This is a genomic window from Serratia sp. 22264 (assembly GCF_052045345.1).
In the GTDB taxonomy this organism is placed as follows: Bacteria; Pseudomonadota; Gammaproteobacteria; order Enterobacterales; family Enterobacteriaceae; genus Serratia; species Serratia plymuthica.
The window spans coordinates 1,242,923-1,358,265 of the sequence record NZ_JBQEOY010000001.1; the positions used below are offsets into that span (position 1 = coordinate 1,242,923).

Genomic DNA, 115,343 nt, shown 5'->3' on the forward strand with positions numbered 1-115,343 from the left:
TGATAGGCGCCGGCTACGTTCGGCCCGAAAGTCGCATCGGCCCGGCCGGATTGGATCGCCAGCGTCGAGGCCGCTTTATCGGTCACGTAGATCGGTTGGAGAGCGGGCAACCCTTTGGCCTGATTTTCTTTATCCCACGCCAGCAACACCGCCTCCTGATTGGTGCCGGAGTCGACGATGATCTTCTTGCCGGCGATATCCGGTGCGGATTTTATCGAGGTGATTTTACTGTCGGCCTTCACGTAGAAGCCCAGCGTATCCTGGCGATAAGTGGCAAAGTCGAATTTGGTTTTACGCTCATGGGTGACGGTGATGTTATAAATTGCCGCGTCGTATTTCCCTGAGGTCACCCCCAGCGGCCAGTCTTCCCAGGATGTCGGGACCAGTTTGAGTTTTAGCCCAAGCCCATCGGCGACCAACCGGGCAATATCCGACTCGCTGCCAATCACCGTTTTATTGTCGCGGGCGTACAGCCCGAACGGTGGGCCGCTACCCAATATCGATACGGCGACGGTTAGCGTACCCGGCTCCACGAATTTAAATCCTGCCGGGATCTTGGCTACGGCCTCTGGGCTTTTAACCGTGTTTATCGGGGTTTCATTGGCGATCAGATCAATTCCCGGTGCGGCATTGGCGATGAAGGACATGCTCAGGAGTGCCGCCGCTGCGGTTAATTTAGCGCTATACATCATGATTATTACCTGCATTATTATGTTGTTGAGGCGGTCTGCTCACTATCCTCGAAGCCGCTAAATCTGTGAACGAACAAAATTAACTAACTAATTTTAGAAAAATCGGGTTGCAGTGAAATGCTGCCCGCCTCAATCGTCGATTTCTTCGTTATAACGAACATTTTCCCGCAGCAGGTTGATCACCTTGGGTGCTTCAACGGCCTTGCTGAACAAAAAGCCCTGTCCGAAATAAAAACCGGCGTCGCACAACGTCTGGCGCTGTTGCTCGGTTTCAATCCCTTCGGCGATGATATCGATGGCCAATTTCTGCCCCAGAATGCCCATGCTTTCGACGATGCCCAAGATAGCCGGCTCGTCGTTCATCCGGCGGATAAAATCGCAATCCAGTTTAATGCAGTCCAGCGGGTAGTTCATGATATGCGTAAAGGCCGAATGCCCGGTGCCAAAGTCATCGAGCGCAATCCTGATGCCCATTTCCTTGAGCATTTGCAAGGCCCGCAATACATACTTCGAACCGTGTTTGTTGAACGCATGTTCGGTGACTTCCAGCTCGATAAGGTGGTGCGGAATGCGGAACATCAGCAATCGTTGCAGGAAGGTTTCGGCATAGTTGTCGCGTAAAAACTCGATAGGGGACGCATTCAACGACACCGGCAAGACGTCTACGCCGGCGGCGATCCAGCGTGAAATATCGGCAAAGACTTTCATCTGCATGGCTTCGCTGATTTTTGTCGCCAGTTCATAGTCGCTGAAGGCTTCACTGACGGTATCCGGCAACTGCATGCCGTTCACCGGGGAATACCAGCGCAATAGCGCCTCAAAACCCACGATCGCGCCGTTGGCCAAATTGACTTTCGGTTGATAGCTGGGGCGAATGCGGTTATCACGCACAATCTGTCGTGCGTGGTTAAGCTGTGAGGCGCGCGCTTTTGCTTTATCCATCATCTGTTGATTGAACATGTAAACGCCGCCGCGGCCGCCGTCCTTAAGTTCATACAGCGCGGTATCGGCGCACTTCATCAGTTCCGACGGGTCCTGGGCATCCTGAGGATAAACGGCGCAGCCGATGCTCATGCCGCAATGCAGCGCCTTGCCGCCGTGGGTGATCGGCGATTCGAGTTGCAGCAGAAAGTTATTGGCGATTTTGAAGATATCCTGCTCATCGTCCACGTCGCTGATGACCACCGCAAACTCATCGCCGCCGAGCCGGGAAACAAAAGAGTTAGGGTTCAGGTGCGCCGTGAGCCTTTTGGATAACACGCGCAACAGATGATCGCCTGCGGCATGCCCAAGGGTGTCGTTAACCAATTTAAAGTGGTCGAGATCCAACAGAATCAGCCCGAGCAATTTATTGTTGCTCAGGGCGCGTTTCATTTCCTGTTTTAACTTTTTCTTGAATAACCGTCGGTTAGGCAGACCGGTCAGGTCGTCATATTCACTGGCGATCAGCAAACGCTTCTCCGCTATTCTTTGCGAGGTCACATCGCGGGAAACGCACAATATATTTTGTATCCGGCCATTTTTATCGGTGACCGGGCTGAGGATATTATCCCAATGCTGCATCTTGCCATTTGGCGTGATGCTAAGGCCGGCGAATCTGGCATTGCGGCCATTCAACACTTTGCGCAGCGCTTTTCTGCCGCGCTTGCGTATTTCTACCGGCAGCAGCCCCAGCCACGACATGCCAAACTGTTTTTGGTTTTCATCCAGGCCAAGAGCAATGCAGCCGGCTTTGTTCATGTGCAGCAACGAACCGTCATTATTGATGATCTTGATGCAGTCGACGCTGGCATCGAGCATGTTTTGCTGCGCAGCCAAGGTCGCGGCGAGGATATGTTTTTCCAGCACTTGCTCGTGGATATCCACGCAGGTAAGAGACCAGCGCGGTTCTCCAGGCAGGGGATCTTTGGCGGCGTTGAACGACAGCAAAAACCAGCGGAACTCACCGCTGCGATGGCGCAGACGGCTTTCATTCACGAACGAGGCGGCGGTAGCCATTGCCTGCTGCCAAAGGTTGTGCACCGGCACATAGTCAGCCGGGTGCAGGGCTTTCAGCCAGCCGCTATCCTCATTATCAAACGAGGCTCCGCCGGTATATTCGCGCCACCCTTTATTAAAGCGTCCGCCCAGGCTTTTACCCACGCCAATGAGATTCGGTAACCCGTCAAAAATTACATCAGCTATATCAACAGGATGATTGTCATCACTGCGATCAGGTAAAACGCTCATGTCTTGTTCCTTTATGAAAACCGCCTGAGATTCGCTCCAAAAGGAACTGTTTTAATAATATTCGTGCCTGCGGAAATATGCCAATAGCCGGGCTTGGCGCGGTAAAAGCCGATTGAAAGAATGAGATATAATGCCGGGTAAAACAGTAGGATTATTCTTGTAAAAGGAAGGGTGTTTTCTATGGATTAACGCTAATTTGCGATAATTCATAAAAAAATCCCCCATCATATGACGGGGGATTTTTGTTATTGCGAAGCTTGAACGTTACTTATCGAGCGCGTAAGCGATCACGTAGTCGCCACGGTCCGGTGATTGGCGTGCGCCGCCGGCGGAGATAAGAATGTACTGCTTACCGGTGGTCGGTGAGACGTAGCTCATCGGGGTGCCGCCGCTGCCGACCGGCAAACGCGCTTTCCACACTTCTTTACCGGTGGATGAATCAAATGCCCGCAGGTAGTAATCCTGGGTGCCGGCGATAAACACCAGGCCGCCCTGGGTTGCCAGCGTACCGCCCAGCGTTGGCATGCCTACCGGCATTGGGGCGCGCATTTTAATGCCGAATGGCCCGGTATCCTGCACGGTACCGGCCGGTACTTGCCACACCACTTTCTGGGTTTTCAGATCGATAGCGGACAGGGTGCCGAACGGCGGTTTCTGGCACGGAATGCCCAGCGGCGACATAAAGCGGTTCTTGTTGACGCCGTAAGGGGTGCCTTTTAACGGCACGGCGCCCATGCCGGCGTTAACCGATTCGCCGCCGTTGCTGGCCGGCGCGTTGGGGTCGATTTTTTGCGGGATCATCTGCACCCACAGGCCCAAACGCATGTCGTTGGCGAAGATGTAGTGGTTGTTCGGATCGGTAGACAATCCACCCCAGTTCATGCCGCCCAGTGAACCCGGGAAGCTGAGCGAGAGATCGGTGTCCGGTGCGGTGAACAGGCCATCATAACGCATCGATTTAAAGCTGATGCGGCACATCAACTGATCGAACGGCGTTGCGCCCCACATGTCGGATTCGGTTAACTTCTCTGCGCCAATCTGCGGCATGCCGACAGAGAAGGGCTGCGTTGCCGAATACTGCTCGCCCGGGATGTTACGGGTTTTCACCGGCAGCTCTTTCACTTCGGTCAGGGGTTTGCCGGTATGGCGATCCAGCACGAAGATCTGCCCGGTTTTGCCGCCGAATACCAGTGCAGGGCGGGTGGTGCCGTCCTTCATCGGGAAATCGATCAGGCTCGGTTGCATAGGGACATCGAAATCCCACAGATCGTTATGTACGGTCTGATAAATCCACTTTTCTTTACCGGTTGTCGCATCGAGCGCCAGGATGGACGCGCCGTATTTGTGGTCCAGAGCGTTGCGGTTAGCACCCCAGAGATCCACGGAAGAGCTGCCCATCGGCATGAATACGGTGTTCATCGCCGGATCGTAGGACATCGGTGCCCAGGAGTTCGGCGTACTGCGCACAAAGGTTTGGCCCGGTTTCAACGCCGCGTTCGGGTCTTGATTGCCCGGATCGAACGCCCAACGCATTTCACCGGTGATCACGTTAAAACCACGCAACACGCCGCCAGGCATGTCGGTTTGCACGTTATCGGCCACGCGGCCACCCACGACGACGGTGGTGCCCGCCAGCGTAGGGGCGGAGGTCAACTGGTATTTCGGATCCGAGGCATCGCCCAGCCCGGCTTTCAGATCGACGATGCCGTTGTTGCCAAAGTGCTGGCAGAACTCGCCGTTATCGGCGTTGATCGCCACCAGGCGCGCATCGATGGTGTTCATCAGAATACGGCGCTGACAGCTGTCACCGGCCGCAAGCTGAACCGGCGCTGCAGGCGTTGAACCAGGGACCGTCGGTTCCGGCAGGGGTTTGGTGGCGTCGAAGTAGGCCAGGCCGCGGCAGCGGTTCCAGACCTGCGATTGCGCGTTGATTTCACGCTTCCAGATCGCTTTCCCGCTGTCGGCTTCGACGGCGATGACGTTGTTGTGCGGCGTACACAGGAAGATGCGGTTGCCGATTTGCAGCGGCGTCTGCTGGTCTTCTGCGCCGTTGCCGCCAGGGCTGATCGGCGTATCGCCAGTATGGAAGGTCCAGGCGACTTTCAGATCTTTCACGTTATCGCGGGTGATCTGATCAAGCGCCACGAACCGGCTGCCGCCTGGGGTATTGCCGTAGTTGTCCCAGTCTTTTTGCTGTTTGGCTTTATCGACCGGGATCAACGGCAATTGCTGGCCGCTGAAAGCGACGGTGGGGTGCGGCTGAAACATCTGCACGAAGGCGCCGACCATACCCACAGCCAACACGGCGGAGAGCAGATAAGAGAGTTTCGCCAGCGGCGATTTCCCTTCCGGTTTACGCAGTGCAGGCCAGCTAAGGAAGGCCAGAATCATCAGACCGGTTGGCACCATCAGCCGCGAAATCAAGGGCCAGAAATCAAAGCCGGCGTCGGCCACTGACCAAATCAACGTACCGATGAAAACCAGCAGGAACAGCGTGACTGCCGAGGATTTGCGACGGAAGAATTGGATGGCGGAAAGCAGGGTGACGATACCGGCAATCAGGAAGTAGGCGCTGCCGCCGAGCGAGACTAACTTTCCGCCGGCGATGGCGAAAAATAAGCCGGTAACGGCAAGAATTACCCCTAATAAACAACACCATAATTTAAGCTTTATACCCGGCCGGGCAGTTGAATCAGACATGTTCAGGCGGTCTCCGAAAATAATGTTTCTTACTACTCGTTTACCAAAGTGTAATCGTTGCTCCGCGCCCTGCATTGAGGCAAGGCACGGAGCAACAAATTAAACAGTGAATTCGGCAGATTGTACCATTTGATTCGTTAGGCTGTTAAGGATATGTTGCTTTTAAAGCCGGATATTACTCACTTTTAGAACGACGCGAAGATGCGGCGGTGCCAGAAAGACAACGCATCCCGGCTAAGTTGCTCAAGATATTCTGGCAGTGGATTGTTTTCCAAAGCATTTTCTCGTGCATATTGAAAACCAGGATCGCTGCCGCGGGAGTGCTTGCGCAGAAGGATATTTCTCGCCGCGGCCAGTTCTCCGTCGCTTATCTGCGCCAATTCCAGCTTCATTTGCTGCAAAAATGCGGCGGTGTAATGATCCATCTGCGCGACGGTATATTTGGGTGACTGTAACGCGAAGAAAATACCTTCGACGTCGACGCAACGGTAATAAGCACAGTGCGCGACATAGCCAATATTTTGATCGACGCGCAGACGCTGGAAATAGCGCGAGGCATAAAGCTGCGCCAGCAGTTGAAGAGCCCAACGTGCGGCGGCCGATGTTTCCGGCAGCGGATAAAACACTAACCGGGCATTTTCATCGCCGCTTTCCGCAAGCGCGACGCGCTCTGCGGGCGTACGAATACGGTATTCCCCGGCGGGGACGATCGGCTCGGGAAAATCATTGAGTAAGTGTGCCAGCCGTTGTCGTAAAACCTCATTCCCACCGACCAGCGTGGCTTGCCAACTCACCGGGTCCGGCGTTAATCCTGCCGATAATGCGGTCGGCAACTGCGCCAACAAGCGACGGATGGCGATGTCGCCGTGTTCCCGCGCCTGCGCTCGCTGGCCGGCTCTCGTTGCGTCACGCTGCATTGCGGGTGATATCGCCGCCAGCCGGCGGTTGATGGCGGTGATGGCGCGACACATCAACGCATCCTCTCCGGCCAGTTGCAGCACCCACACTCCCTGATGACGTTCGACGCTCAGATGCCCATCCTGATGTGCCAACTCTGCCGCCAGCGTACGCAATGCCGATTGCAGGAGATACCCCCGTTGTTCCTCAAAAAGCACATTCGGCGCGGGCCGCAACAACAAAACGGGAGAACCCTCATCGTTAGGCAGATGTTTTAACGGTGCGCGGCCGACGGGCGGGGTGGCGCTATGCGGAGATGCGACGTCGACAGGAAAGAAAGTGAAGCGCACGGTGGCAGGCGGTGGGCTTTCAGGATGGAAGAGGGTCAGTTTTAAAGGCAATCCTCGATACTCGGTGACTTCGCCGCCGGCATCAGGTCGTACAGATAAACGGCTCATTGAGGCAGACGCAAGCATGGCGATCTGTTCTGCCCAATGGTCGGTCGCTTGTACCGGCGGCAGGCCAAAGGCGTTCGCCCGTAATTGATCGAGTGGGGCAAGGCGGTCGAATGCCCGATTCGCCAGACGGCTATAATGCTCGAGTTGGCGTCCGGTCAGGCCGGCCAATTGCTCCAGCCAACTAAACAGGGCGGTTTCAATGGCTGCCGCCTCAGCGGTTGTGCCCTGAATAACGGTGAACGCCAGAGTGAGCAGCGAACACCCCTCGCCGCATGTTGCGTGAATTAACCGAACAGCGTCGCTGTATTCCTCTGCGCGCAGCCAGGCCATCAGGCCGCCAGGCGCTTCATCCAGCAGCAGACACGCCAACAACCGCAGCCATTGGCGCTGTATTGCCGGTTGCTTATTTAGGGCAAAGGTCAATCGCAACTGCGGTGCGCCAGGCAAATCGAGCGTGCGGTCGCCTATCGGAACAGTGTGTGAGACGGCCGACAATGGATGGCGAATTCCCTTGGCAATGCGCGCGCCATATTCTTCGGCCATGGCGCGTAATTGATCCGGCGACTGTGGCCCTTGCAGCCACAGCGTCATGTTAGCGGCGTTGTAATGCCGTTGATGAAACTGTTGCAGTGCAGAGCGCAGCACCGCCATATCCTCGCCAAAGCCGGCGCGGCTGCCGATATGGAAGCGATGCATTGCCGCGATGCCGTCAAATGCTTGCTGCTGCGCCGCCTCGCAGAGTGTTTCTCCCTCAGTGCGCAGTAATTGATATTCGGCGTCAATGATATCCGCTTCTTGATCCAGCGCGTCAGTTGCCAACAGCGGGGCTATCAGCATATCGATCAGACGGTCAATGCCGGCATCAAATTGCTCGGGGCCGATTTCAAAAAAGAAGAAGGTACGCGTCGCATGAGTGGTCGCGTTAAGACGCCCTCCCTGAGAAGGCACCCAGTTCATTAAGCCTTCTCGTGCCTGGAAGCGTTCGCTGCCGCGAAACAGCATATGTTCAAGCAGATGCGCCAGCCCCGGCCATGCGAGCGGTTCGTGGTAGCTGCCCGCATCGACCTGCATCAGCGCAGCGGCGCGGGTCGCTGCGGGATCGCTGATCAGATTGACTCGCAATCCGTTGCCGAGTCGCACAGATGCGGCGTGACGTCCCATGATTTAACCTTTGAAGATTAACTTCGAGTTGGCGGCGTTGCGAAAACGCAGTTGCTCAATCCCGATTTGCGTATGGTTGGCGGCCTCGCGTGCGGCCAGTATGGTGCCATGGTGCGGCGATTTAGAGCACACCGGGTCGGCATTTTGGGCGTCGCCGGTCAGCATGAACGCCTGGCAGCGACAACCGCCGTAATCTTTCTCTTTCTCGGAGCAGGAACGGCACGGTTCCGGCATCCAGTCATAGCCCCGATAGCGATTAAAACCAAAGGAGTGATACCAGATGTGTTGCAAGTCATGCTCCAGCACCGAAGGGAATTTCACCGGCAATTGACGCGCACTGTGGCAGGGCAACGCCATGCCTTCCGGCGTCACGCTCAGAAAGATCGCGCCCCAGCCGCCCATACACCCTTTAGGCCGTTCTTCGTAATAATCGGGCGTGACGAACAGCAAGTTCGCCAGGTTACCGCTGTCGCGCATTTTTTCGCGGTAGCGCTTCACCACCTCTTCCGCATGCGCGATTTGTTCGCGAGTCGGCAGCAGGCCTTCGCGGTTTAGTTGCGCCCAGCCATAGAACTGACAGGTCGCCAGTTCCACATCGTCGGCTTCCAGTTGAATGGCCAGCTCGATGATGCGGTCTATTTGATCGATATTGTGGCGATGCAGCACGAAGTTGAGCACCATCGGGTAGCCGAGTGCCTTAACCGCTTTCGCCATCGCCAGTTTTTGCTGGAATGCCTTGGCGGATCCCGCCAGTGCAGCATTCAGCGTTTCATCGCTGGCTTGAAAACTGATCTGGATATGGTCCAGACCGGCATCCGCGAAGGTTTGCAGTTTTTTCTCGGTCAGCCCGATGCCGGAGGTGATCAGGTTGGTGTAAAAGCCCAGATCGCGCGCGGCGGCGATCAGCTCGGGCAAATCCTTGCGCACCAACGGCTCACCACCGGAAAAGCCCAGTTGAACGCTGCCCATAGCCCGAGCCTGACGGAATACGTCTATCCACTGTTCGGTGGTCAGCTCTTGCTCCTGGGCGGCAAAATCGAGCGGATTAGAACAGTAGGGGCATTGCAGCGGGCAACGGTAAGTCAGTTCCGCCAACAGCCAGAGCGGGGGATTCACCGCAGGGGCGGCGGTTATATCAGTCACGGAAAATCACCCATTTTTGCGCATAAGCGCGTTGGAAAAACTCGACTACGTCGTCCGCCAACCCCTGCGCCTCCGGGAAACGGGCATTCAGTTGGTCGATGATGTCATTCAGCGTCGACTTGCCATCGACCAATTGCAAAATGAGTGCTGCGCTTTCGTTCAGTTTAGCCATGCCCTCCGGATAGAGGATGACATGGCTATTTTGCACTTCTTCCCATTGCAGGCGATAACCGCGCCGGAATAACGGGGTTTGCTCTCGGTTCAGCGTCATTACACCAACCTCCGGTTGTGCCACACCCGCGCGTCGGTCACGCAGTGATAAGGCTGCCTGTTAAGGGTATAAGCCATGCTCATGGCATCCAACATGCTCCAGAGGATATCCAGTTTGAACTGCAGGATCTCCAGCATGCGTTGTTGTTTCTCCACGGTATCGCAATAATCCAGCGCCAGCGTCAACCCGTGCTCAACGTCGCGGTTGGCTTGCCCCAAACGGCTGCGGAAGTAATCGTAACCTTCCTCATCAATCCACGGATAATGCTGCGGCCAGCTATCAAGGCGCGACTGGTGGATTTGCGGCGCAAACAGTTCGGTCAGCGAACTGCATGCCGCTTCTTGCCAACATGCGCGGCGAGCGAAGTTGACGTAGGCATCCACCGCGAAGCGCACGCCCGGCAACACCAATTCCTCAGACAGCAGGATGTCGCGCTCAAGGCCCACCGCCTCGCCGAGGCGCAGCCAGGCTTCAATGCCGCCTTCGCTACCGCCGTATCCGTCGTGATCGAGAATGCGCTGCACCCATTTGCGCCGCGTTTGCGGTTGCGGGCAGTTGGCCATGATCGCCGCATCCTTGATCGGAATGCTGGTCTGATAATAAAAGCGGTTAGCCACCCAGCCCTGGATCTGTTCCCGCGTCGCTTCACCGTTGTGCATCGCGATGTGATACGGGTGATGGATATGATAATAGGCACCTTTGGCGCGTAGCGCCGCTTCGAACGCCTGTGCCGAGAGTGGCTGTTGCTGTGTCATGGTACTCACCTACAGTTCAATGTTCATTCCGTCCCAACTCACTTCAATGCCGGCATCGGTCAGGCTTTGGCGCTCAGCGGAGTCTTCGTCAAGAATGGGATTGGTATTGTTAATGTGGATCAGGATCTTGCGCTTGGCCGGCAGGCTGCTGAGCAATGCCGCCAGCCCCTGTTCTTCCGCCAGCGCCAGATGCCCCATGTCTTTGCCGGTATTGTGGCCGACGCCGAGGCTAGCCAACTCATTGTCACGCCATAAAGTGCCGTCGATCAGCAGGCAATCTGCGCGCTGTAGCCAGGGGAGCAACGCCTCGTCCGGCTCGCCAAGGCCGGGGGCGTAGAGCAGGCTGGTGCCGCGCAGCGTATCTTCAATAAACAAGGCGACATTGTGGCCTGGCAGCGGGCGATTGCGATAGCGAGAATAAGGCGGCGCATTGCTCAAGAGCGGTACTGCGGTGAAGCGGATCCCTGGGCAAACCGCCGTCTGGAACGATGCCAGCGGAACGACAGGGTGATGGATCAGGCCGCCGTTCCAATGAGAAAGCATGGTAAATACCGGGAAACCGGTGTTGAGATCGTCGTGAACTTCAGGAGTGCACCAAACGTGGTGTGGGCAACCTTCACGTAAACTGAGTAAGCCCGCACTGTGATCGATTTGGCTATCGGTCAGGATAATGGCGCCGATGCCGGTGCCGCGAAGCACGTTGGGGTTATTCAATTCAGGCGCAGCAAGCAGTTGTTGGCAAATATCGGGAGAGGCGTTGCACAGCACCCAGTTTTTACCGTCGTCGCTGATGGCAATCGAGGATTGCGTCCGGGGCGAGGCGTTGAGCGTCTTGTTGCGTACCCCCTGACAGTTTTTGCAGTTGCAGTTCCATTGTGGAAAACCGCCGCCCGCTGCAGAGCCGAGAACTTTAATCTGCATGTATTGACCAGGAAAAGAGGAAAAGAAGTGCCCGCTCCGGGGGAACGGGCAGACGGGGCGATTAACGGTTGGAAATGTACAGTGTTACTTCCAGCCCCAGACGCAGATCAACAAATTCGGGTTTGGTCCAAGTTGTCATAGCGGTACTCCTGTTGTGTGAATCAAGATGGGACAAGTCAGGTAACAAAATCGATCTCACCCGACGCGGCCCAGATGTTGATGAAATATGATGAAATTCGCAACCTTATAAAGGTAAGTTTTTTTATTCGCCCCACGAAGCGCTCAAGGTTCTGAGCCAATTGCGCCAGGCCAATTTCTCCAATAACCGGTCGTCAAACCCAGCCTGCGACAATGCTTGCATCAGGTGCGGTAAACCGCTTACGTCACCAAGCTGTTGCGGAATGTTCACCCCATCGAAGTCAGAACCGAATCCAACGTGGTCTTCTCCAAGTTTAGCGATCAAAAACTCAATGTGTTTAACAATTTCTGTCAAAGGAGTCGTTGCACTGTCACGTTTTCCGTCGGCGCGAAGAAACGCAGTGCCGAAATTAATCCCAACGAAACCATTGCTTTGCGCGATAGTTTCCAATTGTTCATCGGTCAAATTACGGGGTTGCGGGCACAATGTATGGGCATTCGAGTGAGTGGCGACCAGAGGGGCGTTGCTGAGCGCGGCCGTGTCCCAAAATGCTTTTTCATTCATGTGCGAAACGTCGATCATGATACGGCGCTGATTGCAGGCATAGATGAGTGCTTTACCTGCCTGCGTTAAACCCGCACCACTGTCCGGGGAGCCGGGAAATGGCCCGGTGACGCCTTCGCCGAACGCATTGGGTAGATTCCAGAAAGGCCCTATGCTGCGCACACCTAAATCATAAAACCGATCGAGGCGCGTCAGTTCTGCATCCAGAGCGCCGGCACCTTCGATATGCAGCACTGCGGCAATGAGCTGATGGCGCTGGCAATATTCTATCTCACTGACCGTGCGGCATATTCGTAACCGGCCTTCGGATGCTTGTTCCAACTGATACATTATGGCGATCTGCGCTTCGGTGATCGCCAACGGATCATGGCTGGCGAGGGCTTGCTCTTCGGTCTGGTTACGCATCTGCGCGACATAGCTCGCCGGGGGGATGAATACCGCAAATAACCCGCCGAAAAATCCGCCGCGTTTCATGCGCGCAAAGTCCAGATGACCGTTTTCCACCCTGGAGTAAAAGGCGGCAACGGGATCGTCGGGGTGTTCCAGCCAAAGCTTGAGCAGCAAATCGTTATGGCCGTCAAAAACAGGCAAGGGGGATAAGAGTGTCATGAGTTCCACTGTAAAAATGGCCGGCATGAGGCGGCGACAGGATTATGCGAGCCATACTATCGCGCCGGGGAGCGACTGGGTAGCCTCGTCTGACCGCCGAATGGCGGACGGGCTTCTCGCCGTTTATCTCAGAACGGTAGGGGAATAGTGCCAATGAAGAAGATATTTGCAGCGGTTAAAGCGATTTTTAATGCTATTTAGCCGGCGCTATGACCAATTGATTATTTATAGGCAGTTGCGGCATTGTTCTGCCGTTATTTTTTCCGGCAAGCGTGGATCTTTCCGTTAATGATTCCCGACATATTCCTCATGTTTACTGCTCTAAATAGCTGCGCCTGGTGCTACAGGTGAGGAGCATGCAGAGCGCCGACACGCCGTGAATCCGGCCATGGGGGCTCGTATCGCGCATCCATGCGCTCAACGGTCGGCTAACCTGCATGCACCCCACCTGTCTCAGGCTTGGGGTGTAGCGATATTCAACGCAGTTATTTAGGCGCTTGCCCGTTTAATGAATGTTCCGAGTGTCTTTTGCTCAACAGGCGATCGGCGTTGAGCCAACTCCCGCAATTACCGTTTACGCCCTCGGTGAAGCATTGATGGCCTGCCGTATCTGGCGCACGTCGCGGATAGGCGATACCGCGAATTGCCTTAGATATTCGCGGCTAAACTGTGAAGCGCTTTCGTAACCGACGAGAAAGGCCACCTCGGACGCGCGATGCTCGCCGGCAAGCAAGAGCTGGCGGGCTTCCTGCAATCTAAGCTGTTTCTGATACTGGACAGGACTGAGACCCGTCATCGACAGAAAATGGCGATGCAGGCTGGCCCGGCTCATGCCGCTGACATCACACAACGCCTCGATGCGAAGCCGGATATTGTAATTGTCTCTGATCCAGGCAACGGCCCGGCGGATGCTACCCAGTGCGCCATCAGGCTGAGCAATCTGACGCAGAAGTTGCCCCTGAGGCCCCTGCAAGAGACGATAAAGCAATTCCCGTTCGAGCAGGGGGCCAAGAATCGGGATATCGTCAGGCGTGTCGAGCAATGATAATAAGCGGAGCAAGGTGTCGCGGAGCGGAGCGGTCATCGGATTTATCGCGATGCCAATCCCTTTTTGTTCGCGCTCGCGAACCGGCGGCATGGTCGCCGCTAATTCCGCCAGTATGGCCGGGTCCAACACAAGCGAGAGCGCAACGTAGGGTTGCCCGTCTTCAGCATCAAGAATTTGCCCGATCAAAGGCAGGTCAAGGGCGCTGATGAGATATTGTTCACTGTCGTAGCTCAGAAGATTGTCGTGGATCGCTACGCGCTTAGAGCCTTGCAGGATGAAGCAGATCATCGAGCGATACAGGCATGGCGCCTTGTCTGTAGAACCTTGCCCGACGCAGAGGTCTACACGCGGGATCCGTGTTGGGGTCAAGCCCGGTGGCGCATGGCGCAGGGCGATATCAAGATGCGGTGCAAGCTCATTTTTCATCCGTCGATTATACCCACCATCCTTCCCCCCCGTAAAATGATTGAGACAATCAGGCAATAAACTGAGCTTATCAGGCGTAGGTTACACACCGGTCATTGCCTATCATGAGCAGGTCAAGCAGGCACCGCAAGGTGCGCCCAATTAACCTATACGAGACAGCCCATGACCAACCCGATTGCACTCATCACCGGCGCCAGCCGTGGCCTTGGCCGCAACATGGCTCTTCACCTCGCCAAGCGCGGCGTACGCATTATCGGCACCTATCGCAGCGGCGCCGCAGAAGCCCAGGCGCTGAAACAGGAGATCGAAGCACAGGGTGGCAAGGCCGCGATGCTGCCGCTCGACATCACCGATACCGCCAGTTATCCGGCTTTTTCAAACGCCGTGACTGAAACGCTGAGGGCCGACTTCGGCCGCGAACGCTTCGACTTCCTCGTCAACAATGCCGGCAATGGACTCTTTTCAAACTTTGTTGACGCCACCGAGGAGCAATTTGCCTCTCTGGTCGCCACGCACCTTCGCGGGCCGATTTTTCTGACTCAGAAGCTGTTACCGCTCGTGGAAGACGGCGGCCGGATCCTGAACGTTTCGTCCGGCTTCGTGCGCTTTACTTTGCCGGGGTACAGCGTTTATGCGGCGGTGAAGGCGGCAGTAGAGGTTCTGACCCGTTACATGGCCGTAGAACTTGGTGCGCGCCAAATTCGGGTGAATGCGATTGCCCCTGGCGCCATCGCTACCGATTTTGGCGGTGGTGCGGTGCGCGACAACAAGGATGTGAACGCCTGGGTTGCTCAGGGGATCGCGCTGGGTCGTGTCGGTTTACCGGACGACGTAGGCGGTGCGGTAGCCGCCATTCTGTCCGATGACATGGCATGGGCTAACGGGACGACCTTCGACATTTCGGGCGGGCAGTTACTGTAATCACAGCCAGCCGCATTCATTCCATTCTGCCATTGAACATAGGGAGAATGCGGCCATTTGCGAATATCGCCACGAAGCGCAGGCTGGAGCCAGCCTGTATTCCAAAGCGCCCCCTCCCGCGCGCAACAACGCGCCTGGGGATGCGCAGGTTTTCTCTAAATCCGATTTATTAAACAAAGCCTCACTCTCTGTAAAAAAGCTTGGCGCAGATATATTCCGTTTTCCGATGGGTCTGTATAACTAAGGCCTGGACGATTTATAGCCTTAATTTTTTTCATCGAGGGGGAAGCGTGAAGTTTCCGACAATAGCCTTTATTATTGCCGTCATTTTTTGCCCACCGGCGGTTTTTGCCAGCCAAACTCAGCCGATATCCTGGGTTTCCTGCAAAAACAGTTCGTTTAATCAATGGTTCGACGGGGGAGAGATCCCTGCGCGGCTGCAATGCGGCTATGTTGAAGCGCCTTTATCCTACGGCGGCAGTAGCCATGAAAAAGTCAAACTGGCAGTCACACGCTTGCCTGCGACCGGTGAGAAGCGGGGCAGCGTGCTGTCTATTCCCGGCGGGCCGGGGCTGCCTGGGATTCAGGTGCCTATCGAAACGGAAGAACTCAATGAAAGTTTCGATGTAATCGGTTATGACCCACGAGGCGTCGGGCAATCCCGGCCAAAAATTACATGTTCCACTCAGCCGGACAACAATGCCGATAATGCGCTTAATACCGCAGAGGCCGAAAAAGTGGGCCGGACCTGGTTGGAAGGCTGTATTAATCGCACGACGCTCAATGTCCTGAAACACCTGGGTACGGATGAGGCGGTCAATGATGTGGACATTATCAGAGCCGCTTTGGGTGAAGATAAACTGAATGCTATCGCCTTTTCATACGGAACTCAGGTAGCGGCAATCTACGCAGAGCGTTTCCCGAAAAATATAAGGGCCCTGGTATTCGACGGCGTGATGGACATCTCGGACGATGCGTTCAGCAGCGATTACAAACAGGCATTGTCCTTCCAGCATTCATTCGAACGTTTTGCCGCCTATTGTGAAGAAGAACAGCAGTGCCAATTAACTAAAGCCCATGCCACGGCGAACTATCACGCGTTGCTGGAAAAAGTAGATAACCTGGCGCTGAGGGATGAAAATGGCAATGATATAGGCTCGGATGCCATTATTAGTGCGACCCAAAAAACGCTTTATTCTTCAGAAAATTGGCCGGACCTGGCCAAATTGCTGCGCTCAATCGATAGCGACAAGTTTGATTACCAGGCTCTGGCCGTTTTGGATAAAACCGCCGATCAGGCTACGGAGGCAGAACAAAACGCACGCCCTAAAGCGGTAAATCCCTCCAAACCCCGTAACCAGGCAGACAGCAGCGCTGATGTGGGCGTGGCAAGCGCCGCCGACGAAGAGGCCGATAATTTAACCCTGATCGGCTGCATAGATTCGGCCAATCCGGGTGGAAATCTTGAACAGAGCCGGCTCAAAGAGCAGAAGTTAGCGGATGCATCCCCTTTCAGTAACTATCCGGTAAAGACGCAGTCTCCACGCAATGTCTGCGACCTCTGGCCATTTAAAGGCACGATGCCGGCACATACTCCCGTAGTGTCTGCCGAATTGCCGCCTTTGTTATTTGTTGCACAACTTTATGATCCCGCTACCCCTTATGAGGGGGCCAAACGGATGGCGACATTTTTTCACAGCCCTTTGATTACGGTGAATGGCGACGGGCATACGATTGCGCTTTCCAACGTCAATCAATGCGTAGACGATGAAGTGATTGATTATTTTATTTCCCCTGAAAAAGTAAGGGCCAATAAAAAGTGTTAGCCTTGATGGATAATTAATAGACCGGTGAGCGCCAATATATTGTGTCTTCGATATTTCTGGCGCTTTTATCTTTGTATTTTCGGTTTCTTTAGTTACATAAGGTTAGAAATTCGAATTCATTACGTTAATATTCCCGCTCCACTATGCAGTGCTTCGATTGATTGGGCGTCATCGTTTTAATGCACTGCATAGTGGGCACTATTAAAGCAAAATGAATCAAACCAATAAAATCCCTTTATTATAATGGTTACGCTGCGTAATTATCCCAACCAACACTCCTCGTGGGTCTCTTTGCCCTAAACCGTTCAAGCTTGTATTACTCTATCCGACGTTTTACTCCGGCATAAGAAACGCATCACGGCATCTGTTTGCTTTTTCATGACTCCGGTGCCTGCCGCCGGCAGACGCTCAACACCAATTGCCGCAGCCAACGGTGGGCCGGATCCACTTCGGAGCGCGGATGCCACATTTGCGAGACGGTAATGCTCTGGGTTTTTACCGGCAGTTCAAAAGCGAAAAGTGCGGCGACAACCCCGTTCCCACTAACGGTGGGTTGATTGATAAGAAAAGAGGCGGGCACCAGCGCCACCAGGTCAGACGCCTGAGCCACCGCCAGCGCGGCGGGAAAACTCGGCACCACGGCGGCGATGTTCCGCTCCAGCCCCAACTCCGCCAGCGCCTGGTCCACCGGCCCGGCTACCCGCCCGCTGCGCGAGGCGACAACGTGCCCGCAGGCAACATAGCTCTCAAGGGTAACGTCAGGCTGTAGCGCCAGCGGATGTCCCTTCCTTGCCACCCCCACGAACCTGTCCCTGAATAGTGCCTGCAGGCGTATTTCCGGCCCCATGTCGCCCAACACGCCGATCTCGAGATCAACCAAGCCTTCTCGCAAAGGCTTTGAGCTTTTCTCGGGTTTTGGCGCAAAGCGCAGGCGCACCAAGGGTGCCGCCGCCGCTGCCGCCGCGATAAGCGCAGGACCAAAAGCCTCCACAAAGCCGTCATTGGTACGCAGGGTAAAGGTGCGTTCCAGCGTGGCCGGATCCAGCTCCGCGGCAGAAGGGCGGAGTACAGCGCGTGCCTCAAAGACGGTATTTTGCGTACGCTCGCGTATCTCTTCGGCATAAGGTGTCAGCACCATATTGCGCCCGGCGCGCACCAGTAAAGGATCGCCGGTTGCCGTGCGCAAGCGGCTGAGCGTGCGGCTCATGGCCGAGGCGCTTAACCCAAGACGCCGCGCTGCGCCGGCCACGCTGCCTTCGGCCAGTAACACGTCGAGGGCAATGAGCAGGTTGAGATCGGGATCAGTCATCATGCTTCGTATCCTGAACCAAAGAAAAAGGGAGAAGGCGTTCCGTGCAGGTTATCAATGCCAATGCTGCGTCTTCCGCCTTCTATTATATCCTACGCCAAGACCGCTTCCGTCTGTCGGATCTACATTATTCGGCAGACAAATATTGCCGTTTGAGGTTATCGTATTGGCGGCCCAAAATGCTCAATCAAGCATCTTCCTCGTCGTAAAGTGCTGCCGGCACTCTTCCTGATGGCTGATGAGGGCTGGGCGGTGGCCTATTCTAAAACCCTGAAGAATGCCGCCATCATGCCGGCGGACAAGAGCCTCTCCATGCCTTACTTCCTCGGGGCTTGTTTCCCTTTTTATCCCGTTTGGGTGGGATTTTCGGTGCTGGGGTGCCTGGTTGGCCCAATATTGGGAAATGTAGAAGAGTATGGTTTCGCGATGGCTTTTCCCGCCACGTTTATTGTCCTTCTTCGGGGAATGTGGAAAGGATATCGGGCTGCCCGCCCCTGGTTGGTCAGCCTGGCGGTTGCCGCGGCGGTGTATCTTGTCATTCCGGGCCATGCCTACGTGCTTGCAGGAACGTTCAGCGGGTTATTGGCGGCATGGTTCTGGGGAGATAAAAATCAATGAGCTGGGCTGCCTGTTTAACCATCGCCGGGATGGCGTTAGTGACCTATCTGAGCCGGATACTGGGGTATCTTGTCTTGAGAAATCGCCACCTCAGCCCCCGAGCAAGAAGCGTCATGGAAAGTGCGCCCGGATGCGTAATGGTGTCAGCCATCTCACCTTACTTTGTGTCGTCCAATCCGGCAGAAATCATCGCCATGTTTATCGCGATAGGCTGCGCTATTCGGTTTTCGATGCTGCCGACGCTGATTATTTCCATAGCCTCACTGGGCATGTTGCAGATAGTGCTTAGCTGATGGTCAGGTTTCTCGGGCCATCGTCGAGGGGAGATACCTTCTGCGATCGCAATAAAAAAGCCGATAACAGAATGCTATCGGCTTTTAACGGCAAACCGGGTTTAAGCGGTCGGCAACTGCTGCGCAGTGGTTTCCACCAGCGCCAGCAACACTTTAATGTCTTCCAGGCTGACGGTCGGGTTCAGTAACGTCATTTTCAGGCAGGTGACGCCATCAAACTCGGTAACGCCCACGTTGGCGCGGCCCGATTCCAGCAGAGCATCGCCAATCCGTTGGTTGAGCAATGCAATCGCCGCATCGCCGCTCGCCGCCAACTGTGGCGGGAGGTAACGGAACAGGACGCTGGCCAACTGCGGCTGCATAACCAGTTCCAGCGACGGTTGATCGCCGATGTAGTGCGCAACCTGCTGCGCCAGCGTAACGCCGTGATCGATGATCTCCGCGTACTGTTTTTGCCCCAGCGCTTCCAGACCCATCCACAGTTTCAACGCATCGAAACGGCGGGTGGTTTGCAGCGATTTGGACACCAGGTTCGGCACGCCTTGCGCTTCGTCGAACTCGGAGTTCAGGTAGGCCGCCTGATAGCGCATCAGCTCATAGTGACGGGCTTCTTTCAACAAGAAGGCGCCGCAGCTGATGGTCTGGAAGAATTGCTTATGGAAGTCCAACGTAATGGAATCCACCAATTCAATGCCATCCAGATAATCGCGGTATTTCTCCGACAGCAACAATGCACCGCCCCAGGCTGCATCGACATGCACCCAGATCTGGTGTTTCGCCGCCAACTGCGCGATAGCGCGCAGGGGATCAATAGCACCGGCATCCGTGGTGCCTGCGGTCGCTACAATCGCCAGGATCTGCTCGCCATTGGCTTCGGCCTGCGCCACTTTTTCGGCTAAATCGTTCAGGTCCATACGCGCGAACCGATCGGTTTTCACCAGCGTGACGGATTGATAACCCAGACCCAGCAACGCCATGTTCTTTTGCACCGAGAAGTGGGCGTTTTCAGAACATAAGACTTTAATCTTTTTCAGGTTGCCGACCAGGCCATCCTGCTGGATAGAGTGCCCCTGGCGCGCAAAGAAGGCATCGCGCGCCAACATCAGGCCCATCAGGTTGCTCTGGGTACCACCGCTGGTGAACACCCCGGCATCGCCAGGTTGGTAACCCACCTGGGTGCGCAACCATTCGATCAATTTCATCTCGATGATGGTGGCGGATGGGCTTTGATCCCAGGAATCCATGCTTTGGTTGGTGGCGTTAATCAAGACCTCAGCGGCCTGGCTGACCACCAGGCTTGGGCAATGCAAATGCGCCACGCACTGCGGGTGGTGAACCGACAGGCTGTCTTTTAAAAAGTACTCAATCGCGCGTTCAATCGCGGCCTGGTTGCCCAGGCCCTGTGGATTGAAATCGAGCGTAATGCGTTCACGCAGTTCGGCAACGGTTTTCCCCTGATACATCTCAGGTTGTTGCAGCCACTGCACAACGGCCTGGCTACTCTGTGCAATCGCTTGCTGGTATGCCTCGGTGCTTTGCGCCGAGGCCGCCAGAATCGGGTTTAACTTGGACATCGCGGTCATTCACTCCACTCAGACGGGTTTGACGCCGGCCGCTAACAGGGCTTGTTCAAATTTATCCAGGAAAATACCCAACTCATCGTTGGTGATCAGCAGGGAAGGCAGCAGGCGCAGTACGCAACCATTGCGGCCACCGCGCTCCAGAATCAGCCCGGCTTCAAAGCATTTTTTCTGCAGCAATGCGGATAATTGGCCATCGGCAGGGTAGCAACCCATATGATCTTGCGCTTCGCCAGGTTTGACGATCTCAATACCAATCATCAAGCCCAGGCCACGCACGTGACCTATCACCGGATAACGCTTTTGCAGTTCGGCCAGTTTGGCTTTCAGCCATTCGCCCTGGGCTGCCACTTTTTCGGCAATCTGGTTGTCTTTAAGGTGCTGCAGGGTGGTCAGGCCGGTAGCCATCGCCAATTGGTTGCCGCGGAAGGTACCGGTATGGTGGCCAGGCTCCCAGGCGTCAAACTGCTTCTTGATGGCCAGTACGGCCAATGGCAAACCGCCGCCTACGGCTTTGGACATCACGATGATGTCCGGCTCAATGCCTGCGTGCTCAAAGGCGAAGAATTTGCCCGTACGCGCAAAGCCGGCCTGAACTTCATCGATGATCAGCAAAATGCCGTGTTCCTGAGTGACTTTGCGAATGCGCTGCAACCACTCGGCCGGCGCCGGGTTAACGCCGCCTTCACCCTGAACGGCTTCCAGAATGACGGCCGCAGGTTTACGTACGCCGCTTTCGACGTCATTGATCAGGTTTTCGAAATAGTAGGTCAATGCCTTGACGCCAGCCTCGCCGCCAATGCCCAGCGGGCAGCGGTACAGGTGCGGGTAAGGCATAAACTGGACTTCCGGCATCATGCCGTTGATGGCTTCTTTCGGTGACAGGTTACCCGTTACCGCCAGCGCACCATGGGTCATGCCATGATAGCCGCCGGAGAAGCTGATCACGCCGGAGCGGCCAGTGTGTTTTTTTGCCAGTTTCAGTGCGGCTTCAACGGCGTCTGCGCCGGAAGGGCCGGTGAACTGCAGGCAATACTCTTTACCCTGGCCGGGTAACAAGGAGAGCAGATATTCGGAGAAACGATCTTTCAACGGCGTTGTCAGATCGAGAGTATGTAACGGCAAGCCGCTGGTAATGACATCTTGGATGCTTTTCAGCATGTCAGGGTGGTTGTGCCCAAGCGCCAAGGTTCCGGCGCCAGCCAGGCAGTCAAGATACTGATTATTCTCAACGTCTGTGATCCACACGCCCTCTGCTTTGGCAATGGCCAGTGGCAATTTGCGCGGATAACTCCTGACATTCGATTCAAATTCGGCCTGTCTCGCCAAATAGGTTTCATTGTTTCCGTTTAATGAATTCGCAACTAAAGTGTCAATACGGACTTTATCCGTCATCATATCTCTCCTACAACCGGGGGTATCAAAACGCCCTGGTTGAATTAATTGAATTTAAAAGTAAACCCGGTAAAAAATCGCGTACAATATATGGCTTTTTAGCCTGGGACTCAATAGCTTATTTCCCTTTGATTTTACTGATTTTTTTTAGCTTCAATCAATATGTTGCTGTTTTTATGACCGTTCATGGCTCCCCCCGGGTTGCACCTGCCGGCTAAAATGTTTGCTGACAACATTTAGACACGTTTTTTATGTGGCGATAGACTGACCGACGGGGGATGGCTCGTCCGCCAGGCCGCGCCAGTCGCGACCTTAAGCAGAGGCGGTACGTGAATCAACAAATATCGAATAATTGCGGCCGTATTTTATTATCATGGTGAGTATGTACTCGGATGAATACCTAATTTTTATTTGAGGATCTTTGCAGGGAATTATCCCTGATGCTATATTAAAAAAGATTCACGACCCCAATGTTTTATCGAATATTCACATTTAAAGTCATTTCAATAAATATAAAGATCACGCTAATAGAGTTAAACATAAAAATATTAGCTTTCAGAGTGACTTTTATTTTTCTGCCGAATGCCGCCACGGAATAATTACGCCTTTTATTTTTCCTCGAAAAACAGGAGGCGCCGTTGTTTATTGTTTTTATGCGAGGCTTCTATGAGCTTAATTTATCGGGCGTTATTCTACGCCTTTGCGGTGATACTGTCCTTTTTTAGCAGCACTGCGGTTGTTGCGGGCCAGCTAATATTGAAAAACACCTCTTTATCGCCCATTACTTGCACGGTTGACGGTTGGACGGTCTCTTCAGGCAGCAGTTTCGATTGGTTCATTAAGGTGCAGCCGGGGCAGTCATTCTTTGTTGGACAGAACACCAGCAGGCCGAAAGACCCGATAATTAATTGGGCAAAGTGCAATAACTTGCAAACCCGCGCGATGACCATAACGCCCAGCGGCCCCAATCAAACGCTGGTGCTGAATGGGCAACAAACGCAAGTATTGAACGTCTCGCTTTATCCTTTTCTTCCTACGCTACCCACGGATAACTTCGAAAATTTGGTCGCCTATATTGTGCAGACTTATCAGTCGCAGCACCCGCAGGTGTTACTCAATGCAGTGCTGAATCCGCAGGTGAATATTTACAGTTTTACCGAGTTGCCGGTCCTGCTGGGTAATGATGGATTTGACGTGATAGAGCTTGATGTCCTTTATCTGGGTTTCCTGGCGGATAATCATCTGATCAACCCCGCCCAGATTACCGGCGAAGCGCCCTGGGCCGTGGCGCTGGCGGGGGCGACTTACCAAGGCCAGTTATGGGCGATCCCCAGTTGGCTCTGCATGGACTTTTTCTACGCGTTCGATCAGGCGATTCAGCAGCAGAAAACCTTGTCGAAAATGCTGAATTATTTGAATACCCGAATGTCGTCAGTCGCCAAAATGGCAGGCAGCTTTAATGGCAGTTGGGCTATTCCTTCCGATTATATCAACGCTTATGTGCAGACCTATGGTTACGGTGCGTTGCAACAGGCGATGCAAATGCCGCCTGATAACGGCGTTGTCCATCAATTGGTTTCACTGTCTGATACCTGCAGCTTTAACGGGGTCAACAAGTGCACCAATAACACCTATCATAACGCCCCGAATGGCGGTGCCGAGCAGGTGTTCGCCTCCGGGCAGGCCAGTACCGACATGGGCTTTTCCGAGCAGTCTTTCTACGTGAATCTCTATTCGTCGGCGCAAAAACCGCTGTATGTCGTGCCTACCCCTTGGGGAGAACACCCCCAACCGCTGTTATTTGAAGACGCTTTTGTTTCCAGCGCCGCGACGTGCAAGCCGGGCAGCCAATGTGCGGCCAATGCGCAAGCGTTCACCACGTTAATGACCGGGACGGCGATGAAAAATTATATCGTGCAGTCCAAAGATCTGCCCGCCGGTACGCCTTGGCGGACGTTGTTGGTGGCCACTCAGCAATTCTGGCAACAGTCGATCATTGCCAATAACAGTTATTACCAACAGTTATCGCCGATATTTATGACGGCAAAGGCGTTTCCAAACAACTTTACCCCGCAAAGCCAGGTTGCTATGGCCAATGGCATTTGCAATGCCCTAAAACAGCAGCAGCCTAATTTTGTTTGTAAAAGCAATAATAGCACCAGCTTGTTAGCCCCATCTCACGGCAGTTCCATCATCAACCCACGCAGCACTGATAGCAGGAGAGGTTTATGAGTATTGGACCCGTTTCCGGTAATGGCATCACCATCACCTTACCCGTAGGCAAAACGCTATTTTGGACCGCCAATGTCCAGGCATCGTACTCACAATATGTTCTGGTTCGCGACTCGACGAATCAGGTGGTTATTGAGAGCAAAGGTGCATCGACAGGCGGGCATTCGCCGACCCAAATTGGCCAGGGCTCGTTTGTTACCGCAGGCAGCGGGGTTTATACCGTTTTCATTGGCTATAACAATGGCCAGTCCTGGTCCCAGGTTATGTGGGATGAAATCGCGTTAAATATCGGCAGCCAGATTTACTCCAGTTGTTTCAATTTCATTAGTGAAGACGGCGCGGATCAGGATTTCAATGATACCTGCCTGACACTGACCTGGTTTAACAGCATCGGTTGAGGAGCAAAGACATGGCAATTGGACCCGTAAATGGCAATGGTATTGCCATCAATATTCCCTCCGGAAAAATAGTTTTTTGGTCTGCTCTGGTTCAAAGCTCGGCAAACCAGTTTATTCAGTTGAAAGACAGCAGTTCAAACGTGGTCTTCACTACGCAGGGGGCCAGCTCCAGCGGCGGCACACCCACGCAGATAGGCGAGGGGTTCTTCCAGGCTGCGGATGCCTCCGGGAATTACACCATCTGGATCGGCACCAATAGCGGGCAACGCTATTCGCAGGTGATCTGGTCGCAGGATGTGATTACCAGCGGCGCAACGGTCTATTTTGGCAAATACATTTTTGCCAGCGAAGACTACACCGACAATGATTACAACGATTCATTGCTACAGCTGCAGTGGTTCCAGTTCGTGGGTTAACCCCTCGACCAAAAGGCCGATCGAGCCGAGCGGGACAAAGCCGCTTGGCTCGAAAAGATCCTCGCACCAATAACAAATCTGACGACACGTTGATGGAGGTAGTTATGAAGGCACTAGCAGGCAAAAATCAAATATCTTATGGCGGAGATGGTGGGTCTTTCAACGCCGTGCAGGATACCGGCGGTCAACAGGTGGTGATCAAAAGCGGCAGCAAAATCGATTCCATACAAATTGGCAATAACAAATATGACAGTGGGGCACCATCAGGCTGATTTCTTGTCCCTCCGGGAAATGGATGGGCTTGGAAAACATGGCGGAAACCATCGCCAGTACGCTCAATCGGCCGCTGGAGGCCTATACCTACCGTCGCCATTAGCATTGCTGAGGTGGTCAATGGCACAGTGACGCCTGTCAGTAGTTATCGGCCTGTGTAGAAGCCGCTTTGAAATGGCTGATTTTTAACTAAAAAAATAAATCAATGCGATAATAACCACGCAGGCAGAGCATATAAATACGTTACCAGAAAATTCACTTAATGAATTAAAAAAATCCTCATTATTTTCATTTAATTTATTAATGGCTTCTTTTTCATTGTCAGCTTCTACTTCGACATGATGCTTTCTGAACCCTTTACTCTTCATCTCTTTAATTAATGTATGTGTAATTGATTCTTTTTTAATTGCTTTTGAGTCATCATTTTTTATAAAAACAACATATTTACTCATAATTCCTCCATGAAAACACAAAGTTTTACGTCTGTGTTTTGAACCATTAATTAACGGTCATTCCGAACTCTCTTGGCCCAGTGCCATTCACCCAGAAACCACTAAGCACCACTGAAGATACTATCCATATACGGCATGTGAAAAATGCTAAATTCAATTAAATTGCGAACTTCGTCACAAAATATAAAAACAAGTATTTCCACTGACTGAAAGTTTGGGATGAATTGGTTCCTTGGCAAATACGTCGGATTGGGTGGCAAAGAAGACAACGAGTCATCGGCAAAAAAAAGTGACGATGTCACTACCGCGTCGAGTAAATGAACCTGAAGTACCCACAGGTGTGAGCAAAAAGGAGCGTGTTTTGACCGTTTCAACCATGATCCCAACGCTGGAGATGCAACTGCATCAGCCGGCGACGCGTAACAACAGCAAGATTGTCAGTGAATTGCTGCATGACGATTTTGAAGAGATAGGCCGCTCGGGGCGGCATTATGATAAGCGGCAAACCGTTGCGGCGCTGGAGCAAGAAACCGGTCGGCCAGTGATCCATGCCGAAGATTTCAAGTTAGCCATGATGACGGAGGGCGTGGCGTTGCTGACGTACAAAAGCTTTCAGCGTGATGCCGTAGGCGATATCACGAGGCTCACGTTGCGTTCGTCTGTCTGGGTGTTATCGGAGCATCAGACAGGCGAGCGTTGGCAGTTGCGTTTTCATCAGGGCACGCCGGCAACGGAGTCATTTTTCATTAAACACTCACGCCCCCAATAAAAAGAAATCAGGCACTATCCGCGTCAGAATGAGTAATTAACGCCAAACGAGAGCGAACCGGTACTTGATTTGTCCACCATCGGGCTGTCTTTAACGGTGTTTGGCAGCGATTCGTAGCGTGCAGAGACAAAAGTATCCCAGCTTTTATTAATGTGGTAGCGCACGGCCAATTCCAGGTAAGGGGTAAAACTGTCGTCCGGGGTATAACTGGCCAGCCCGCTTCGGTGCGATTCGCCGGCGTTGATGCCATAGTAATATTTATTTTGGTTTTTGCTGTCCCACCTAACGCCGGCTATCGGGGTGATTTCCCAGTCATTCAGGTGGATGGGATACAGATAGGCCAGATCGCCCACCAGGCCGTTGCTATTGTTCAACACGTCTGCGGCAAGTGCCGTGCGAATGGCCCCCCAGGCGGCGCGATGGGTGTACTCAACGCCGGCCATGGCGGTCGAACGGCGCTTGTTCAGCCGCTTCATTTGCTCATCGTCACTGTCGCCGGGTTTGAAATGCAACGGCGAATAATAACCCATCACATCCAGTTGATTCTGTTCGTCTTTCCACAGGTGATAGCCTCCTTTTAACCCGTGCAGATAAAAGTCTTCACCCTCATACCCAATGAGTGGCAGTGCGGTCAGGGTATTGTCCGTATCACGATAGGGGCTGATGCCACCTCCCGCAGCCGCGCCAAGCGACCATTCACCGGCGAACGCGCCTGAGGCATAGAAAAGAGGAAGAATCAAAAGCACGCGGCATTTCATTACGGGATAAAGGCTCATAAGGTCTACCTGAATATCAATATCCACGGAGTGTGGTACCCAGGGAATCTATAGCAACCAAGGCATAAAAAACTCACATTTCCATTTTTTTTACGCGAGCTTGATTATTTTCTTACAAAGGTTCATCCCTTACCGCTACGGCCATTTTTCGGTTTTCATTCCCCAGGCGATTGGCGAAATAGTTTAAGAGTGTCAGGTTTGTGAAAATAATGCGAAAGGCCGGGAGCTTGCTTTGAATTATTTATAAGGCGAGCGGTCAGTGGGATATCTCTTTAAATGACAGTGCCGAGAATAATATGCCGATAGAAACGGATGTTCCGCATGGCCCCGGTAAAGGGTTTCCCACATTTATAAAGTTGACGCAGTATTTATGAACACGCGAGACACGCCAATCAAGATGAAGAAATCAATTGTTGCGATGCTATTCCTTAACAGCCTGTCGGCCTATGCCGCAGACGGGTTCCTGGTGAAAGATATCCACTTTGAAGGGCTCCAGCGCGTTGCGCCAGGCGCCGCTTTGCTGAGTATGCCGGTACGCGTTGGCGATACGCTGTCTGACGAGGATATCAGCAATACTATCCGCGCGTTGTTCACCACCGGGAACTTCGACGATGTGCAGATTCTGCGTGACGATCATGTCCTGATTATTAAAGTCAAAGAGCGGCCGACGATTGCCGGTATCTCTTTCTCCGGCAACAAAACGGTGAAAGACGACATGCTAAAGCAAAACCTTGAGTCTTCTGGGGTGCGCGTGGGCGAGGCGTTGGATCGCACCACGCTGTCTTCTATCGAACAAGGCATGGAGGATTTTTACTACAGCGTGGGCAAATACAACGCCCGCGTAAAAGCGGTGATCACGCCATTGCCGCGTAACCGCATCGATCTGAAGCTGGTGTTCACCGAAGGGGTGTCGGCCAAAATCCAGCAGATCAATGTGATCGGCAATCAGGCCTTTCGCACGGACGAACTGCTCGCCAATCTGCAACTGCGCGATGACGTGCCCTGGTGGAACCTGGCGAGCGATCGCAAGTACCAGAAACAGAAATTGGCCGGCGATCTTGAAACCTTGCGCAGTTTTTACCTCGACCGGGGTTACGCAAACTTCAAAATCGACTCAACCCAGGTGAGCCTGACCCCGGACAAAAAAGGGATTTACATCACCATCAACCTTAACGAAGGCAGTCAGTACCTGCTGTCTGGCGTGGTATTGAATGGCAATATGGCGGGGCACTTGCCGCAGATTGCGGCCTTGACGAATATCCAGCCGGGCGAATTGTACAACGGCGCAAAAATCACGCGCATGGAAAATGACATCAAACAGCTGCTGGGGCGTTACGGCTACGCTTTCCCGCTGGTAGGGATAGAGCCTGAAATCAATCAGAAAGCCAAGACGGTAAAACTGCACGTCAATGTCGATGCCGGCAAGCGTTACTCGGTGCGCAGGATCCGTTTTGAAGGCAACGGCACGTCGAAAGATTCCGTTTTGCGGCGCGAGATGCGGCAAATGGAGGGGGCGTGGTTAGGTAACGATCAGGTAGAACAAGGCAAGCAACGCCTGAATCGCACCGGCTTCTTCGAAACGGTGGAGACGGAGACCCAGCGTGTGCCGGGATCACCGGATCAGGTCGATGTTGTCTATAAGGTTAAAGAGCGCAATACGGGGACCTTTAACTTTGGGCTCGGTTACGGCACGGATAGCGGGGCCAGTTTTCAAGTGGGCGTCAGCCAGGACAACTGGCTGGGCAGCGGGAATACCGTCGGTTTTAATGGCACCAAAAGCGACTCCCAGACCTATATCGAATTGTCGATGACTGACCCTTATTTCACGGTGGACGGCGTAAGTTTAGGCGGGAAGATCTCTTATAACGACTATGATGCGGAAGATGACGATCTCTCTGAATACACCATGAAAAGCCTGGGCATCGGCGGCAACCTTGGCTTCCCGATCGGCGAAAACAGTTCGCTTGGCCTTGGCCTCGACTATGCCAATACCCGCCTGAGCGGGATGGCGCCGCAGGTGGCCATGTGGCGTTACCTCAATTCGGTCAATGTAAACCCCGGCATCACCACGCAAGACAACGATAACGATGCCCGTTTCACGGCCAATGACTTCTTTACGAGCGTGGGGTGGAATTACAACACCCTTGACCGCGGTTTCTTCCCGACCGACGGGACCAGCGCCAGCCTGAACGCCAAGATTACCGTGCCGGGGTCGACCAACAGTTACTACAAGGTGACGTTCAGCGCCAATCAGTATCTGCCGTTGAGCAGCGATAATAAATGGATCGTGATGGGGCGCACCAAAGCCGGCTATGCCGATGGTTTCGGCGGCCATGAGGTGCCGTTCTACGATAACTTTAATGCCGGCGGTTCCAGTAGCGTACGGGGTTTTTCTTCCAACAGTATCGGCCCTAAAGCGGCTTATTATCATTGCAGCGGCTCGGAGAGTGCCTACAGCGACTGCCCGGTCGACAAATCCGATGATGCCGTGGGTGGTAACGCCATGGCTATTGCCAGTACCGAGTTGATATTCCCGACGCCGTTCATTAATGACCGCTATGCCAATTCATTGCGCACTTCGCTGTTTGTCGATGCCGGTACGGTCTGGGATACCCATTGGCAGAATACCTCGCAAACGCTCGCGGCAGGGATCCCGGACTACGGTGATCCGAGCAACGTCCGCGTTTCGGCCGGTATCGCATTGCAATGGCAATCGCCGCTGGGGCCGTTGTCCTTCTCCTATGCGTTCCCGATCAAAAAGTACGAAGGGGACAAGGCAGAGCAATTCCAGTTCAACATCGGTAAAACCTGGTAATCCCAAGGCAAAGCCTGCAAATTTCATGTGGGCTTTATTTTCTGGTAATGGATTGATAATGAATAATAAAAACCAACCAACGGATAAAGGATTTTTTTGCTGACACCTTACAGCAAACCCGTGCCTTTACCGTGCTCAACATCAATTAATTTCGTGATTGCTCATCATTTATTGCAGCGCAAAGGTGATTTTGTCCGCATTATTTTTCATTGTTATTCCGTTGTTATCGGAAAGGTGACTCAACTCTCTTTTTAATTGGCTGCCGAGATCTATTTTTTCATTGTTTTAGCTAAAACCTTTCAGCTAACGTTAAGGACAGCACCATGAAAAAGTTAATTACACTTTCGGCGGTTATCTCTTTGATTTCATGCGCAGTAAACGCGCAGACCATTGTATTGACCGACACGGAAAAAGGCATTGAACAGGGCAATTGGCAGACCGACAGCCAAAAGCTGAACATCACAGGGGCAGGCTTCAGCTTACAGCAACAGGTGCTGCACGGCGGAAAACAGGAAGGCTCCAAGGTGATCACCTTAAGCAGTGCAGGCCTGACGATTGCTCTGAGCCCGACACGCGGCATGAATATTCTGAATGTGAAGGGGTCCGACGTCCGGCTGGGCTGGGACTCACCGGTAACCGAGGTGGTCAACCCGGCTTATATCAATCTGGACAGCCGCAATGGGTTAGGGTGGTTGGACGGGTTTAACGAAATGATGGTGCGCTGCGGCTTTGAATGGACCGGGCACCCTGGCGTCGACAACGGCACGCTTTACACGCTGCATGGCCGCGCCGGCAACACGCCGGCCTCCAAAGTGGTGATCGAGATCGCCGAAAAAGCCCCGTACGAAGTCCGCATTCGCGGGTTGCTGAAAGAAAATACCTTCAAGAAAAGCAATCTGGAAACCTGGACCGAACTGCGCTATATCCCCGGTACACAATCGTTTTCAATCCACGATCGCGTGACTAATCGCGCCGATTACCCACGGGATTACGAAATCATTTACCACAGCAACTTCGGCAAACCGTTACTGGAAGAAGGTGCGGTATTCAGCGCCCCGATCAAGCAAATTTCGCCTTTTAACGACTACGCCAAAGCCGGCCTGAAAGACTGGGCAACTTACCAGGGCCCGACCAAAGGCTTTGATGAAATGGTGTTCAACATCCTGCCGTATGCGGATGCGCAAGGCAAAACGCTCGCCATGCTGCACAACCGGCGCGGGGATCGCGGCGTGGCGATAGGTTTTGATACCCACCAACTGCCGCTGCTGACATTGTGGAAGAATACGGATACCGAACGCCAGGGGTACGTCACCGGCATCGAACCGGGGACCAACTATGCCTATCCGGTGAAAATCGAACGGGAACAAGGGCGTATCAAACAGCTGCAGCCTGGCCAAAGTACCGATTTCGAGCTGACCTATACCTTGCTGAAAGATGCTGAACAGGTGAAAGTGTACCAGGACAAGATCAAGACGCTGCAGGGGAGCAATCAGCCCAAACTGGTTGAGACGCCTATCGCGGTAGAGTAGTCGTCAGCAGGAACCGTACCGATCGCGGGCCAACTTTGTTGGCCCGTTTTGTTTTCTTGCGGTGCCGCTCATCGCTTAACGCTTGTGTCTGTCAGGGATAATCAAATCTCCGCGCAGCACGCAGGCGCCGAGCATATCCCGGGTTTTTTCCGTCAACCAACTGACGATACGCGCCGCCATGGCGTCCATGGAATATTCGATGGACGGGATCGCCGGAATGCCCGGCAAATGCAGCGAACCGGCCAGGCTAAAGACCATGATGTCGTCCGGTACGGATTTATTGAACGCCTGTAGCTGGGTAATCACTCGCTGCGCCTCCTGCTCGTCCGCCACCAGCAGCGCGTTGAAATTGAGCGTGGTGGCGTTATTGAGCAGCACCTGTACCGCAACGGATGAGGTGGTCGAATCCATAAATACCAGGTTGCGATTGAACGGCAAAAAGTTGTTTTCCAGCGCAAGCTTATAACCCAGCAACACCTGATCGGCACAGCCGCCTGCATCCGGCTGGATCAAGGCTATTTGGCGTCTGCCTTGGCTAATCAGATAATTGCAGGCGCTTTCGGCGGCGAAAGCGTGGTCGAACTGAATGCTGTTAGGCGTGTCGGCCTCAACGCAATCGACCAGGATCACGTTGTCATGCGGGATGTTGAGCGGGAAACGGGCGCCGATAATCAGCACGTCGTCGCACAACCCGCAGGTGAGTTCGTCCAGCGCGTTCATCACGCCCGCTTTGGTATTGGCGAAACGCAGCAGCAGATGCTTTTGATGCTGGCTGAGCTGTTTTTCCAGCGCATAAAGATAACCTGTGGTTTGGTTAATGTTCTCCTGCGCGCAGATAACCCCGATGCAGCCCGTCGATTGGCTAAGCAATGATTGCGCTATGACGTTGGGCCGGTAATTGAGCTCTTCCGCCGCCTGCAATACCGCGAGACGGCTGGCTTCCTTAACGCCGCGCGATCCACTCAACACCCGCGAGACTGTGGCTTTTGACACCCCAGCTAAACGTGATACATCGTTGATTGTTGACATCTTTATCTCCTGACAGACCAAGCTGCAGCCTGTAAAAACCCATCCGGTAATGGCTCACATTATCGCCGCCAACAGTATAACCGTTTTCCTTTTTTCATGGAAACCGATTTTCCACACCATGTCAAAACACCTCAAAACAAGACAAAAATATGTGATGGCAATCCAATAAAAATCCCTTGCGGTGGCTAGATTATGATGAGTATCACACTTCCACTCTCACTCGATGGAAAACGGTTTCCGTATGATATCCAATCACTCCCGCATTCAGGTTATTTACCCGTTGAGGAAGGTTGTCGATGTACAAAATCATGCTGTGTTGTTCCGCTGGGATGTCTACCAGCCTGCTGGTCAGGAAAATGGTGGAGGCGGCGAATGAAAGGGGGTTGCCGGTCGAGATCGACGCCTATGGGGTAGCCGAGTTCGATACGCAGTTTCCACGCTATCAGGTGGTGCTGCTGGGGCCGCAGGTAAAATATATGCTTAAAACACTGTCAGAAAAGGCTGCCGTCCAAGGCATACCCGTTCAGCCCATTGATCCGATGGACTACGGCATGCAGCGCGGTGAGAAGGTACTGGACTATGCTCTGTCGCTGATCGCAGCGGCGCACTAAAAAGGTGTTCCTATGAGTTCGTTATATCAGTCAATGATTGCCGTCATCGAGCAATCCATCACCCCGTTGGCTGGCCGCCTGGGGCAGCAGAAATATGTCATCGCCATCCGCGATGGCTTTACCGCCGCGTTGCCGTTTATGATTATTGGCTCGTTCATGCTGGTCTTCATCTTTCCGCCGTTCTCCGCAGATACCACGAACAGTTTTGCGCGTGGCTGGCTGGATTTTTCGCAGACTTACCGTGCGCAACTGATGTTGCCGTTCAACCTGAGCATGGGAGTGATGACTTTCTTCATCTCCGTGGGGATTGGCGCCAGCCTCGGGCGGCAGTTTAATCTCGACCCCGTGATGTCCGGCTTGCTGGCATTTATGGCCTTTTTGCTGGTGGCGGCCCCTTATGCCGACGGGAAAATATCCACCCAGTATCTCTCCGGGCAGGGGATTTTCACCGCCCTGATCACCGCCATTTACTCAACCCGCATTTACGCCTGGCTCAAGCAGAACAACGTCACTATTCGGTTGCCGAAAGAGGTGCCTACCGGGGTGGCGCGTTCCTTTGAGATCCTGATCCCGGTCCTGGTGGTGATTGGTACGCTGCATCCGCTGAATCTGTTTATCGAAGCGCAAACCGGCATGATCCTGCCGCAGGCGATTATGCATCTGCTGGAGCCGCTGGTGTCCGCCTCGGATTCGCTGCCTGCCATTTTGCTGTCGGTATTGCTGTGCCAGATTTTCTGGTTCGCCGGTATCCACGGTGCGCTGATCGTCACCGGCATCATGAACCCGTTCTGGATGGCGAACTTGTCGGTAAATCAGGCGGCGCTGGCGGCGGGGACGGCATTGCCACACGTTTATTTGCAAGGTTTCTGGGATCACTATTTGCTGATTGGCGGCGTCGGCTCGACCTTACCGCTGGCTTTCCTGCTGTTGCGCAGCCGCGTTGCGCACCTGCGCACCATCGGCAAAATGGGCGTGGTGCCGAGCTTCTTTAACATCAATGAACCGATCCTGTTTGGTGCGCCGATCATCATGAACCCGATGTTGTTCATTCCGTTCGTCTGCGTTCCCATGGTCAACGCCGTACTGGCCTATACCGCGACGCGTTTGGGATGGCTGGCGCAGGTGGTCTCGCTCACGCCGTGGACCACGCCGGCGCCCATCGGCGCCTCCTGGGCGGCGAACTGGGCGTTCAGCCCGGTAGTGATGTGCGTTATCTGTATGGTGATGTCCGCCCTGATGTACTTGCCGTTCCTGCGTGCCTACGAGCGATCTTTAATGAAAACCGAAGAGCAAAAAGCGCAGAGCGGTACACCGCTGGCCGGAACTGTCAGCAGCAACTGATATTTAATGGAGAACCGGATCATGAAATACGCATTTCCCGAGCACTTTTGGTGGGGCAGCGCCAGCTCCGCGTTGCAAACCGAAGGGGACAGCAGGCAGGGCGGTAAAAGCCCGACAATTTGGGACGCCTGGTACGCCAATCAACCCTGGCGCTTTCATCAGCAAGTGGGCCCGCAGGAGACGTCGACCTTTTACCGGAACTGGCGCCAGGATATCGCGCTGCTGAAACAGCTCAACCACAACAGTTTTCGTACCTCTTTGAGTTGGTCGCGGCTGATCCCGGACGGAACGGGCGAGGTGAATCCGCAAGCGGTGGCGTTTTATAACAACGTGATTGATGAGCTGCTGGCGCAGGGCATCAAGCCGTTTATTACGCTGTTCCACTTCGATATGCCGATGGCGATGCAGGAGAAGGGCGGCTGGGAAAACCGTGACGTGGTCACGGCCTTTAGCCGCTATGCGCAGGTCTGTTTTGAGCTGTTTGGCGACCGGGTGATGCATTGGTTCACCTTCAATGAGCCGATTGTGCCGGTCGAAGGCGGCTACCTGTATGATTTCCACTATCCCAACGTGGTCGACTTTAAACGGGCGGCGACGGTGGCATACCACACGATGCTGGCGCATGCGTCGGCGGTACGGGCGTTTCGGGCCGGGCTTTACGCCGGGGAGATCGGTATCGTGCTGAACCTGACGCCGTCTTACCCGCGTTCGCAAAATCCGGCGGATGTGAGTGCCGCGCACCATGCCGACTTGCTGTTTAACCGCAGTTTCCTCGATCCGGTGCTGCGTGGCGAATATCCGGCCGATCTGGTGGCATTGCTGAAAACCTGGGATCAGCTTCCGGCCTGCCAGCCCGGCGATCGGGCGCTGATCGCCGAAGGAAAGATTGACCTGCTCGGCGTCAACTATTACCAGCCGCGCCGCGTGAAATGCCGCGACAGTGCCGTAAACCCGCTGGCGCCCTTTATGCCTGAATGGTTATTCGAAAACTATGAAATGCCCGGCAGAAAAATGAATCCTTACCGCGGCTGGGAAATTTACGAACCGGGTATTTATGACATTCTGACCAATTTGCGCGTTAATTATGACAACCCGCGCTGTTTTATTTCCGAAAATGGCATGGGTGTGGAAAACGAACAACGGTTTGTGGAAAACGGCCAAATCAACGATCATTATCGTATTGAATTTGTTTCCGAACACCTTAAATGGCTGCATAAAGGCATTAGCGAAGGCAGTAATTGCCTCGGCTATCACATGTGGACGTTTATTGATAACTGGTCATGGTGCAACGGATATAAAAATCGTTACGGTCTGGTGCAATTGGATTTGGCCAGCCAGCAACGTACCGTCAAGAAAAGCGGAGAGTGGTTTGCCGCTACCGCCGTAGACAATGGGTTTAACGAACAGGAGACAAATGATGATTGAATTGGAAGACGCGGTCATGGAGATTATCGTCAATGCCGGTCAGTCGCGCAGCCTGTGCTTTGAGGCATTGCGCGCCGCGCGGGAAGGCAACATCGGCGAAGCCAAAGCGCTGTTGCAGCAGGCCGATGGCTTTTCGCGCCAGGCGCATCAGATGCAAACCAAACTGATCGAACAGGATGCCGGCGAAGCCCGGCAGCCAATGACCTTAATTATGGTGCACGCACAGGATCATTTAATGACGTCTTTACTGGCGCGTGAATTATCGGAAGAGATCATTCATCTTTACCAACGCTAATAACACGTTGTTCATTCCAATAAGGGGGAATAATTACGAAAATAACTTAACTGTTCTGTACCCATGCAAATAATAAAGAATCAGCTTGTTTTGGTGATAGCACGGTTGTTTTTTAAACCAGAACAGGATGGCTGTTATCTAAAAATAAACCAGCCCACACCCTATCATTAAAGCTGCCTGCAGGCGGCTTATAGGATCACGTGTGTACAATTGAGATAACCATGAAAATATATAATAAATTGCCAATAGCGCTGGCGGTAATGGCCGCGCTTTGCTCTGGATCCGTATTCGCTCAAGAATTTACCCAAGAACAAATCGATGCCATCGTGGCAAAAGCGGTAGATAAAGCCCTGGCGCAACGGCAGGCGAAAATAGATGCCGCCGTAAACAAAAAGGCCGATGTGATTACCGAGCCGCAAAGCACCGCCCAGTCGCCGGATATGGCGATCCCGTTTGGCGTCAAATTTTCCGGTTACGCCCGCTATGGTGCGCAGTTCCAGGGCGGCGATCAGAAATTCGTCGGCGTTGACGGTTCCTACAACGGCGCGTCCGCGTTGGGCCGTTTGGGCAACGAAGGCAATGGCGGCGAATTCCAGCTTTCCAAAGCGTTCAAAGGCGATAACGGCGCAATCTGGGATGTCAATGTGATGTTCGACCACTGGGGCGACGAGGTGAACCTCAAGAAAGCCTACGCCGGCGTCACCAATATTCTGGCCTCCAATCCGAATGCCTATCTGTGGGCCGGCCGCGATTTTCATCAGCGCCCGCAACAGGGCATCAACGACTATTTCTGGATGAATCACGATGGTCAGGGCGCCGGGGTGAAGAACTTCGATATCGGCGGTGTGCAGTTTGACGTCGCCGCCGTCGCCGCCGTTGAGTCCTGTGACCCGAGAGTGGCGGAAGACGAAGCCAACCCGTCGCGCATCACCTGTACCGGCGGTTCAGGAACCGGCGATAAAGGCAACTACGCGCTGACCTCGAAAATTCACGGCATGAAGGTCGGCCCGCTGGATGTGGAACTGTATGCCAACTATGGCTTCGATTCTAAAGCCGTGGAAAGCGATGACCGTCTGAAAGCCTGGCAGGGCGGCGTGGTGCTGAGCCATACCGGCGACAAAGGCGTGAATAAGGTCATCGCCCGTTACTCCAACAATGCGGATAACAGCGTCTACAACAAAACGGACGAGTTGACGGCGGTCTACGCCAGCTTCGAGGGGAACTACAAGTTTACCCAGCAGGCGCAGGTGGAATACCTGCTCGCTTTCCATGATTACTCCAACGACGCCGATGGCACTGACGATCGCCGCAACTACGGCGCGATTGTGCGGCCGATGTATTGGTGGAACGACGTGCATTCAACCTGGCTGGAGGCCGGTTACCAGCGGGTTGACTACGATCAGGGCGGCGATAACCACGGCTGGAAACTCACGCTGTCGCAGAATATTTCGATTGCGATGGGGCCGGAGTTCCGTCCTATGCTGCGCTTTTACGTTACCGGCGGTGAAGTGGATAACAAACATACCGCCCGCGTGAACGGCACCGACGACGATACCCAGTTGGACTCGTTCAACGTCGGCGCAATGTGGGAAGCCTGGTTCTGATGACAGACTTCAGGGTGGCTGCAGAGGTGGCCACCCCGAACCCTGTGAACCGGTTAAGTGCCGCCTTGGCCAGAGAAAAAACGCGCCGGCCGATAGCTTTCAAACATGTCCAGCGTCTTACCGGTGACCAACTCCTCACTTATCATTCTCCCCAAGGTGGCTGCGCAGGTCACTGCCGGATGCATCACCGCCACGTAAACGCCTGTTGCATCCCCCATGAATCCGATGACCGGGCATCCATCTTCCGGCACAGGCCGCAGCCCTACCGATTGGCTAAGCAATTGCGCCGACTCTGTGCCTTTTAGGGCGATTTTCATCGCCGCCAACGTGTCAGAGGCGATGTCATCGATTCCGCCTGTTGCCGGATAATCTTCGGCGGCTAAAATATCCCCGTTGCGGGCATGGCGAACCTCTATGTCATGGCCTGAAATCAGGGTGTTAACTACGTGGCCTGTCGCGCCGTACCGCAATAAAATGGCCGGCGAGGCCATGATCGGCAGCGGGGTACCAATGGCATCGAGCAGGGGCGATATGCCCGTTCCGCAAGCCAGGATGAGGCAATCCGCCTTCAATACGCCCTCTGGCGTCTCGATGCCGGTAATTTTGTTTCCCTCTCGGGTAAACCCGATTACCGCCGTCTGGGTTTTGAGCGTGGCCCCCAGGCTACAGGCTTTATCCAGCAGGACACGAGTGGCGTCTATAGGATCGACAGCCCCCTCTTGCTGTGCATAATAAGCCCGTTGCGGCGGGTTATTCAGCGCGGGTTCAAGCCGGGATATGCCCGGTTGCCGAAGCAAGCTATCGTCGGCCTGGCTCTCCAGTGAAAAATCGTCGTAACTGAGCGCCCCCGTCCAGTTAACCCAAAGTTCCGGGATCTCTTTTTCCAATCGATGCCAGTCCGCCACAGAGGCTCGGCGAAGCAATGCATCTGGCGCATCATCACTCACCGTAGTGTGTATCCAGCCAAAAGAGCTGCCGGTGGCCCCAGACGCCGGGTGGTTTTTATCGATAACGGTCACTTTTATTCCGCGGCTGGCCAGGTGATAGGCTATCGAAGCACCCATGATTCCCGCGCCTACAACAATCATGTGTTTTTCTGTGGCACACATACCGAATCCCTCTTGTCACCGTTCGTTCAATAAAGAATTTTGCCAGCCTCGCAGGCTATCATTCTGGGAGCACCATCTGGATTGCGCGTGTGCCAATTTCTGCCCCGGTGACGGTATCAATCGCTATAGCGTTGATGTCAGTTCCCGCCTCGGCATCCAGCAGGCGGAGCAACTTGCCTTCGCCACGGTGCTTTCTCCCCCAGGCGCCAATCATGATAAGCACCGGCAGAAAGTCGCGGCCTGCCTCCGTCAAAATATACTCCTCGCGCAGCGGGCGCTCCGAATACTGCCGCTTCTCAAGCAGATTCTCTTCGGTCAACATCGCCAGCCGTTTGGTCAGCATGGTGGGGGCAATCCCCAGGCTTTTGCGGAACTGGTCAAAGCGCGTCATCCCGGAATTGGCATCACGCAGGATCAGCATCGTCCAGGCATCGGCAAGAAAAGCTACGCTGCGTGCGATGGGACAGATGTTTTCAGAATAGGAATTTGTGCTCATAATTTTCACCTCACTAACTACTGAAACGATACTATCACGCAGGCTTGCCTCAGCCGACTCCTTTTTAACTATCATTTTAGTATTGACTAACTACTAAAACGATACTAACTTAAAGCGGGTCATCACTGCGACCTGGCGGTGCCGGTACGTGCCAGCGGCACATTTATCCATCACTGATATCTCTATTGCACTGCGGAATGTGAAACCACACCGCCTTTTGGAACAGATCACTATGAAAAAGACCGTCTTAATTACAGGTGCATCATCGGGGTTTGGGTTGATGCTCGCCAACAGCCTTCACCAGCAGGGCTTTACCGTTATCGGCACCAGCCGTGAACCCGAAAAATATGCGGCTAAAGTCCCGTTCAAGCTGCTGAAGTTGAATATTGACGACGACAGCTCAATTACTTCGTTTGTTTACGAATTATTCCAGTTCACTAAACAGTTGGATGTACTGGTCAATAATGCCGGTTATATGGTGACGGGCCTTGCCGAAGAAACGCCGATTGAGCTGGGCAGACAACAATTTGAAACCAACTTCTGGGGCACGGTGAAGCTGACCAATGCCTTGCTGCCTTATTTCAGAGCGCAAAAGCAGGGGCAAATCATTACGGTCAGTTCTATTGTTGGCCTGATCGGCCCACCAAACCTGTCTTATTACACGGCTTCCAAACACGCCGTTCAGGGCTATTTCAAATCTCTGCGCTTCGAGCTGGATCAATTCAATATCAAAGTCAGCATGGTCGAGCCGATGTGGTTTAAAACCAACCTGGCCCACAATGCCATTTCCGCAGAAGGCCGTGACATTGCCGACTACAGCACCTATCGCAAGCAGGCCATGGCCGCAACGCAGAAGGGCATTGATGAAGCCGAAGCGCCTGATGCGGTGATCAAAACCATTTCCGGCCTGATAACGGCGAAGAAACCGAAATTCAGCAATCCTGTGGGGAAAATGAGCAGAATAATCCTGTTCCTTCAGCACCACATGCCAAAAATCTTTGAAGGTGAAATTCTGAAAAGCGTGAAGTCTGCATAACAGAAATAATGTCTGCGACGTTTAAATGAAATTTAAATGACTTCAATGAGGGACTGACCATGAAATATTACCTGTGCAAATTTATACCGCCGCGAGCTAATTTCCTGACCACGATGTCTGCCGACGAACAAAAATGGATGCAGCAGCACGCTGACTTTTTGAACGAGCTGCTTGCCCAAGGCCTGATCGTAGCCCATGGCCCGGTGATTGATGAGAAGGGTGGCTATGGCGTCTCGCTCTACCAAATTACCGATGAACAGGATATCGCGGCCATTACAGCGGAAGACCCCATTGTGAAGAATGGTGTCGGCCACTACGAACATTACTCCATGCTGCATTTGAAAGCCCGCGGCTAATACCCATCAGGAAAATAACGATGACAACTGCACTTATTACTGGCGCTTCAAGCGGCATTGGCGCTGTCTATGCGCGCCGCCTGGCCGCTCGTGGCCACGATCTGGTTCTTGTTGCACGCGCAACGGATCGCCTCAACGCATTAGCGGCTGAGTTGCGTGATGCGCACGGCGTTAACATTGAGGTGATTACGGCCGATCTGATTGATGGCGCCGAGCTTGAACCTGTTTTACAGCGGCTGCGAGCCGAGCCAGCGATTGATATTTTGGTGAATAACGCCGGGGCCGCCATGAATGGGGGATTCACGACGGCAGATCCGGCCGAGCTGTACCAGCTTCTGCGCCTTAATGTTCTTGCGCCAACCTTGCTTGCCTCCGCCGCCATTGCTGGAATGGTCGCACGCGGACAGGGTGCTATCGTTAATATCGCCTCCGTTTTGGCGCTTTTACCCGAATATGCACCGGGGATTTACGCCGCCACCAAATCCTATGTGTTGACGTTATCGCAAAGCCTGTCCGCCGAAGTGTCATCAAAAGGCGTCTACGTACAAGCTGTATTGCCGGCCGCCACGCGCACTGAAATTTACGAGCGGGCAGGTGGGGATATCAGCCAGGTGCCGGATGTGATGGAAGTCGAGGATCTGGTGGATGCCGCATTGATCGGCTTCGACCGCAAGGAGCTGGTGACCATCCCGCCGGTGCCGGAGGCCGCAACCTGGGAAGCCTTCGAACAGGCGCGTTGGGCACTGGCCAAAGGCTTCAGCAATTCTCAGCCGGCGAAACGTTATCGCCCGTGAGAGGGCGTTATCCCGTGACCAGACCTCGAAGGGCAAAGATTGCTCTTCGAGACCTGGAGCCGAAGGCTGAAAATTATCGGCCCCAAACCCTATCAGGCAACGGCATCAGGGCTATTGTGCGCCAGTGTGAGTGCCGCCAAATTGTTCTCGATCCAGTCCGCTAAATCCCGAACTTTGGCCGCAGCTTCTTTTCCAAGTGGCGTGAGCGTGTATTCTACGCGTAGCGGAACGATGTTGTAGTCATAGCGGTTAATCATGCCGTCTTTCTCTAATAACTGCAGAGTTTGAGCCAGCATTCGCTCGCTGACTCCTCCGATCCTGCGGCGAATTTCACTGAACCTCAGTGTCCCGGGCAGCAACGCGATCAGAATAAGTACCCCCCAGCGGCTGGTAAGATGGCTCAAGATTTCGCGTGAAGGACAGGCCGCGGCCATTACGTCGCCGCGCAACATTTTTTCGGATAAAGGTTCAACTACGGAGTTGGTCATGGGGCCTCTTTGGACAGGTGAAATCATGCATCACTTACCTTTTTGTACGTACTTACTATAAGTTAGTATCTGGTCTATAGTCGAGTCGTGATTAACCGCACAATCAAATTTCAAGGAGTTATGCCATGACTATTGCCATCACCGGCGCCACAGGTCAGTTAGGCCGTATCGTTATTGATAAGCTTAAACAGAAAGTGGCGGCCAGCGACATCGTTGCTTTGGTACGCACCCCGGAAAAGGCGCAATCGCTAGGGGTTAGCGTACGTGCTGCCGACTATGCGCACCCTGACACGCTCGACGCTGCACTGGCCGGTATCGACAGCCTTTTGCTAATCTCTTCAAGTGAAGTCGGCCAACGCGTCGCCCAGCACGCCAATGTGATCGCCGCCGCGAAGAAAGCAGGCGTGAAACACATTGTCTACACAAGCCTGCTCCATGCAGACGTCTCGCCTTTGAACCTGGCCGGTGAACATCTTGCAACGGAGACCGCGATTAAGGCCTCTGGCCTTTCCTACACGATCATGCGCAACGGTTGGTACACCGAAAACTACACCGATTCCGTTGGCGCAGCACTGGCCAATGGCGCTTTTATAGGAAGCGCCGGTGAAGGCCGGATTTCATCGGCCAGCCGTGAAGATTTCGCAGAAGCGGCCGTGGCGATTTTGAGCAGCGCCGGCCACGTGAATGTGACTTACGAATTAGCCGGCGACACTGCATGGACACTGAAAGAGCTGGCAGACGAGCTGTCCCGCCAGACGGGCAAGGACATCGCTTACCATAACCTTCCTGAAGCCGAGTATGCGGCGGCACTGCATAGCTTTGGCCTGCCGGCAGAGCTCGCCTATGCGATCGCATCTTGGGATGTGGGCGCTTCGCAGGGTGCGTTATTCGATGCGGGTGGCGAGTTATCCAGGCTTATCGGCCGCCCGACGACCCTGCTGGCAACCAGCGTCGAACAGGCTCTGAAAGCGAGCTGACCACCTTACGAAAAGGGATCCTGAACAATCTCGCCTTTAACCAGGCAGTCGACAATGTGCAGGATCACAAGGCTGGGTTTTGTTGCATCCCCGTCTAATGATCTGAAATAGCTGTGACCGATAATAGGGTCTGCAGGTTGATTTACCTTCTTGCAATTTATTACGGTAACATTTCTGGGAATACGTGTAAGGTAAGCCGGCCCTTGGCTTCCCAGGCGGGGTAAAGGGTCGGCATTCGCCACTTTGCTTCCCTTTAGCGCTATATCATCTCTTGCGTGATATACCAATACGTCGCGGCTTACCTCACATATAACTTCACCGGGCTGATGGCTTTCCAGAGCATTGCTTTCGATATCTGGTGCTACCATAAAAGTTGTATCGAATAAACGCCGCCTGTCTGGTGAGTTTTGGTACCAATTATTTAATGCAGAACATAATACTTGGTTTCCCATGGAATGAGACAGCATGTTTATACTTTTACAGGGTGCCGTACGTTGTTTTCCCCAATCTACAAACCGTTGTATTACACGCGAAAAAGGGCTGCCGCTATCCTTTGCAGCCTCTTTATCATCGTAGTAGCGCTTTATGATTCCTTTCTCACCACTGCATGGCCACACCAGGGTAATGACCATGATTTTGAAGGGGGCCAGAGCATCGCAAAGATTTTGGAGACGTTGCGCTTCATCGAAAACATCGGCCGGTAGATTTTTGAAACCATGCAGGTAAAACAGAATCGATTCCGGCTGTGCTTCATCCAATTTATCAAGAAAATCATCGCTGCCAAGCTCAACGTTAGTATTCTTGAAACTATCGTGATAGCAGTAATAAACAGAGGCGGAAGATGTATTATCCATCAAGTTAAATAAAAACTCGCGTCCTGGCTCGGTAATAAATGATCCTTGCGGTGAACGGTTAGTGATAAATAACATGAAAACCTCCCGTTTTTATTCTGTTTTTTAGCATGAAAGCCATTGCATAAAAATAATCCGGCAATGTTTTCGATTTGAGGTAAATGTCATGATGTTAGCATGATCATCAATGTTTTTATCACGACATGAAAGTTACTTCCTCACAGAGAAGAAGGTTATGAAATGAATTTATATTAAAAATAGGTTAAAAAAACAAATTACGCAATATGACTTTATTTTTTGTAAGCGCCAAGAAAAATAAATTTTCCCTATTTAGATAGCTTCTGACATAGCATCGGCAGCCTTGAACATGGTGTTAACTGTTGCTCGAGAGAACGACTGCAACATGTACGAATTGGCTTCCAGAAAGCAGCGAATCGCCGACTTGATGAGTTTTGACAGTTCAAAAAGTGGTGCTGAGTATGATTTTTTTTTCGGTGCATTTTGACGCGTTCTGCAAGGCCAAGTATGCCAACTTTTATCAGATTTCACGTAGCGCGATCAAAAAAGAAGGGCGTTTGGACCGCGTTCATTGAGCGATTGGAGTGATGCAGTCACCGCGGTTCAGCTTCACCAGCCAGCGGAACGTAACGTAACGTTACGATTGTCGTCAACGAAACTGCTGCATGACAAATGTTGGAGAAATCAGCCAACTGCCAAACGGAAAACTGCACAGGACTGGGAAGTTAAAATAGTCAGTCGCAGATTTTTGCCGAGGGTTCGCTAGAGACGATTGCCGAGAACAGAGTCGTATTGATGACGAACAGTTTTCCCCGTGATGTGGATGAACGCCGTTGCTTGATGCACAAAACGTTCATCGAGCAGGTTGTTATCATCAATGAGAACGGTGTTCGTTGGCGATGCGTTTTCATCAGAGCACATCTGTTGATAAGGAAACCGGTAGTGCTTAAAAGACCAGGCTCGCCAATACCGAATCTGGCCATCTGAGATTGAACGCTGGAAAGCAAAACCGGGAAGGTGAGTGAAGTGAGACAGAACAAACAAAGAACCTGATAGATAGGCATCCTGGTACGTGGTCAGTAATTATATTTAACTTATGTTGAGAGAAAACCTAGTTCATATATGACCATGTTTTATCTCATTGTTTTTTAATTATTATTTTTCATCAATGATTATCAATCACTAACTTCATGAACTAATATTATCAAGCCATTTTTTGTGCTGTTTTGCATGGCTCAGTCAGTTTTAGTTCATGAACCATCTCAAATCGAAATCTCATAATTGGCTCCTTAAATTTCAGGGCTTATCTGATTGATCCATTGAATAAACTTAATATTTAGGTAGCATTTACAGAGTTCCACTTCTTATCAGGTAGGGCGGTAGCTTCTGGATGAATTTCTGCTATTATCTCTTTTATTTGAACACAACTTTCCATTAGGAGTGGGATTAATGTTTGATTCCAGACGAGGTTTTTTGCGACACTCCTCCATGAGACGGATTTTCTATTATCATTACACGAAGAGCAATAGCGTCACTACTTTGCTGATGATCCATGGATTTGCTGAGGCTTCTTTCATTTGGTCAAAAACCGCCCAGGAAATCGCGAGTAAGTTTAATTGCGATGTCATTGCCATCGATCTGAGTGGCCATGGACGATCAGACTGGCGTGAAGATGGCAACTATAATACTGCCAATTATGCCGATGACGTTGAGTTCGTTATAAATGAGTTGAATATAAACTCGCTTATTTTAATTGGGCACTCTATGGGGGGGAGAATTGCCACTGAGCTTCTGAAAAGAAAAGTATCCGGGGTGTGTGGAATGGTGATGGCTGATTTCTGTCCGGAAATTAGTAGCGGCACGCCATCAAGCTACGTGGCTAGAAACTTCGAAAAGTCGGTGGGAAGATCATGGTCGATTGATGAATATGCCGATTTCATCAGCAATGCCAGACCATTAATGCCGGTAAAAGATATTAAGTGGCTGGCGGGTGAGCTGTTAGTAAAAATAAATGGCAGCTATTTTTTTCATGCGGATCCATGTATTTTAAATAATAGTGAAAATCACAGCACTAATGAGAGATCGCTGGCCAGGAGTTGTTCAATTCCCATTTCGATAATCAGAGGGTGTTTCTCCTCGTTTGTCAGCGAACATCAGGCGCAAGATTATCTTCGCGACTTTAAGCTTTCGAAGTATTACAACGTGGTTAAGTCTGGCCACGGATTGGTCATTGAAAATAATAGTGGGTTCAATATGGCACTCTATGATTTCATGCAGATGATACCCGGCATAGAAAAACTGGCGTGACTATGCCTTCATCGACACGCTAGCCGATAAAATTTTCAGTTTAAATACATATAATTATGATTTTCTTGTGCGCATTTAAGCTTGCAAGGGTTTCGCCTAACCCTAACGGCTTCCCGCAGTGCGTTTTGCCGCACATGGCCGCCGCTGGATGCTATCGGCATTAAGAGACTGAGACGGAAATAATGGCGCAACAGGCAATTGCCGCGTGCCGCTTTTCGGTTTTTATTTCATTTTTATTTTACCTCATTCGTTGTTTTATTTTAATTTATAATGGATACTGTTTATTATTTCTGATAATGCCATCCAGTGTGTTAATCATTGAAATCATTGGCGGTGAAATGAGTCCTCCGGGCGTAAATTGAAAGCTTGGTGTTTAATCAGACTGAGTATCGTGAGCAAGAACAACCCCCGTTAATTTTAATCGAGGTGTTTCAAGCATGTTTAGCGAAAATGATTCTGTAAGAGTGACATTATACATTGCATTGTTGTTGAGTGTCCCCGGGCCGACTAATACATTATTGTTCTGCGCAGGTTATACGCAGGGTTTCGTGAAAAGCTTGAAGCTGATTTTATCGGAATGGATAGGGTACTTTCTGGCGGTTACAGCATGGGGAGTCTTTTTTACCTATTTGGCGCAACACGGAAATCCGGTGTTAAACATCATTAAGTTGATGTCTGCATTTTACGCGGCTTATTTGGCGATAAAGGTGTGGCGCTTTTCGCTTCATCAGGTTCGCGGCAATGTGACTTTCGGCACGGTATTCATTACAACGCTGCTCAATCCAAAGGCTTTTTTATTTGCGGACTCTATCATTCCTCAATCGGCTTTTCTTTATCAAGACAGTTACTTTCATGCCATGCTCTGTTTGTTATTGGCATTGTTACCTGTTTCCCTCATATGGACCTATTCAGGCACCCTAATTAACTTCAGTGAACACTCAAATTACAAGTTAAAACCCGTGCTTTTTTATCGCAGCGCCTCGCTGGTTATCTCATTTTTTGCCGCTTCGATGTTTTACAAATCGGTATCAATGATGCTTTAACGGTTGCTCAACTGGGTAGAGCAGGGGCCGCAGGCGTTAATTGCCAAATAGCCTGGCGATGTTTTGCCGAACTTCTGGTTGGAAAAAGGTTTTCTCATGCATGAGAACTTCTTGCGCGGTATATTTCGGCAACTGGGCGCGCAGATTCCGGGTCAGATGATCCTTTAACGTGATGAGAGACAGACGGGGTTTTTTTACCAGATCCCTGGCGATGGATAAAGCCGCTGCGGCGACATCCTCCCTGGGATAAACCGGGAACGGCACGCCCCTTTGTCTCAACGCTTCGCCGCGATAGTTATTCCCCAACATCAACATTTCTTCCCCTAAAGCCAGACCCAGTTTCTCCGGTACGATAAGGGTTCCTCCCATGCCGGGAGTAAAGCCGTACTTCATAAAATTGGCGGTATAAATGCTTTCCTTGCTCATAATCACAAAATCGGCAAAGAGCCCCATCACTAGGCCGCCTCCCACGGCATGCCCCTGCATGGCGGAAATGACCGGGATAGGGCATTCAAGGGGCAAGCTGTAGATGTTGGTGTCCGTGAACTTTCCTTTTCCTGCCTGCAAGGCAAACAGATCTTCCTGAGTTCCCCCTGTGGCGAAGTAGTTATCATAGCCAGTAAGAATGACGGCTTTATAACGCTCCGCCGTTTCAACCTGTTTGAACGCTAGGATCAGTTCATTGACCAAAGCGCGTGAAAAGGTGTTCTTATAGGCGCGATCTTGCATGCGTATTTGGGCGATTCCCGGTTCTATCTCCTGAAAATCAATGACATTTGTCGACATTTCTAGGCCTCCCAGGGGTATTTGCCCGTTTGTATGTAACGGTTTATTTTTCTGATGTTGTCCTCATCTGAAAAAATCTCCACATTCATCGCCAAAGCCGCTGATTTTTGATCGCCCACCCGCGTATCAAGTTCCGCCATGTAGGATTTGTAACGCACGATGGCTGATTTTGATAAACAGCTAAGCCGTTGAATATGCTTTTTAAGGAGCAGGTCGCTGTTATCGCCATAATCGTCAACCAATCCCCAGCAGTAAGCCTGTTCCGCCGACACTGGCTTGGTCATTAGCGTCATATAATGCGCTTTTTGTTTGCCTATCTTGTGTATCAGGAAGGGGAGTACACAGGCCGGCAACAAGCCGAATAACATTTCAGACAGGCTGAACAGAGCCCGATTGTCGGCAATAACGATATCGCTGGCGGCAACGAACCCTAATCCTCCCGCGTTGGCCTTGCCCTTGACATGGGCAAGGCTGATGTAAGGCCCGCTCATCATGTCTTGCCAGACAGAATAAAGGATTTCCGGATCCTGAGGCCGGCCACCGCTGCCGTTTCCGGCTATATTTCCTTGTTCGATGGCCTGCAAATCTGCACCGAAGCAAAAGACTTCAGGCAAGCCCTCAACAACCAATATGTTGATTTTATCGCGAAACTCGCGGATGGCCGCCCGACACTCGATGGCAAATGCTTCATTGATCGTATTGCTGGCTTCAGGCCGGTATATTTGCAGATATAAGACCGAGCCATCCTGTCGCAATCGTAGCGTTTGATATGATGACATGGTCAAACCCATTCATATTCACGATGAAACTGGTTGATGCGCCTCAAAACCAGGCGGTGAGGGGCTCGCGATCCTGCATGAATTTGCGGGAATAGGCTCAGATCCAGCTCGACGGTTTTGGTGCCGAAGCTGACGCGCTGGTTGCTGTAAAGCAAAGCGTCATATTCAGCCATGGTTAGTTCCCGGCGGTTGTCCAGGTGAGCGCCGATGTCCATTTGCCTGACGCGCTGGGCGCTTTCAGGCGTGACTACGCCGCTGAAAAACTCGGAGCAGCAGCCAGAGCCGTACGAGAAACAGCCGATGCGCTGTGCTGAGTGAATATCGGCATTCGCCAACGTGCTGAGCAGTGAAAGCGCTAACGTCGCCCCCATAATATTGCCGACGCGCTGGCAATAATTTAGCCCGGGAATGACCCGACGGGCGAAGTCGGCTTCAATATCCTGCGGGGCAGCGCGAACCAGTTTGCGCATCATGTTGCGATGAGCGCCTTTGACCATTCCGCCGAACGGCGTATGGAAGGCCAAATAGCCAAAGGTGTTCACATAATCAATGTCGGCGGTACGTTTCTCGTACTCCTGATACGCTTTTTCGCAACATTCCAGGTAGGCCAATAATGACAGGTCCGAATCCCCGGTTTCCATATCAGGAATGGGTCTGCAGGTATCCATCACTTCATAACCGTAATACCCATTCGCCCCGACATCGATTTGAAAAACGTGCGGGCTGTCGCTGACCAGCATGGCCACGGCACCCGAACCACCGCTCGGTTCGGCAAAAGACCAGTCCTGGCTGGTAGTTGCGGCGTTTTCCTCCTCCAGGATGAAACGCGTCATATCGGTGGCGATAACGAGCGCCTTGCTGCCTGGCGATGTCTGAGAAAGGATCGTATTCACCGCCATTTGCAAACCGGCGACGCCGGAGTAGCAGGCCGTTTTCAGTTCAAACAAGCGACAATTTCGCTTTAATCCCAAGTAGTGGTGCACATAGGTGCTGAGGGATTTGCCGAAGTCGATGCCTGATTCCGTGCAGGTAATCAACAACTCAATGCTGTTTTTTTCTGCATCACTCAGAGCATCCAGAATGGGTTTGGCGGCATTGACGGCAAAGCTGACGGGATCTTCACAGGGTAAACTGACTGTTTTTTGCTTCATCAGCAGATTGTCGAAGCGTGATATATCCAGCTGACGATGTTGCGCCAAATCCCTGACATTGATATAGCTTGAGCCGCAAAAGGCGTTTATCGCTTCAATTCCAACGGAAATCATAATGCCTCTTTTCGCGAGATTACATGGGATGTTTACGCCGTTATTGGCTGACATGTTCCAACACAACACAGGTATTTATGCCGCCGAAACCGAAAGCATTGTTCAACGCGATGGCGATCGGCTGGCTTTGAGCCTGTTGCCCGACAAAACGGCAGTCATTGTCAATGGGGTTTTCCAGATTCAAATTCGGATGCAGGAATCGTTCTTTCATCTGTATCAACGTGGCGGCCGCTTCCACGGCGGCGGCGGCGTACAGGCAATGCCCCGTGAGGCTTTTGGTGGAGTTAAGCCAAATCTGCCGATGATAGGGACCAAAAGCGTGCTTGATGGCGGCAATTTCAGTTTCATCTCCCTGCAATGAACTGGTGCCGTGAGTATTGATGTAGTTGACCGAGTCATAAGGGCGATTCGCCGCCAGCAGCGCCTGGCGCATCGCGCGCGACTCACCTTCGCTGCTTGGGTTGCTGCCGCGGTTGGCATCCAGGCAGAGGCTGCCGCCAAGTACGCGCCCCCAAATCGGCGCGTTGCGTTCATTGGCGCTTTGCTCATTTTCGAGCAACAGGCAGGCGCAGCCTTGGCCATAGACAAAACCTTGCCGATTATGATCAAAAGGGCGGCAAAGCCGCGCGGCATCGTATGCGTCGCCTTCAGTCAGCAAGGCGCCGCTGTTTTTGAAAGCCTGTATTTCCGGCGGTGACAAATCCGCCATCGCGCCGACGACCAGACAAGCCTGCGTAACCCCTGAAGCGATTTGCCGGTAGGCGTGGAGAAGGCCGGTGTTGCCGCTGGCAGAGGCACCGCCCACGGTGTAGCCTTCTCCGCGGAGGGTTAAAAGCTCGCTGAGCAGCGCCAGTTGGTTGGTATCCATAAAGCACAGCGCATGGCTGGCTGGAACAAACTCGGGGCGATCAACATAAGACTGACGGATTTGATATTGATACTTTTGTTCGATGTTATGCCCGGCAATGATGACCCCTCGTTGTTCGGGAGGATAGGGACACCCGTCGGCAAAGGCGTCATGCCAGGCTTCGAGCGCGGTTGCGAGCGATAAACGGGCGCTTAGCGGCGCTTTGGCGCCCAGGCGCAACGCATGATTCAGTGTTTCCTGCGAGAGGGGTAAAGATGCCAGTGCGGTTTTGTAACTGTAGTCTGCCAGGCTGGCCTTGATTGCAGGAAATTCGTTGATATGACACTTAACGCCGCTGATGCCTGATTTTAGAGCTTGGGTAAAGGCGGGTATTCCAATTCCATTGGCAGCAGAGACGCCTAAGCCGGTCACAACGACATGGTTAATCATACGCCCCCGGTCTTACTTTACTGAATGAGCATTTATGCAACAGAACACATATGCAAATGAAATGGTTACTGCGCTTTGGCGTGCAGGAAGCTGACTAACTCACCGATGTTTTTTAGAGAAGCGGCTTCGTGGAGTGGGAACATGACATCAATGGTTTCCATGCTGGAGAGGAGAATATCTGCACGGTCAATTGAGTTGGCGCCTAAATCTCGCATGCTGTGTTCTTGTGTAATATCACCGGCGTCCAGGTGTGGCAGGGTTTCCAATAGGTTTTTTACGATGATGTTGAATATGTCTTCTTTACTCTTTGGGCTCATACACTGCTCCTTACTTGTATGGGTGAGTACGAATTAACATGAATTGGAATGGATTTTCTTAATTTTAATGCCAAATAAAAACACCAGAGTTAATCATCATCTGATAATTAAACCCAATCGAAAAATAGAATTTCTTTATTAACCCTGAGAGATTAACCAAGGGAAACCATGAATAACACTTAACTTTTTGCTTTGTTGGCAACCTTATATCAGGGAAGGTAAAGAAGTGTCAATTAGTATTTATCAATTTTTTTTACAGTTTCATAACCTACCGCGACTACCTGTTTTTTGCGCATTTTTGTATCCAATCCAGATTTTTTCACGGCACGGCCGGCCTGGCGGATAGCTGCCCACAGGAGAGAATAGGCTCATCGCAACGCCCGGTGGCAGAACCATGCTGCTGGCGCCCGCTACCGTGTTTCTCGCTGCGCACGCTCTTTGGCATTCGATACCCGCCAGTACGAGCAAGCAACGAAGGGTGTGATGATGATGCTATTTTTTATTTTAAATCAATTTGTTGCTATTTTTAACCCGATATTGCTTATGCGGCGCGTGTTACTCAGCCGTTCCGCAAGTATCTTCCTTGTCCATGCAGAAATGCGTACTCGGCAAGCGTCTTTACGCTGTCCGCGTCGCAACCCGCGCCGTAAGGACAAGACGGAGGTCATCCCTGCGAACTCAATGAAGTTGTTTGTTTTATCAACATGCTGCGAGGTGGGGGTGAGCTTGCTAGTCGGGCTTGCATGCTAAAAATATTTAGACTAACTTAACATTTACATTTCTGTTTTGATTAAGAAAAATTAATCAAATGTTAATGTCGAAACCGATTGAAATGTTTTTACATAATTTTTGCTCAGCAGCTCGCTGTGTCATTTTTAGTTTTGGTTATAGTTATTTGGTTCTGAATATATTGAAATTAAACTTTAAGTGAAGAAGCCTTCCAAAGTTAACCAAACTATTCATGCATATTGGTGAAGGGGTCGTGATGTCGGCGTACACGTTAAGTGACAGTAGTCTTATTGTTTCTGGGCATATGGTATTGAATGAACCTATTCTGCCGGCGATGGGGTATGTTCATTTTGTTGCGTCATCATTATTAAATAATAACGACGCTAATAATACCGATGGCATTTATCCTATGCAGCTAAAAAATGCAGTCTGGTTCTCGCCGATGACCCTGGATAAGGGGCCCTGCGAGGTGAACATTGTTTTTGGCGATGAAGACGATGATAAAACTTACTGGGTTACGTCAAAGGTGCCGGGTAAGGCGACAAAGCGCCATGCGACGGGCGTAGTGTCATTCGATTTTAACGCTGCCGAAACAAACGAAAGGCCGGTTGGCGACCAGTACGCACGCTCCGTATTTCCTCTGCCCGATATCACAGCGCAAACCTTCACCCATAGGCTGGCTCGTGATGACATTTACCGCCAGTTTCTGTCTGCCGGCATCGATTACCGGGGCAATTTTCAGTGTTTGCATGCGCTGCACTGCAACCGAACGCTTTTTTGGGGCCAGATCAGTGCGGATGAAGGAAGCCTGACAGGCCTTCCTTCTCCCTACATACTCGACGCCGCAATACAAACGGTTTTGCTTGGCGCCAGAAAAGCCCTGTGGGGTGATTGCCCTGGGCAAGTTTATGTCCCTTTTTCGTTAGACAATATCTTGATTCACAAACCATTAACGGCAAAGTGCGATGTTTTTTCCGCCCCAAGACAGGTGTCTTCATACTCGCCTGATAAGGGGGTTTTCGACGTGCTGATAGTCAGTGAATCGGGGGATATACTGGTGGAGATGAAAGGCTTGCATATACGGGCATACCATAAAGCCGGGCAGGGTGAACAGAGAGCGCTTGCAGCCGCGCCAACGGACGCGGGGCAAACATGGGCGATCGCCGCCACCTTTACGGCAGAACCGATCGTTGAGCCTCTGCAGACCTGGTTCTCCCAACTGAACTGGCATGATCGCATCAAGTTTGCGCCCTACAATCAGGTTTATCAGGAGCTGCTCAGCCCGCAGAGTTTGCTGGCGACAAACGCCGCAGGCGTAAATGCGATTCTATGTCGATTAGAAGATCTGATCGCTAATGATGCGGCGCAAGCACCCACTACAGGGAAAAATGGCGTTCCTCAGGTTTCACCGGAGCAAATCAATCATCATTTGACGGATTGTGAGCGCTACATCCTGCCTAACGGTATGGAGATCGCGCATCTGAAACCCTATGAAACTCGCTATCTGTACGAAGAAATTTTCGTAGAGAAAACATACGTGAAACACGGTATTTCCTTTGCGCCAGGGGATGTGGTCGTCGATATTGGCGGCAATATAGGCATGTTTTCCCTGTTTGCTACGACTCAATGTCCTGATTTACGTATTTTTTCTTGCGAACCGTCACCGATCTCCCACGCCATTCTTCGCAACAATCTCGCACTCTATGCGCCTGAAGCGAAAGCGTTGCAAGTGGGCATTGCCGACAAAGATGGCGAGGCCGAATTTGTTTTTTACCCCAACTCTTCAGTGTGGTCCGGGTTCCATACCGATGATGCGGAAGATGGCGAAGCGCTGAAAAAATCCATGGAAAATGAGGTGGCCAAGCATCTTGGCGCCGTAGACGGTGAGGTCATTCGCGAACATTTGGATGCGATGATCGGCGAACGTCTGCAAAAACAAACTTATCAAGTGCAGATGCGTTCGTTGGCCAGCATCATGCAAGAGCATCATATAAAGACTATCGATCTGTTGAAGGTCGACGCGGAAAAATGTGAATGGGATATTTTAAGCAGCATTGCTGATGATGTCTGGCCGAATATTCGCCAGATCGTAGTTGAAGTTCATGATAAAGAAGGGACTACGGCAGAAAAAATCGCCCGGCTGCTGCGTGATAAAGGCTATGAGCTGGCGGTAGTGGAAGAGGATATGCTTAAGTCTTCCGGGCTCGCCAACTTTTATGCCAGACGTCCGGCGGTTCAGGCTGACAATGCACTGCGTTTGTCCCCCTTTGAACAAGGCGTCTACGATAACTTTAACGATCTGCTGACCCTGGTCGGAGAACAACCGCACCGTCGCCAAGGCCCGACGCTCTTCGTGCTTTGCCCGCCTTCCCCCGCAATGCGTGAGCGGTTTTCCGCCGCCTTGTTAACGCAAGTCGCTCAGATGATGCATCGCATACAGGGCGATAAGGCGGAGATACGCTGTATTGACCTGAATAATCAGCTGCAGGCTTATGGTGTCACCGACTATCACGATGACGTGCGTGATGAAATGGGGCATATTCCTTATACGCCCGCGTTTTTCGAGGTGATCGCCTCCGTTCTCGTACGCCATACCCATGCCAGCCGGCGCCCGCCTTATAAAGTGATCGCCCTGGATTGCGATAACACGCTGTGGTCTGGTGTAGTCGGCGAACAGGGTGCTGCGGGCGTCACTATCGATGCGAATTTCCGCGCATTGCAGCAGTTTATGTTGCGCCAAAAAGAGCGGGGAATGTTGCTATGCCTGGTGAGCAAGAATAACCAGGAGGATGTAAAGCAGGTCTTTGACAGCCGTGACGACATGGTTTTGCAATGGGATGATTTTGTTGATGTGCAAATCAACTGGAACGCCAAATCTGACAATTTGCAACATCTGGCAAAAATGCTGAACCTGAGTTTGGATAGCTTTGTTTTTCTTGATGACAGTCCGATTGAATGCGCCGAGGTCTCTGCGCGTTGCCCGCAGGTGCTCAGTTTGCGATTGCCGGAGAATAACGACGCTATTCCCAGGTTCCTGGCGCATGTCTGGGCCTTTGATCACGTGCGCCGCACGACAGATGAGGATGCAAAACGCACCCATCTTTATCAGGAGCAAGTCCGGCGTGAAGCGTTCCGCCAAAGTGCATTCAGCATGGAGGCGTTCATTCACGGGCTTGGCCTTGACGTCACCCTCCAGCCGGCAACGCCGGATCAGGCGGAAAGGCTGTCTCAGCTGACACACCGTACCAACCAGTTCAACCTTGTTAAAGCGCCTTACTCCGCCGGCGATATCCTTTCCCGCATTCAGCATCCTGAGCAGGGGTGTTGGAGCATCAGCGTTTCCGACCGCTTTGGCGATTACGGCATCTGCGGCCTGTGCCTGTTTTCCGAACACGAACACGCGTTGTCCGTCGATGGTCTGTTGCTCAGTTGCCGCGTGCTGGGACGCGGTGTTGAATATCAGGTGTTGAATGCGCTGGGGCGAACCGCTCTGGAACGGAAGAAGCACACCGTGGCGATCCACTTTGCAGCCAATGATAAAAACCAGCCGGCGGAAAACTTCCTGCGCGGCATCCCGGTAATGGTGCAGGAGTCGTCCGGTATTTGGGCGTATGCCGCACCGGCCGTCGCCTTGGCCGAACTGGCATTTACCCCTTCGCCTCAGGCTATTGATTCAGCGAGTGACAATGCGCCTTCTGCGCAGGAGACCGCCTCTCTGCCGCACGGGCAATCACACGATACGTGGCAAATGCAGCAGATTGCCGAGCAGCACGGCCGGCTCTCGCTGCCGCAAACCGAACGGGCATGCCCGCCGATTACAGCGCATCAGCCAGATGACATCGACAACGATGCCGTTTTGCATTTCATCGATGCTGCAATTGAGCAGAGCCTGCATGAATGCCTGAAGGCAAAGGTTGATATCGACGAGACCAAAGCCTTTTCCGAGTATGGCGTCGACTCCTTCGCCGCCATTAACCTGGCGGTCAAATTGAACGCCGCTTTCGCGATCAAGCTGCCCAGCACAGTGCTCTTCGACTACGGCTGTGTCAGTGATTTGCGCCGTTATCTGCTGGCAAATTATCGTTCTGCCATTGTGGCACGTATGCAACCAGACGCTGTGCCTGTCGATGATGCGAGCCGTCGGGCCAGGGCGCCGGTGAATCAAAACAGAAAAAACGCGAATGAGGCTGACGGACAGGCCCAATACGGCGGGGATATCGCCGTCATTGGCATGTCTGCGCGCTTCCCCGGCATTGCGAACGTTGACGAGTTCTGGTCGATGCTGCTGGCAAGCGGCAACTGCATTTCTGACGTGCCGGCAGAACGCTGGGATATTGCGGCCTATTACGATGAGGATCGTTCCAAACCGAATAAAACCTACGGTCGCTGGGGCGGTTTTATCGAGGACATTGATAAGTTTGACGCGTCTTTCTTTGGTATTTCCGGTAAAGAAGCTAAACAAATGGATCCTCAGCAACGCCTGTTCCTGCAGGAAAGCTGGCACGCGCTGGAAGATGCGGGATATGCCAATCGGGACATCAAAAACAAGAAATGGGGCGTTTATGCCGGCGCGGATGCCGGCGATTACCAAGCTAATCTGCGGCGCCATGGTGTTCCGTTAGACGCCTCTTCATTCATGGGGAACGACTCGTCGATTCTGGCGGCGCGCATCGCTTACTTCATGGATATGAAAGGCCCGGCGATGGCGATCGATACTGCGTCTTCGTCGTCTCTGGCCGCAGTGCATTTGGCCTGTGAAAGCTTGAGAAGCGGCGCGGTCGAAATGGCGATCGCCGGCGGCGTGTCAATTCATACTACCGTCAACTTTCATATTTTATGCGCGAAAGCCGGCATGTTGTCGGCCGATGGGCGCTGTAAACCTTTCGATCATCGGGCCGACGGTTTTGTTCCGGGAGAGGCGGTCGGCGTTGTTGTCCTGAAGCGTCTGCAGGATGCCATTACCGATAAAGACCCTATTTATAGCGTGATCAAAGGATCCGCCATGAACCAGGATGGCAAAACCAACGGGATCACGGCGCCGAGCAGCCGTTCGCAGACCGAGTTGATTTGCCAGGTTTACGATGAGCTGAATCTCAGCGCCGATGAACTGACCTATATCGAGGCCCACGGCACCGGAACCAAACTGGGCGATCCGATAGAGATAACCGCCCTGACGGATGCCTTCCGCAGGCAGACTCAACGCGTCGGCTTTTGCGCCATTGGTTCGGTCAAAAGCAACATCGGCCATTGTGTTCATGCGTCTGGGGTCAGCGCGCTGATCAAGCTATTGCTGTCTTTCAAACATCGCAAGTTGCCTCCCAGCGCCAACTATGAAAAACCGAACCCGCTGATCCCCTTTGAAGAAACGCCTTTTGTCGTCAATACCCAGGTTCAGGATTGGCAGCCGAACGCTCAGGGCAAACGGATAGCCGCAGTGAGCTCATTCGGTTTTAGCGGGACCAATGTGCATATGGTGCTTGAAGAGTTTAGGCCTGCGAGTGGCGCAGGGGCGCCAACAAAACAGCTTGATGCGCTGGATCCCGAACCTGCCTTGTTGTTGCTTTCCGCCAGAAGTGAAGCGCAATTGCATCTCCTGGCTCAACGACTGAAAGCGCATCTTCAGCAACACTCACCGCTGAATCTCGGCGAGTTAAAGGATATCGCTTATACGTTGCAACTTGGACGAGAATCCTTGGGCCATCGTCTGGCGATTGCCGGAAAAAGTGAGGCGGAGATGCTCTCGGGGCTGGAGGACTACCTCAGCCGGCATGCGTTTGCGCAAACTTATCTCACCGCCGCCGTGGCGCAAGGCGAGCGCAATAAAGGCAATAGCGCGGGGCAGCAGGCGGAAATCGACCACGCCATGCAGCAACGCGACCTGAGAGGGCTGGCCGGGCAGTGGCTGGAGGGGCGGCAAATTGACTGGTCTGCCTGGTATCCGGCGGTACGCCAACGAGTGGCCAACCTGCCGCGTTATCCTTTTGAACAAGAACGGTACTGGCTGCCTGAAAACCAGGCCCGCGCCATGCTGCATGCCGTGAGCGATGCCGGGGCGATATCTGTGGCCGATGTCTCGCCGGCAGTCATGGCCGCTCCCTTGGCTGAAAGCGCTCCGCGCAAGCGGGTGTTGGCCGCCTTGCAAACCTTCCAGTCGGCGGATTTGCAGGCAGAGATAGCCTCCATCCCGCTAACGGATGAAGGCCAGGGCATATTCTCGCTGCGCCTCCATGGTGCCGGCGGGGTTTCGGCCAACCATCTTTCCCACTTGTTGACGGCGTTAAAACGCCGCACGGACATCAGCGTTCTGTTGCTCTGCGGGGATGAGCAGGGCTTCCTTGCCGATCTTGAGCATGACCATGAACTATTTTTACAGCAGGCGCTGTACCGTACCGTGTTGACGATGCCGTTTCCTGTGATCGCCGCCGTGCCTGGTGATTGCAAAGGGTATGCCTGGTTGCTCGCCTGCCTGTGCGATTTTGCCGTTTTGAGCGCAACGGCCCGCTATCACTACGCCAGCAGCGATCAACGGGTATCGCAGCCGTTGTATCACCTGCTGAGCGAGCGTTTTACGCCCGCTGCGGCTCAGGCCTTGCTGACCGACATGCGGCAGAGGGAAGGCCGACAGTTGAAAACCTTGGGGATGCTGATGCCGGTTTTCCCGTCGGCAGAGGTTGCCGGGGAAGGTCTGAAACTGGCGCGGGAGCTGGTGAAAGCGCCCAGAGAAGCGCTGGTTGAATTGAAGCAGCATTTGGCGGCCACATTGGTCCAACGGTCTGCCGCGCCGGCAGATAGCCCGATCGCGTTTACGCCAGACGCCGCGGTTTCTGGTCCGTTACTGCCGGAAAACGGGGTGCAGGCGTTCGAAAACGGCCAATTGCCAGCGCCGTATGGCCAGCCGCGCAAAGTGGCGCTCAGCTCCGCGGTTATCGAGGCGGAAGCTTATGACAATGGCGTGCTGTTGGTCCGGTTATGTGAGCGTGAAAGCCGTAATAAATTCTCGAAAGCCTTCGTGGCCGGTTTTGAAGAGATCTTTGCTCATATCCGCCAACATCACGTTTATAAAGTGGTGGTGCTAACCGGATATGACCACTATTTTGCCAGCGGCGGCACGCTGGAAACGCTGCAGGCGATCCAGAAAGGCGAAGCGAAGTTCACCGACGAAAAAATCTTCGCCTTGCCGTTGGAATGTGAAATTCCGGTCATCGCCGCGATGCAAGGGCATGGCATTGGTCCGGGATGGGCCGTCGGCATGTTTTGCGATGAGGCGATCTTCAGTCTGGAAAGCGTCTATTACAGCCCGTATATGCGTTACGGATTTACCCCAGGGGCTGGGGCGACGCTGATCCTTCCCAGCCGGCTGGGCCTGGATCTCGCCAGGGAAGTGCTGTTTACCGCCGGCGAGTATAAAGGGTATGAGCTCCTGCAACGCGGGCTCAAAAATCCGGTGCTTGAACGCGCCCAGGTGTTGCCCTTTGCGCTGGCTGCCGCCAGTGCGGTCGCCCAGAAATCGCGAGCTGAGCTGGTTGCCTGGAAAACGCAACGCTCGCAGCCTTTGCGAGATCGCGTCGAAGCGAACTACGCGCAGGAACTTCGAATGCATGAACGGACTTTTGTCGGCAATCCAGAGGTGTTATCGCGTATCCAACAGCATTTTAACCTGGGTGCCAAGCAGCCGGAATCGAACGCTCCACAGCAAAGCGCGAACGCGTTGACGGTGAATACAGCGCATTCCGTCGGCGCCGGGCAGCCCGCGCAAGACGCGCCTCAGGCGTTGTTTGATAAAGTTTATGTTCTCCTGCGGCGGATGCTGACCGAAGAATTGCAAATCAAAGCCGAGCACGTTGAAAGCGAGCAGCCTTTTGTCGACCTTGGGCTGGATTCGATTACCGGCGTCACCTGGGTTAGAAAAGTCAATGCGGAATACGGGCTGACGCTCAACGCCGCCGACATCTACAGTTACCCCAATCTGAAACTCTTCACCGCGTTAGTGATCGATAAAGCAGGCCTCAGTGCTGCCGTGGCTGACCATCATGCCGTTAAAGCGAATAAGTCCGCGGACGTCTTGCCGGCGCTGTCTGTCGACAGCCTGGCTGCAGACAGCGCCGGCCATGTGGAAACCCCGTCGGCCAGCGTGCTGGCGTTTTTAAGCCAAACGCTGTCTCAAGAGCTGCAAATTAAAGCGCAGGCGATCGATCCTGACATCGCTTTTGTTGATTTGGGCCTGGATTCGATAACCGGCGTCACCTGGATCAGAAAGATCAACCAGCACTTCGGCCTGGCGCTGAATGCAGCGGAAATATACAGCTATCCTACGCTGCAAGAGTTCGCCGCGCTGGTGCAGCGCTATGCCGTGGCGCCGGCGGCGCAATGGCATGAGGCACCGCTGCCGGCCGCCAGGCCGGAAGAGCACCGCCGCCAGCGTGCAGACTCGCTGGCGGCGCCAGAACCAGCGTCTGCCGCAGGTCAGGCGATTGCTATCGTCGGTATGTCCGGCCAGTTCCCGAAAGCGAAGAATTTGCAACAGTTCTGGGAGAATTTGCGCGCCGGCGTCGACTGCATTTCAGAAGTGCCTGCCGAACGCTGGCCGGTAGCGGAGTTCTTTGACTCTAACCCTCAAGCGCCCGGAAAAACCTACTCCAAATGGATGGGAGTGCTGGACGATGCCGACAAGTTTGATCCGCTGTTCTTCAATATTTCTCCTCGCGAAGCCGAGCTGATGGATCCGCAGCAGCGGGTATTTCTTGAAGCCTGTTGGGGCTGCATAGAAGACTCGGGGTACAACCCTGTCGATTTGTCCGGCAGCCGATGCGGCGTTTTCGTCGGATGCGGCGAGGGTGACTATGAAGCGCGCTTTGGCATGGAACTCAATGCGCAAACCTTTATGGGAAATTCCGCGTCGATTCTCGCCGCGAGAATCGCTTACCACCTGAATTTGCAAGGGCCAAGTCTGGCTATCGATACCGCCTGCTCATCCTCTTTGGTGGCGATGGCCTCGGCCTGTGACAGTTTGGTGCTGGGCAATTGCGATCTGGCGTTGGCCGGCGGGGTTTCCGTATTGGCCGGCCCAAGCATGCACATCATGACCAGCAAAGCCGGAATGCTGTCGGAAGAAGGGCGCTGCTTTACCTTTGATCAGCGTGCCAATGGCTTTGTTCCTGGAGAAGGCGTGGGCGTGGTGCTGCTGAAACGTCTGGAAGAGGCGATTGAAGATCGGGACGTCATTCATGGCGTGATCAGAGGATGGGGTGTCAATCAGGATGGCAAAAGCAACGGCATCACGGCCCCGAACGGCAACGCGCAGTCGCGCCTGGAGCAGACGGTATACACCCGCTTTGGGATCGATCCTGAGCGCATTCAATACGTAGAAGCCCACGGGACGGGCACCAAGCTGGGCGATCCCGTTGAAGTCGCAGGTTTAAAGCAGAGCTTCGCTCAATTTACCCGCCAAGCGAATTACTGCGCATTGGGCTCGGTGAAAAGCAATATCGGCCATACCCTGAGAGCCGCCGGCGTCGCCTCGGTGCTTAAGGTGTTGCTGGCGATGAAGAATCGCCAGATACCACCCATGTTGCAGCATCAGGCGCTTAATGAACACATTGCGCTGGACAGTTCACCCTTTTACGTCAACCGGGAGCTTCGAGACTGGAGCGTGGCAGCGGGGCACCGCCGCCAGGCGGCCGTAAGTTCGTTCGGCTTTAGCGGCACCAATGCCCACCTGGTGATTGAACAGTTCTCAAGCGAGGAGGCGCCCGCCATCGTTACCGGGCAACCCTCCACGCGCGAACCGGCGCTGATAGTCTTGTCGGCGAAAAACGACGTGCAGCTCAGGCAAAGCGTCGTCAATTTGTTGGCTCATGTGCGCGAACAGGCTGACCGGATGCGAGCGCAAGAAGGCAAGGCCGGAGGAGCGGATGCCTACCTGCACTCACTGGCTTATACCCTGCAAACCGGACGTGAAGCGATGAGTGAACGGTTAGGATTTGTCGCGCACACTCTTGATGAGTTGCAAAGCCAGCTTGCAGCCGCGCTCGACGGCGAGCAGCAAACCCACGATCCGATCTTCCGAGGTAAGAGCAAATCACAGAGCGATGTGTTGTCGCTCTTTAACGTTGATGACGATATGCATGACCTGGTGCAAGCCTGGGCCGCCAAGGGCAAGTTGGCCAAACTCCTCAAGATATGGGTCAAAGGCGTCAATATCGATTGGGATATTCTCTATTTAAAGGGAACGCCGGCACTCAGCCCCCGAAAAGTGTCTCTGCCGACGTATCCTTTTGCCCGTGAACGCTACTGGGTCGATCTGCCCACCGCGCCTGCCGAGGGGACTCGGGGCGCGCCGGCAGACGCGGCGCCCGTTTCCGGTTCGCTTCCGCAATCGCTTGATGCGCCGATGGATTTCTCGACTTATGAGAACCTGCTGGCGGCAAGCGCAATGTCTGCGCAAGACCGGCTCCCCGGGTTATGGTTGCTGGAACATGTGCTGAGCGCCTGCGAGTCATCCGCCCGAGGACATGTGGCCGAACTGAATTACCTGCTGTGGGGACAACCAGCCAGCGTGCAGGACGCTGTAGATGGCCATATTCAAACCTATTTCTCCCACGAGGATGACGGTCTCTATTTCCAGTGCGTGACCGAGAAAGCGCATCAATCCGTGACTCATCATTTTGGCCAGGTCACCCTGAACGCATCCGCCGGTGTTGGTAGCCGTGTGCAGGAGCTGCGGGTGCTGGAAGCACAACTGGAAGCGTCTCATCACCAGCAGGCGGCGCTGCAAATCAAACGGACAATCGATGAAAGCGGGTTACACAACCACGCGGTGGCCGAAAAAATGTGTTTTGACGGCACACAGCTGCTGGTGCGACTCAGCGCCTTTGCGCAACGGCCACATCAGCCGCAAGCAACGCAGTTCCGGCCGGCGCTTCTGACAGCCTGCTGGCAGCTGCTCTCGGCGCTAAATCATTATTGTCATCCTCAAACGCCGGCGCATGGCCAGTGGTACCCATTCTCGCTGGATTCGGTCATGACTTATAAGCCGGTTCCAGAGCGCGCGACGGTCTGCATTTCACCAGCGCCTGCGGAACATGCGTCTTTGGTGATCACCGGCGATCTCCCCGGATACGACTTGAGCGTGTACGACGAATCGGGCGCGCTTTGCATGCGGCTCAGCAACTTGAAAATGGTGCGGGAAGAGGCCTTGCTCGCCCTTGAATCGTCCGAACCGTGATCGCGCAGGACACTGATTACTGACCGAATAACCAGTACGGCTTTGCCAGCCCGTTGAAAGAGGTGATGTCATTGATGGATGTACAAGGAAAACGAGTATGCATTATCGGCGGCGGCCCTTATGGGGTCAGCCTCGGTAAAGAGTTGAACCAGGGCGGCATTGATTATGACCTGTATGAAGCCGAATCGGACTTTGGCGGCGTATGGAATGCTGACAGCCGCTGTGGCCGCACCTATCCGTCATTGCATCTGATCTCCCCGAAGGTCAATACCCAATATCCGGATTTCCCCATGCCGGAAGATTATCCTCATTATCCCAACCATAAACTGATGCATCAGTATGTTTGCCATTACGCGCGCACCTTTGGGGTCTATGAGAAAGCCCATTTCAATGTCGCCGTCACCCGTATTGAACCGCAGGATAATGGTTGGCAGGTTGAGTTATCGACGGGGGAAAGAAAGTTTTATTCTTTTGTTCTGGTCAGCAACGGCATGCAACGAGAGGCCCGCTATCCTGAACCGGCTTATCGTGGCCATTTCACCGGCGATATCATGCATTCGATCGATTACCGGACGCCGGAACGTATCAAGGGCAAGCGGGTCTTGATCATTGGCGCCGGCAACTCCGGCTGCGACATCGCGGTTGACGCGGTTCATCATTGCCAGGCGGTCTACCACAGCACGCGGCGCGGTTACTACTATCAGCCCAAGTTTATCAACGGCATGCCAACCCCAAGATGGATGGAGGGGTTGGGGAATAAATTTAACACTCGCGAAGAAACGCTGGCTTATATACAGCAGGTTTTTAAGCTTGCCGGTTACGACGGTACGGATTTCGGTTTAAAGAAGCCGGATTATCCGTTGGATGCCTCCCATCCGATCATGAACTCTCAGTTGCTCTATTTTATTGGTCACGGTGATATCCAACCTAAGGTGGACGTGAGCGAGTTTCGCGATAATACCGTGATATTCGAAGACGGTTCGCATGTGGAGGTCGATACCCTTATTTATGCGACAGGATATCACCGCCGCTTCCCATTCCTGGACAGCAAATATCTGGATATGAAGAACGGCATTCCAGACTGTTTCTTACACATTGTCCCCAAAAACTTCAATAACCTGCTTTTTGTCGGTTATATCAACTCCGCTACGGGCCTGGGGGTTTCCGCCCGTTCTCACGGCTTGTTCGTGGTGGATTACCTCAAGGCTTATTTCGCTCAGTCTCAAGGGCTGCACGATTTTACCCGAATAAAAAAAGAGCAGAACCCCGATCTGGGGCAGAACTATTACATCGGATCTTTCCGGCATCAGTGGGAAGTCGATCTCTGGAAGTTCCTTAAGTTACTGGCGCAGTACCGTGAAGTACTCAATAGAAGGTAGAGGCGATGACAGGCAAAGATAACAACACACACGACTTACACGAGTCAGCCCGGAATGCGCTGGAAGCTGAGTTGATGCAATCCGCCAGGAAACCTATGCCTACCGACGCCAATCCTGCTCGCGCCGCCGTTGAATGGCCGCTTGCCGCTGCTGTCGGCGATGGCTGCCGCCAGGCACTGCGGCAAGAGGTGATGGGCATTTTTTCCATGATCCTCAAGCTGCCGTCGGAAAAAATCGACAGCGAGGAAAAGATATCGACCTACGGCGTTGATTCTATTGTCATTACGGAAATCATGGGGCGTATCGCCGGTGCATTGGGCGTGTCGCTTTCCGCCGCCATTTTCTTTGAAGCCAGAAACATTGAGGAACTAACCGATATCATCATTACGCGTTTCGGCCAGCATGTCGCGGCGCGCTACGAGCGTTCGCCCGCCCGCAGCGATGACCGCCGGTCAGCCGAATTGGCACCGGGCCAACGGAGCGGGCCGGCAGCAGCGGCAGACATCGCCGCCGGTGAAAAATCAGCCCGGCACCTTCAGGCGCTGTTGGCAAAAAGTCATCAGCTCAAGCGACAACGGGAACTGCGCGCTGCACCGGGCGATCGGGCCCGGCCCATTGGTGCGCCGGCAAACAGGCGTTACGAGCCGATCGCCATCATCGGCATGAGCGGAATGTTTGCGCAGTCTTCCTCAGTGCAGGCGCTGCAGCGCCACCTTTACCAGGGCCGGGATTGCATCAGTGAAATACCCAAAGAACGCTGGGATTGGAAAGCCATCTACGGCAACCCGAAAGACGGTGAGTTGACCAATGTTAAATACGCCGGCTTTATTCAGGACGTGGATAAGTTCGATCCGGGTTTTTTTGGCATCTCACCGCGTGAAGCTCAGACCATGGATCCTCAGCATCGGCTGTTTATGGAATCGACCTGGCAGCTCATCGAGTCATCCGGCTATGCCCCTTCGTCATTAGCCGGAAAAAAGGTCGGGGTATTTGCCGGCATCAATTTGCAAGACTATGCCGAAACTGTTCTGAATGCCCAATCCCGCGATATTGTCGAGCTCACGGCGATCCCCCATATGTTTTGCCCGAACCGCCTCTCTTATTTGCTGGATGTGCATGGCCCCAGCGAAATTATCGACACCGCCTGTTCAAGTTCTTTAGTGGCGATCCACCGCGCAGTGATGAGCATTCAGCACGGCGATTGTGATATGGCGATAGCCGGCGGCGCCAACCTGATCCTGAGTCCGAAAATGCACATCCTGTACAGCAAGGCCGAAATGATTTGCGAGGACGGACGCTGCAAGACGTTCTCTGATCAGGCCAACGGCTACGCCCGCGGGGAAGGGGTTGGCGTCGTAATGCTGAAAAGGCTGGCAGCTGCGCAGGCGGATAAAGATCGTATTCTCGGGGTCATTATCGGCTCAGCGGAGAACCACGGCGGCGCCGCCACCTCGCTGATGGCTCCCAACCCGAATGCCCAGGCTCAGCTGATTCGCGATGCGCATAGTAAATCCGGGGTTGACCCGCGCAGCATTACTTATATTGAGTGCCATGGGACCGGCACGCCGCTGGGCGATCCTATTGAGGTCAATGGCCTGAAAACGGCCTTTAAAAATCTCTATCAGGAACACGGGCTGCATTCCGCGGCGGCGAAACACTGCGCATTAGGTTCGGTGAAATCCAATATCGGCCATACGGAAACCGCCGCCGGCGTTGCCGGCGTCATCAAGGTGTTGTTGGCGATGCAGGATGAATATTTGCCCAAATCGCTGCACTGCCAGAATCTGAATCCTTTGCTGGAGCTGGAAGATAGCCCGTTCTATGTCCTTCAGGAGGGGCAAACATGGCAACGGCCGACGATCGGTGACGCGCAGCAACCATTGCGGGCTGGCGTGAGCTCCTTCGGCGCTGGCGGAGCGAACGCGCATCTGGTGATTGAGGAATACCGTCAGGAACCTGACGAACTGTCGTCCTTGGCCCTGGAGCCGGAAATCATCGTGCTATCAGCCAAGAACAGCGAAAGGCTGCAGGTCTATGCGCAGCATTTGACGCAGTATGTCGCTCAAAATTCGGCTTATGTCGCGACACACTTCAAACAGTTCGCCTACACATTACAAACGGCGCGGGATGCGATGCCGGTGCGAGCTGCATTCGTGGCCGAAGATGCGGCTTCGCTTTTGCGCCAACTGACCATTCTGGCGCAAAAAACATCGACCACCGCCAGTGAAGAGGCCATTTTTGTCAACAGCGAGGGCGCGGAACGCGTTTCCCATGTCGATGCGCAGGATATCGCGCGTTGGTGGCAGAATCGGCAGCTTAATGAAGTCGCCCGGGCTTGGGTGGCGACCGGTGCGGTTGACTGGCGGCAACTATACGCGGGCCGGCATTATCCGCGCCTGGCGCTGCCAACCTATCCCTTCGATCGCCGTCGTTACTGGATAAAGGACACGCAGCCGCAGCCGACGGTGACCATCGCGGCCATCCAGCCAGCGAAAGAACCGGTGAAAAGGGCCAACCATTCAGAAAAGATCCGACTGCAGCCGCTGAAATCGAAGAAGGACGCCAATCCGCCGGTTGCAGTTGGCGGCGACGCGGCTTCGGCGCAGACGTGGCCGCGTGACGAGCGGGGTGAGCTGCACCAGAACCATGACGACAACGGGGCTGCCACCGTGAACGGCAACGGCGCCCCGCGCAGCGGCGAGAGGCCGCTGGAGAGCGTCACCGATGCATTACGAGCCAGTTTGGCTCGGGCGCTCTGTTGCGCCGAGGCGGATATTCACGTGGATCGATCCTTCGCTGAAATGGGCCTGGACTCCATTGTCGGCGCTGAATGGGTGCATGAAATCAACCGTCAGCTTGGCAGCGCCTTATCCGCTACCCGGTTATACGATTATTCCAGCGTTCGGCAGCTGGCGCAGTTTATCACGCTCAGTAGCGAGCCGTGCGGCGAGCCGGAACCGCGTCATGCCGGGGATAAGCCTCAGCATAATGGCCAGCAGGCTATCGCCCCAAGCGGCACCGCGGCATCGGCGCACTCCGCAGAGCAGCAACGCGATCCAGCCGCGGCGATCGCGCCCTTGCTGAAAGCCAGCCTGGCTGATGCACTTTACATTACGGTGGAAGACATTCAGAACGATCGCGCCTTCTCGGCGTTAGGTCTGGACTCGATCATCGGCGCCGAATGGATCAATGAGATAAACAAGACGCTGGGCACCGATCTTTCCGCCACGCGTTTGTACGACTACCCCAACATTCAGGTTCTAGCGGAATATATTGCGTCGCAATCTGATGGAGCAACGCCGCGCCCAAAACCGAACGCGGCCGTTTCAGCGCCTGAGGACTCATGTCTCGAGGTTCTGAAACCGGCCGCTTCCGCCGTTGCCGCACGTTCAGAAGAGGCCGCCATCTCTCATCGCCGGCAAGAGAAAATCGCCATCATCGGCATGGCTGGCCGCTATCCCGATGCGGACAATTTGGCGCAATACTGGGATAACCTGGCGAACGGGCGCAATGCGGTGCGTGAGGTCCCAAAAGCGCGTTGGGACGTCGATCAATACTTCGATGCCGATCGTCGCGCCGAGGGAAAGGTGTATTGCAAATGGTTAGGGGCATTAACGGATATCGACTGTTTTGACCCGCTATTTTTCTCGATCGCTCCCGCCGAAGCGGAAGGCATGGATCCCCAGCACCGTCTTTTCCTGCAGGAAGGATACAAGGCGTTTGAAGATGCCGGCTACAGCCCTGAGGAATTGAGTCACCAGAACTGCGGCGTTTATATGGGGATAATGAGCTATGAATATGCTCACCTGATGCTGAACTCCCCGCGGCCGCTGTCCGGTACCGGCAACAGCTTCGCCATCGGCGCGGCGCGAATTCCGTATTTCCTTAACCTGAAAGGGCCGGCCATCCCTATCGATACCGCGTGTTCGTCTTCGCTGGTCGCGACCCATTTGGCCGTCACGGCATTACAAAACGAGGAAATAGACCTGGCGCTGGTCGGCGGCGTCAGCCTCTATCTGATGCCGGAAACCTACATGGGCATGTGTTCTGCGGGCATGTTGTCCCCTGAGGGCCAGTGCAAAGCGTTCGATGATGCGGCGGATGGATTTGTGCCCGGCGAAGGTGCCGGATGCCTGGTGCTGAAACGACTGTCACAGGCTGAGGCGGACGGCGACCATATTTATGGCGTCATCATTGGCTCGGGCATCAACCAAGACGGCAAAACCAACGGCATTACGGCGCCCAGCGTCAACAGCCAGATTGAACTGGAGAGAGAAGTCTACCGCAAGTCTCAAATTAACCCGGATTCGATCAGCTATGTGGAGACGCACGGCACAGGGACGAAACTTGGCGATCCAATTGAGCTTGAAGCGCTGACCTCCGTCTTCAGAGAGCAGACATCGCGCAAGCATTTCTGTGGCCTCGGCTCGGTGAAAAGCAATATCGGCCACGCTTCAGCGGCATCCGGCATGGCAAGCGTGCACAAAACGCTGCTGTCAATGAAACACCGGCAACTCGCGCCATCGCTGCATTTTATCAAGCCGAACCAGCACGTTAACTTCGAGGATTCGCCTTTCTACGTCAATACTCAACTCCAGCCCTGGCGACATGATGAAAACCAGCCGCGAAGAGCGGCGGTGAGCGCTTTCGGTTACAGCGGCACTAATGCGCATATGGTGATTGAAGAGTATCTGCCGCCGTCGGTGGCTGAAACGGTGGAGGAAAAACCAAGCGTGATCGCGTTATCGGCGATGCGGGCCGACCGTTTGCCGCTGATGGCGGAAAATCTGCTGGCCTGGATCAAAGGTGAGCAAGCTGCCGGCCGCCCCGTTGATTTAAGCCGGCTGGCTTATACCTTGCTGAGAGGACGCCAGGCCATGACGGAGCGGCTTGCGTTTGTCGCCACCTCGGTTGGCGAGCTGCAAGAGAAACTGGGCCGGTTTATCGCCGGGGATATCGAGGCACCGCCGTTCTTCAGAGGAACGGTGAACGGCAACCCGCCGGCGCTTCATCAATGCGCCAACCCGGCGGATCTGCACGCGCTGGCTGCGGCCTGGGCCGCAGGGGCGGCGCTGCCCTGGGATTTACTCTATCCGCAGGTTGCTGAAGGCGCTGAGCGCCGTTTCCCCCAAAGAATCAGCTTGCCGACGTATCCGTTTTACCGGCAGCCGTGCTGGTTCGAAGAGACAGAAACCGTGGTCTCGCCGGCACTTTCGTCAGACGCCGCCGGGACAGGGCCGGCTGACGAAGAAACGTCATGGCTACGGGCGACAGAGGCCTGGGTTGACGTGAATGTCCATGAAGACACGCCATGGGTTGAACGCATCGAGGCGAACCGCGACAGGCAAATTCTGGTGCTTGATCGGACCGTTGCAGACTATCGGAGCGTTGAGCAGGTTTGTCAGCATATTCAGCAGATCACCGATAACACTCAGCCGCTCTGGGATGTGCGGCATATCGCCTTGCCGAAGGATACCTTAACGGCGGAGGCCGAGAGCGCCGCGCTGCAAGAGGCGCTCTCGGCGGCGATCCCTCATCCCGATAAACCGTTGGCGATTTTTTTGTTCCTGCCCGATAGCCCGGACGCCGAGGCAGAGTCTGGGCTGCGGCTTGCCTATCTTTGCGTGCAGGCCATCCAGGCGGTTGCCCGGCTCAACCCGGTGCAATTCTATTGCTGTCACCGGGCGGACTATGATCGCGGCCTGACAACCGCGGCCGTGCAATATGAAGCGCTCTGCGGATTGCTACGCTCTGCGATCCTGGAAACCGTGGGGCATACCTACCGGAACGTCATCTTTTCTCCGCAGGCAGCCCACCGGGAGACGGCGCTTCAGTTGATGCAAACCTGGCTATGCGACGGCATGTCGGCGCCTGAAGCGGGCAGACAGACGCAGGCGATCAGCGCATCGACAGTGCGTTTCTCTGGCGGCCGGCAGTACGCGTTACGCGTCAGTGAATCCGAACGGCCTGAAACGGCGGATGCGCATTTTCGCACGGGCGCGACCTATTTAATGGTCGGCGCCCTGGGCGAAACGGGGGAGCAGCTTTGCCGGGTGTTAGGGCAGAACTATCAGGCAGAGTTGGTGATTTTCTCTCGCCGCCCGGAAAGCCAGGTCGCGCCGATTCTGACGCGCATCCGGGCCTCTGGCGCCCGGGTTATTTATTATGCTGTCGATATTCTGGACATGGGCCAGATCGGCCAAGCGATGCAGCAGTTGAAATCTGAAGGCATCAGCCTCCACGGGGTGGTGCAGCTGGCCCGACAGGTGAGCGACGGTTCTATTTTGAATAAGCCTTGGGATGCGTTTCGGCAAACGCTGGCGGCGAAGGTCGCAGGCACCCTGAACATCGACGCGGCAACGGCCAATGAACCGTTGGCGTTTTTCCTGATGTTTTCTTCCGTTGCCGCGTTCGGCATTCAAGGCTCTCCGGATTACGCCTATTCCGCCGCGTTCCAGAACGCGTTTGCCCGATACCGGCAAAAACGGGTCGCCCAGAAACAACGGCATGGGCTCACGGCTTCCGTTTGCTGGGGGCAATGGGAAACTGACGGCGCCGTTGATGCCGAGCGGCTGCCTGCACGTTTGGCGCATCTGGCGCGGCAGGGCATGGGCAGCATTAACGCCTCTGCGGCGGTACGGCAGATACAAGCCGGGCTGGCAGAGGGCGCCACGGCCTTGGTTGCCGTGACCGATCGCGACAAGGCGAGAGTGTTGTTAGGTTTTGACGAACCACAGACGGTTGCCGTAAACGCTGGCCAGGCGCTCGCGACGGCAGAAGCGGTGCGACAAAACATCGATCGCTATCGGCTAGGAGGATTAACGCCAGCGGCGTTTGCGGATTATCTCTCTTCCTTGTCCTTGCAGGATCTGCCGGCCGAGTTGCAACAAGAGGTTGGGGCCGCGATTGCGACGGCGCAGCATGAGCCTGCCGCTAACACGGCGCCCATCGAAGCGGCCAAAGATGCCGGCGGGGTGACGCCGAGAGAAGGCGACGGCGAACTGCGCGACGTGCTGGCCTTCGGGATCGAGAAAGTCATGAAGCTGGGCGACGATCTTGACTGGGATAAACCCCTGCAAGACTACGGGATGGACTCGATTATCGCCATGCAGCTGAGCACCACATTGGAAAAAAAGATGAAATTTCCAGTGCAGCCGAATTGGCTGATCGATCATCCGACCCCCAACTTATTGATGAAAAAATTGCGTGAACAGGTTGGCGCAAGAGGGAACCGGTTATGAACACGCTGAATCAAAAGCTGGAAAACTTTTTCTCCGGTTATCACACCTCAGAGACCGAAGCGCGGAACGGCAAGCCTGAGACAGACGTTTCTTTTAGCTATCTGTTTTTTTCTGATGTCCGCAAAGATGTCTCGGATCGGGATAAATATCGTTTTGCCCGCGAGCTTGTCGAGTTTGCCGATCAGGCCGGGTTTGAATCGGTTTGCTTCCCTGAGCGTCACTTCTATGAATTTGGTTCTATTTACGCCAATAACGCTATCGCTGCGGCTTATTTTGCGCCGCTGACTAAAAACGTGCGCCTGCGTTCAGCCGCCGTGACCAATACGCTGCACCATCCGGTCGAGATCGTCGAAAACTGGGCGATGGTGGATATTCTCTCAGACGGTCGGGTTGAACTGGGTATTGGCAGCGGCTGGAACAAAGCGGACTTTATCCTGTCACCCGAGACGTATGACGATCGGGCAAAAATACGCGACCAGCGGATCCCGGTTATACAACAGCTCTGGCGCGGTGAAACCGTAGATTTTCCCGGCCCCGGCGGGGAGCTATTCCCAACGGTCGTGTATCCGCGTCCGATTCAAAAAGAGGTCGCCATTTGGTACTTCAGCATCTCGGAACCGGGTTTTCGCTATGCGGGGCTGCAAGGATATAACGTCTTCGGCATGTTGCATGGGATAGACCTGCACGAGTTCGGCAAGTATGTGAGCAGCTACCGGTCTGCCCGCGCCGAAGCGGGGTTGGATCCTCTGAGCGGCCGGGTGACGCTGATGATGCACACCTTCGTTCATCCGGACATGGAATGGGTACAGCGGGTGGTCTGCGAACCGTTCAAGGCTTATATCCGCAGCAGCATTATTCCCCAGATGAAAGCCAGAGATAAGCATTTCGATAACAGTCAAATTGATCACATTCTCGATTACGCCTATGCGCGTTTTTTCAAAACCGGAGGCATATTCGGCCCGCTTGATGAATGCCAGAAACAAATTGATTTGGCGGTGGCGTGCGGGGTCAATGAAATTGCATTTCTTCAGGACTTCGGCATGGATTACGCCGCCGTCAAAAACGCCCTTGGTTATTTGCAGCAATTAGTTGACCTTAATCTCAAGCGGGAGAAGTCTTTTTATGAGTAAGCAAGCAGCACAATTATCTTTCATTGCGCAGTGGATTAATAATCATAAAACCGCTTCTTCGGATTCGGCATCAACGCTGTTAGCTGCAAACGGAAATATCGAGCCTTTAGCGATTACCGGCCTGGCGGGATATTTCCCGCAGTGTATGAACATTACCGAGTTATGGCGGCATCTCGATGCCGACGATACGTTGATCACTTCATTGCCGGCGCAACGCGAAGCATGGTATCGGCAAGACGAGGCTGAGGGAGAAACGCCGTGGTCGGTGCTGGCAGGCGGGTTTATTCCCGATATCGCCTCTTTTGATGCGGCAAAGTTCGGCATCTTACCGCTCGAAGCCGAAGAGATGGACCCGCGGCAACGTCTACTGCTGATGTCAACCCAACACACGCTGGAAGACGCCGGCCTTGTTCCCGCCTCCCTAAGCAAATCGCAGACCGGCGTATTTATCGGTTGCGAATCCAATGAGTATGCCGCGCTGATGGCGCGCCACGGTTATCGGCCTGAGTTCGGCCTGACGCAGGCCGACAGCATGATAGCCAACCGGATTTCTTACCAGTTTGATTTGGCTGGGCCCAGTGAGTTAATCAATGCGACCTGCGCCGGGTTCGCCGTCGCGCTTCACCGAGCCACTTTGGCGCTCAGAGCCGGCATCATTGACCGGGCCATTGTCGGCGCAGCCAATATCATGCTGGTTCCTGACGTGACCAACCGATTGAATGACGCCGGCCAGCTCACTCACCGTGGGCAGGTGCTCTCTTTCGGCGAAAATGGGGATGGATTCATCCGATCCGAAGGGGTCGGCACCTTGCTTTTGGAACGCCTGGCGGACGTTGAGAAGGCCGGGCGGCGGGTCTATGCCGTCGTCAAGCATACCCGGGTTAACTTCAATGGGCAGGGCGGCGTGTCGATGGCGTCGCCGAATACGGATGCGCATTGCGAACTGATCAAAGACTGCTACCGTGAAGCCGCTATCGACCCACGCAGAGTGTCTTACATTGAGGCCCAGGGTATGGGGCTGCCGGTAGCGGACATTGCCGAATGGACGGCGTTCAACCGGGCGCTGAGCCAGCTTTGTGATGAACAGGGGCTGGCGTTCGAGCCGGGTTATTGCCGGGTCAGCAGCTTGAAACCCCTGCTGGGGCACATGCATTCTGCCTCGTCACTGGGGGCCTTGTTCAAAGTCATCCGTAGTCTGCAAACCGATAAAATTCATAAAATACCGGGTTTTGAACGGCCGAATGACTATTGCGATACGCAAGACACCCCCTGTGTTTTTGCGAAAGAAACGCAGGCCTGGCCGGCAGGTGAGCATCCCAGGATCGCAGCGATTCATAGCTACGGCTCCGGCGGCAATAATGCCCATATCCTGATCGAAGAATATCGCGGTGCTCACCCTGCGGGCACCGAGTTTCCTGCGGCGTCGCCTCATTATGCCTTCGCCCGGGAATATTGCTGGTTCCAGCCTGGTGTGCGGCCAACCCAGGCCGCACACGCCCCTGACGCCCGCCACCTGGCCGAGGCTGAAGCTGACGTACGCGCGACGATAGCGCGCCTGCTGGGCATGAATGGCGTGGACGACGAAACCTGTCGGCAGGCATTTACCGATCTAGGACTCGACTCCGTCTCTGTTGACGCCTTCGTCAGCCGACTGGTGGCGGCGTACCCGGTTAAATTGCGGCGTTCTGATTTGTTCAGTTACACCACGCCGGCGGCGTTAGCGCGCGTGGTTGCCGAACGCATGAAGAGCGGCACAGCGGCGAAGGCTCTGCGCCAAACCGCCGCTGCGCCGCGTTCGGCGCAAAGCGGCAATCGCGACATCGCCATTATCGGCATCGATATTAAGGTTGCCGGGGCAGATAATGCGGCAGAATTCTGGCAAGTGCTGCGAGAAGGCCGCAGCAGTATTGGGCCGGTGCCGCAATGGCGGCGGCAGCGCGAAGACTTGCAAATGAAGACCTCCCGGGGAGGTTTCATGGCGCATATCGATTGCTTTGACCCGCTGTTTTTTAAGATTTCGCCCCGGGAAGCCCACCACATGGATCCCCATCATCGCTTGCTGTTGCAGTCCGCATGGCGAGCGATTGAAGATGCCGGTTATGACCCGCAGACATGGTGCGGGCAACAGCACGGCATTTTTGTCGGCATGGAAGAATCAGATTATCCATTGACCGAACACTCTGCGATTACCTCGGTACATACGGGAACGGCGCCGGCGCGTATCGGTTACTTCCTTGATACCAAAGGCCCTCTGTTGGCTATCGGCACCGCCTGTTCCTCTTCTCTGGTTGCCCTGCATTATGCCTGCCAGAGTATTTTGAACGGTGAAAGTGAATTGGCGCTGGCCGGCGGGTGCAATCTGATCTGCCAGCCGGAGCGTCTGTTGCACTGTTTGTCGCGGATGGGGGATATGCTCTCGCCAGACGGCGCCTGCTATGCTTTTGATCACCGCGCCAACGGCATGGTGGTCGGCGAAGGGTGCGCGACGGTGGTGTTAAAACGCCATGAGGACGCATTGCGAGATGGCGATGATGTTTATGCCATTATCAAAGGCAGCGCAATCAACTATGACGGCAAAACCAATGGTCTGACGGCGCCCAGCGGCGCTCGCCAGAGTGAGCTTTACGCACAGGTTTATCAGCAAAGCGGCGTTTCTCCCGATCAGATCGACTATGTTGTCAGCCATGGCACCGGCACCCTGTTAGGGGATCCCGTTGAGTGCAATGCGCTGATCGATGCCTTCCAGAGCGAAGGGGCGCAGAAGAAGCAGTATTGCGCGTTAACCTCGCCGAAAACCAATATTGGCCATACGCAGGCCGCGGCCGGGATCGTGAACGTCATCACGGCGGCGTTGGCGTTGAAACAGCGAGAAATCCCGCCGTCGTTGAACTATACCCAGCCCAATGCGGATATTGATTTTGCCGACAGCCCCTTCTATGTGAATACCGAACTCAAGCGTTGGGACCGGGAGCGGCGTTTCGCGGCGGTCAGTTCTTTCGGCCACACGGGCACCAATGCCCACCTGGTGCTGCAGAACGCAGAGACGCCGATGAAGCGCCAGGGGGAGCAATCAGGCCGGCATGAGCCGTATCTGATAGTGTTATCTGCTAAAAGTGAAGCCCAGTTGAAACAGATGGCGGCCAACCTGCTCGCCGCGGATGAACCGCACAGCATGGGCGATCTCGCTTATACCCTGCAAGTCGGGCGAACGCCGATGCCACATCGTCTGGCGTTGTTTAGCGACGGCTGGCATAGCCTGCAGGAAGCGTTGGGGCAGTACCTTGCCAGCGGTGCGGAGATAAGCGCTTCGCTCGATTTGTATTATGCCGACGTATCGGGAACGACCCGTTCCGCCGCCACGCAGGCATTGCTGCGTGACGAGGGGGGGGCTCACGGGCTTCAACCCGGCCAGACGCCGCCTCTTGCGCGCCTTCAACTGGCCGCCTGGCTGCTCGGTGAGACGGTGGATTGGGCTGCGTTATATCACGATGCCGTGCCGCGCAGGATGCACCTGCCGACGTATCCCTTCGCGGAGGAACGTTATTGGTTCGCCTCGACGGATGAGTTAAACGCTCTCGCGCCACGCCGTACGGCGGAGGCAGAGCAGAATGACGCCGTTTGGATCGCTCGCGAAAGATGGCAGGAGCAGCCGCTACCGGACGCCGTGAATCTCGGCGCTGAGCATTACAACCGGCGCGTGATTTGCGTCCTTCCAGCTGCCGTTCAAACGACGCTGGGGGCCGGCATTATGCAGATTGCGGGAGAGGATTCACCGGCGCTGTTCCTGCACATGGCAGAGACAGACGCCTGCAGCCGTTTCTTTGCGCAACTGAAAATGACCGCACAAACGGCAAGTGAACCTGAGTCGGCAAACGCGTTGTTGTGCGTTGTCGAACCTGAGTCCGCGATGGACCAATTGGTGCCTCTGTTCCAGGGGGTGTTATCCAGCGGGCTCGCGGTCGGCCGTATTTTGATCGTCAGCGCCTTTACCGACGCTTTGGAGCGTTGCTACGCCGATGCGCTGGTCGCTTTCGGCGCCTCTTTGCGACTTGTTCTGCCGGAAACGAGCATCTCGTTTGCCGGGTTCGACACGGCTCCGGGCGCTGAGCGGTGGCAGGGGGTAGCCGCATCACTTCCCGCCGTCTGGGCTGAGTTGCAAAGTGAACCGGGCCAAAACGCGCTGTATCTTCAGGGCAAACGCCATGTGCTGGCGTATGAACCGGTCCAGATGGCAAGCGGCGCTCATGCTGTAAACAACGATGAAAACGTGAAAGCGGAAAGTTGTTTAAAAATGGGCGGATGTTACCTGATTACCGGAGGGCTCGGTGGGTTGGGGATGATATTTGCGCGCTATCTGTGCGAAAACTTTATGGCGAAGGTGATCTTGATTGGCCGTTCTCCGCTTAATCTGGATAAACAGACGGATTTGCGGGCCATCAAACAACATGGCGGTCAGATTACCTACTTCCAGGCCGATGTAAGCGAGTTGTCGCAGATGGAGTCTCTGTTTGCAGACTGTCGGCGTCAGGGGATCCGCATCGACGGCATCTTGCATGCCGCGGGGGCGCAAACGCAGCAAACGCTGGCGGAGAAAGATCTCGCCGGGGTTCATCAGGTGCTGGCGCCGAAAGTTCAGGGTGTTCAGACGATTGATAACGCCTGGCAAAGCGTGTTCGGCGCAGAACACGCGCTGGACTTTATCGTTTACTTCTCGTCCAGCGCTGCTATTTTTGGCGATTTTGGCGCCGGTGATTATGCCGTGGCGAATCGTTTCCAAATGGCTTACGCCAACAGCCGACATCGCGGCGCGCGGTCCGCCCGCAAGACTGTCGCTATCGGATGGCCGGTGTGGGCAGACGGCGGCATGACGCAGGGTTCGGCCGAACGGGAGCAGGCGACCTCCTTTTACCTGAAAACCAGCGGCCAGCGCGCATTGTGCAGTGAAGAAGGATTGAGGGTGTTCGAACAGCTGCTCGCCGGCGAAGAGGGCGCGGTGCTGGTCATGGCCGGTCAGCACGATGCGCTGCAACGCCTGCTGGCGGGGGGGCCGCGTCAACAGGGCGCGCAAAATCGACCGGCAGCCGCCATCGTTTCCCACCCTGAAATGAAAGGGCTGACGGTTGAACAGTGCGTGCTTTGGGAATTGCAGCAGACGGTGAGCGATATTTTAAGCATTGAGCGGTATCGTTTGCAGCATGACGTGAACCTGGCGGATTTCGGTTTTGATTCAATCAGCCTGGCGGAGTTTGCCGCCGCTCTCAGCCGGCGCTGGAAAATCGCTGTGTCGCCGGCCCTGTTTTTCGGGCATGCCACGCTCTCGCGGCTCAGCCAGTACTTTATGGCGACTCACGGGGCGTTAATGCACACCTGCTACGGCAGTTCGCCAGGCGAGCGGGAGTCGGCAGACCCGCGCGCCCATTTGGTTCCTCCATCAGTCCGCAACCCGGGCATGCATACCCCTGCGCTTGCGCCGTCTGCGCAAGAAGAGCCGATCGCGGTGATCGGCATGAGCGGCCGGTTCCCCGGTGCCCGCGACGTTGAGGAAATGTGGCGCTATCTGGCGGAGGGCAAATCGTCCGTCAGCCAGGTGAGCGAGGCGTATCTGCGCGGCCGTGACGAATCTTGCCGAGAGCATAGCAGCGCGTCGGCGCGCCAACTGTGGTGCGGCGTCATGCCAGACGTTGCGGAGTTTGACCCGCTGTTTTTTGAAATTTCGCCACGGGAAGCGCAGAACATGGATCCGGCCCAGCGCCAACTGTTGCAGGAGACCTGGAAAGCGCTGGAGCATGCCGGTTATGGGGATCACTCGCTGCGACAGCACAGTATCGGTACGTTTGTCGGTGTCGAAGAAGGAACCTACGGCCATTTCACCGCGAGCGAGCAGGTTGAAATCACCGCCAATCATAACGGCATTCTGGCTTCGCGACTGGCCTATTTCCTCGATCTGCATGGCCCCGTGCTGGCGATCAATACGGCCTGTTCATCCGGCTTGGTCGCGGCGCATCTGGCATGCGCCAGCCTGCGTAACCGGGAATGTGACACCGCATTGGCCGCCGGCGTCAGCCTGCAACTCTCGACGGAAGGTTTCGACATCATGGCGCGCTCAGGCATGCTGTCAGAGGACGGGACCTGCTATACCTTCGATCAGCGCGCCAACGGCATGGTGCCGGGGGAAGCCGTCGTGGTGCTGGTGTTGAAACGGTTGTCGCAGGCAGAGGCCGATGGCGACCGGATCCATGGCCTGATCCGCGCCAGCGGCATCAACTATGATGGCAAGACTAACGGGATCACCGCGCCGAACGGCGTGGCGCAGGCCGATTTGCTCAAATCTGTGTATCAACGTGCCGGCATTAGCCCGGCGCAAATTGAGTATATCGTCACGCATGGCACGGGCACCCGCCTTGGCGATCCGGTTGAGATCAATGCGCTGAATGAGGCGTTCAAAGCGCACACCGATAAACAGGCCTTTTGCGCTCTGACATCGACCAAAACGAATTTCGGTCATACTTTCGCCGCCTCGGGCCTTCTGAGCGCCGTGAGCCTTATTGAGGCTTTGCAGCGGCAAATCATTCCCGCAAGTCTCAACTGCCAACAGGAAAATGACTACATCACCTGGGCGGAGAGTCCTTTCTACGTCAATAAAACAGCCCGCGCCTGGCCGAGGGTGGCGGATAAACGAAGAATGGGGGCAGTGAGCGCCTTCGGCATGAGCGGCACCAATGCGCATCTTCTCATCGAGGAATATGCGCAGGCGCCTGCGGCGCCAGAGCAGCAACGCAGCCATTATCTGCTTTGCTTGTCCGCCAAGACCGAGGAGGCGCTCTATCTCAAGGCCAGCGATCTGATGTTGCATTTGCAAAGATCGGAAACCGAGAGTCAGAGTCTGGCGGCGATCAGCTATACGTTGCTCCACGGCCGTAGCCATTTCCGCTACCGCCTGGCTATCGTGGTCGAAGATCGCGAGGGCGCCATCGTTAGCCTGCAACAGGCCGAACATGTGCAGCGCCCCAATCTGTTCCGCGGTAACGGTATCCCTCTGGGCTTCATAGGGCAGCCAGCCATTCAAAAACACGTCGATGCGTTGCTGCGCCAATCGCAACGTAGTACAGGGCAGGAATATCAGGAGAATTTGTGCGCGCTGGCGGATTATTACTGCCAGGGGTACGTGCTGAAAGGCGACGAGCTGTTGCCGGACGTGTCCCGCTGCGTTGTCTTGCCGGCTTACCCGTTCGCCCGTGAACGCTGTTGGGTGGAGGGCGGCGCGTCATCGCCGGCGCGAAGTGCCGTCGCCGTACGGGGCGCGCTGCATCCGATGCTGCAGGAGAATGCCTCAACGCTGGGGGAGCTGCGTTTTCGCGCTGAGTTCAGCGGTGAAGAGTTTTTCCTCAAGGATCACCGGATTTACGGGCAGAAAGTTTTGCCGGGCGTCTGCTATCTGGAAATGGCGCGTGCGGCTTATGCCTGCGCGGCCTCGCCGTCGGTTGCAACGCCTCAGCCGCTGCGCTTCAGCATGAAACAGGTTCTTTGGCTTCAGCCGGCGATCGCCGCACAACAGACCATGACCCTTTACCTCGGGCTCTGTGAGCAGAACGAAGGGCTTGTTGACTATCGGGTGTATTCGGAAAACGAAGGACAGCAGCGCACGATCCACAGCCAAGGCGTGATTGTGCCGCATCTGAATGACGCCATCCCGGCGCACCGTTCTCTGGACGTGGAGCAGCTGAAAAGCCAGATGACGGGCCCCGGCTATCTGCCGGCGCAGTGCTACCAAAGGTTCCGCAACATGGGGCTCGAGTATGGCGAATCATTCCAATGCATTGAGCAGCTGCTGACGGGAGAGCGCCAGGTGTTGGCCAAAATTGCGCTGCCGAATGCGGCAGCCCTGCAGGGGCTCGGTTTGCACCCGAGTTTGATCGACGCCGCATTGCAAACCAGCCTGGGGCTGCATGGCTCTGAGCCGCGCCCCGACGCCGCCTATGTGCCGTTTGCGCTGGAGCAGTTGGAGGTCTTTGGCAACATCGACACCCGGCTCTGGGTCTGGCTGCGGCTGGTCACAACCGATAACGCCGCGGATCCGCAAGTGCAAAAAATGGACGTCGATCTCTGCGATGAACGGGGGCGTATCTGCGTGAGCTTGCGCGGCTTCTCGACCCGCATACTGTCGGTATCTCACCCGTCTGAACAAGACGTCATGCCGGAAACGGAGCCTGCGGTCGAGATGGCCGTTAGCTCACAGCGCAAAACGTTAAGCGGGACTGAATACTTCTTGCAAGATCACGGCGGGTTGTTGCCGGGCATGCTGTCGCTGGCGTGGATGAGCGAATTGGCGGCGGCGCATCTCCAGCCAGAAGATCCCCCGGCCGTCATCGGACTCAAACAGGTGGTCTGGCGACAACCCGTGGCGGTGGGAGCGAGCGGAGCCGATATTGATCTGCACCTGAGCCGGGATCAACACGGTTATCGCTGCACGGTCAGTTCGCAGGGCGCGATGCACGCGCAGGCCCGAGTGATGACCGGCTCAGCCGGCGAACAGGCGCTTCAGCCGTTGCCGCTTGGCGAGATCGCGCAGCGCTGTCGGCAGCGCAGAGAACAGAGTGCCTGCGCCGAATTCTTCGCTGCGGCGATCGGACCAAGGTTGCTCGGCATCACCCGCTATGACCAAGGGCATCAAGAAGCGTTAATCGCGCTGGAAACGCCGGGCGATGTTGACGGCGAGACGGTGGCGCTGCACCCAACCCTGATGAACGGGGCCGTTTTGGCCGCGATCATGTTGGCCACCGGCGGCGAGCGGCAAAGCGATCGCCCGCTGATGCCGTTTAGCCTGGATGAACTGCGGGTCCACCGGCCATTGCCGGGGAGTCTGTTGGCCTATATTCGCCAACACCCTTCAGGGAGCGGCTCGCAGCAGCAGATCGTAAGTTGTGATATCTGGTTTACCGATCGTCACGGCCATATCCTGGTCGAAATGAAGGGGTTGAAAATGATCGCAGCACCGGCGGTGTCGCTGGTCTTTGCCCGGCCTCAGTGGGCCCGTCAGCAGATTGCTGTTCTCCCACAATCTGAACGCACTTCTGGCGCGCCGCCTCGTTTTATTCTGGCGCAGGAGAGTGATGCGTGGCAAACCGCGTTGCAAAGCGCCTGGCCTGCTTGCCGGATCATGCGCCTGTCGCCCGATGCAGATCAGACACCGGCGCAATTGACGCTTTGTCTGCAGCAGTTGTTTGCCCAAATTAAAGAAAGCACGCTTGCCTGCACGGAACAGGCCCAGCGGCAGGCGCTGTTCATACTGGCGGCGGAACCGGTGAACGAGTCGTGGCTGTCCGCGGCAGCAGGGCTGCTCAAAACGGCCCGCCAGGAACAGCCAGGCCTCAATGGAAAAGTGATCCGCTACCCGAATGCCGCTGACGCGGCCATGCAACTGCCGACCCAACTGCATGCCGAAATGCAGGAGACAGAGGGCGCCGTCGAGATTCGTTACGACGCGGCGGGCGGCAGAAGCGTGCGGGAGTGGCACCAAACAGCGCTGACGGACGCCGCCGGTGTGCCGCCGATGGCTGCTGGCTCCGTTATCTGGATCACTGGCGGGCTGGGCGGTATTGGCTATCAGTTGGTCCGTGAACTGGGGGCGCGCTATCAGGCTCGTTTCGTCCTGAGTGGCCGTTCCGCTTTACAGGGCCTCAATGAGCAACGCCTTGCGGCGCTGCGGCAGCAGGGTGCCCAGGTGGCTTACTATCAGGGTGATGTGACCGATCCCGAGCAAGTTCGCCGCCTGGTGCGGCAAATCCTGCAGGATGAGGGCCGATTGAATGGCGTCATCCACAGTGCGGGCGTCACGCGTGACGCATTCATTGTCAATAAGACTGAACGTGAAGTGCTTGAGGTTTTAGGGCCGAAAGTCGCGGGCACACTGGCTTTGGATGAGGCAACCCGGGATTGCGATCTGGACTTCATGGTGCTGTTCTCCTCTTTGAGCAGCGCGTTTGGCAATAGCGGACAGGCTGACTATGCCTGCGCCAATGGCTTTATGGACGGCTTCGCCTTCAAGCGTAACCAGCAGGTTGCCGATGGTTTACGGCGCGGGAAAACCCTGTCGTTGAACTGGCCGCTTTGGCGCGATGGCGGTATGGGAATTTCCGAGCAGGCGGCTGAACAGCTCAGGCGCCAGTCGGGTTTGGTGCCGATGCCCGCCGCAGCGGGGATAGAGGCGTTGCTTCTGGGGCTGCACAGCCCGGAGCCGCAGTTGGCGGTTATGTATGGCGAAGCCGAGCAGATCGGGCGCCGACTCTCGGAGACACGCGATCCGCTGCCCGCGGGTTCATCAAGCCGCGAAGAGGTGCCCCGTCAGCTGGCAGGCGAAAACAGCCCGGTTCGGGTTGCACGCGTCCACGCCATGCTGGTCAGCATGGTGGCTCAGCTGCAAAAGCTCGATGAGAACAAGGTTGAGTTGGATATGGAACTGTCCAAATATGGCTTTAATTCCATCGATTTCACCGAGTTTGCTGGTCGTCTCAATAAGGCCTATGGCCTGACGCTGATGCCGACGGTGTTCTTTGAACATTCCACCCTGCGGGCGATGGGTCATCATCTGGCCGACACTTATCCCGATGCCGTCGCTCAAATAGCGGGCACGCCGGAAATGGCGGCCGCCAAAGAGCCGCCTCCAATCATCACCGCCACCAGCCTGGCAATGCGGGATGATGGTGAAAAAACGTTTGGCTGGCGGGCGGCGGCTTATGCGTCAACGCCACAGCAAGAATCCCCGGTCGTCGCCTCAACGGCGACGACCGGGCCGCAAGAGCCGGAAGCGATAGCGGTTATCGGTATGAGCGGCCGATTCCCGCAGTCGCGCAATCTGGATGAGTTCTGGCGAAAACTGGAAGCGAATCAGGACTTGATCAGCACGGTTCCGGCCGATCGTTGGAACTGGCGGGAATATTATGGAAACCCGCATGAAACGCCCGGAAAAACCAACGTGAATTGCGGCGGGTTCATGCAGGATGTCGATTGTTTCGACCCGCTTTTTTTTGGCATTTCTCCACGGGAAGCCCAGTCATTGGACCCGCAGTTCAGGATTTTCCTGGAAACGGTCTGGGCGACGATTGAGGATGCCGGCTATCGCGCCAGTGATTTATCGGGCAGCAACACCGGGGTGTTTGTCGGGGTATCGACCTCTGAATACAAAGACGCCTGGCTGAAGTATTCCCACGATAAGTTCGGCATCGGCGATCCCCCTTGGCTTTCTCACTTCGCGCTGGCCAACCGTGTGTCTTACATACTGAACCTCCATGGCCCAAGCGAACCCATTGATACCGCCTGTTCCAGTTCACTGGTCGCCATTCACCGGGCGATAGAAGCAATGCGCGCCGGCAGTTGCGATATGGCGTTGGTCGGCGGCGTCAACATTATCGTCAATCCGGGGATCACCATCACCGCCGGAGAAGCGGGGATCCTTAGCGAAGACGGCCGCTGCAAAACCTTTGATATCAGCGCAGACGGCTACGGCCGCGGCGAAGGCGTCGGCGCCATTATGCTCAAACCCCTCCGCCAGGCGATTGCCGATGGCGATCGCATTCACGGTCTGATCCGCGGCAGCGCCGAGAATCACGGCGGTAAAGCAACGTCGCCCACCGCGCCGAACCCGGTTGCGCAGCAGGCGCTGCTGACCCAGGCCTATCGCCGCAGCAGCATCGATCCGGCGAGGGTGGGTTATATCGAGACCCATGGCACGGGAACCCGGCTGGGCGATCCGATTGAGATCGATGGGTTGAGAAAAGCGTTCACCGCCTTGTATCAAGAGCGGGGGCAATCCATGCCGAGCGAAGCCTGTTGTGGACTCGGATCGGTAAAAACCAATATCGGCCACCTGGAAGCCGCAGCCGGCATTTCTGGTGTCCTGAAAGTGTTATTGATGTTCCGTCACCAGAAAATTCCTGGCAACGTTCATTTGCAGACGGCGAATCCGTATTTGGATCTTGCCGAGAGCCCGTTCTACCTAGTGCGAGAAACGCAGCCATGGCCGGCGATGCAAGACGCCGGTGGCCGGCCGCTGCCGAGAATAGCCGGCGTCAGCAGTTTTGGCATCGGTGGGGCGAATGCGCACATCGTTCTCGAAGAGTACGTTGCGGAACCGGCCGTCAGCGTTACTGCTTCCTCTGCGGCGCCGGTGGCGATTGTCTTGTCGGCAAAAAAAGCCGCTCGCCTGGAGGCGGTCGTACAAGGTTTGGCCACCTACCTGGATTCTGCGGCGTTTGCCGAGCAGCAACCGAGCCTGGCGGATATCGCTTATACCCTGCAAGTGGGGCGCGAAGCCATGGATGAACGCCTGGCCTTTGTCGCCGACTCCGTGCCGGCCTTGCAAGACACATTGTCCCGCTACCTTGCCGACCCCAAACCGGCGCCGGGCATCTATCGCGGCAATGCGAAAGCGGGCAATGGTGCCTTATTTGCAGCGGCTGATGAAGACCGGCAAGGCAAGTATGGCAAGCGGCTCGAGGCCTGGGTGCAGGGCGCCGTCGTTGACTGGAAAACGCTGTACTCCGCGGCAACGCCACCCCGCAAGATCGGCTTGCCAACTTATCCGTTCGCACGGGATCGTTTCTGGTTGAAAGAGAAAACCGCCGCGGCCAGCGAGAACGGAGAGGCGACGCCGCCAGTCATGCCATCCCAGCCTTATCGTTTGCACCCGCTGGTACACCGCAATACCTCCGACCTGACCGCGCTCAGCTTTACCTCTTGGTTTGACGGCGGCGAATTCTTCCTGTCAGACCATGTGGTGATGGGAAAACGGCTTTTGCCTGGCGTCGCTTATTTGGAAATGGCGCGCGCCGCCGTTGAACAGTCGGTGGGGCGTGAACGGCGTCTACAGTTGACTCAGATCGTCTGGATTCGCCCTTACATCGCCGCCGGCGAAAACGGCCTTTCCCCTGTGATGGTAAAATTAATGCCGCAATCGCCGACGGTGATTCGGTTCGAAATTTGTTCTCAGATGGCGGATGGCCAAACCCAGACGCATTGCCAGGGAAAAGCGATCGTTGCGGACTCGTTTGCGGCTAGCGAAACCCGGCTCGATCTGTCGGTTGCGATGGCCGAGCACCAAGACGGTACGCTAGAGAAAGCCGAATGTTACCGGGCTTTCCATCAGTTGGGGATCGAATACGGCACCGGACATCAGGGCATTGAACGGCTGCATGTCGCCAAGGGTCGCGTGCTTGCGCAGCTGGTGCTGCCTGAAACCCTCAAAGAGACGCTGGGCGAGTATGTCCTGCATCCCAGTCTGATGGACTCTGCATTACAGGCGACGCTGGGGTTGTCCCAGGATCATCGGCTGGGTTTGCCGTTTGAACTGGAGTCAATGGAGATCCTGCACCGCTGCACGTCCAGAATGTGGGCCCGCATTGCGTATGAGCATGGCTCCGAGCCTGCGCTACGGGCGAAAGTCCAGAAACTGACCGTTGAGCTATACGACGATACCGGGCGGCTCTGCGTTCATTTGCAGGGATTCAGCGTCCGCGCGCCTGAGCCCGACACGCCGCCCGGCAACGGCACGCTGCTGCTGGTGCCGACGTGGTCGCGTAAACAGGTCCGAGGCGATGTCGTTGCTCCGCATGCGTACTCCCACCGTCAAACACTCTTCTGCGGAGAACCTTCCGTCGCGAAAGCCATGGGCCTGACGAATGACCTGATTTTCCCGGCCATGGACAGTGAGGACCATATCGCCCTGGATTTTCAGCAGCAGGCGCTGGCCTTGTTTGGCCGGGTAAAATCCCTGTTGGATGGGCGGCCCAAGCAGCCGATGCTGTTGCAAGTGGCGGTTGTCGGGGCGCTGCCCGCGCCGTTTTCCGCCGCGCTCTGCGGGGTGTTAAAAACGGCGCGTTTAGAGAATGGCCGGTTTATTGGCCAACTGATTGAGCTGGAGGCGACGGCGCGCGCCGACGAGATTAACGACAGGCTGCGGGAAAGCAGCCTCGTGCCGGAAGATATTCACATACGCTACGGCGGGGAGGGGCGCCAGGTTTTATCCTGGCGGGAAGTGCACTCACTAACCGGAACCTCCGCCGTGTCTCCAGCGTCAGGGGCGGTCCGCATTCCGTGGAAAGAGCGGGGCGTTTATCTGATTACCGGCGGTGCAGGCGGGCTGGGGCTTATTTTTGCCACAGAGATTGCCCGCCAAACCCGCGGTTCCAGGCTGATCCTCACCGGACGAACGTCGATGAACGATCGGATCCAAGCCGCAGTCAGCCAGTTGATCGCGCTGGGCGCTCAGGTTGACTACTGCCAGCTTGACGTCTGCGATCGCCCAGGGGTTGAGGCGTTAACCGCCAGCACCATGGCGAAGTACGGCACCATCAACGGCGTGCTCCATTGCGCTGGCGTGCTGCGCGATAGCTACATCCTGAAAAAGTCGCCGGAGGATTTTCTGGCCGTACTCGCACCTAAAGTGCAAGGGACGGTGAACTTGGATCTGGCCCTGGCGCAGCACCCGCTGGATTTCTTTATTCTCTTTTCATCAACCGCAGCCGCCTTGGGTAATCCAGGGCAGGCTGATTATGTTACGGCGAACAGTTTCATGGATGCTTACGCTCACTACCGCCAGCGGCAGGTGGCGGCTCAGGCGCGGATGGGCAGAAGTCTGACGATCAACTGGCCGCTGTGGAAAGAAGGCGGCATGGCGGTTGATGACGCATCTGAAACCCTGATGTACCAGAACACGGGCATGATCGCGATGTCTGCGGCTGCCGGCCTGCAGGCTTTCTATCAGGCGCTTGAGCGGGAAGAAAATCAAGTGCTGGTGATCGCCGGCGACATTGAAAAGTTGCGCCTGACATTGGCCAACGGTGGTGAACAGCACCGCGTTGAGCCGGCGGCAGGCAGCGGGCAGAAGGCGGCGGTGCCGATTGACAAAACGGGGCTGGAAGAGGCGGTGCAGCAGTTGTTGATCCGCGAAGTCTCCGCATTGCTTGACGTGGCGGCGACCGAGATCGATCTGGATCTCGAATTGACGGAACTGGGCTTCGATTCCATTCTGACGACCGGGTTCGCCAACACGCTGAATCAGCGCTATCAGCTCGACCTGTTGCCAACCCTGTTCTTCGAGTATCCGACGATTGCGGCGCTGAGCGGCTATCTAACGGCAACCTATCAGGCCGCATTCGCCGCAAGGTTTACCGCGTTCGCCCAGCCGGAAACCGGGGAGCTGGCTGCACCGGCACCTCGGATAGCCGAAGATGCGTCCACCCAGGCGGTGGATATACCGGCGTTGCATGAAGCGGTTCAGTCGCTTCTGATGCAGGAAATTTCTGCGTTGTTGCACGTGGACGCCGCTGACATCGATAACGATATTGAGTTAAGCGAGCTGGGCTTCGACTCCATACTGACGACCAGTTTTGCCAATAAATTGAACCGGCAATATGCGCTGGAACTGCTGCCGACCGTGTTTTTCGAGTACCCGACCGTTGCGGGATTGACGCATTATCTGGCCGAACGCTATCGTGCGCGCTTTAGCCTGCTGTTTGCCGCGCAAGTGATGGCGCAAGCACCGCAGAGCGATGAGGCGCCGGCGCATGATGTCTCAGTCGAGCGCTCGCCCCAGCCGAAACCGTCCGCCTCACCAGCCGTTCACGACCGGAACGACGCTCAGGAAGCGATCGCCATTGTGGGGATGAGCGGCAGTTTCCCTATGGCGCCGGATCTGGACGCCTACTGGGAAAATCTATTGCAGGGGAAAGATTGCATCAGCGAGGTGCCGCCAGACCGTTGGAATTGGCGGGATTCCCTACAGGCTGTACACAGCACTGAAAATCGCGACAGTATTCGCTGGGGAGGATTCATTCAGGATATGGCGGAATTCGATCCGCTCTTTTTCGGTATCTCCCCCCGAGAGGCCGAACTGATGGATCCGCAACAGCGGCTGTTGATGACCCATGCCTGGAAAGTGATTGAAGACGCGGGTTACTCGGCCGCTTCTTTGGCCGGCAGTAGGCTGGGCATTTATGTCGGTACGGGAAACACCGGTTATGCCGGTCTGATCGTCGATGCGAAACTTCCGGCGGAAGGTTTCACCGCAACGGGGATTGTGCCTTCGGTCGGCCCGAATCGTATGAGCTATTTCCTCAATGTGCATGGGCCGAGTGAGCCAATTGAAACGGCGTGTTCCTCTTCGCTCATCGCCATTCATCGCGGTGTTTCAGCCCTGCGTCATGAAGGCTGCGATATGGTCATCGTAGGCGGCATTAATACATTGGTCACGCCGGATACGTTCGTCAGCTTCTGCAAAGCGGGCATGCTCGCCGCCGACGGTCGTTGTAAAACATTCTCCAGCCAGGCTGACGGCTATGTGCGCGGCGAGGGCGCGGGCATGCTGCTGCTGAAGCGCTTATCGGCGGCCGAAGCGGACGGCGATCATATTTATGGCGTCATCCGCGGCAGCGCGCAAAATCACGGCGGGCGCGCCAGTTCCTTGACCGCGCCGAACCCAAAAGCGCAGGCGGCCCTGTTGGTCAGCGCCTACCGCGATGCCGGCATCGACCCCAGGACGGTCGGCTACATTGAGGCGCACGGGACGGGCACAAAACTCGGTGATCCGATTGAGATCAATAGCCTGAAAGCCGCGTTTCACGATATGCAGGCTCTCTATCCGGGCGAGAAATACCCTGAGGCGGAGTGCGCCGTCGGGTCGGTGAAAACCAACATCGGGCATTTGGAGATGGCGGCAGGTATTGCCGGCGTCATCAAAGTGTTGCTGCAGCTGAAACACCAGACGTTGGTGAAGAGCCTGCACTGTGAAGAACTGAATCCCTATATCGACTTCACGAACACGCCATTCTATGTCGTGCAGGAGAATCGCCCCTGGCGCGCATTGCGAAACGCGCAGGGTAATGCGTTGCCGCGCCGGGCCGGCGTCAGTTCTTTCGGTTTCGGCGGCGCCAACGCGCATATCGTGATAGAGGAATATCGCGGCAATCGGTCGGTACTGCCGGCGCCGCAATCGCGCTCGCGCTATGTGATCCCGTTGTCAGCCAGGGATGATGTTCGCTTGCGTGACGTAGCCCAGAACCTCAGGCGATACCTGGATCAGCAACGGGAAAAACCTGAGCTGACGCTAATGAATCTGGCCTATACGCTGCAAGTCGGGCGGGATGCCATGACGGCGCGGCTGGGCTGGATCGTGCAGTCCCTCGACGAGCTGAGGGCAAAACTGGACGGTTTTTTGCAGGGTAACGAGGAACCCGGCGAGGTCTACCGCGGCCAGCGTAGCAGCCACAACGCTCTGGTGGCGCAATTCTCGGCTGATGAAGAACTGCGCGAAGCCATCGCGAAATGGGTGGTGCGCGGTAAATACGCCAGACTGCTGAGCCTTTGGTGCCAGGGGCTGGAGTTTGATTGGTCAGGCTTATATCAAGGGCAGCAGCCGCTTCGCCTGAGCTTGCCGACCTATCCCTTTGACCGCCAGGCGTTCTGGCTTCCCACCGCTCAAGGACAGGAACACGCCGCCCCCCACGTCTTGGCGCATGACGTTCACCGCCAGCCGGAAAAAATAGGCGGCATACCGTCACCATCCCTGGCGGACAGCGTACCGCAGAAGGCCGAGGCGCGTTTTGACCTTGAGGTTTACCTGACCGCGCTGATCGGCCGGCAGCTCAAAGTGGCCGAAGCGGCGATCGGCCCGGATACCGCTCTGGAGGAATTGGGCATGGATTCGGTCGTGTCCATCGCGCTGTTAAATGACATCCGCGAAAAGTTCCCGCAAGTCTCCCGCTCGCTGTTTATGGAATACCACACCGTCGGTGAAATTCAGCTGTATCTGCGCAGCCATTTCAGCGAACAGCTGGCCATGCTGAGTAACCCAGGACCGTTGGCAGAAGCGGAGCCGAAGCCGAAAGAAAGCAAAATGCGCACGGAGGAGGAACAGGGGCAAAATATCAGCATCATCGGCATGGCGGGGATCTTCCCGCAGGCAGAGGATATCGCTGCATTTTGGGATAACCTGCGCGCTGGCCGAGCGGCGCATTCCACGCTGAGTGACAAGCGCAGGCGCCTGATGGCCCTGGATGAAGAAGAGATCGGCAGCAGCAGAATCGGGGCTTATCTGGATGGGGTTGAGTATTTCGATCGCAAACTGTTCAAGGTTTCCCACAAGGACGCGCAAAAACTGGATCCCCAGATCCGAAAATTGCTTGAAGTCATTTGGCAATCCATCACGGACGCCGGCTATACCCTGAGCCAGTTCCGTGAGAAACGGACCGGGCTTTTTGTCGCGACCCGCGGGCATTCAGGCTATCAGGATATTCAGGCCAAAGTGGATCCGCAGCAGGCGGCTCAGTGGCGTTTCCAGGCGGAGCAGATCTCCGCTTACGCCAACCGCATTTCAAACATTCTGAACCTGTCAGGGCTCAGCGAGATCGTGGAAACCGGATGCGCCAGCTTTTTGGTTGCGATCAGGCACGCCATGAGCGCCATCAGAGAGGGGCGTTGCCAGCAGGCGATTGTCGCCACCGCGGAACTGGGTCTTTCGCCCTTCGCGCAGAACCGCACCGACGATCAAGCGCTGTACAGCTCTCATCCGGTAACGAAAAGTTTCGCCAGTGATTCTGACGGTTATGTGAAAAGCGAAGTGGTCGGCGCCATTATCCTGAAAGCGGAGGACGATGCCTTGGCGCAGGGCGATGCCATTTACGTCAATGTCAAAGGCGTCGGCGTCAGCCACGGCGGCAAAGCCCCATTGAAATGGTACAGCCCCAATATTGAGGGGCAAAAAGCGGCCATCGTCGCCGCCTTCGCGGAGACCGGGCTCGATCCGGCGACCATCTCCTATATCGAGCCCGAGGCCAACGGTTCCCAGTTGGGTGACGCGGCGGAGCTGGTCGCCATCCAGTCGGTCTATGGCCCCCACTTGCAGGCCAGCCAGGCGTCGAACGCACCTTCAACCCAGGCGGCGCCTATCGCCATTGGTTCACTCAAACCGTTGACCGGGCACGCCGAAACGGCATCGACGTTCCCTGTCCTGGTGAAAATGGTGCTGTCCATGCACCACCGCCAACTGGCGAAAATTGCGGGACTCGGCGCGTTGAACGAAGGGATCACTCTGACTGATGGTTTTGAACTGCTCGATGAAGATCGTCCCTGGCAGAAGCGGGGGCCTTACCCGCGGCGCGGCGCCATCCATTCCATGAGCATTGGCGGCGTGAACGCCCATTTGCTGCTTGAAGACTATGAAACGGAACACCACGCCGAGTGGTTCCCGGCCGAGCGGCCGCTCATTTTCCTGTTTTCTGAGGCGGATGAGGCCGGATTGAACCTGCTGGTGAGCGATTACCTGGACTTTCTGCCGCGTGCGTTGGCAAACCTCTCTGCGCGCGACGCAGCACAGGATCCCACGCCAGAAAAGCAGCAGGCGCGCGAGTCGCTCTATTTGGAACGGCTCGAATATACCCTGCAACAGGGCAGAGAGCATCGAGACGTGAGACTGGCGGTCAGCGCCGCCAGCATTGCGCAATTGCAAGAGAAGTTGCAGTGCTGGCTGTCGCATACGGGCCATCAGGATGGCATTTACGACAGCCGTGAAGCGCCGCCAATGCGAGAGAAAGCGTTGTCTTCCTTGAGCGACGGCGTGCGGCAAGCCTTGTTGAAATGGCTGGCGGGGGATGCCGTGGAGTGGGCCAAATTGCGGCAGGACGAAGGGTGGCGAGACGGACTGCGCAAGCTTCATTTGCCTGCCAACCCACTGCGGAAGCTGTTCTGCTGGCATGAGGGATTCCACGATAGCGACGTCGCTGACGGTCATCATGCAGGACCGACAAACGCGGAACAGCGTTCTGTCGTGGAGTAAGGGTGCAATTGTACCGTTTTTTTTTATTCAAATAGGGGTGTGCAATGAATGAATTAGACGAAGCCTTGTCGGGCTACCTTGTTACGCAGGCTGCGAAAGTATTGAAGTGCAGCCCGGACATTATCGAGTGGGAAAGTGATATTGATGAATATGGGTTTGAGTCAATGGAGGTCAACCAATATTGCGTCGATCTGAATAAATTTTTCTCTATCAAACTGACGCCGGTTGTATTCCTGGAAGTCAATTCGTTGCAAGGGTTGAGTGAGTATCTGAAAAAACATCACTTCAATCGTCTTGAAATGACCTTTTTATGAACATGAGTCTCAGAGGAAACTTTTATGGAAAAGTATGACATTCAAAGTGAAACGCAACGCAAAGCCTTCGACCTGATGCCACACTTCTTTCTCGATCAGGAGGAACAGGCGAATTTCCACTTTATGATGCATATGCGGTTGCTGTTGAACGCGCCTGAGTTTATGGCCACCTTCGAACGCGACCTGTTTGAGAAGAAATTGGCCGACCTCCAGGCGAAATGTCCGGATCTGGCCAACATGGATTGTGCCGATACGTTCATAAAAATGAAGTCCTACGATTTCTCAAATATGGATCGGCATACATTCCAGCACATGATCAATGACGCAAGCAATCCGCCGATTATTGCCAAGGGTTTTCTCAACGACACGAAAGCCGTTCAACAATGGACCCATGAGTACCTGATTGAGCACTACAAAGACACTGAGATTATCGCGGTGGGTTATGATGAAAAAGAAACCAGCCTAAAAAAACTCAAGTTGGAAAAAATACTGCGGTCTCAATTGGACAAGGATTCAAAGGTCAGCTATTACATCAACAACTCTGCGGAGATATTTAACGACTATCCGGATTTAATCGATGAAGTGGGGGCTGAAAAAATACTTGATCTGTTTTATGGTCATTCTGCAAATAGTTTCAGTCAGTTATTTGTCGGCAATCTTCGCACCTGGGGAACCAACTGGCATCAGGGAAATGATATTTCCTGTGCACTGATGATCAGTGGGGTAAAACGGTGGTATTTCGTCGATCCACGGCTAGGGTATATCTTGCGTCCCTTCTTTGACGGCGCCAATGGCATGTCAGCCAAAATGGATGCTCGCCTGGATATGAACTTCCATAAAATCCATAGTCCACTTTATGCGTACGCGCCCAAATTTTATGTCGATCTGGAACCCGGCGATGTCATCTTCTTCACGAAATACTGGCCGCATGCGGTTATCAACACCACACCGTTGCAGATCATGGCCAATATGCGAATGACGGAAGTGAATCTGGATACCATGACCAAAGGCAAAGATGTCCCGACGCTGATGCCGGTGTACGACAACATTCTGAACTCCGATCCATCCTTCATCAAATTCAAGTTCGATATCTTTAATAACTTGGGGAAAAAATCCAAAACCATCGGCGATGAGAACTATTTCTCTGCCTATACTTCGACCAGCGATGTTCTGACCAATGGGGATAAACAATGAGCGAGTACCTGATAAATTCCGGCGAGTTCAACATGATTGTTTGTCCGGCAGACAAAGCCTATTACATCCTTAATGATGATCGGGCTTCGACGGAGACGCTGCAGGAATTTCTGGACGGTGAGAACGTGCAGTACCACCGGCTTAAGCCCCTGTGGTTTAAGTATCGCGCCGATGAATCCTGGCAGGATCTCAATAAAAAAGAGTACCGACTGGGTAAAGAGCTTTCCGAAGCGGAACTGATCGACCGTTTTGTCTTGAAAGCATTTAACTTTGGCAGTTTGGTCGCCGTTCGTGACAGCCAAACGGGCGCCGTCAAGATATTTAAACGAGACAAGTTAAAAATGTCCGTCCGTTAGTAACCGATTCGCCTGAATAAAATTGATGCACGCCTTCTTTTGATTTTTCCCTGTTGTACTAGACTCATGGGGGGCGTGCGGCAGCGCTGTTAACCGCGCCAGGGAAAGTGATTGGAGAAGCAAGTGACGAAGCAAAATAACGACAGTGAAAACGCCTCAATATTAAATAATATACATGATAAGGAAATAGCGGAAAGTCTGAGCCTGGATGAGAAAAAAGACGCTGTCGCGATTATCGGTATAGGCGGGTTCTTCCCAGGTGCCGATTCTATCGAAGATTTTTGCCGCAAGCTGGATAAGCAAGCGTCGCTGTTTTCACCTGTGCCTGACAATCACTTTCCCGGGCCGGAAATGCGCAACAGATATGGCGCGTTTTTGCACAATATATCCGGATTCGATCCTGACGTATTCAACATCGGCCCCATGGAGGCCGAATACATGGATCCCAGGACGCGTTTACTCTTGATGTCGGTGTGGCATACCCTGGAGGACGCCTGTTATTTGCCACAACAGCTAAGCGAAGCCAGCGTCGATGTCTATATAGCCTCGGAAGGCGCCGCTTATACGCCGTTTCTCGCCAAGGCTGAGCTTACGAGTTATTCCATATTGGGTATGATGTCCTGGTCTTTACCGAATTACCTCTCGCACGCTTTTCGTTTCAACGGCAAAAGCCTGTATATCGATACGGCCTGTTCCGGCGCCAGCGTGGCTTTGCATCAGGCCAAGGAAGCGTTGTTGCGCGGAGAGACGGATTATGCGCTGGTCGGCGCCGCTAACCTGTTATTCGGCGATGCGCTGGCCGGATCGTATTTGGGACAGGAATCGCTGGGCATTCTCGGGGGCGAGGCGAGCTGTTCCCCTTTTCAGGCCGATGCCAAAGGTTTTCTGCCCGCCGAGGCGACGGTCACCGTGTTGCTCAAGCGGTTATCCCAGGCTATTGACGATCGAGATAACATCCATGGGGTTATTTTAGGCTCCGCCGTCAACCATACCGGAGGCTACGGCAGCCTCACGATGCCTTCGGCCGAATCACAGGCGAAGGTCATTGTCAGCGCCTATCGTCAAGCCGGTATAGATGCGGATACCGTGGGCTATATTGAAGCTCATGGTGCCTCATCGCTGCTGGCCGATGCCGAAGAAATCAAAGGATTCAAGCGTGCGGATGCGCAATTAGCAACGCGCCTGGCGCCCTCTACGGGCACGCCCTGCAAAATCAGCACGCTTAAACCGAATATGGGGCATGCCAATTCGGCTTCCGGCCTGGTGTCGCTGATCCGTGTGCTGCACGCGTTTAAAACGCGGAAAAAACCGGGGATCAAGGATTTCACCGGCTGCAGTGAAAAAATCAAGCTCGAAGGTTCACGTTTTTACCTCAATGACGCGACAGAAGAGTGGCCGCCGTTGGTGGATGCCAATGGCCGGGAGATCGCACGCCGGGCCGCGATTAACAACTTTGGCGCGGGGGGAGTTAACGCCCATTTGCTGCTGGAGGCGTTCTCCGGTTACGACGACCGCCACGAGAACGCCGGTGATGAAGCGCATTCGCAGGAAAAGGGGTACTTTCTGGCGCTGTCGGCGCTGCATGAATGGCAGTGGATTCACTATGCGGAATCTCTCCTGGCCTTTTTGCAGCAGTCCCCCGACGTCCCTCCGGGCGCGCTGGAATATTTCTATCTGACCGCGCGCAATAAGTTTGAGCACCGGGTGGTGTTTCGTTATACCGACACCGAAAATTTGCAAGAGAAGCTGACCCAGTTTATCGCCGCCAAAGGGCAGAAAGCTTACTACCTGAAAAGCGGGGCGCGCGATGAGAATAAGGCGCTCGACATATTTAACCGCCATCACCGGCTGTCGGACTTGTTGACGACGCTGGATTGGGAAAATGACAAACGCTTTCTTATCGATCTGTGGGTTCAGGGCGTCGACTTCCCGCTGCATCAGACCCTTGGCGCACTGACGTTTAACAAGCTGTCGCTGCCGCGTTATCCTTTTAACCTCGAACATTACTGGAGCGCGGCGGTGTTACCGTTAGAGCCGCGCGGCGATCAGAAGCACCGGGACATACATCCGTTAGTCCAGCAAAACACGTCGGATTTTTATACTCAGCGCTACAGCAGTTTCTATACCGGCGATGAGTTTTTTCTGGCCGATCATCTGGTTAAAGGCCAGAAAGTGTTGCCTGGGGTTGCCTACCTGGAGTTGGCGCGGGCAGCGCTGGCCGATGCCTTAGGCCAGCCAACGGCGATCAGGCTGGAAAATATCAGTTGGATACGGCCAATGCGCGTAGAGGCACCGGGGTTGCATATTGCTGTCGAACTGCATCCCGAAGGCGATGCGCGCTTCGGCTTTGAGATATACAGCACCGGTTCTTCCGCCGCGGGGAGCGAAAGAGTAACGCATTGCCGCGGACAGGCCGGGATAGCGCCTGCCGGGGAGTCGGCGCCACCTGCAATCGATGTTCGCGCTCTGCAGCACCAATGCGCCGTCAGGCATCTGGACAGCCAGGCATGCTATGCCGCTTACAGCGCAATGGGCATTCTTCACGGCACAACCTATCAGGGCGTGATCTCGATAGATGAGGGCGCTACGCAGGCTATTGCCCGTATCGAATTGCCCGCCAGTGCGGCCAAGAGCCACAGTCAATTCTTTTTACACCCCAGCCTGATGGATTCGGCATTACAAATGGCCGCCGGTTTGCTGGTCGACGCTGAACGCCCTGAATTCGCATTGCCGTTTGCATTGGAACATTTGGAAATGTTCCCGCGAGAGGGAGCCAGCGTGTTGCCCGAACGCCTGTGGGTCTGGGCCCGGTTTAAAACCGGGTCCGCTAAAACCGACAAAGTCAAAAAAATGGATTACGACCTGTGCGACGAAGCCGGCCATGTTTGGGTCAGGCTCTGCGGCTTTTCTTCCAGAGGGGTAGACAATGCGCCGCCGGCCGCCGTCAGCGCGGTGGCGCCAACCGAGACACTACCGTCTGACACGCGCGTCGCGGCGGAAAGTACCGAGAACCAAGGATTGCAAGGCAAGCTTCTCCCCTTGATGCAGCAGTCACTGGCCAGGTTGCGGAAGCTGGAAGCGGGGCGAATCGATCCCCATGCCGAACTGTCTCAGTTTGGTCTGGATTCTATTCAGCTTACGGAGTTTACCAACCTGTTGAATCGCCAATACTCGCTGACGTTGACGCCAACGGTATTCTTCGAATATTCCACCCTGGGGGAATTTGTGGCTTATCTGGCGCAAACCCATACGGCCGCATTCTCAACGCTGCTTGCCGCACATGAGCCGCTCGCGCAGCCCGCCGCTGGCACTGAGCAAGAAAACGGGGGGCAATCACACGAACCGAGGCGCCATGACGAGACAGCGCGCGCCCCTCGGACGTTGCCTCGACACGGGGCTGCCTATCCATCGGCGTCCATCTCGCTCGCCGCGCCGGCAAACGAGCCGATAGCCATTGTCGGCATGACGGGCCGTTTCCCGATGGCGCAGGATCTGGACGCCTTTTGGGACAACCTGGTGAACGGCAAAGATTGCATCAGCGAAATTCCGGAGCAACGCTGGGACTGGCGGGCACTGTATGGCGATCCACTGCGTGAAGTGAATAAATGCCAGGTGAAGTGGGGCGGATTCATTGATGGTATCGATGAGTTTGATCCTCTGTTTTTTGGCATTTCGCCGAAAGAAGCCGAGCTGATGGACCCTCAACAACGCTTATTGATGACTTACATATGGAACGTCATTGAAGATGCAGGCTACAGCGCCGGCGAAATCTCCGGTACCGACACCGGCATTTTCGTGGGAACCGGCATGAGCGGGTACGGCAGCCTCATCTCAGAGGCCAGGCTCCCCATCGAAGGGTATTCGCTGACCGGCATTGTCCCCTCCGTCGGACCTAACCGAATGAGTTTCTTCCTGAATGTTCACGGCCCCAGTGAGCCGGTGGAAACCGCTTGCTCTTCTTCGTTGATCGCCATTCACCGCGCCGTTCAGGCTATCAACGCCGGCGAATGTGAACAGGCCATTGTCGGCGGTGTGAATACGCTGGTAACCCCAGACGGGTATATCAGTTTCAGCAAGGCCGGCATGCTGTGCCAGGACGGCCGCTGCAAAACCTTCTCCAGCGCGGCTAACGGTTATGTGCGAGGAGAAGGCGTCGGCATGCTTTTCCTGCGCAAACTCAGCGTGGCGGAAGCGTCGGGTGATCATATCTATGGCTTGATTCGTTCCAGCGCGGAAAATCACGGCGGCCGGGCCAATTCATTAACGGCGCCCAATCCGAAAGCGCAAACGGCCTTGCTGAAGCGCGCTTACACCAAAGCCGGGATCGATCCGCGCAGTATCGGGTACATCGAGGCTCACGGTACAGGAACGCCGCTGGGCGATCCGATAGAGATCGATGGGCTGAAAAGCGCGTTTCAAGACTTATATCGCAAGACACCGGCGGCAACCGATCTGCACGACCGGCCTCAACACTGCGGTTTGGGCTCGGTAAAGACCAATATCGGCCATTTGGAAATGGCGGCCGGTATTGCCGGCGTGATCAAAGTGTTATTGCAGCTGCAGCACAAGACGCTGGTGAAGAGTTTACATTCCGAACAACTCAATCCTTATATCCAACTGGATAACTCGCCCTTTTATGTCGTGCGAGAGAATCAGCCTTGGCTTGCCCCTCAGGATGCACAGGGGCAGGCGCAACCTCGCCGGGCCGGCGTCAGCTCTTTCGGCTTTGGCGGCGCCAATGCACATATCGTGCTGGAGGAATACACCGGCGGAACAACGGCAACGGACGAGCAGGGCAAAGAGCCTGCGGAACTCGCCATGGTGATCCTCTCGGCAAAGAACGCCGAGCGCCTTATGGCGGCGGCGCAGAATCTGCTCTCCCGGATCACGGCTGAAAACAAGGCGCGGCCGCCGTTGGATGAACTCGCTTATACCTTGCAGGTCGGGCGGGATGCGATGGATCAACGGTTGGGGATCCTGGTCTCATCCCTTGATGAACTGGCTGAGAAACTAAGCCAGTTCCTGTCGGGGGAAGAGGCTATCGATGGCCTGTATCGCGGTAATGTCCGACAGAATAAAGATATGTTGGCCATGTTCGTCACGGACGAAGACATGACGGCTACCCTCGATCTTTGGTTCCATAAACGTAAGCACGCAAAAATCCTGGCGTTATGGGTGAAGGGGATGGCCGTTGATTGGTATCGGTTATACCCGCAGCAGCGGCCAAAACGCATCAGCCTGCCGACTTATCCGTTCGCGACCGATCAATACTGGATCAAAGATGTCCGCCACGCGGCATTGAGCGTCTGCGCCGCGCAAACGCCAGACGCCGTGCCCGACGATCTCGCCGCGAGCGCAGCGCAGAACCCGGATCGGGCGCAGACGCAGCCAGACGATGATTTCAGCCATGTCGCGCTCTGGGAAACGGATGACGCCCCGCTGGAGAGCATCACGGCCTCGCCAATGACGGGAACGGTGCTGATTGTCGCGGGGGAGCGGGAGATGGCGCTGGAAACTGCGCTGATCGCCAAACTGAGCGGCCAAACCCCGCGCCTGGTGCGTTTGTCCCTGAGCGACGCGGCGACGCGTGAAACGCGGCAGAGCGGCCCCGATCGCTGGACGTGCGACATCCGGGATGAAAACGCGCTCGGCCATTGCCTGGATAACGTCGGCGGCATACAGCATGTCTTTTTCATTGCCGACGGCGCGGATAGCCAACCATGGGCAGATGCGGCAACGCTCACGGCCAGTTTGCAGCGTAACGAGTTGCAGCTGCTGCGTTTGGCAAAATCGCTGCAACAGCGGTTGGCGAAAGAGGATGCGGTAGATTTTACCGTGATCACCCAAGACAACCACGCGTTGTCAGCCGATGAGATTCGTTACCATGGCGCCGGGATTACCGGCCTGGCTTATTCCATCGCTCAGGGAGATCACCGTTTCAGGGTCCGGAATTTGGATGTTTCCCTGCGAGACGTGCAATCGCCCGCGCGGCGAGAAAAATTGCTGCAGCAGATCATCAACGAAGCGCCCAGTGAGCGAGGCGAACAAATTCGCCTGTTTTCCGGCCGACGCTACCGGCAAACCTTCTTCCGTCTCGATCCGCGCAGTTACAGCGACGAAAACGCCATCAAACATGGCGGCGTCTATCTGATTCTGGGAGGCAGCGGGACGGTGGGCGGCGTCATCACCCGTCAGCTCTTGCAACATTACCAGGCGAAAGTGATTTGGCTGGGCCGCCAGCCTGATTCCAGCCCTGCGTTGCAAAGCCGGTTGGATGCATTGGCAAGCGTGGGCGAGCGGCCTGATTATTTCCAGGCCGATGCGACGGACCTGGCCTCTTTGCAGGCGGCCCTGGCGCAAATCAAGCGGAAATACCCCCGCATCGACGGTGCGATATTCGCCGGCCTGGTTTTTGACGCCGAGAATACCATTAGCCAGACGACGGAACAGGCTTTCTGGCAAATACTGCAGGTCAAAGCGTCAGGCAGCTTCAATTTCTACCGGGCGCTCCAGCAGGAATCGTTGGATTTCCTGGTCTATTTTTCTTCCTGTCAGGCCTTCTCGTTTTCCGGCGCCGCAACGCTGTCGGCCTATGCTGCCGGGATTACGTTCTCTGACACGCTGGTACGCACCCTGCAGGCTCAGGCCGAGTATCCCGTGGGAATTATCAATTGGGGATTCTGGCAAGCCTCACTGGCCGGTTTGCCGGCCAGCCAAAGCATTTTCGCATTAAGTGATGCGGAGGGTTTCACCTGTTTTGAGCGTTTTGTCACGCTGCTGCAGCAGAAGCGCCAGGGGCAGTTCGTCTGCCTGAATGCCTCTGCGCCGGTACAGCAACTGATGAATCTGCATCCGCATGAGTCCGTGCTGGTCAGCCATCAACGACAACCTTCACCCGACACCTTTAATCAGGGGATGATCAATGCCTAAGATCGCTGACAATCAATGGGACACAGAGACCGACGTGTTGTTGCAGTCCCATCATCCTCACGCCATTAACGCCTGGCTGGCTCAACTTCTGTATATACAGCTCGATCGGCTTGGCGTTTTCTCAGCCTCAGCGCATCACGATGATTTTACCGAACACGCCGATCGTTGGGGCCTTGACCCTCAGTTCCAGCCCTGGTGGCGCGAGTCGATCAGGCTGTTACTTGCAGCCGAATTGATCGCCTGGCAAGACGGCATCCTGGTTTGCCGCGGGCCGAGTTCGGAACAAGCGGAGGCGGTATGGCGGGCGTGGGATGATTTTCGCGACGGCCATCGTCATGACCCCGCACGCATGACCCAAATGAACCTGGTTGATGCCTGTTTGCGCAATCTGCCACAGATCCTGACCGGCGGGCTGCCGGCGACAGAAGTGCTATTCCCCAATGCGTCGATGGAAAAAGTCGAAGGGATTTATAAGGACAATCCGGTTTCAGATTTGTTTAATCGGGTATTGACGAAAACCGTCAGCGACTATGTGAGCGGCGTGCTGCGCCTGGATCGCGAAGCGCAATTGAATCTGGTCGAGATCGGCGCCGGCACCGGTGGCACAACGGCCATGGTCTTACCGGCGCTGATGGCGTACCAACGCAATATTCAACAATATTTGTATACGGATCTCTCGCAAGCCTTTTTGATGCATGCTCGGCGTTGTTATGGGCCAACTTGCCCGTTTCTTGATTATGCATTGTGGGATATTGAGCAATCCTTGGCGACGCAGCCGATCCCTCCCGCGTCTTTTGATGTGGCGATCGCGACCAATGTTCTCCATGCCACCAAGGATATCCGGAGCACGCTGCGCCATTGCAAAGCCGCCTTGCGCAATGGCGGCATGGTGATTATCAATGAACTGAGCGATAAGTCCGTGTTTACGCATTTGACGTTCGGGCTACTCAAAGGCTGGTGGTTGCATCAGGACACCGCGTTGCGCATTGAAGGCAGCCCGGCGATAGCGCCTGACACCTGGCGAGAAATTCTGGAAGAAGAGGGGTTTCATTCGGTTGAGTTTCCGGCGCAGAAAGCGCATGCGTTAGGGCAAACCATTATTGTTGCCCTCAGCAACGGCGTGATTCGACAGCAAGCGCCGCTGTCGAAGAAAAAAAATCAGCCTGCAAAACAACAGGCGACCCCTAGTCCCGCCGCACCGGCTTCGGCGCCCGAGGCAGGCCTAACCGAAGAGCGCATGGCGGCGCACATCAGCGAGGCGATCGTGTCCGCTCTGGCGCAAGCGGTGAACCTTTCTCCTGAGCAGATCGATGCCGAAACCGCCTTCTCCGAATACGGCATTGACTCCATTCTGACTGTTAATTTCACCAATAAAATTAACGAATTAATTGGCGTCCGCCTGAACCCGGCTGCGCTTTACGATTACCGTTCTGTCGCCTCGTTGAGCGGCCATATCCACCGCAGCGCCAGTGAGGCAGTTCGCGCCTCGCTGGCCGCCTCCAGCGCCCACGAGGGCGGCGAGGCGGTTCCGGCGCATGCGGACAAGAAAGGGCCGGCCGCCGCACGCGGTGCGCACGATGCAAACAGGCTGAAATATATTACGGACAGCGTGATTGACGGGCTGGCAAAGACGGTCAACCTGCAGCCTGAGCGTATCGATGAGCAGACGGCATTGTCGGATTTTGGCATTGATTCGATTCTCAGCGTTAACTTTATCAATCAGATCAATAAATCACTGGGGATCGCGCTAAACCCGGCGGTGCTCTATGACTATGCGACGATAGAAGCCTTAAGCACGCATATCTGCCGGGCTTATCCCGAGCTGCGCGTTATTGCTGAACCTCTCGCCGCGCCGCAACCGCAGCCTCCTTCAGACCGGCGCCGAGAGCCGGCGCCACAGATCGCCGCACCAGGGGCGAAAGCCTCCGAGCAGCGGCACGTCGAATCGGACGCAATCGCGGTGATCGGCATGGCGGGGCAGTTCCCCGGCGCCGAAGATATCCAACGTTTCTGGGACAATCTTGCGGCAGATAATACCGGGATTGAAGCGTTGCCTGCCCATTATTTGGATCCCGCGAGATATTCTGCCGATACGGACAAAGAAGCGGCCGTCCGAGACGGAAAAACGTATTGCAAGTGGGGCGGTATCGTTAAAGACCGGGACTGTTTCGATGCCAGGTTTTTCCGCATTTCCGAGCAGGACGCCCTATCGATGAGCCCTCATCAGCGCCTGGTGCTGCAGGAAAGCTGGAAGGCGCTGGAAGATGCCGGCTATAACCCCAAAGCGCTGTCCGGCGCCAACGCGGGCGTGTTTATTGGCGCGGAGCCCGCCAATTACCATCACGGCTCTTTTGTTGGCTCGTCCGAGGCGATCATCGCATCACGCGTCTCTTATTTTCTGAATATGAAGGGCCCGGCAATGGTGGTAAATACCGGCTGTTCATCTTCAGCCGTGGCGATACACCTGGCGTGTGAAAGCCTGCGTCGACGGGAGACAGAGCTTGCACTGGCCGGCGGCGTCTTTACGGCGCTGGATGCCGACGCGCTGGCGAGCCTGTCCGGTATTGGGCTGTTGTCCCGCAAGCCGGCATGCCCCATTTTTGACCAGGAAGCTGACGGCATGCTGCTGTCGGAAGGGATTGGGCTGGTCGTGCTGAAAAGGCTGGATCAAGCCATTGCGGACGGCGATCCCATCCACGCCGTCATCCGCGCTTCGGGGATCAATCAGGATGGCGCCAGCAACGGCATCACGGCGCCGAGTGGAACCGCGCAGCAACAATTGCTGGAACAGGTCTATCATAAGTATCGCATTGCCCCTGAAGAGCTCAGCTACCTTGAAGCTCATGCCACCGGCGGTAAATTGGGCGATACCATTGAGGTTAATGCGCTGGTGCGCGCGTTTAAATCGCTGACCGCAAAGCAGCATTTCTGCGCCCTGGGCAGCGTGAAATCGCATATTGGCCATACTTCTGCCGCGTCAGGCGTGATTGGGCTGATAAAAATCGTGCTGTCGATGCGCCATCGTCAGCTGCCGGGTTTGAAAGATTATCGGCAAATCAACCCGTTATTCGAATTGCAGGACTCCGCATTTTATCTTCAGAGCTCGGCCTCCGCCTGGCACGGCCACGGCGATAAACCCCGGTTAGCGGCCCTGAATTCTTTCGGCCACAGCGGAACCAACGCCCATTTGGTCATCGAAGAGTATGTCGCGACGCAAGCGGCAGCCGAACCGGCCAACGCCGGTTGGATTATTCCTCTGGCGGCCAAAACGCCGGACAGTCTGTACGCGCAGGCAGAGGCGCTGAGCGCCAGGCTTGAGACGATGGGCCGACAAGGCCGCGAGAGCGAAGAGGATACCCGCGCCTTCATGCAATCCATGGCGTACACGTTGCAAATCGGGCGAGAAGCGATGCCGGAACGCTTCTTGATGATCGTGCGCGATCATCGTGACTGTCTGCAGCAGCTACAGGCATTTTGCCGCCGGCAAACCGCGATAAGCCATGCCGCGAATGCCGCCAGGAAGCAGCCGCCGTTAAGTGCTGAGGCTTACCAAGATCGCGGTTTGCACCGGCTTTCCCATGCTGAGCTAGAGACTATCGGCCGCGCCTGGCTGCAGGGCCGCCCCGTTAATTGGCAAAGCTTCTATTCGTCGGCGCCCAAAAGAATTCACTTGCCTGGCTATAGCTTTGCGAAAGAGGTTTTCCGCGCTTCGGGCGCTGGCTTCACCGAAAAAAACCGGCAAGCGGGCAGCGCAATCGCAGACGGCCATTATCCGATTGGGCAAGTGGGATTATTTAGGGCCGGGCATCCCTGGAGCCAGCCTTTTAATCGCCATCATCCCGTTTTACGCCATCACAAGGCATTCGGCCAATCGCTGATGCCCGGTCTGGCGTACATCGATCTGCTGTTCCAATTTTTCCATCGTCAGGGCATGGATTATCGGCGGTTGGAAATGCGTAATCTGGTGATCCACCATCCCCTGACCATTGCCGACGATTACGCGGTGGAGGCGCACATCAGTTGCCAAAAACATGAACAAGGGTACTGGCAGCTCCGCGTTGAAGGCAGTGAAGTGTTTGATGATCATCGGCAGTCAGAACTGAAGACCTATATGAGTGCGGAAATGCACTCAGTTCAGGCGGCGCCGTTTGATGAAACGCTTGATTTAACCCCGTTGAAACAGGGCGCCACCGGGCGGTTGGGGCTACGGGAAGCCTATGAGACCTTTGGCGGAACCGATATTCGCCACAGCGGACCGATGGTTGGCGACGGCGTAATTTATCACCTGCCTATGGCAAATCTGATCGATATTAGCGTGCCTGAAGAACCTTTGCCCGGCGCCGAAGACTATCTGTTCCATCCGGTGTTGATCGACGGGAGCGCCATCGGCTCCGGGAGCCTGTTTCTGGAGCAGAACGCGCAGCAGGATATCTTCTTGCCGCTTTATTACGAATCTTTCCGGGCGACGGCGCCATTATCGGCACACTGTATTACCCGGATCAGCCGCGACTCGCTGAAACAAACTCCGCAACTCTCGTACCTGACCATGGAGTTCTTTACGCCCCACGGAGAAAAGATTGGCGAGCTGAAAAATTTTACCTGCAAGCGCGTGCGCGACGCCGCAGCGATCAACGCATCACAACCTCACACCGCCGTGACGACGCAGGCCGCTGCCGCCGTCATGTCCGCCGATCCCATTGAGCCTATGAAAAATGAAACCCTGTCTGTAACCGCACCCATCGTCGCGGATAAGCATGAGTCAGCATTGGAATGCGCTGAGCAGCGAGTGAAAAAGATCCTGGCGGATACGCTGACGAAAAGTCCTGAAGAGATTGATACCGATATCGGTTATTACGAGTTGGGTTTGGACTCCGCCGGGCTGTTGCATATGGTGAAGTTGCTGGAACAGTCGCTCAAGGTGAAATTGAACCCGACGGTGCTGTTTGAATATGCCAACGTCGGTGAACTCGCCGCGTATTTGCTTGAGCAGTATCCGATGTCGTTCCTCGCGGCGGATAAGGCAAGCGCCGCACAGGGGGACGTTTCTCCCCAGACGCAAAACGCTGGCATTTCAACGAGCGAGAGCCAAACGGATGCCGCAGCGAACAATGCGCAACAGAAAGCGCCTCGTTCATCTGCCGACATTCGGCAACCAGCGGCAAGCGGCGATGAAGATATCGCGGTGATCGGGATTGCAGGGCGATACCCCGGAGCGCAGGACATGGCGGAGTTTTGGGCTAATCTCAACGCTGGCAAGGATTCTGTGACGGAAATTCCCGCAGAGAGATGGCGGAAAGAGATATTGGATGGCGTTGCTTCCCCTTCGGGCCGCCCGATTTCACGCTGGGGTGGATTTATCGACGATGTGGACTGTTTCGACTCCCAGTTCTTCCGCGTATCCCCCCGAGAAGCGCAATGGCTCAACCCTCAAGAGAGGCTCTTCCTGGAAACCTGCTGGACGGCGATCGAGGATGCAGGTTACACGCCGGAGACGCTGGTGGCTGAAGAGGGGCCCAATAAACGGCGCGACGTCGGCGTCTTTGTGGGGGTAATGCATAACGATTACGCCCTGATCGCGGCGGAAATCGTCAATCGAGGGCAGGTCATGCCGCTGTCGATGAATCATGCCCCCATCGCTAACAGGGTCTCTTATTTTTGCGGCTTCCACGGGCCTTCTTTGGCCATCGACACGGTTTGTTCCTCTTCCCTGACGGCGCTTCATTTGGCTCTGGAAAGTTTGCACCGGGGGGAAAGCAAGGTCGCGATAGCCGGCGGCGTGAATCTGTCCTTGCATCCTTACAAGTACATGACCTATGGGCTGGCGGACATGTACTCCTCCGATGGCCGCTGCCGGGCCTTCGGCGACGGTGGGAACGGTTTCGTCTCCGGGGAAGGGGTTGGCGCGGTCTTGCTTAAACCGCTTTCTCAGGCGCTCAAGGACCGGGACAATATTTATGCGTTGATCAAAGGCAGCGCCATCAACCATGTGGGGCAAGTGAGCGGCATTACCGTTCCCAGCCCGGTGGCGCAGGCCGATTTGATGCTGCGCTGTTACGAAAAAACCGGCATCGATCCACGCACCATCAGCTATATCGAGGCGCATGGCACAGGAACGGCGCTGGGCGATCCGATCGAAATTCAGGGGTTGGTCAAAGCTTTTAGGCAGCATACCCCCGACAAGCAGTTTTGCGCGATCGGCTCGGTAAAATCCAACATTGGTCATGCGGAGTCTGCAGCGGGCATCAGCGGGCTCAGTAAAGTGATCCTTCAACTGCATCATAAGACGCTGGTGCCCTCACTGTTGCATGCAGAACAGGTGAATCCTTATCTGGAACTGGAGCATTCACCTTTCTATATTCAACGCGAGGCGAAGGCGTGGGAGCAGCCAAGGGTGGAACGCAACGGTGAAGCGATTGCCGTGCCCCGGCGCGCCGGGATCAGTTCATTTGGCGCCACCGGATCGAATGCGCACCTGATCGTCGAAGAATTTCTGCCAACGGTCCCCCACAGAACGGCGAGTGCTCAGCCGCTGATCGTGCCTTTGTCAGCGAAAAATGAAGACAGGCTGCGAGTTATGGCGGGAAATTTGGCTCAATTCCTGGCGAACCACCCGAATCTCGACGGCCTGCCTCCTGAAGATCTGGCCTTTACACTGCAGGTGGGCCGCCGGTCATTGGAAGAGCGCGTTGTGTTTGTCGTACAGGATCTCAGGGAGCTAGAGCAGAAACTGGCGGCATTTGCCACAGAAGCCGTTTTGCCTGAACAGAGCTGGCGGGGAAGTGCCGGTAGCAACGGCAAAGACAGCGCCCGGAGCGGCGGTTTTCTCACGGCGGACGACAGCGCCACTCTGCTTCAGCGCTGGATAGCGCAAAATGCCGTTCACAAAATCGCCCGTTTTTGGGTTGAAGGCTTTAGAGTGAACTGGCCTCAGTTATACCCGCTGGCGACACCTTGCCGCATTAGCCTGCCAGGCTATCCGTTTGCCCGAGAGAAGCACTGGCTTCCCGCCCCGGACGACCTGGGGCGGATCGCTCACGCCGCATCGGCGGCCTCTTCGGACGAGACGGCGGCGCCAAGTTCAGCCCCTGTCAGCCCGGAAGAGCCCGAGAGGCTGATGCTGTTTACGGAGTCGTGGCATAAGATGTCTGCGCCGGCCGCACCCCGGCAGCCCCGAGACTTCAACACGCTTATCTGCTTCTTGTCGCAGCCGGAAAGCCAACGTTTGCTGCGATTGCACATGAAAACGCTGGCGCCGCAAACCGAAGTGGTGTTTGTTTCCCGCGAGCCGGAACGCCGCGCAGAACGTGTTTTCTCGCTGCCGCATGCGGGCACGGAACAGGAACAGACGGAGCACTATCACCACTGCTTCACCCAGTTGAAATCTGCGCAGATCCTCCCTCAGCACAGCGCGATCCTGTATCTATGGCCGTTGGAAGAGCGCGGCCATTTGCCGGATTATGCCGCGCTGCATCATCTTCTGTCTTCGATGGTGAAAACCGGCATGGCGCCACAACGTCTGTTGTTGGCCGGCGCCAGCCACCATTCGCTTGGCCGGGCCTATCTGGAGTCGTGGATTGGCATCGAGCGTTCCCTGACGGCCGCATTGCCGTCCACGCAATGCGCCATTGCCGCCAGCGTTGTTTCAGGGGCCAACGCGGCAGATGAACGCGCGGTATTGGCCGCACACGCCGTCACCGAGCCCTATCTCTCGCGGCTTTATCAGCAAATAACGGCGCAAGATTTTGAAAGCGTTTGCTATGAAAATGAAGAGCGGCACGTCTTGCAGGTTCAACCTAGCCCCGTGTCTCTGACGGGGCCGGAGGAAACGGGGATGAAGCACGGGGGCACCTACCTGATCACCGGCGGGTTCGGCGGTCTGGGCTTGATTTTCGCCCGATACCTGGCACAGCGTTATTCCGCCCGGTTGATTCTGACTGGCCGCACCGCCATGAATGCGGAACGAGCCGCGGTGGTTGACGAGCTGGTTCGGTTGGGGGGACAGGTGCATTACATCCAGGCGGATGTGTGTGATGCCAGCGCCATGCGTTTTAATCTGGCGCAGGCCAGGCAAGCAATGGGTGCGATCCTTGGCGTGATTCACGCCGCCGGTATTGAAGCCGGAGAACCTGTCTTTGCCAAATCTCGTCAGGCATTCGAAGCGGTCCTGCAGCCGAAAGTTGATGGGCCGCAAATAGTAGACGAACTGCTCACACAGGATCCGCTGGATTTTGTCTGCTATTTCTCCTCCAGCGCCGCATTCTTGGGCGATTTCGGTTCTTGCGATTACGCGATGGGAAACCGTTTCCTGATGAGCTATGGCAAGCACCGCATGGAGCAGGTGAAACAAGGCCATCTTCGCGGCAGAACCTTGATTATCAACTGGCCTTTCTGGGCCGAAGGGAAAATGGGCGCTCACGACAAAGAAAGCGCCGGCTTCTATCTCAGCGCGACCGGGCAGCGGGCGCTTAACAGTGCGGAAGGGCTGCAGGTCTTCGAGCAGTTGCTGCAGCAAGGCGAGGGGCAATATCTGGTTATTGCCGGAAAGCCAACTCGCGCCGCCAAGTTGTTGGGATTGGATAAACACACGGTGGCCGGGCAGGCCCCGCATCCTTATTCAGCCAGGCCGTCGCGCGATGGCGCGGCCACGGATGTTACCGCACGCGATCTGCAACAACCGGCTCTCCCTGCCGGAAAAATGGCCGATATTCGCGCGGAAGTCAGCCACATACTGAAAACGCTGATCAACCGTTTGCTCGGCACTCCGCTTGATCGGATCGGGTTGGACAGCGGTTTTGCCGATTTCGGTTTTGATTCGATCACGCTGGCGTCATTTTCCCGGGAATTGAGTCAACGTTTTAATCTCGACATTACGCCAACGGTGCTCTTCGGCCATTCCTCGGTTAAGCGGTTAACGGAATACTTTTGCCGTGAACACGCGCCGGCGCTGCATGCCATGCTGTCACCCCACATGGCGGCGGACACCGGGGCTGCCGCCATCCCATGGGTTCAGGCGACGCCTGCCCAAGCACCGGCTCCCGAAACGGCCGGCGAACGCCAGCCGGCCTCTGCGGCAGCGCCGCACGCTGAGATCGGGGCCACTGAGGAGCCGATCGCCATCATTGGCATGAGCGGGCGCTTTCCGCAGGCGGACAGCATCGACGAATTCTGGGATGTGTTGATTCAGGGGAAAAGTTGTATCGGCGAGATGTCTGAGCCGCGTTGGGACCGGGGCTCCGTCACCGACAACGGAGCGGTTGTTCCACAATGGGGCGCGTTCATGACGGATATCATGCGGTTTGATGCCGCTTTCTTTGATATCACGCCGAAAGAGGCGATGGACATGGACCCCAGACAGCGAATTTTTCTGCAAGAAGCTTGGCGTACGTTTGAAGATGCAGGTTACATGGGGCAGCGCATCCGCGGCATGTCTTGCGGTGTGTATGTCGGTGCGGAAGAAAGCGATTATGGCATGCTTGTCGGCGAGCAAGGGTCGATAAATGGCAATCAGAATGCCACGCTGGCGGCGCGGATTTCATATGCGCTGGATCTGAAAGGGCCGAACCTGGCCCTGACCGCGGCTTGCGCATCGGGCTTGGTCGCCGTTCATCAGGCCTGCTTGGCGTTGCGCCAGGGAGATTGCGAGATGGCGCTTGCAGGGGGGATCAACCTGTTAATGACGCCGTGGGTGTATCAGAGCATGAATCGGAGTGGGATGCTGTCACCCGACGGCAACGCCAGCGTATTTGATCAGCGCGCCAACGGGCTGGTACCGGGAGAGGCGGTCGCGGCGGTGTTGCTGAAACCCTTGTCAAAGGCCAAGGCCGATGGCGATCGGATCTATGGCTGCATTAAAGCCAGCGGCGTGAATTACGATGGGAAAACCAATGGCATCACGGCGCCGAATCCGCTGCGCCAGGCTGAATTGCTGAAAAATATCTATGACCGCTATCAGATCGATCCCAGCGCGATTCAATACGTCATCTCCCATAGCACCGGTTCGCAGCTGGGGGATCCGATTGAGGTTCAAGCGCTGGCCGATGCCTTTGCCGGTGGGGGCGGTGATCCCCATCGCTGCGTGCTAGGATCGATTAAACCGCTTATCGGCCATACTTTTGCTGCGTCCGGCATAGTCAGTCTCATCGCCATGCTGAAAGCGATAACGCATCAGACGATGCCGGCGACCCATCGCTTTGAAACATGCAACCGCTATATCAATCTGGAGCGGACCCCCTTTACCATCGAACGGCAGAATCAGCCCTGGCTGCGCCGGGGCACGCAGCCCAGACTGGGAGCCATCAGCGCAACGGGGATCAGCGGAACCAATGCGCATGCAGTGATTGAAGAATATATTGCGGACGATCCCGAATCCGGGCAGGCGTCAAAAACGCCGTTGTCGGCAGGGGCCGCCGAGCATTCCACGATCGTGCCCATTTCAGCAAAAACCGCCGAGGCGCTGCAAGCCTATGTTCAGGCCTGCGCGCAATTTCTCCAGGGCCAGCCGGCAACGCAGCTTGAGCAGCTGGCCTATAGCCTGCAAACCGGGCGAGACGCCATGGCGCAACGTGTAGCCTTTGTCGCAGCGGATAGCGCAGAACTGCGCGAACAGTTAGCGCGGTTTATTGCCGGCCAGACTGCGCCGGGCGTTTATCACATTAGTGCGCAAAGTAGTGACAATGTCACAAATGCACCAGCGTGGGGGGATGAAAACGCGGCGCCGCCGCCTGAACAAATTCAGGCTTGGATCGCAGCACGCCAATGGCAAGCATTAGCCGACGCCTGGAGCCGCGGCGCTGAAATCGATTGGTTTGAGTTATACCGAGAGACACGGCCACCGCAGCGCAGTGCGGGGCCGGTCTATCCTTTCCGGGGCAAGCGCTACTGGGCCACTCTCTCGCCCACAACGCCGTGCGGGCCTGCGGTTCTGAATGCGCAAACGGCCGAGGCAGCAAGCGATGCAACGATGAGCGAAAGCAAAACGTTGTCGCTTGAGGCTATCGTTCGTCAGGTTCGTTCTTTACTGATACAGACGCTGTATTTTGAGGAGGATGAGGTTGCCAACCATCAGCCGTTTACCGAACTAGGGTTAAATTCAATTAATGCAGTTGCCTTTATTGAAGCCATTAACAGGTCATTAGCGGCCGGGGTGACGATTAATGCAATTTTTGAGCATCCCAGCATTGATGCCCTGTCTGCATATTTGCACGCCGTGCCGCGTGGCTGCCTGGCCGAAAGCACAGAAGCCGCGCCGACGCTGAGCGCTGAACAAGGCGCCACCGCCCACGGCCGGCAAATGGGAAAGGCCTGGTTGAAACAGTACCCGGAGTGCATTCCTCTCAGCCGACAACTGCGCGCTGGCGATGAGCGGGAACATGACCGCTCTCGGTTCTGGATCCACCCGCTGACGGGGTCTACAGGCTTATATCTGAAGGTGGCTGAAAATCTGGGCGATGACTATGCCATATGGGGCATTCATTCGCGCGGTTTCCTGACCCGGCACCCGCCGCTGAAAAGCATCGAAAGCATGGCGAATTACTATATTGAAATTCTTCAAGCCGGCAACGCCACCGGGCCTTATGAACTGGCAGGCTATTCCATGGGCGGGATTATCGCTTATGAAATGGCCCGGCAACTGCAATTGGCGGGCTACCGGGTTTCGAGCCTGATCCTGCTGGAGCCGCCGTTCCCGCACCCCGAGCATCTGCACCAGTCGTCGCCATTTTATTATCACGACGCATTGTTGATGAGCGCGAATTTCTTTTTGCACTATAGTTTGAAGGACATAGTGGCGTCGGGGCAGGTAGCGTTTGAAACCCTTGCCTACAGGGAGCAGGAATTAATGGGCATTGACGCCGATAAACAGGTGACGTGGCTGGCTGAGGGGTGCCTCAGAAAAGGCGTGGAGCAGCCGTTGTCGGTGGTGAAAGAAAAAATCGAGAATATGGCTCAGATCCTGAAGCACAATCGCGAAGCCATGGCGGCCTATGTGGTGAAAGCATTACCTAATGCCCATGATATCGATTTGCACTACATGACCGTGAGTCAATCGTCCAACGGTGCACGGTCAGACAAGGGGAATACGTCGTCCGCTTTAGCTGAAAACAATCGCCATGTTCTGGGCGAAGCGCTCACCCATGACGAGAGCCATTGTCAGCGATGGCTAGACTATCTGCCGGGCGCTCAAGTGTTCCGCACCCGGGCCAAAGACCATTTTCACCTGTTGTCTGAACGCGAAAGCGTAGCCATGATTTCCGACCGCTGCCGGACGATTTATCAGAACGCCTCGGCGAGAAAAACAACAACGGCCGATGCGGAAGAACCTGTGGCGAAGCCGCGTCAACCGGGGCGAGAGCGCATTGCGATTATCGGGATGTCCGGGCAGTTCCCCGGTGCCAGAAATGCGGATGAACTCTGGCGGCTGCTCGAGCAGGGCCAATCCACGTTTACGCCACCGCCAGATGATCGCGGTTGGTCTGCCGGCCAGTATGAAGGCTACGGCGCTTTTCTCGCGGAGATAAAATCCTTCGACCCGCTGTTTTTCAACATGTCTCCGCAAGAGGCGTCGATGCTGGACCCTTGCGAACGGCTGTTCTTACAGGAAAGCTGGAAAGCGATTGAGGATGCGGGAATGCGGCCTGATGCGCTCTCCGGTAGGCGTTGGGGCGTTTTCTGCGGCAGCGGGGGCGACTATACGCTGCGCTTTGCGGCAGGCGAGCACTTCGCGCCGAATATCACATTGTCCCAGATCCCGGGACGCGTCTCTTACAGCCTGGACCTGAAGGGGCCTTGTCTCTCCGTAGAGGCCGGTTGTGCATCATCGCTACTGGCTATCGCCCAGGCTTGCGACCATTTAGCGCAGGGCCAGTGTGAGGTGGCCATTGCCGGCGGGGCGCAGATTTACTCCACGCCAAATATGTTGATCAGCGCTTCCCGCTTTGGGCTTTTATCGCAGGCAGATCGCGGTGGCGCATTTTCGACGCGCGCCAGCGGCATGATGCCCGGCGAATCGGTGGGGGTGATTATTTTGAAACCCCTCTCGTTGGCATTAGCAGAGGGGGACCGGATTCACGGCGTGATCGAAGGCTGGGGCAGCAACCACAACGGCCGGACCCATGGAATTATGGCGCCGAGCGCCAAGGCGCAGGAGGCGCTGTTGTCTGATACCTATCAACGATTTGATATCCG

At 55.1% G+C, this 115,343-nt stretch carries 58 protein-coding genes (2 of these 58 running past the window's edge); 32 read left to right on the top strand and 26 right to left on the bottom strand.

The window, feature by feature from the left end:
- The 11 genes from ACTJJ1_RS06030 to ACTJJ1_RS06080 all read right to left on the bottom strand — a co-directional run.
- Positions 1 to 692, bottom strand: the 5' portion of a protein-coding gene (locus tag ACTJJ1_RS06030; protein WP_004944473.1) for an ABC transporter substrate-binding protein. It extends 232 nt beyond the left edge of the window; the window shows 692 of its 924 coding nt (coding positions 1-692); it begins with the start codon at positions 690 to 692; its stop codon lies beyond the left edge, outside the window.
- A 129-nt stretch (positions 693 to 821) separates the two neighbouring features.
- Complete coding sequence (locus ACTJJ1_RS06035; RefSeq protein WP_440832779.1) at positions 822 to 2,921, bottom strand: putative bifunctional diguanylate cyclase/phosphodiesterase; 2,100 nt, start codon at positions 2,919 to 2,921, stop codon at positions 822 to 824.
- A gap of 264 nt (positions 2,922 to 3,185) precedes the next feature.
- Positions 3,186 to 5,621: a glucose/quinate/shikimate family membrane-bound PQQ-dependent dehydrogenase gene (locus tag ACTJJ1_RS06040; RefSeq protein WP_440832781.1), complete on the bottom strand. Its 2,436-nt coding sequence runs from the start codon at positions 5,619 to 5,621 to the stop codon at positions 3,186 to 3,188.
- A 185-nt stretch (positions 5,622 to 5,806) separates the two neighbouring features.
- Positions 5,807 to 8,137, bottom strand: coding sequence for a pyrroloquinoline quinone biosynthesis protein PqqF (pqqF, locus tag ACTJJ1_RS06045; protein WP_004944480.1), 2,331 nt, complete (start codon positions 8,135 to 8,137; stop codon positions 5,807 to 5,809).
- Between the two features lie 3 nt (positions 8,138 to 8,140).
- The gene (pqqE, locus tag ACTJJ1_RS06050) at positions 8,141 to 9,280 is read right to left on the bottom strand and encodes a pyrroloquinoline quinone biosynthesis protein PqqE (RefSeq protein ID WP_004944482.1); all 1,140 of its coding nucleotides are present in this window, start codon (positions 9,278 to 9,280) and stop codon (positions 8,141 to 8,143) included.
- Positions 9,273 to 9,551: a pyrroloquinoline quinone biosynthesis peptide chaperone PqqD gene (pqqD, locus tag ACTJJ1_RS06055; protein ID WP_004944483.1), complete on the bottom strand. Its 279-nt coding sequence runs from the start codon at positions 9,549 to 9,551 to the stop codon at positions 9,273 to 9,275. The genes pqqE and pqqD overlap by 8 nt, the downstream gene beginning before the upstream one ends.
- Positions 9,551 to 10,306: a pyrroloquinoline-quinone synthase PqqC gene (pqqC, locus tag ACTJJ1_RS06060; protein WP_004944485.1), complete on the bottom strand. Its 756-nt coding sequence runs from the start codon at positions 10,304 to 10,306 to the stop codon at positions 9,551 to 9,553. The genes pqqD and pqqC overlap by 1 nt, the downstream gene beginning before the upstream one ends.
- A gap of 9 nt (positions 10,307 to 10,315) precedes the next feature.
- Complete coding sequence (pqqB, locus tag ACTJJ1_RS06065) at positions 10,316 to 11,227, bottom strand: pyrroloquinoline quinone biosynthesis protein PqqB (RefSeq protein ID WP_202290470.1); 912 nt, start codon at positions 11,225 to 11,227, stop codon at positions 10,316 to 10,318.
- A gap of 61 nt (positions 11,228 to 11,288) precedes the next feature.
- A complete protein-coding gene (gene pqqA, locus ACTJJ1_RS06070; protein WP_004937827.1) occupies positions 11,289 to 11,366 on the bottom strand; it encodes a pyrroloquinoline quinone precursor peptide PqqA in 78 nt (25 codons plus the stop codon).
- A gap of 123 nt (positions 11,367 to 11,489) precedes the next feature.
- The gene (locus ACTJJ1_RS06075) at positions 11,490 to 12,539 is read right to left on the bottom strand and encodes a dipeptidase (RefSeq protein ID WP_440832785.1); all 1,050 of its coding nucleotides are present in this window, start codon (positions 12,537 to 12,539) and stop codon (positions 11,490 to 11,492) included.
- A 574-nt stretch (positions 12,540 to 13,113) separates the two neighbouring features.
- A complete protein-coding gene (locus ACTJJ1_RS06080; protein ID WP_064798820.1) occupies positions 13,114 to 14,013 on the bottom strand; it encodes an AraC family transcriptional regulator in 900 nt (299 codons plus the stop codon).
- Between the two features lie 162 nt (positions 14,014 to 14,175).
- On the opposite strand from ACTJJ1_RS06080, the gene ACTJJ1_RS06085 reads away from it, so the two are divergent.
- Both ACTJJ1_RS06085 and ACTJJ1_RS06090 read left to right on the top strand, forming a co-directional pair.
- Positions 14,176 to 14,934 carry an SDR family NAD(P)-dependent oxidoreductase gene (locus ACTJJ1_RS06085; protein WP_440832786.1) on the top strand — a complete coding sequence of 253 codons (759 nt, stop codon included), beginning with the start codon at positions 14,176 to 14,178 and terminating at the stop codon, positions 14,932 to 14,934.
- Positions 14,935 to 15,224: 290 nt separating this feature from the next.
- Complete coding sequence (locus ACTJJ1_RS06090; protein WP_440832787.1) at positions 15,225 to 16,760, top strand: alpha/beta hydrolase; 1,536 nt, start codon at positions 15,225 to 15,227, stop codon at positions 16,758 to 16,760.
- 376 nt (positions 16,761 to 17,136) lie between these two features.
- On the opposite strand, the gene ACTJJ1_RS06095 is transcribed toward ACTJJ1_RS06090, so the two are convergent.
- A complete protein-coding gene (locus ACTJJ1_RS06095) occupies positions 17,137 to 18,069 on the bottom strand; it encodes a LysR family transcriptional regulator (RefSeq protein ID WP_122288935.1) in 933 nt (310 codons plus the stop codon).
- A gap of 186 nt (positions 18,070 to 18,255) precedes the next feature.
- Here ACTJJ1_RS06095 and ACTJJ1_RS06100 point away from each other — a divergent pair, with 186 nt between their 5' ends.
- Positions 18,256 to 18,687 carry an AzlC family ABC transporter permease gene (locus ACTJJ1_RS06100; RefSeq protein ID WP_409442924.1) on the top strand — a complete coding sequence of 144 codons (432 nt, stop codon included), beginning with the start codon at positions 18,256 to 18,258 and terminating at the stop codon, positions 18,685 to 18,687.
- Complete coding sequence (locus ACTJJ1_RS06105) at positions 18,684 to 18,980, top strand: AzlD family protein (RefSeq protein ID WP_041416943.1); 297 nt, start codon at positions 18,684 to 18,686, stop codon at positions 18,978 to 18,980. Before ACTJJ1_RS06100 ends, ACTJJ1_RS06105 begins: the two co-directional genes overlap by 4 nt.
- A gap of 101 nt (positions 18,981 to 19,081) precedes the next feature.
- Here ACTJJ1_RS06105 and ACTJJ1_RS06110 read toward each other — a convergent pair whose 3' ends face one another.
- On the bottom strand, positions 19,082 to 20,554 hold the full coding sequence (locus ACTJJ1_RS06110) for a pyridoxal phosphate-dependent decarboxylase family protein (RefSeq protein WP_004944506.1): 1,473 nt from the start codon (positions 20,552 to 20,554) through the stop codon (positions 19,082 to 19,084).
- Positions 20,555 to 20,572: 18 nt separating this feature from the next.
- Positions 20,573 to 21,958, bottom strand: coding sequence for a diaminobutyrate--2-oxoglutarate transaminase (locus ACTJJ1_RS06115; protein ID WP_004944509.1), 1,386 nt, complete (start codon positions 21,956 to 21,958; stop codon positions 20,573 to 20,575).
- Positions 21,959 to 22,882: 924 nt separating this feature from the next.
- On the opposite strand from ACTJJ1_RS06115, the gene ACTJJ1_RS06120 reads away from it, so the two are divergent.
- The 4 genes from ACTJJ1_RS06120 to ACTJJ1_RS06135 all read left to right on the top strand — a co-directional run bounded on the left by ACTJJ1_RS06120 (position 22,883) and on the right by ACTJJ1_RS06135 (position 25,273).
- Positions 22,883 to 24,187 carry a hypothetical protein gene (locus tag ACTJJ1_RS06120; RefSeq protein ID WP_440832788.1) on the top strand — a complete coding sequence of 435 codons (1,305 nt, stop codon included), beginning with the start codon at positions 22,883 to 22,885 and terminating at the stop codon, positions 24,185 to 24,187.
- Positions 24,184 to 24,585 (top strand): hypothetical protein, encoded by a 402-nt coding sequence (locus ACTJJ1_RS06125; protein WP_004944514.1) that lies wholly within the window; start codon positions 24,184 to 24,186, stop codon positions 24,583 to 24,585. The genes ACTJJ1_RS06120 and ACTJJ1_RS06125 overlap by 4 nt, the downstream gene beginning before the upstream one ends.
- Before the next feature lie 11 nt (positions 24,586 to 24,596).
- A complete protein-coding gene (locus tag ACTJJ1_RS06130; RefSeq protein WP_013812915.1) occupies positions 24,597 to 25,001 on the top strand; it encodes a fucose-binding lectin II in 405 nt (134 codons plus the stop codon).
- Positions 25,002 to 25,105: 104 nt separating this feature from the next.
- On the top strand, positions 25,106 to 25,273 hold the full coding sequence (locus ACTJJ1_RS06135; RefSeq protein WP_440832789.1) for a hypothetical protein: 168 nt from the start codon (positions 25,106 to 25,108) through the stop codon (positions 25,271 to 25,273).
- Positions 25,274 to 25,459: 186 nt separating this feature from the next.
- Here ACTJJ1_RS06135 and ACTJJ1_RS06140 read toward each other — a convergent pair whose 3' ends face one another.
- Positions 25,460 to 25,726, bottom strand: coding sequence for a hypothetical protein (locus tag ACTJJ1_RS06140; RefSeq protein WP_020453836.1), 267 nt, complete (start codon positions 25,724 to 25,726; stop codon positions 25,460 to 25,462).
- A 376-nt stretch (positions 25,727 to 26,102) separates the two neighbouring features.
- Between ACTJJ1_RS06140 and ACTJJ1_RS06145 the strand changes: the two genes are divergently transcribed.
- Positions 26,103 to 26,495 carry a nuclear transport factor 2 family protein gene (locus ACTJJ1_RS06145; protein ID WP_420029565.1) on the top strand — a complete coding sequence of 131 codons (393 nt, stop codon included), beginning with the start codon at positions 26,103 to 26,105 and terminating at the stop codon, positions 26,493 to 26,495.
- A 23-nt stretch (positions 26,496 to 26,518) separates the two neighbouring features.
- On the opposite strand, the gene ACTJJ1_RS06150 is transcribed toward ACTJJ1_RS06145, so the two are convergent.
- On the bottom strand, positions 26,519 to 27,271 hold the full coding sequence (locus tag ACTJJ1_RS06150; protein WP_004944521.1) for a MipA/OmpV family protein: 753 nt from the start codon (positions 27,269 to 27,271) through the stop codon (positions 26,519 to 26,521).
- Between the two features lie 397 nt (positions 27,272 to 27,668).
- On the opposite strand from ACTJJ1_RS06150, the gene bamA reads away from it, so the two are divergent.
- Both bamA and ACTJJ1_RS06160 read left to right on the top strand, forming a co-directional pair.
- Positions 27,669 to 30,086 (top strand): outer membrane protein assembly factor BamA, encoded by a 2,418-nt coding sequence (gene bamA, locus ACTJJ1_RS06155; RefSeq protein WP_440833610.1) that lies wholly within the window; start codon positions 27,669 to 27,671, stop codon positions 30,084 to 30,086.
- A 323-nt stretch (positions 30,087 to 30,409) separates the two neighbouring features.
- Positions 30,410 to 31,615, top strand: coding sequence for an aldose 1-epimerase family protein (locus tag ACTJJ1_RS06160; RefSeq protein WP_004944527.1), 1,206 nt, complete (start codon positions 30,410 to 30,412; stop codon positions 31,613 to 31,615).
- Positions 31,616 to 31,690: 75 nt separating this feature from the next.
- Here the strand turns inward: ACTJJ1_RS06160 and ACTJJ1_RS06165 are convergent, their stop codons facing one another.
- Positions 31,691 to 32,644, bottom strand: a complete 954-nt coding sequence (locus tag ACTJJ1_RS06165) for a LacI family DNA-binding transcriptional regulator (RefSeq protein WP_004944530.1) — start codon at positions 32,642 to 32,644, stop codon at positions 31,691 to 31,693.
- A gap of 296 nt (positions 32,645 to 32,940) precedes the next feature.
- Between ACTJJ1_RS06165 and ACTJJ1_RS06170 the strand changes: the two genes are divergently transcribed.
- The 5 genes from ACTJJ1_RS06170 to ACTJJ1_RS06190 all read left to right on the top strand — a co-directional run bounded on the left by ACTJJ1_RS06170 (position 32,941) and on the right by ACTJJ1_RS06190 (position 37,920).
- On the top strand, positions 32,941 to 33,255 hold the full coding sequence (locus tag ACTJJ1_RS06170) for a PTS sugar transporter subunit IIB (RefSeq protein ID WP_004944534.1): 315 nt from the start codon (positions 32,941 to 32,943) through the stop codon (positions 33,253 to 33,255).
- A gap of 12 nt (positions 33,256 to 33,267) precedes the next feature.
- Positions 33,268 to 34,596, top strand: a complete 1,329-nt coding sequence (locus ACTJJ1_RS06175) for a PTS sugar transporter subunit IIC (protein ID WP_004944537.1) — start codon at positions 33,268 to 33,270, stop codon at positions 34,594 to 34,596.
- Between the two features lie 21 nt (positions 34,597 to 34,617).
- The gene (locus ACTJJ1_RS06180) at positions 34,618 to 36,021 is read left to right on the top strand and encodes a glycoside hydrolase family 1 protein (RefSeq protein ID WP_440832791.1); all 1,404 of its coding nucleotides are present in this window, start codon (positions 34,618 to 34,620) and stop codon (positions 36,019 to 36,021) included.
- On the top strand, positions 36,014 to 36,316 hold the full coding sequence (locus ACTJJ1_RS06185; protein WP_006325362.1) for a PTS lactose/cellobiose transporter subunit IIA: 303 nt from the start codon (positions 36,014 to 36,016) through the stop codon (positions 36,314 to 36,316). Before ACTJJ1_RS06180 ends, ACTJJ1_RS06185 begins: the two co-directional genes overlap by 8 nt.
- A 221-nt stretch (positions 36,317 to 36,537) precedes the next feature.
- Positions 36,538 to 37,920 carry a carbohydrate porin gene (locus ACTJJ1_RS06190; RefSeq protein WP_440832792.1) on the top strand — a complete coding sequence of 461 codons (1,383 nt, stop codon included), beginning with the start codon at positions 36,538 to 36,540 and terminating at the stop codon, positions 37,918 to 37,920.
- A 53-nt stretch (positions 37,921 to 37,973) separates the two neighbouring features.
- Here the strand turns inward: ACTJJ1_RS06190 and ACTJJ1_RS06195 are convergent, their stop codons facing one another.
- Complete coding sequence (locus ACTJJ1_RS06195; protein WP_440832794.1) at positions 37,974 to 39,029, bottom strand: NAD(P)/FAD-dependent oxidoreductase; 1,056 nt, start codon at positions 39,027 to 39,029, stop codon at positions 37,974 to 37,976.
- A gap of 58 nt (positions 39,030 to 39,087) precedes the next feature.
- On the bottom strand, positions 39,088 to 39,525 hold the full coding sequence (locus ACTJJ1_RS06200) for a winged helix-turn-helix transcriptional regulator (RefSeq protein ID WP_004944553.1): 438 nt from the start codon (positions 39,523 to 39,525) through the stop codon (positions 39,088 to 39,090).
- A gap of 148 nt (positions 39,526 to 39,673) precedes the next feature.
- Between ACTJJ1_RS06200 and ACTJJ1_RS06205 the strand changes: the two genes are divergently transcribed.
- From ACTJJ1_RS06205 to ACTJJ1_RS06215, 3 genes are read left to right on the top strand one after another with little or no spacing between them, the layout of a single operon-like run.
- Entirely contained in the window at positions 39,674 to 40,561 is an 888-nt protein-coding gene (locus ACTJJ1_RS06205; RefSeq protein WP_230554884.1) for an SDR family NAD(P)-dependent oxidoreductase, read from the top strand.
- Positions 40,562 to 40,620: 59 nt separating this feature from the next.
- Positions 40,621 to 40,917 (top strand): YciI family protein, encoded by a 297-nt coding sequence (locus ACTJJ1_RS06210; protein WP_004944558.1) that lies wholly within the window; start codon positions 40,621 to 40,623, stop codon positions 40,915 to 40,917.
- Positions 40,918 to 40,937: 20 nt separating this feature from the next.
- Entirely contained in the window at positions 40,938 to 41,711 is a 774-nt protein-coding gene (locus tag ACTJJ1_RS06215) for an SDR family NAD(P)-dependent oxidoreductase (protein WP_004944562.1), read from the top strand.
- A gap of 92 nt (positions 41,712 to 41,803) precedes the next feature.
- Here ACTJJ1_RS06215 and ACTJJ1_RS06220 read toward each other — a convergent pair whose 3' ends face one another.
- Positions 41,804 to 42,226, bottom strand: a complete 423-nt coding sequence (locus tag ACTJJ1_RS06220; protein WP_020439055.1) for a winged helix-turn-helix transcriptional regulator — start codon at positions 42,224 to 42,226, stop codon at positions 41,804 to 41,806.
- Between the two features lie 98 nt (positions 42,227 to 42,324).
- On the opposite strand from ACTJJ1_RS06220, the gene ACTJJ1_RS06225 reads away from it, so the two are divergent.
- Complete coding sequence (locus ACTJJ1_RS06225; protein ID WP_440832797.1) at positions 42,325 to 43,176, top strand: SDR family oxidoreductase; 852 nt, start codon at positions 42,325 to 42,327, stop codon at positions 43,174 to 43,176.
- Positions 43,177 to 43,181: 5 nt separating this feature from the next.
- Here the strand turns inward: ACTJJ1_RS06225 and ACTJJ1_RS06230 are convergent, their stop codons facing one another.
- Positions 43,182 to 44,105, bottom strand: a complete 924-nt coding sequence (locus tag ACTJJ1_RS06230) for an alpha/beta hydrolase (protein WP_409442621.1) — start codon at positions 44,103 to 44,105, stop codon at positions 43,182 to 43,184.
- Positions 44,106 to 45,494: 1,389 nt separating this feature from the next.
- Here ACTJJ1_RS06230 and ACTJJ1_RS06235 point away from each other — a divergent pair.
- Both ACTJJ1_RS06235 and ACTJJ1_RS06240 read left to right on the top strand, forming a co-directional pair.
- Entirely contained in the window at positions 45,495 to 46,352 is an 858-nt protein-coding gene (locus tag ACTJJ1_RS06235; protein WP_440832800.1) for an alpha/beta fold hydrolase, read from the top strand.
- 437 nt (positions 46,353 to 46,789) lie between these two features.
- Complete coding sequence (locus ACTJJ1_RS06240) at positions 46,790 to 47,395, top strand: LysE family translocator (protein ID WP_110605834.1); 606 nt, start codon at positions 46,790 to 46,792, stop codon at positions 47,393 to 47,395.
- 36 nt (positions 47,396 to 47,431) lie between these two features.
- Here ACTJJ1_RS06240 and ACTJJ1_RS06245 read toward each other — a convergent pair whose 3' ends face one another.
- The 5 genes from ACTJJ1_RS06245 to ACTJJ1_RS06265 all read right to left on the bottom strand — a co-directional run bounded on the left by ACTJJ1_RS06245 (position 47,432) and on the right by ACTJJ1_RS06265 (position 51,839).
- Positions 47,432 to 48,181: a polyketide synthase gene (locus ACTJJ1_RS06245; protein WP_440832802.1), complete on the bottom strand. Its 750-nt coding sequence runs from the start codon at positions 48,179 to 48,181 to the stop codon at positions 47,432 to 47,434.
- A 2-nt stretch (positions 48,182 to 48,183) separates the two neighbouring features.
- The gene (locus tag ACTJJ1_RS06250) at positions 48,184 to 48,960 is read right to left on the bottom strand and encodes an enoyl-CoA hydratase/isomerase (RefSeq protein WP_004944575.1); all 777 of its coding nucleotides are present in this window, start codon (positions 48,958 to 48,960) and stop codon (positions 48,184 to 48,186) included.
- 2 nt (positions 48,961 to 48,962) lie between these two features.
- Complete coding sequence (locus ACTJJ1_RS06255; RefSeq protein WP_440832804.1) at positions 48,963 to 50,279, bottom strand: hydroxymethylglutaryl-CoA synthase family protein; 1,317 nt, start codon at positions 50,277 to 50,279, stop codon at positions 48,963 to 48,965.
- On the bottom strand, positions 50,266 to 51,522 hold the full coding sequence (locus tag ACTJJ1_RS06260) for a beta-ketoacyl synthase N-terminal-like domain-containing protein (RefSeq protein WP_004944582.1): 1,257 nt from the start codon (positions 51,520 to 51,522) through the stop codon (positions 50,266 to 50,268). The genes ACTJJ1_RS06255 and ACTJJ1_RS06260 overlap by 14 nt, the downstream gene beginning before the upstream one ends.
- A gap of 65 nt (positions 51,523 to 51,587) precedes the next feature.
- Entirely contained in the window at positions 51,588 to 51,839 is a 252-nt protein-coding gene (locus tag ACTJJ1_RS06265; protein WP_062790744.1) for an acyl carrier protein, read from the bottom strand.
- Between the two features lie 1,033 nt (positions 51,840 to 52,872).
- On the opposite strand from ACTJJ1_RS06265, the gene ACTJJ1_RS06270 reads away from it, so the two are divergent.
- From ACTJJ1_RS06270 to ACTJJ1_RS06315, 10 genes are all read left to right on the top strand, one after another.
- Complete coding sequence (locus ACTJJ1_RS06270) at positions 52,873 to 63,792, top strand: FkbM family methyltransferase (protein WP_440833612.1); 10,920 nt, start codon at positions 52,873 to 52,875, stop codon at positions 63,790 to 63,792.
- Positions 63,793 to 63,866: 74 nt separating this feature from the next.
- A complete protein-coding gene (locus ACTJJ1_RS06275) occupies positions 63,867 to 65,171 on the top strand; it encodes a flavin-containing monooxygenase (protein ID WP_004944588.1) in 1,305 nt (434 codons plus the stop codon).
- A 95-nt stretch (positions 65,172 to 65,266) separates the two neighbouring features.
- Positions 65,267 to 72,412 (top strand): beta-ketoacyl synthase N-terminal-like domain-containing protein, encoded by a 7,146-nt coding sequence (locus ACTJJ1_RS06280; RefSeq protein ID WP_440832805.1) that lies wholly within the window; start codon positions 65,267 to 65,269, stop codon positions 72,410 to 72,412.
- Positions 72,409 to 73,542, top strand: a complete 1,134-nt coding sequence (locus ACTJJ1_RS06285; RefSeq protein ID WP_004944592.1) for a MupA/Atu3671 family FMN-dependent luciferase-like monooxygenase — start codon at positions 72,409 to 72,411, stop codon at positions 73,540 to 73,542. Before ACTJJ1_RS06280 ends, ACTJJ1_RS06285 begins: the two co-directional genes overlap by 4 nt.
- Positions 73,535 to 93,367: an SDR family NAD(P)-dependent oxidoreductase gene (locus ACTJJ1_RS06290; RefSeq protein WP_440832808.1), complete on the top strand. Its 19,833-nt coding sequence runs from the start codon at positions 73,535 to 73,537 to the stop codon at positions 93,365 to 93,367. The genes ACTJJ1_RS06285 and ACTJJ1_RS06290 overlap by 8 nt, the downstream gene beginning before the upstream one ends.
- 44 nt (positions 93,368 to 93,411) lie before the next feature.
- Complete coding sequence (locus ACTJJ1_RS06295) at positions 93,412 to 93,681, top strand: acyl carrier protein (RefSeq protein WP_041416949.1); 270 nt, start codon at positions 93,412 to 93,414, stop codon at positions 93,679 to 93,681.
- A 24-nt stretch (positions 93,682 to 93,705) separates the two neighbouring features.
- A complete protein-coding gene (locus ACTJJ1_RS06300; protein WP_004944602.1) occupies positions 93,706 to 94,875 on the top strand; it encodes a cupin-like domain-containing protein in 1,170 nt (389 codons plus the stop codon).
- Positions 94,872 to 95,231, top strand: coding sequence for a hypothetical protein (locus ACTJJ1_RS06305; RefSeq protein WP_062790739.1), 360 nt, complete (start codon positions 94,872 to 94,874; stop codon positions 95,229 to 95,231). The genes ACTJJ1_RS06300 and ACTJJ1_RS06305 overlap by 4 nt, the downstream gene beginning before the upstream one ends.
- Before the next feature lie 123 nt (positions 95,232 to 95,354).
- Positions 95,355 to 102,161, top strand: a complete 6,807-nt coding sequence (locus tag ACTJJ1_RS06310; protein ID WP_440832810.1) for an SDR family NAD(P)-dependent oxidoreductase — start codon at positions 95,355 to 95,357, stop codon at positions 102,159 to 102,161.
- A protein-coding gene (locus ACTJJ1_RS06315; protein WP_440832811.1) for an SDR family NAD(P)-dependent oxidoreductase crosses the window boundary here: on the top strand, positions 102,154 to 115,343 show its 5' portion. The gene runs 2,932 nt beyond the window's last position; only the first 13,190 of its 16,122 coding nucleotides appear in the window; the start codon lies at positions 102,154 to 102,156; its stop codon lies beyond the right edge, outside the window. Before ACTJJ1_RS06310 ends, ACTJJ1_RS06315 begins: the two co-directional genes overlap by 8 nt.

Coding starts and splice junctions, on each gene's coding strand:
- ACTJJ1_RS06035 (WP_440832779.1), bottom strand. CDS start 2,921: ATGAGCGTTTTACCTGATCGCAGTGATGACAATCATCCTGTTGATATA.
- ACTJJ1_RS06040 (WP_440832781.1), bottom strand. CDS start 5,621: ATGTCTGATTCAACTGCCCGGCCGGGTATAAAGCTTAAATTATGGTGT.
- pqqF (WP_004944480.1), bottom strand. CDS start 8,137: ATGGGACGTCACGCCGCATCTGTGCGACTCGGCAACGGATTGCGAGTC.
- pqqD (WP_004944483.1), bottom strand. CDS start 9,551: ATGACGCTGAACCGAGAGCAAACCCCGTTATTCCGGCGCGGTTATCGC.
- pqqC (WP_004944485.1), bottom strand. CDS start 10,306: ATGACACAGCAACAGCCACTCTCGGCACAGGCGTTCGAAGCGGCGCTA.
- pqqB (WP_202290470.1), bottom strand. CDS start 11,227: ATGCAGATTAAAGTTCTCGGCTCTGCAGCGGGCGGCGGTTTTCCACAA.
- pqqA (WP_004937827.1), bottom strand. CDS start 11,366: ATGACAACTTGGACCAAACCCGAATTTGTTGATCTGCGTCTGGGGCTG.
- ACTJJ1_RS06075 (WP_440832785.1), bottom strand. CDS start 12,539: ATGACACTCTTATCCCCCTTGCCTGTTTTTGACGGCCATAACGATTTG.
- ACTJJ1_RS06080 (WP_064798820.1), bottom strand. CDS start 14,013: ATGAAAAATGAGCTTGCACCGCATCTTGATATCGCCCTGCGCCATGCG.
- ACTJJ1_RS06085 (WP_440832786.1), top strand. CDS start 14,176: ATGACCAACCCGATTGCACTCATCACCGGCGCCAGCCGTGGCCTTGGC.
- ACTJJ1_RS06095 (WP_122288935.1), bottom strand. CDS start 18,069: ATGACTGATCCCGATCTCAACCTGCTCATTGCCCTCGACGTGTTACTG.
- ACTJJ1_RS06105 (WP_041416943.1), top strand. CDS start 18,684: ATGAGCTGGGCTGCCTGTTTAACCATCGCCGGGATGGCGTTAGTGACC.
- ACTJJ1_RS06110 (WP_004944506.1), bottom strand. CDS start 20,554: ATGTCCAAGTTAAACCCGATTCTGGCGGCCTCGGCGCAAAGCACCGAG.
- ACTJJ1_RS06115 (WP_004944509.1), bottom strand. CDS start 21,958: ATGATGACGGATAAAGTCCGTATTGACACTTTAGTTGCGAATTCATTA.
- ACTJJ1_RS06125 (WP_004944514.1), top strand. CDS start 24,184: ATGAGTATTGGACCCGTTTCCGGTAATGGCATCACCATCACCTTACCC.
- ACTJJ1_RS06130 (WP_013812915.1), top strand. CDS start 24,597: ATGGCAATTGGACCCGTAAATGGCAATGGTATTGCCATCAATATTCCC.
- ACTJJ1_RS06135 (WP_440832789.1), top strand. CDS start 25,106: ATGAAGGCACTAGCAGGCAAAAATCAAATATCTTATGGCGGAGATGGT.
- ACTJJ1_RS06140 (WP_020453836.1), bottom strand. CDS start 25,726: ATGAGTAAATATGTTGTTTTTATAAAAAATGATGACTCAAAAGCAATT.
- ACTJJ1_RS06145 (WP_420029565.1), top strand. CDS start 26,103: ATGATCCCAACGCTGGAGATGCAACTGCATCAGCCGGCGACGCGTAAC.
- ACTJJ1_RS06150 (WP_004944521.1), bottom strand. CDS start 27,271: ATGAGCCTTTATCCCGTAATGAAATGCCGCGTGCTTTTGATTCTTCCT.
- bamA (WP_440833610.1), top strand. CDS start 27,669: ATGAAGAAATCAATTGTTGCGATGCTATTCCTTAACAGCCTGTCGGCC.
- ACTJJ1_RS06160 (WP_004944527.1), top strand. CDS start 30,410: ATGAAAAAGTTAATTACACTTTCGGCGGTTATCTCTTTGATTTCATGC.
- ACTJJ1_RS06165 (WP_004944530.1), bottom strand. CDS start 32,644: ATGTCAACAATCAACGATGTATCACGTTTAGCTGGGGTGTCAAAAGCC.
- ACTJJ1_RS06170 (WP_004944534.1), top strand. CDS start 32,941: ATGTACAAAATCATGCTGTGTTGTTCCGCTGGGATGTCTACCAGCCTG.
- ACTJJ1_RS06175 (WP_004944537.1), top strand. CDS start 33,268: ATGAGTTCGTTATATCAGTCAATGATTGCCGTCATCGAGCAATCCATC.
- ACTJJ1_RS06180 (WP_440832791.1), top strand. CDS start 34,618: ATGAAATACGCATTTCCCGAGCACTTTTGGTGGGGCAGCGCCAGCTCC.
- ACTJJ1_RS06185 (WP_006325362.1), top strand. CDS start 36,014: ATGATTGAATTGGAAGACGCGGTCATGGAGATTATCGTCAATGCCGGT.
- ACTJJ1_RS06190 (WP_440832792.1), top strand. CDS start 36,538: ATGAAAATATATAATAAATTGCCAATAGCGCTGGCGGTAATGGCCGCG.
- ACTJJ1_RS06195 (WP_440832794.1), bottom strand. CDS start 39,029: ATGTGTGCCACAGAAAAACACATGATTGTTGTAGGCGCGGGAATCATG.
- ACTJJ1_RS06200 (WP_004944553.1), bottom strand. CDS start 39,525: ATGAGCACAAATTCCTATTCTGAAAACATCTGTCCCATCGCACGCAGC.
- ACTJJ1_RS06210 (WP_004944558.1), top strand. CDS start 40,621: ATGAAATATTACCTGTGCAAATTTATACCGCCGCGAGCTAATTTCCTG.
- ACTJJ1_RS06215 (WP_004944562.1), top strand. CDS start 40,938: ATGACAACTGCACTTATTACTGGCGCTTCAAGCGGCATTGGCGCTGTC.
- ACTJJ1_RS06220 (WP_020439055.1), bottom strand. CDS start 42,226: ATGATTTCACCTGTCCAAAGAGGCCCCATGACCAACTCCGTAGTTGAA.
- ACTJJ1_RS06225 (WP_440832797.1), top strand. CDS start 42,325: ATGACTATTGCCATCACCGGCGCCACAGGTCAGTTAGGCCGTATCGTT.
- ACTJJ1_RS06230 (WP_409442621.1), bottom strand. CDS start 44,105: ATGTTATTTATCACTAACCGTTCACCGCAAGGATCATTTATTACCGAG.
- ACTJJ1_RS06235 (WP_440832800.1), top strand. CDS start 45,495: ATGTTTGATTCCAGACGAGGTTTTTTGCGACACTCCTCCATGAGACGG.
- ACTJJ1_RS06240 (WP_110605834.1), top strand. CDS start 46,790: ATGTTTAGCGAAAATGATTCTGTAAGAGTGACATTATACATTGCATTG.
- ACTJJ1_RS06245 (WP_440832802.1), bottom strand. CDS start 48,181: ATGTCGACAAATGTCATTGATTTTCAGGAGATAGAACCGGGAATCGCC.
- ACTJJ1_RS06250 (WP_004944575.1), bottom strand. CDS start 48,960: ATGTCATCATATCAAACGCTACGATTGCGACAGGATGGCTCGGTCTTA.
- ACTJJ1_RS06255 (WP_440832804.1), bottom strand. CDS start 50,279: ATGTCAGCCAATAACGGCGTAAACATCCCATGTAATCTCGCGAAAAGA.
- ACTJJ1_RS06260 (WP_004944582.1), bottom strand. CDS start 51,522: ATGATTAACCATGTCGTTGTGACCGGCTTAGGCGTCTCTGCTGCCAAT.
- ACTJJ1_RS06265 (WP_062790744.1), bottom strand. CDS start 51,839: ATGAGCCCAAAGAGTAAAGAAGACATATTCAACATCATCGTAAAAAAC.
- ACTJJ1_RS06270 (WP_440833612.1), top strand. CDS start 52,873: ATGGTATTGAATGAACCTATTCTGCCGGCGATGGGGTATGTTCATTTT.
- ACTJJ1_RS06275 (WP_004944588.1), top strand. CDS start 63,867: ATGGATGTACAAGGAAAACGAGTATGCATTATCGGCGGCGGCCCTTAT.
- ACTJJ1_RS06280 (WP_440832805.1), top strand. CDS start 65,267: ATGCCTACCGACGCCAATCCTGCTCGCGCCGCCGTTGAATGGCCGCTT.
- ACTJJ1_RS06285 (WP_004944592.1), top strand. CDS start 72,409: ATGAACACGCTGAATCAAAAGCTGGAAAACTTTTTCTCCGGTTATCAC.
- ACTJJ1_RS06290 (WP_440832808.1), top strand. CDS start 73,535: ATGAGTAAGCAAGCAGCACAATTATCTTTCATTGCGCAGTGGATTAAT.
- ACTJJ1_RS06295 (WP_041416949.1), top strand. CDS start 93,412: ATGAATGAATTAGACGAAGCCTTGTCGGGCTACCTTGTTACGCAGGCT.
- ACTJJ1_RS06300 (WP_004944602.1), top strand. CDS start 93,706: ATGGAAAAGTATGACATTCAAAGTGAAACGCAACGCAAAGCCTTCGAC.
- ACTJJ1_RS06305 (WP_062790739.1), top strand. CDS start 94,872: ATGAGCGAGTACCTGATAAATTCCGGCGAGTTCAACATGATTGTTTGT.